Origin of the sequence: Nostoc sp., from assembly GCF_036916655.1 — a bacterium.
Classification (GTDB): domain Bacteria; phylum Cyanobacteriota; class Cyanobacteriia; order Cyanobacteriales; family Nostocaceae; genus Nostoc.
In genome coordinates this window covers 1-100,766 of the sequence record NZ_JBALFY010000065.1, presented here as the reverse complement: position 1 = coordinate 100,766, position 100,766 = coordinate 1, and the positions used below count along the sequence as shown (strand labels likewise).

At 42.2% G+C, this 100,766-nt stretch carries 81 protein-coding genes, 2 tRNA genes and 1 pseudogene; 29 read left to right on the top strand and 55 right to left on the bottom strand.

Going from position 1 to position 100,766, the window contains the following annotated elements:
• Nucleotides 1-133 precede the first annotated feature (133 nt).
• The 3 genes from fghA (at nucleotide 134) to V7L31_RS17300 (ending at nucleotide 2,417) form a co-directional block, all read left to right on the top strand.
• Nucleotides 134-970 carry an S-formylglutathione hydrolase gene (fghA, locus tag V7L31_RS17310; protein ID WP_334697381.1) on the top strand — a complete coding sequence of 279 codons (837 nt, stop codon included), beginning with the start codon at nucleotides 134-136 and terminating at the stop codon, nucleotides 968-970.
• 211 nt (nucleotides 971-1,181) lie between these two features.
• Nucleotides 1,182-1,352: a photosystem II assembly protein Psb34 gene (gene psb34, locus V7L31_RS17305; protein WP_334697380.1), complete on the top strand. Its 171-nt coding sequence runs from the start codon at nucleotides 1,182-1,184 to the stop codon at nucleotides 1,350-1,352.
• A 276-nt stretch (nucleotides 1,353-1,628) separates the two neighbouring features.
• Nucleotides 1,629-2,417, top strand: a complete 789-nt coding sequence (locus V7L31_RS17300; protein ID WP_334697379.1) for a COP23 domain-containing protein — start codon at nucleotides 1,629-1,631, stop codon at nucleotides 2,415-2,417.
• 154 nt (nucleotides 2,418-2,571) lie between these two features.
• Here the strand turns inward: V7L31_RS17300 and cobA are convergent, their stop codons facing one another.
• The 4 genes from cobA to V7L31_RS17280 form a co-directional block, all read right to left on the bottom strand.
• Complete coding sequence (cobA, locus tag V7L31_RS17295) at nucleotides 2,572-3,351, bottom strand: uroporphyrinogen-III C-methyltransferase (protein ID WP_334697378.1); 780 nt, start codon at nucleotides 3,349-3,351, stop codon at nucleotides 2,572-2,574.
• Nucleotides 3,348-4,079 carry a sirohydrochlorin chelatase gene (locus V7L31_RS17290; protein ID WP_334697377.1) on the bottom strand — a complete coding sequence of 244 codons (732 nt, stop codon included), beginning with the start codon at nucleotides 4,077-4,079 and terminating at the stop codon, nucleotides 3,348-3,350. The genes cobA and V7L31_RS17290 overlap by 4 nt, the downstream gene beginning before the upstream one ends.
• A 188-nt stretch (nucleotides 4,080-4,267) precedes the next feature.
• Nucleotides 4,268-4,945, bottom strand: coding sequence for a pentapeptide repeat-containing protein (locus V7L31_RS17285; RefSeq protein ID WP_334697376.1), 678 nt, complete (start codon nucleotides 4,943-4,945; stop codon nucleotides 4,268-4,270).
• Between the two features lie 327 nt (nucleotides 4,946-5,272).
• A complete protein-coding gene (locus V7L31_RS17280; RefSeq protein ID WP_179064982.1) occupies nucleotides 5,273-5,656 on the bottom strand; it encodes a DUF4359 domain-containing protein in 384 nt (127 codons plus the stop codon).
• Nucleotides 5,657-5,780: 124 nt separating this feature from the next.
• On the opposite strand from V7L31_RS17280, the gene V7L31_RS17275 reads away from it, so the two are divergent.
• The 4 genes from V7L31_RS17275 to V7L31_RS17260 all read left to right on the top strand — a co-directional run bounded on the left by V7L31_RS17275 (nucleotide 5,781) and on the right by V7L31_RS17260 (nucleotide 11,991).
• A tRNA-His gene (locus tag V7L31_RS17275) sits at nucleotides 5,781-5,853 on the top strand.
• Between the two features lie 1,427 nt (nucleotides 5,854-7,280).
• Nucleotides 7,281-9,701, top strand: coding sequence for a sucrose synthase (locus V7L31_RS17270; RefSeq protein WP_334697375.1), 2,421 nt, complete (start codon nucleotides 7,281-7,283; stop codon nucleotides 9,699-9,701).
• A 542-nt stretch (nucleotides 9,702-10,243) separates the two neighbouring features.
• On the top strand, nucleotides 10,244-11,338 hold the full coding sequence (locus V7L31_RS17265) for an AAA family ATPase (protein WP_334697374.1): 1,095 nt from the start codon (nucleotides 10,244-10,246) through the stop codon (nucleotides 11,336-11,338).
• Nucleotides 11,335-11,991, top strand: a complete 657-nt coding sequence (locus V7L31_RS17260) for a DUF4276 family protein (RefSeq protein ID WP_334697373.1) — start codon at nucleotides 11,335-11,337, stop codon at nucleotides 11,989-11,991. The genes V7L31_RS17265 and V7L31_RS17260 overlap by 4 nt, the downstream gene beginning before the upstream one ends.
• A 255-nt stretch (nucleotides 11,992-12,246) precedes the next feature.
• Here V7L31_RS17260 and V7L31_RS17255 read toward each other — a convergent pair whose 3' ends face one another.
• Nucleotides 12,247-12,801: a peptidoglycan-binding domain-containing protein gene (locus tag V7L31_RS17255; protein WP_334697372.1), complete on the bottom strand. Its 555-nt coding sequence runs from the start codon at nucleotides 12,799-12,801 to the stop codon at nucleotides 12,247-12,249.
• A 487-nt stretch (nucleotides 12,802-13,288) separates the two neighbouring features.
• Complete coding sequence (locus V7L31_RS17250; protein ID WP_334697383.1) at nucleotides 13,289-14,005, bottom strand: ROK family protein; 717 nt, start codon at nucleotides 14,003-14,005, stop codon at nucleotides 13,289-13,291.
• Between the two features lie 293 nt (nucleotides 14,006-14,298).
• Between V7L31_RS17250 and V7L31_RS17245 the strand changes: the two genes are divergently transcribed.
• The 3 genes from V7L31_RS17245 to V7L31_RS17235 all read left to right on the top strand — a co-directional run bounded on the left by V7L31_RS17245 (nucleotide 14,299) and on the right by V7L31_RS17235 (nucleotide 16,379).
• Nucleotides 14,299-14,802 (top strand): 2TM domain-containing protein, encoded by a 504-nt coding sequence (locus tag V7L31_RS17245; RefSeq protein WP_334697371.1) that lies wholly within the window; start codon nucleotides 14,299-14,301, stop codon nucleotides 14,800-14,802.
• Nucleotides 14,803-14,894: 92 nt separating this feature from the next.
• A complete protein-coding gene (locus tag V7L31_RS17240) occupies nucleotides 14,895-15,341 on the top strand; it encodes a beta-lactamase hydrolase domain-containing protein (RefSeq protein ID WP_334697370.1) in 447 nt (148 codons plus the stop codon).
• A gap of 717 nt (nucleotides 15,342-16,058) precedes the next feature.
• On the top strand, nucleotides 16,059-16,379 hold the full coding sequence (locus tag V7L31_RS17235; RefSeq protein ID WP_334697369.1) for a hypothetical protein: 321 nt from the start codon (nucleotides 16,059-16,061) through the stop codon (nucleotides 16,377-16,379).
• Nucleotides 16,380-16,492: 113 nt separating this feature from the next.
• Here V7L31_RS17235 and V7L31_RS17230 read toward each other — a convergent pair whose 3' ends face one another.
• The 8 genes from V7L31_RS17230 to V7L31_RS17195 all read right to left on the bottom strand — a co-directional run bounded on the left by V7L31_RS17230 (nucleotide 16,493) and on the right by V7L31_RS17195 (nucleotide 22,688).
• Nucleotides 16,493-16,837, bottom strand: coding sequence for a DUF2103 domain-containing protein (locus tag V7L31_RS17230; protein WP_334697368.1), 345 nt, complete (start codon nucleotides 16,835-16,837; stop codon nucleotides 16,493-16,495).
• Between the two features lie 8 nt (nucleotides 16,838-16,845).
• Nucleotides 16,846-17,172, bottom strand: coding sequence for an ATP-dependent Clp protease adapter ClpS (clpS, locus tag V7L31_RS17225; RefSeq protein WP_334697367.1), 327 nt, complete (start codon nucleotides 17,170-17,172; stop codon nucleotides 16,846-16,848).
• Nucleotides 17,173-17,457: 285 nt separating this feature from the next.
• The gene (locus V7L31_RS17220) at nucleotides 17,458-19,488 is read right to left on the bottom strand and encodes an FAD-dependent oxidoreductase (protein ID WP_334697366.1); all 2,031 of its coding nucleotides are present in this window, start codon (nucleotides 19,486-19,488) and stop codon (nucleotides 17,458-17,460) included.
• Nucleotides 19,489-19,805: 317 nt separating this feature from the next.
• Complete coding sequence (gene acsF, locus V7L31_RS17215; RefSeq protein WP_334697365.1) at nucleotides 19,806-20,861, bottom strand: magnesium-protoporphyrin IX monomethyl ester (oxidative) cyclase; 1,056 nt, start codon at nucleotides 20,859-20,861, stop codon at nucleotides 19,806-19,808.
• Nucleotides 20,862-21,183: 322 nt separating this feature from the next.
• A tRNA-Pro gene (locus V7L31_RS17210) sits at nucleotides 21,184-21,257 on the bottom strand.
• Nucleotides 21,258-21,307: 50 nt separating this feature from the next.
• Entirely contained in the window at nucleotides 21,308-21,673 is a 366-nt protein-coding gene (locus tag V7L31_RS17205; protein WP_334697364.1) for a DUF1818 family protein, read from the bottom strand.
• Between the two features lie 31 nt (nucleotides 21,674-21,704).
• Complete coding sequence (locus V7L31_RS17200) at nucleotides 21,705-22,352, bottom strand: hypothetical protein (RefSeq protein WP_334697363.1); 648 nt, start codon at nucleotides 22,350-22,352, stop codon at nucleotides 21,705-21,707.
• 99 nt (nucleotides 22,353-22,451) lie between these two features.
• Nucleotides 22,452-22,688 (bottom strand): DNA-directed RNA polymerase subunit omega, encoded by a 237-nt coding sequence (locus tag V7L31_RS17195; protein WP_179064685.1) that lies wholly within the window; start codon nucleotides 22,686-22,688, stop codon nucleotides 22,452-22,454.
• 150 nt (nucleotides 22,689-22,838) lie between these two features.
• Here V7L31_RS17195 and V7L31_RS17190 point away from each other — a divergent pair, with 150 nt between their 5' ends.
• Nucleotides 22,839-23,258 (top strand): fasciclin domain-containing protein, encoded by a 420-nt coding sequence (locus V7L31_RS17190; protein ID WP_334697362.1) that lies wholly within the window; start codon nucleotides 22,839-22,841, stop codon nucleotides 23,256-23,258.
• 91 nt (nucleotides 23,259-23,349) lie between these two features.
• Here the strand turns inward: V7L31_RS17190 and V7L31_RS17185 are convergent, their stop codons facing one another.
• On the bottom strand, nucleotides 23,350-24,816 hold the full coding sequence (locus tag V7L31_RS17185) for a glycoside hydrolase family 13 protein (protein WP_334697361.1): 1,467 nt from the start codon (nucleotides 24,814-24,816) through the stop codon (nucleotides 23,350-23,352).
• Between the two features lie 632 nt (nucleotides 24,817-25,448).
• Here V7L31_RS17185 and V7L31_RS17180 point away from each other — a divergent pair.
• Nucleotides 25,449-27,176 (top strand): S8 family peptidase, encoded by a 1,728-nt coding sequence (locus V7L31_RS17180; RefSeq protein ID WP_334697360.1) that lies wholly within the window; start codon nucleotides 25,449-25,451, stop codon nucleotides 27,174-27,176.
• 115 nt (nucleotides 27,177-27,291) lie between these two features.
• Entirely contained in the window at nucleotides 27,292-27,591 is a 300-nt protein-coding gene (locus V7L31_RS17175) for a hypothetical protein (protein ID WP_334697359.1), read from the top strand.
• A gap of 23 nt (nucleotides 27,592-27,614) precedes the next feature.
• Here V7L31_RS17175 and V7L31_RS17170 read toward each other — a convergent pair whose 3' ends face one another.
• A complete protein-coding gene (locus tag V7L31_RS17170) occupies nucleotides 27,615-27,986 on the bottom strand; it encodes a CU044_2847 family protein (RefSeq protein WP_334697358.1) in 372 nt (123 codons plus the stop codon).
• Between the two features lie 146 nt (nucleotides 27,987-28,132).
• Here V7L31_RS17170 and V7L31_RS17165 point away from each other — a divergent pair, with 146 nt between their 5' ends.
• Nucleotides 28,133-31,606, top strand: coding sequence for an nSTAND1 domain-containing NTPase (locus V7L31_RS17165; RefSeq protein WP_334697357.1), 3,474 nt, complete (start codon nucleotides 28,133-28,135; stop codon nucleotides 31,604-31,606).
• Between the two features lie 79 nt (nucleotides 31,607-31,685).
• Here V7L31_RS17165 and V7L31_RS17160 read toward each other — a convergent pair whose 3' ends face one another.
• On the bottom strand, nucleotides 31,686-32,711 hold the full coding sequence (locus tag V7L31_RS17160; RefSeq protein WP_334697356.1) for a C1 family peptidase: 1,026 nt from the start codon (nucleotides 32,709-32,711) through the stop codon (nucleotides 31,686-31,688).
• Nucleotides 32,712-33,115: 404 nt separating this feature from the next.
• On the opposite strand from V7L31_RS17160, the gene V7L31_RS17155 reads away from it, so the two are divergent.
• The 3 genes from V7L31_RS17155 to V7L31_RS17145 all read left to right on the top strand — a co-directional run bounded on the left by V7L31_RS17155 (nucleotide 33,116) and on the right by V7L31_RS17145 (nucleotide 36,079).
• Nucleotides 33,116-34,405 carry a glucose-1-phosphate adenylyltransferase gene (locus V7L31_RS17155; protein ID WP_334697355.1) on the top strand — a complete coding sequence of 430 codons (1,290 nt, stop codon included), beginning with the start codon at nucleotides 33,116-33,118 and terminating at the stop codon, nucleotides 34,403-34,405.
• 55 nt (nucleotides 34,406-34,460) lie between these two features.
• Entirely contained in the window at nucleotides 34,461-34,970 is a 510-nt protein-coding gene (locus V7L31_RS17150) for an AAA family ATPase (RefSeq protein WP_334697354.1), read from the top strand.
• Between the two features lie 113 nt (nucleotides 34,971-35,083).
• Complete coding sequence (locus tag V7L31_RS17145) at nucleotides 35,084-36,079, top strand: DnaJ C-terminal domain-containing protein (RefSeq protein WP_334697353.1); 996 nt, start codon at nucleotides 35,084-35,086, stop codon at nucleotides 36,077-36,079.
• Between the two features lie 79 nt (nucleotides 36,080-36,158).
• Here V7L31_RS17145 and V7L31_RS17140 read toward each other — a convergent pair whose 3' ends face one another.
• From V7L31_RS17140 to V7L31_RS17130, 3 genes are all read right to left on the bottom strand, one after another.
• Entirely contained in the window at nucleotides 36,159-36,812 is a 654-nt protein-coding gene (locus tag V7L31_RS17140) for a glutathione S-transferase family protein (RefSeq protein WP_334697352.1), read from the bottom strand.
• 57 nt (nucleotides 36,813-36,869) lie between these two features.
• Nucleotides 36,870-37,406 (bottom strand): peroxiredoxin family protein, encoded by a 537-nt coding sequence (locus V7L31_RS17135; protein ID WP_334697351.1) that lies wholly within the window; start codon nucleotides 37,404-37,406, stop codon nucleotides 36,870-36,872.
• Nucleotides 37,407-37,665: 259 nt separating this feature from the next.
• The gene (locus V7L31_RS17130) at nucleotides 37,666-38,277 is read right to left on the bottom strand and encodes a peroxiredoxin (RefSeq protein WP_334697350.1); all 612 of its coding nucleotides are present in this window, start codon (nucleotides 38,275-38,277) and stop codon (nucleotides 37,666-37,668) included.
• A 131-nt stretch (nucleotides 38,278-38,408) separates the two neighbouring features.
• Between V7L31_RS17130 and V7L31_RS17125 the strand changes: the two genes are divergently transcribed.
• Nucleotides 38,409-40,670, top strand: coding sequence for an amylo-alpha-1,6-glucosidase (locus V7L31_RS17125; protein ID WP_334697349.1), 2,262 nt, complete (start codon nucleotides 38,409-38,411; stop codon nucleotides 40,668-40,670).
• 608 nt (nucleotides 40,671-41,278) lie between these two features.
• Here the strand turns inward: V7L31_RS17125 and V7L31_RS17120 are convergent.
• From V7L31_RS17120 to V7L31_RS17095, 6 genes and pseudogenes are all read right to left on the bottom strand, one after another.
• Entirely contained in the window at nucleotides 41,279-42,514 is a 1,236-nt protein-coding gene (locus V7L31_RS17120) for an LL-diaminopimelate aminotransferase (protein WP_334697348.1), read from the bottom strand.
• Between the two features lie 445 nt (nucleotides 42,515-42,959).
• Entirely contained in the window at nucleotides 42,960-44,315 is a 1,356-nt protein-coding gene (locus V7L31_RS17115) for an NAD(P)/FAD-dependent oxidoreductase (protein WP_334697347.1), read from the bottom strand.
• 235 nt (nucleotides 44,316-44,550) lie between these two features.
• The gene (locus V7L31_RS17110) at nucleotides 44,551-45,477 is read right to left on the bottom strand and encodes a DUF4349 domain-containing protein (RefSeq protein WP_334697346.1); all 927 of its coding nucleotides are present in this window, start codon (nucleotides 45,475-45,477) and stop codon (nucleotides 44,551-44,553) included.
• A 370-nt stretch (nucleotides 45,478-45,847) separates the two neighbouring features.
• A pseudogene (locus V7L31_RS17105) lies at nucleotides 45,848-46,261 on the bottom strand (transposase); the annotation flags it as partial.
• Nucleotides 46,262-46,579: 318 nt separating this feature from the next.
• On the bottom strand, nucleotides 46,580-47,866 hold the full coding sequence (locus V7L31_RS17100) for an aliphatic sulfonate ABC transporter substrate-binding protein (protein WP_334697345.1): 1,287 nt from the start codon (nucleotides 47,864-47,866) through the stop codon (nucleotides 46,580-46,582).
• 121 nt (nucleotides 47,867-47,987) lie between these two features.
• Nucleotides 47,988-48,872 carry a TauD/TfdA dioxygenase family protein gene (locus tag V7L31_RS17095; RefSeq protein WP_334697344.1) on the bottom strand — a complete coding sequence of 295 codons (885 nt, stop codon included), beginning with the start codon at nucleotides 48,870-48,872 and terminating at the stop codon, nucleotides 47,988-47,990.
• Between the two features lie 376 nt (nucleotides 48,873-49,248).
• On the opposite strand from V7L31_RS17095, the gene dapB reads away from it, so the two are divergent.
• Both dapB and V7L31_RS17085 read left to right on the top strand, forming a co-directional pair.
• Nucleotides 49,249-50,085, top strand: coding sequence for a 4-hydroxy-tetrahydrodipicolinate reductase (gene dapB / locus V7L31_RS17090; RefSeq protein ID WP_334697343.1), 837 nt, complete (start codon nucleotides 49,249-49,251; stop codon nucleotides 50,083-50,085).
• Between the two features lie 17 nt (nucleotides 50,086-50,102).
• Nucleotides 50,103-50,789, top strand: a complete 687-nt coding sequence (locus V7L31_RS17085) for a phosphate ABC transporter permease (protein ID WP_334697342.1) — start codon at nucleotides 50,103-50,105, stop codon at nucleotides 50,787-50,789.
• 101 nt (nucleotides 50,790-50,890) lie between these two features.
• Here V7L31_RS17085 and V7L31_RS17080 read toward each other — a convergent pair whose 3' ends face one another.
• The 3 genes from V7L31_RS17080 to V7L31_RS17070 form a co-directional block, all read right to left on the bottom strand.
• Entirely contained in the window at nucleotides 50,891-52,243 is a 1,353-nt protein-coding gene (locus V7L31_RS17080; protein ID WP_334697341.1) for a right-handed parallel beta-helix repeat-containing protein, read from the bottom strand.
• Between the two features lie 267 nt (nucleotides 52,244-52,510).
• The gene (locus V7L31_RS17075) at nucleotides 52,511-53,140 is read right to left on the bottom strand and encodes a precorrin-8X methylmutase (protein ID WP_334697340.1); all 630 of its coding nucleotides are present in this window, start codon (nucleotides 53,138-53,140) and stop codon (nucleotides 52,511-52,513) included.
• 97 nt (nucleotides 53,141-53,237) lie between these two features.
• Nucleotides 53,238-53,975, bottom strand: coding sequence for a TPM domain-containing protein (locus V7L31_RS17070; RefSeq protein WP_334697339.1), 738 nt, complete (start codon nucleotides 53,973-53,975; stop codon nucleotides 53,238-53,240).
• Here V7L31_RS17070 and V7L31_RS17065 point away from each other — a divergent pair.
• From V7L31_RS17065 to V7L31_RS17055, 3 genes are all read left to right on the top strand, one after another.
• The gene (locus V7L31_RS17065; protein WP_334697338.1) at nucleotides 53,974-54,096 is read left to right on the top strand and encodes a hypothetical protein; all 123 of its coding nucleotides are present in this window, start codon (nucleotides 53,974-53,976) and stop codon (nucleotides 54,094-54,096) included. The genes V7L31_RS17070 and V7L31_RS17065 overlap by 2 nt on opposite strands.
• Nucleotides 54,097-54,404: 308 nt before the next feature.
• Complete coding sequence (locus tag V7L31_RS17060) at nucleotides 54,405-54,743, top strand: DUF2281 domain-containing protein (protein ID WP_334697337.1); 339 nt, start codon at nucleotides 54,405-54,407, stop codon at nucleotides 54,741-54,743.
• Nucleotides 54,743-55,186, top strand: a complete 444-nt coding sequence (locus V7L31_RS17055) for a PIN domain-containing protein (RefSeq protein ID WP_334697336.1) — start codon at nucleotides 54,743-54,745, stop codon at nucleotides 55,184-55,186. Before V7L31_RS17060 ends, V7L31_RS17055 begins: the two co-directional genes overlap by 1 nt.
• An 82-nt stretch (nucleotides 55,187-55,268) precedes the next feature.
• Here the strand turns inward: V7L31_RS17055 and V7L31_RS17050 are convergent, their stop codons facing one another.
• The 3 genes from V7L31_RS17050 to V7L31_RS17040 form a co-directional block, all read right to left on the bottom strand.
• The gene (locus V7L31_RS17050) at nucleotides 55,269-55,808 is read right to left on the bottom strand and encodes a DUF948 domain-containing protein (protein WP_334697335.1); all 540 of its coding nucleotides are present in this window, start codon (nucleotides 55,806-55,808) and stop codon (nucleotides 55,269-55,271) included.
• Between the two features lie 11 nt (nucleotides 55,809-55,819).
• Nucleotides 55,820-56,170 (bottom strand): YtxH domain-containing protein, encoded by a 351-nt coding sequence (locus V7L31_RS17045; protein WP_179063835.1) that lies wholly within the window; start codon nucleotides 56,168-56,170, stop codon nucleotides 55,820-55,822.
• 364 nt (nucleotides 56,171-56,534) lie between these two features.
• On the bottom strand, nucleotides 56,535-56,870 hold the full coding sequence (locus V7L31_RS17040) for a hypothetical protein (protein ID WP_334697334.1): 336 nt from the start codon (nucleotides 56,868-56,870) through the stop codon (nucleotides 56,535-56,537).
• A gap of 838 nt (nucleotides 56,871-57,708) precedes the next feature.
• Between V7L31_RS17040 and V7L31_RS17035 the strand changes: the two genes are divergently transcribed.
• Nucleotides 57,709-58,701 (top strand): metal ABC transporter solute-binding protein, Zn/Mn family, encoded by a 993-nt coding sequence (locus V7L31_RS17035; RefSeq protein ID WP_442944439.1) that lies wholly within the window; start codon nucleotides 57,709-57,711, stop codon nucleotides 58,699-58,701.
• Between the two features lie 273 nt (nucleotides 58,702-58,974).
• Here V7L31_RS17035 and V7L31_RS17030 read toward each other — a convergent pair whose 3' ends face one another.
• From V7L31_RS17030 to V7L31_RS17010, 5 genes are all read right to left on the bottom strand, one after another.
• Nucleotides 58,975-59,502, bottom strand: coding sequence for a GrpB family protein (locus tag V7L31_RS17030; protein WP_334697332.1), 528 nt, complete (start codon nucleotides 59,500-59,502; stop codon nucleotides 58,975-58,977).
• Nucleotides 59,503-59,613: 111 nt separating this feature from the next.
• Nucleotides 59,614-60,111, bottom strand: coding sequence for a DUF427 domain-containing protein (locus V7L31_RS17025; protein WP_334697382.1), 498 nt, complete (start codon nucleotides 60,109-60,111; stop codon nucleotides 59,614-59,616).
• Nucleotides 60,112-60,257: 146 nt separating this feature from the next.
• Complete coding sequence (locus tag V7L31_RS17020) at nucleotides 60,258-61,841, bottom strand: HlyD family efflux transporter periplasmic adaptor subunit (RefSeq protein ID WP_334697331.1); 1,584 nt, start codon at nucleotides 61,839-61,841, stop codon at nucleotides 60,258-60,260.
• An 87-nt stretch (nucleotides 61,842-61,928) separates the two neighbouring features.
• On the bottom strand, nucleotides 61,929-64,931 hold the full coding sequence (locus tag V7L31_RS17015) for a peptidase domain-containing ABC transporter (RefSeq protein WP_334697330.1): 3,003 nt from the start codon (nucleotides 64,929-64,931) through the stop codon (nucleotides 61,929-61,931).
• A gap of 846 nt (nucleotides 64,932-65,777) precedes the next feature.
• Nucleotides 65,778-71,237, bottom strand: a complete 5,460-nt coding sequence (locus tag V7L31_RS17010; protein WP_334697329.1) for a trifunctional serine/threonine-protein kinase/ATP-binding protein/sensor histidine kinase — start codon at nucleotides 71,235-71,237, stop codon at nucleotides 65,778-65,780.
• A gap of 565 nt (nucleotides 71,238-71,802) precedes the next feature.
• Here V7L31_RS17010 and V7L31_RS17005 point away from each other — a divergent pair.
• Nucleotides 71,803-73,866, top strand: a complete 2,064-nt coding sequence (locus V7L31_RS17005) for a S9 family peptidase (RefSeq protein ID WP_334697328.1) — start codon at nucleotides 71,803-71,805, stop codon at nucleotides 73,864-73,866.
• Between the two features lie 313 nt (nucleotides 73,867-74,179).
• Here the strand turns inward: V7L31_RS17005 and V7L31_RS17000 are convergent, their stop codons facing one another.
• The 17 genes from V7L31_RS17000 to gvpN all read right to left on the bottom strand — a co-directional run bounded on the left by V7L31_RS17000 (nucleotide 74,180) and on the right by gvpN (nucleotide 98,189).
• On the bottom strand, nucleotides 74,180-76,444 hold the full coding sequence (locus tag V7L31_RS17000; protein ID WP_334697327.1) for a chemotaxis protein CheA: 2,265 nt from the start codon (nucleotides 76,442-76,444) through the stop codon (nucleotides 74,180-74,182).
• Nucleotides 76,445-76,482: 38 nt separating this feature from the next.
• Nucleotides 76,483-77,736, bottom strand: coding sequence for a GAF domain-containing protein (locus V7L31_RS16995; protein WP_334697326.1), 1,254 nt, complete (start codon nucleotides 77,734-77,736; stop codon nucleotides 76,483-76,485).
• Nucleotides 77,737-77,887: 151 nt separating this feature from the next.
• Nucleotides 77,888-78,913: a chemotaxis protein CheW gene (locus tag V7L31_RS16990; protein ID WP_334697325.1), complete on the bottom strand. Its 1,026-nt coding sequence runs from the start codon at nucleotides 78,911-78,913 to the stop codon at nucleotides 77,888-77,890.
• A gap of 91 nt (nucleotides 78,914-79,004) precedes the next feature.
• Nucleotides 79,005-79,391, bottom strand: coding sequence for a four helix bundle protein (locus V7L31_RS16985; protein ID WP_334697324.1), 387 nt, complete (start codon nucleotides 79,389-79,391; stop codon nucleotides 79,005-79,007).
• A gap of 89 nt (nucleotides 79,392-79,480) precedes the next feature.
• Complete coding sequence (locus V7L31_RS16980; protein WP_334697323.1) at nucleotides 79,481-82,618, bottom strand: hybrid sensor histidine kinase/response regulator; 3,138 nt, start codon at nucleotides 82,616-82,618, stop codon at nucleotides 79,481-79,483.
• 157 nt (nucleotides 82,619-82,775) lie between these two features.
• Nucleotides 82,776-88,022, bottom strand: a complete 5,247-nt coding sequence (locus V7L31_RS16975) for a GAF domain-containing protein (RefSeq protein ID WP_334697322.1) — start codon at nucleotides 88,020-88,022, stop codon at nucleotides 82,776-82,778.
• Between the two features lie 99 nt (nucleotides 88,023-88,121).
• Nucleotides 88,122-88,655, bottom strand: coding sequence for a chemotaxis protein CheW (locus tag V7L31_RS16970; protein WP_334697321.1), 534 nt, complete (start codon nucleotides 88,653-88,655; stop codon nucleotides 88,122-88,124).
• 14 nt (nucleotides 88,656-88,669) lie between these two features.
• Entirely contained in the window at nucleotides 88,670-89,032 is a 363-nt protein-coding gene (locus V7L31_RS16965) for a response regulator transcription factor (protein WP_069071669.1), read from the bottom strand.
• 146 nt (nucleotides 89,033-89,178) lie between these two features.
• The gene (locus V7L31_RS16960) at nucleotides 89,179-90,510 is read right to left on the bottom strand and encodes a response regulator (RefSeq protein WP_334697320.1); all 1,332 of its coding nucleotides are present in this window, start codon (nucleotides 90,508-90,510) and stop codon (nucleotides 89,179-89,181) included.
• Between the two features lie 444 nt (nucleotides 90,511-90,954).
• Complete coding sequence (locus tag V7L31_RS16955) at nucleotides 90,955-91,665, bottom strand: gas vesicle protein GvpC (RefSeq protein WP_334697319.1); 711 nt, start codon at nucleotides 91,663-91,665, stop codon at nucleotides 90,955-90,957.
• Between the two features lie 367 nt (nucleotides 91,666-92,032).
• Entirely contained in the window at nucleotides 92,033-92,254 is a 222-nt protein-coding gene (gene gvpA, locus V7L31_RS16950) for a gas vesicle structural protein GvpA (RefSeq protein ID WP_012408764.1), read from the bottom strand.
• A gap of 203 nt (nucleotides 92,255-92,457) precedes the next feature.
• Nucleotides 92,458-93,147 carry a GvpL/GvpF family gas vesicle protein gene (locus V7L31_RS16945; protein ID WP_334697318.1) on the bottom strand — a complete coding sequence of 230 codons (690 nt, stop codon included), beginning with the start codon at nucleotides 93,145-93,147 and terminating at the stop codon, nucleotides 92,458-92,460.
• Between the two features lie 106 nt (nucleotides 93,148-93,253).
• A complete protein-coding gene (locus V7L31_RS16940; RefSeq protein WP_334697317.1) occupies nucleotides 93,254-95,080 on the bottom strand; it encodes an AAA family ATPase in 1,827 nt (608 codons plus the stop codon).
• A 331-nt stretch (nucleotides 95,081-95,411) separates the two neighbouring features.
• Nucleotides 95,412-96,161, bottom strand: coding sequence for a GvpL/GvpF family gas vesicle protein (locus V7L31_RS16935; RefSeq protein ID WP_334697316.1), 750 nt, complete (start codon nucleotides 96,159-96,161; stop codon nucleotides 95,412-95,414).
• Between the two features lie 84 nt (nucleotides 96,162-96,245).
• The gene (locus V7L31_RS16930) at nucleotides 96,246-96,680 is read right to left on the bottom strand and encodes a gas vesicle protein K (protein ID WP_334697315.1); all 435 of its coding nucleotides are present in this window, start codon (nucleotides 96,678-96,680) and stop codon (nucleotides 96,246-96,248) included.
• The gene (locus V7L31_RS16925; protein ID WP_096576415.1) at nucleotides 96,667-97,017 is read right to left on the bottom strand and encodes a gas vesicle protein; all 351 of its coding nucleotides are present in this window, start codon (nucleotides 97,015-97,017) and stop codon (nucleotides 96,667-96,669) included. The genes V7L31_RS16930 and V7L31_RS16925 overlap by 14 nt, the downstream gene beginning before the upstream one ends.
• Nucleotides 97,014-98,189, bottom strand: a complete 1,176-nt coding sequence (gene gvpN, locus V7L31_RS16920; RefSeq protein ID WP_334697314.1) for a gas vesicle protein GvpN — start codon at nucleotides 98,187-98,189, stop codon at nucleotides 97,014-97,016. Before gvpN ends, V7L31_RS16925 begins: the two co-directional genes overlap by 4 nt.
• Before the next feature lie 212 nt (nucleotides 98,190-98,401).
• On the opposite strand from gvpN, the gene V7L31_RS16915 reads away from it, so the two are divergent.
• The 4 genes from V7L31_RS16915 to V7L31_RS16900 all read left to right on the top strand — a co-directional run bounded on the left by V7L31_RS16915 (nucleotide 98,402) and on the right by V7L31_RS16900 (nucleotide 100,533).
• The gene (locus tag V7L31_RS16915; protein WP_334697313.1) at nucleotides 98,402-98,656 is read left to right on the top strand and encodes a gas vesicle protein GvpG; all 255 of its coding nucleotides are present in this window, start codon (nucleotides 98,402-98,404) and stop codon (nucleotides 98,654-98,656) included.
• A 317-nt stretch (nucleotides 98,657-98,973) separates the two neighbouring features.
• Entirely contained in the window at nucleotides 98,974-99,099 is a 126-nt protein-coding gene (locus V7L31_RS16910; protein WP_334697312.1) for a hypothetical protein, read from the top strand.
• Nucleotides 99,100-99,111: 12 nt separating this feature from the next.
• Entirely contained in the window at nucleotides 99,112-99,513 is a 402-nt protein-coding gene (locus V7L31_RS16905) for a hypothetical protein (RefSeq protein WP_334697311.1), read from the top strand.
• A gap of 411 nt (nucleotides 99,514-99,924) precedes the next feature.
• Nucleotides 99,925-100,533: a DUF4303 domain-containing protein gene (locus tag V7L31_RS16900; protein WP_334697310.1), complete on the top strand. Its 609-nt coding sequence runs from the start codon at nucleotides 99,925-99,927 to the stop codon at nucleotides 100,531-100,533.
• A 52-nt stretch (nucleotides 100,534-100,585) separates the two neighbouring features.
• On the opposite strand, the gene V7L31_RS16895 is transcribed toward V7L31_RS16900, so the two are convergent.
• Nucleotides 100,586-100,766: hypothetical protein (locus V7L31_RS16895; protein ID WP_334697309.1), on the bottom strand; the 181-nt coding region annotated here is incomplete at its 5' end.

The following is a 100,766-nucleotide window of genomic DNA, read 5'->3' as shown; positions in this document are numbered from 1 at the left end:
GTCAGTGGAGTATGCTTTCATTCCAGATACACTTTGCTACAACATTCATCATCTTCCCACATTGTGTATTTCACTCAAGCGAGAACCGCTATAGATAGCAAATCCGATGTAGTCAAATAAGAGAATATAATCAATGCCTAACCTCAACCTCATTTCAGAATATAAAAGCTTTGGCGGCAAACTCGGTTTTTACAGTCATCACTCCTCCACTTGTAACGGTGAAATGCGCTTTACCATCTATCAACCGCCACAAGCAACTCAAAATCCTGTGCCGATTCTCTATTTTCTCTCTGGTTTAACTTGCACGGAAGAGAATTTTATGGCGAAGGCGGGAGTCCAACGACTGGCGGCTGAGTACGGTTTGATATTGGTTGCACCAGATACTAGTCCGCGTAATACTGGCATTGCAGGTGAGGATGATGACTGGGACTTTGGCACTGGTGCGGGCTTTTATGTTGATGCTACAGAAGAACCGTGGTGTCAACACTACAAAATGTATAGTTATGTCGTCCAGGAATTACCTGCTTTAATTACCGCCAACTTTCCTACCCAACCTGAAAAACAAGGTATTTTCGGTCATTCGATGGGAGGACATGGGGCGCTAGTTTGTGCGTTGAGAAACCCAGAACTCTATAAATCAGTATCAGCTTTTGCACCAATTACTGCACCTATGCATTGTCCTTGGGGTCAAAAGGCTTTCAATGGTTATCTTGGCAGCAATCAAGAAAGTTGGCGTGCTTATGATGCTAGTGAATTAGTCAAGCAAGTAGGCTATCACAGTCCAATTCTGATTGACCAAGGGACTGCTGATAAATTTTTAGCTGAACAATTACTGCCAGAGGTATTTGAACAAGCTTGTGCAGATGTTAACCAGCCGCTAAACTTGCGTTACCAAGAAGGCTATGACCACAGTTATTATTTTATCGCCAGTTTTATTGAAGATCACATCCGCCACCATGCGTTAGCGTAGCTTACCGTAGGTATCGCTTTTAATAAACCAGACTAGAAAAAAGGAACTCAGATTTGACACTTTCCTTAATGGAATGGAAGCGAGGTTTTCCAGATCCCGTGATAAGTCATATTTATAAATACTATTAGTCTTTTTTTGTCAAGCTATGTTGACTATTTGTAACAAATCAGTTATATTTAGTTACATAAGTTAATAAAGAAGAGAAAAAACTATGTACACCACCATTAACGAAGAGGGCATTCTCAACAACTATGCAGCTGAACCCCAGATGTACTACGCTGAGTACCCAGCAATTTGGGAACAACGTAAATACGTTTTACAAGGTCTTTTTGCCACTTTAATCGTCACCACTTTAGTTTTGGTTGGTTTGAGCGTTAGCTAGGATTTTTCGATTTCAGTATCGCTGTATCTCATCGTCAATCTCACTTCTCGACTTACCCCGGCTAATTTAGCTGGGTTTTTTTGCGTTTTTAGCCATCCCAAACAACAGCCTACGAAGGAATGGGGCATCATAGAGACATTCAAGCACGTCTGAAAAAGCTACTCGAAGAGAAAAAAGTAAGAGAAGAAAAAAATAGCGGTTTTGATGAATCAAAAAACAGAATTATTCGTCACTTAGACTATCAGTTCCCTACCGATTTATACTGGAGGATGATTTATGCCATCACAACTGCTGAGATTTATGTCTTTGGGTGTTCTTGGTTTATCTTTGTGTCTGAGCAATTCCGCAGCAATGGCACAATATGATACTGGTACTAGTGGCGGCGGTGTAGTAGTGCCTACAGTACCATCGGGTGATACATCAACACCAGTCCCAATAGACACATCGACAGGTATACCATCTTCACCCTCAGCTGACACTGCAACTCGATTTACCTGTCAGTCTTACAATGGTCAGTACACCGTCATGTATCAGCCACAAAGTCAACCAGGACAATTCTTTCCTTGGGCTGCACCTGCGGCTTTGGGTGGTGGTTGGGATGCACAAAGGCGTTGTGCAGCAATTGCCAGTCGTTTAGAACTTTATCGTCCAGATGGTTTACAAGAACTTCAGACAGCAGTCGAAAATAACGAAAATATCGTCTGCGTTACAACTGAAGCGAATCCAAGCTGTAGAATTGTGCTGACAGTCCCGCGTGGGAAAGATCCCTATGTTATCCGCAATAGTATTTTTCAGAACTTGACTACTGCTGACAGTGGACAACAGACTATAGCTGTTAACACTTATGGCGATCGCAGTAGTGGAGGCAACGAATTATATAATTTAGGACGCACACTTCTAGGCAGTGGCAATAATCGGATTAGTTCATCTCGAAGTGGGATTAATCTCAAACCTTTCCTCGATCGCCAAGATGGCGGTACTGGAAACAATTTGCGGAGGGGAGTTGCAATCCGTCGTCAGTCTCAGCCTAACGGCGCTCGTCTAAATCCTGGTAATTTCCGGTAAGCAAGAGTGGCTTTTAATACAAAATAACTTTCAAATAAAAATATCGAACTACCTAATTGTGAGGCGGACAAGATGTCCGCCTTTTTTATCTACTCAGTGCTGATTAAAGAAAAAGAACTCTTACTTTTGCTTGAAACAAGCTTTGCACCAAACATTAAACTGGACGACAACCAGACAAAATACTGTGCATATTCACGACTTGTCCAATAACTGCGATCGCAGGCGCACTAAATCCAGTTTCTTCTACCTGTGTGACAATTGTCTCTAAAGTACCAATCAATTCTTCTTGTTCTGGGCGCGTACCCCAGCGCACCAAAGCAATAGGCGTTTCTAAATTCAACCCAGCAGTACTTAATTCTTCCACAATATAAGGCAGATTGTGAATTCCCATATAAATTACAATGGTTTCCGAACCGTGAGCGATCGCACTCCAATTCACAATCGGTCTATACTTACCCACCGCTTCATGACCAGTTACAAATGTCACTGAAGAACTATACAGCCGATGCGTCAAAGGTATACCTGAGTATGCCGCCGCGGCAATTCCCGATGTGATACCTGGCACAACTTCTGCTGATATCCCCGCTTTAATTAATTCTTCCATCTCTTCGCCACCGCGACCAAAGATAAACGGATCGCCACCCTTTAGCCGCACCACAATTGCATGATCCTGCGCTTTATCAATCAGCAATTGCGTTGTCTCTGACTGCAACAACGAATGTCTCCCCGCACGCTTACCAGCATTAATTTGTTCAGCTTGGGGATTAATCATTGCCAAAATTGCTGGACTGACTAAGGCATCATAGATAACTACATCCGCGCATTCCAACAAACCTTTTGCCTTCAGGGTAATTAATCCTGGATCTCCTGGCCCCGCACCTACTAAATAAACCTTTCCCAAATACTTGTTCTCCTGTTTTTCTGTGCGGTTCATTTATCTGTTAAATCCCAAATTAGCTCGGCTAATTCTGCACTTGCTCCCAATGGCTGCGCCAATTGGAAATTCACCGCAGAAAATTGTAATTTTAGCGCCTCGATTGAGGTGGCGATCGCATCGGTTATTCCACCAGCGAATAAAAAATATGGCAAAATTGCAATTTCAGGGTAACCAGCAGTTACCAACTCTTTCACCCGTGATTCTAAACTAGGAGGCCCAGCCCAATAAGCAGTTACGGCTCCCAACCTCGCCGCTATTGCTTCCACAGTTTCTTGTGAACCTGGGCGACGGCTACCATGAGCTAAGAGAATCCATGCTTCTGCTTTTATAGTGGCTATTTGCTTGGCTAGCAATTTATCTAAATTGGGGTGAGAGCCTAAATATGGTTGCAACTCAATGATAATATCTTCACCAGTAGCCTGTTGTGCGAGTGCTACTTCGGCGGGAATATCTGTCATAACATGCACTCCCGGCAGCAGAAATAGCGGTACAATTTTGAGGTGGTTCACATTTTGAGATCGGTTGCGATCGCCAAAGGCGCTCTTAGCAAATTGTTGAATCTGCTCGTGTAAAGGCTGAGAACTCATTTCTAAAGCTGCTATGCCAACCAGATGTTCGCTATTTTTTGGCAATTTGTGACATACCAGCCTAGCTAGTTGCTGCATAGCAATTTCTGGGCGGCGATCGCGACTTCCATGAGACAATAGCAGATAAGCAGATGACATTGGCAAAGCTTAAACTTTCAGTTACTATCTTTATTTTAAGATGAAGCTGGGGATAATTAAGTACTCTGGTAATTATTGAAATTGTTATCAATTACTAATACACTTCACTAAAAAAGAGGATAAAGATAAGGCTGATGTCGTAGAGTTGTTGTCTTTTACAACGATAAATAAAAACTTACTTTCAACTTTTATGCGTTATCCGTTATTTCTTCATCAACAGCTTTGACTATTACATTTGCATACCTTTGAAGAATATAAGCCGCTTGGAATATATCTAAAACTGCACCTTGAAGCTGATTTATATTAATTTGTAAACCCTCTATATTAGAACCTCGAAAATCTGTGTTTTTAAATTTAGCATCAGCAAGGATAACATTATTCATTTGGCAGTTTATAAATTTTACATTTTTCAGAGAAGATTCTATAAATGTAGAATCTTCAAGTATGCAATTGTCAAAAATGGCATTATCAAATTTACTTGAATTAAATTGTGATAATTGTCCTTGACAGCCTTTAAAAATAACATTTTTGAATCTGGACTTTATTGCTTGAAATCCCAGCAATCTACAGTTAATAAATTCAACTCTATTAAGTGAAGCTTCTTCCCATTCAGTATTGGCAAAATCACTTTTAGCAATTCTAACATCTTGCAGAGTAAGTTTTTTAAAGTAAGTATTTATAGATTTAACATTATCAAAGTATGCATACTGAAAATCTACTCCTTTCGTTCCCTCAATCTGGCAATTTGATAAATGTACATTTTGATAGCTTTCTAATTCATATAATTGGTTATCTGGTATACCCTTATTCATTGTTTCATATAAAGGTAAATTAGGAGGATCAATAGCTCTATGCTTGCTAGACATATTTTTATTTGAAATCATCTCATCTAAAAAATATCTTAATACGTTATGAATACTCTAATAGTCAAGTAAAAAATACATTTCCTTATTTTTATTAAAATTAATACAAAATTAGGTTGAGCAAAAATGCAACTTCTTCTAAAAAGCAGCTGACAACAAAGCTTGAAGAAGAATTCAAAACTCAGGAGCGGAGCCAGAGACACTCCGCCTCCGGTCAGAATCAAGACGCGACGCTCGATACTCGCTCTAAGCATTGGCCCAGCCTCTCGTCGAGAGCGTAATTTTTAATTTTTAATTTTTAATTGTTAACTTCTCCCACTGCTGCTTACTTTATTGCTCTTCGGCAGTGTAAGTATAAAATTGATCAAAAGCTCCCACCGTTTCAAATTTGTAAGAAGGTATCCAAGAATTTATTTTTAAATCTGTACGATAAATACTAAAAACAACAAAATTTTGCCTTTCTGTAGTCCTAGCAATAATCCCTTGGATTTGTGGGTTAGCTGAGTCAACCAACTTATCACAATTAAAGCGGATTAAATTTTCGATAATATTCGTAGTTTTTTTACATACATCGGTTTTTAAGTATTTTGTCAGCCGTTGAACTGCATATTCTTCGTATTCAACCTGACTAGGATTGGTTTTCGCCATTGTCACACCTAAGGCGGCAAGTCCTACTGCTGCTCCAGTATACGCGATGATGGTCAATGGTTTCATATTTGCCAAGTAAAATTCATTGTAATCGTTAGATTCTGGAGACTCTAAATCAACTAAATCCGTTCCTTGAAGAAAAACTCTTGATCGCTTGCCAAATTATTGCTATAATTCAAATTGTTGAATGGCGAGCGTAGCCAAGTGGTTAAGGCAGTGGTTTGTGGTACCACCATTCGTGGGTTCGAGTCCCATCGTTCGCCCTATATAATTTTATATTGATCTATACATTCCTATGTAAAGGTGAATTGTGGTTTTGAAGATTCATAACCATTACTTTAGCAAGGATCTGCATCTACAAGTTTATGGATTTGAAAGGGTTGTAAACCCAGAATAATTTATTAGTTTATCTTATTGAATAAGTTTATGTATATAAGCAAATCTACTTTCTCAAGGAAAATTAGGTGTAAGATGTCTTACGACATCTTACACCTCTACGAGACGGGCTAAGGATAAAGAAGTTGTTACTGTGTTATTGGACTAAGGTTTAGGGTGTACCTCACGTGAACGAGAACCTCTGTATCCCTCTTTTATCACTCTCCGAAAACATTTGCCATTTCTGGATTCTAGAGCTTTTGTATAGCAAGCGATCGCGCGATTCTTTTCTAATAACAAATACAAGACCAATTTTTTTCTAATAGTATAGCTTGTATTGATTGCCTCATCAGGCTTCTAGCGATCGCCCTCCCGGAGAGTGACAGAAGAGGGGTATATTAGGAATCCGATTTGATTCCTGAAAAAATCTAAGTATATGTATTGGCGTGGCAAGCAAAAAATAGTGCATGAGATGTAGGTTGGGTTACGCTCCGCTCATTGGTGTCAATTTAAGCTGGAAATAACTTATCTGTTGGCTGACATACCCGCCCGGAAATAAATTTTTTTGGCTTTTAGCTTAAGTCTACTGAAGTAGACTGGAGATTTTTGGCGATATTTAGTCATCAATAGATGACTTTAGCTATGAGGCGGGAATTTCAATTCCCGACGGACGAGCGGTTTCACGTTAAGTTGACACCAATGCGCTCCGCTCCACCCAACAGATATCAGGATGTTGGATTACGCAAAGCCTCCACTACAATTTTTTTGCAACATTTTAGCCTTGACCGAATAATTCGCAATTCGCTTTTTCCGATGTAACTGATAATTGATTCATTTAGGGTCGGAAGCTGTTAATTTAAGTGTATTGGTAGCGATATAAATTGGCCAGATTTAAACAATTTTATGTTTATAAAATAAATATGGCAAATCAAGATTATTCTATTTATAAACAAAAATTTACAATACACGTAAATGAATGATATACTGAGAATTATGTCAAGAAGATGAGGGCATAATCTGTTGTATCTAGTTGTTATTAAACAGTTATTTACTAACATCTAACTAAAGGAATAAAAATTGTATTCCTTTGGTTAGAGTTAAAAATATTGAGCCATAGATACTTTAGTTAAAGTAGAACATGATTTAAGTGCCTACTGAAAATTTGATATTTGTAGGTACACAGATAAATCACATTTAATAAATCACATTTATCTGTGTAGTTTCGTGTTTATGTGCGGTTTCAAAAAAGAATTGAGGCTTATTTGTCTAGCCTTAAAAGTTAATAATGCAAACATCGTTATCTAATGGAGTTGCCATGTCTGAATTGTTTCAAGCAGTCTTAGATAGTGAAGAAAGAAGTGATTTGCGTTCCTTTATTAGTGAATTACGCCAGCAAGAAAGTAAGTACTTGCTGCGGAACGACATACTCAATGTATATAGTGAGTATTGTTCCAAGTCTCAGAAATCTGAAGCTTTTTACACTTCCTCTGAGTTAGGAAAACTCATTTACTATACTCAGGAAATTATTCAGGAAGACTCAAACTTTTGTTTCATTATTCGTTCTAAGATTGCCAGCCAAGAAGTTTATTGGTTGACTTCAGACTTGAGCATCGAGCCGATGACGGTGCAAGATTTGTTGGATCTGCGCGATCGCTTCGTCAACAAATCTCATCCTAACGACGGCGGCTTGCTAGAGTTGGATTTTGGCCCGTTTTATGACTACACCCCAGTCATCCGCGACCCCAAAAATATTGGTAAGGGGGTGCAATTCCTCAACCGCTATCTTTCCAGCCAACTATTCCAAGACTCCAAACAATTGCTGGACAGCTTATTTCATTTCTTGCGCCTGCACCACTACAACGGTATTCAACTGCTGATTAGCGATCGCATTCAATCGCAGCAGCAACTTTCTCAGCAAGTTAAAAAGGCGATCGATTTTGTGAATAATCGCGCCGACGATGAGCTCTATGAACAATTCCGGTTTCAATTGCAAACAATGGGTTTTGAAGCGGGTTGGGGTAACACCGCAGCGCGAGTCCGGGAAACCCTGAATATTCTCGATGAATTGATTGATTCTCCCGATCCTCAAACCCTAGAAGCCTTCATCTCTCGCGTCCCGATGATTTTTAGAATCGTCTTGGTGTCAGCACACGGTTGGTTTGGACAAGAGGGCGTTTTGGGGCGTCCTGATACTGGTGGTCAAGTAGTTTACGTCCTCGATCAGGCGAAAAGCTTAGAGAAGCAGCTACAAGAAGATGTCCTACTTGCAGGTTTAGAGGGATTGAATGTCCAGCCAAAAGTAATTATTCTCACCCGTTTAATTCCGAACAGTGATGGTACTCTTTGTAATCAACGGCTAGAAAAAGTTCTTGGTAGTGAAAACGCTTGGATTTTGCGAGTACCTTTGCGAGAATTTAACCCCAACATGACTCAAAACTGGATTTCCCGGTTTGAGTTTTGGCCTTATTTAGAAACTTTCGCCATTGACTCAGAAAGAGAACTACGGGCAGAATTTCACGGCACGCCTGACTTAATAGTTGGCAACTATACCGATGGAAATTTAGTGGCATTTTTGCTGGCGCGACGGCTGAAAGTGACACAATGTAACGTTGCCCATGCTTTAGAAAAATCTAAATACTTATTCAGTAACCTCTACTGGCAAGATTTGGAAGATAAATATCATTTTTCCTTGCAATTCACTGCTGATTTAATTGCCATGAACGCTGCCAATTTTGTGATTAGCAGCACCTACCAAGAAATTGTCGGGACACCAGATAGCGTGGGACAGTACGAATCTTATAAGTGCTTCACTATGCCGGAGTTGTACCATGTAACCAATGGCATTGAATTATTTAGTCCCAAGTTTAATGTCGTACCCCCTGGAGTAAACGAAAATAATTACTTCCCCTACACCCGAAATAAAGACCGCGTAGAGAGCGATCGCCAACGCCTTGCAGAAACACTCTTTACTCTAGAAGACCCCGCACAAATCTTTGGCAAACTCGACGATCCTAATAAGCGCCCTCTCTTCTCAATGGCGCGTCTTGACCACATCAAAAACCTCACAGGTTTAGCTGAATGTTATGGTCAAAGTAAAGAATTACAAGAACATTGCAACTTAATTTTGGTAGCGGGTAAATTGCGCGTCGAAGAATCAGGCGACAACGAAGAACGCGACGAAATTATCAAACTCTACCAAATAATTGACCAGTACAATCTTCACGGGAAGATTCGTTGGTTGGGTGTGCGCCTGACTAAAATTGATTCCGGTGAAATCTACCGAGTCATTGCCGATCGTCAGGGAATTTTTGTACAACCAGCTTTATTTGAAGCTTTTGGTTTGACAATTTTAGAAGCAATGGTTTCAGGATTACCGACTTTCGCCACACAGTTTGGTGGGCCATTAGAGATTATTCAAGATAAGGTGAATGGATTTTTGATTAACCCGACAAATTTAGAAGAGACAGCCACAAAAATTGTGGACTTCATTACAAAATGCGAACAAAATCCTAACTACTGGAATGAAATTGCCCAGCGAGGAATTGACCGAGTTTACACTACCTATACTTGGAAAATTCACACTACTAAGCTGTTATCCTTAGCGCGAATTTATGGCTTCTGGAACTTTACCTCAAAGGAAAATCGGGAAGATTTGTTACGTTATCTTGAGGCTTTGTTTTATTTAATTTACAAGCCAAGAGCGCAACAGCTATTAGAGCAGCATAAACACCGATAATAAGTTAGAAAACATAAGCTGTTCTATATTTAACTCAATAGGGTTGGGTTAAGAATTTTTGATATGTAGTAGACGTTGCAATGCAACGCATCTACAAAGGATTTCGGGCTTAACCCAAGCGTATGTAAGGGCATCTAAATTACTTTAGACAAAAAGCTTTATTTATGCGTTAACGCAACAATAAGGATTTACCTTTTAATTAATGTTCCAGATCCGAAACCTATGTCTACGACCGGCTACACCTACGTATATAGCGCTTCTCATTTGGATGCAATACATTTTGACCTCTCTCCAAACCTCTCTCTTTTGAGGAGAGAGGTTTTGATGCTTACTCCCCTTCCCTGCGAGGGAAGGGGCTGGGGGTTAGGTCTGTATTTCACGCAATTGATAACCGCTATAAAATATTATCAACAAGCAAGATTTAATGCGAATTTACCACAAATTATTGATAAAATGTGCTGACCCTGGCTAAATCACAATTAACATTAAGGTCTATTTGTGAAACAAGCAGCCCAAAAGCTTAAAAATCAGGAAACCATTCTATGAGCGATCTGACCAATGACAGCCAACTATCAAGGATTGTTTTGAAGGGCTTTAAGTCTATCGCTGAATGTGACCTTAAGCTTTTAAAACTAAACGTACTTATTGGATGTAATGGTGCAGGTAAATCTAACTTCATAGGCTTCTTTCACATGATTCAGCAGATGCTTGAGAGGAATCTGCAAGTTTTGGTAAGCCGCCAGGGTGGCCCCGATGCGATCTTGCATTTTGGCCGTAAAACAACTGAGCAATTAGAGATTGAGCTTTATTTTGGAAAGAATGGGTATCTTGCTACGCTTGAACCAACTCAAGACAACCGTCTGATGTTTTCCAAAGAGTCTTTTTGGTGGGACATGAGGGGTGAGTATGAAATCGGTAGTGGTCATTTTGAGACTAATGCTTTACGGGGTAGCGGAACAAGAATTGACAAGTACATATTACCCACGATGCGGCAGTGGCGGGTTTATCATTTCCATGATACAAGCGATACCGCTTATGTGAAGCAATCACACAGAATTAATGATAATGTTTACTTGCGTTCTGACGCGCGTAATCTTGCAGCTTTCCTATATTTGTTAAGTGAAAATTATTCGGAATCTTATCGGCGAATTGTCAAAACAATTCGACTTGTAGCTCCTTTCTTTGGTGATTTATATCTACGTCCTTCTCCACAAAACAATGAGGTGATCGAGTTAGAATGGGTCGAGCAAGGTCAAGATATTCCGTTTAAAGCTCATCTTCTTTCGGATGGAACACTTCGTTTTATCTGCTTGGTTACAGTATTTTTACAACCTACTTCCCTTCAACCAGAAACCATTTTGGTTGATGAGCCTGAGCTAGGTCTTCATCCGTATGCAATCACTGTTCTTGCATCCTTAATTCGCTCCACCGCAAAAGAAAAACAAGTTATTGTTTCAACTCAGTCAGTTGAACTGCTAAATGAATTTAGAGCAGAAGACGTAATTGTTGTAGATCGCGATCGTGGTAAATCATCACTCCGAAGATTGAACGAGGATGATTTACACGAGTGGCTTGAAGACTACAGCTTAGGAGAACTGTGGAAGAAGAACATCCTTGGTGGGAGACCTTCACGATGATCCGAATACACGTTTTTGTAGAAGGACAGACGGAAGAAACTTTTGTAAAAGAAGTACTCTGCGAACATCTTCAGCGAAAAGATATATATCTCAACCCCATTCTTGTGCGAACTAGCTCAACAAATAAAGGTGGTGTAGTGAGCTATGCAAAGATCAAACCGCAATTGAATCGTAAATGCCTTGAAGATGGTTCGGCATTTGTCACTACGATGTTTGATTTATATCGATTACCAAATGATTTTCCAGGAACCAGTTCTCTACCTAGTACAAATAACCCATTTCAGAAAGCTGAATATCTTGAGCAGCAAATGAGCGTAGACATTAAACACCAAAATTTTATCCCCAATCTACTGGTTCATGAGTTTGAGGGACTCCTGTATAGCAATCCACAAGCTTTTCTCGCATGGTTTGACCAAAGTATAGTAGATAGCCTACAAGCAGATCGGAACTTATTTATTTCACCTGAACATATTAATGAAGGCCCGACAACAGCCCCATCTAAACGAATTATTAGATGTTGCCTTGGATATGAAAAGCCATTACATGGCTCCTTGATTGCTATGGATATTGGGTTGGATACAATACGTCAGCAATGCCAGCATTTCAATCAATGGTTAACGCGTCTTGAAAAGATCAGCGGCAGTAACGGTTGAAGAAAATATATTTCCCTCAAAAGACAGTAAAAATGTTACTTGTGTTCTCCATATTTTAGAAAGTTTTCAGTATTATAGCAACGGACAAAGAAGTTAGGACATTAACTCATGATAAAACCTATATACAAACAGACTTTCAACCCAGTCCCCAGTCCCTTGCTATAGTACTAATTTACCAAAGTGATTTTTATTAGATTTCCATAAATGAATTAGGAATTATGAATAATACGAAGTTTCATAACTCCTAACTCCTAACTAAATTGTCAACGCACCCCAAGTTCGCTGACCAACTACTCCATCTACTCCTAAATTTCGCTGGTTTTGAAAGGCTTTGACAGCCGTCTCTGTGAGTGCGCCAAAAATTCCATCTACTCTGACAGCATAACCGTTAGATACTAACAGCTGTTGTAAAGCTCTAACAGCAACACCAGAACTACCAAAATAAAGAGTTGGTAGAGTTTTGCTACTAAACTTCTGGAACCTTCCTGTAGCCTTTGTACGGATTTTACCTCCAGACTGAGAATACTTTTTAGACTGACTTAATTTAGAAGAAACTAGGAACTGATTTTTTCTACTAATTTTCTTAAGTATGTTTTCTTTCTCTAGTTTTAACGCTGAGGAAGAAGCTGAGTAAATTTCATCTGTCTGTATAAATTCAGGTGGCGTGACTTGAGCAGTTATCTCTAACTGACTCTGTTTTGACTGGTTTAGTCCATTTTCCACCTGAAATAATTGCTGCTGTGGCAAACTGGCCCCAGATGCTTGTCTGATTGTTAACATACCCGTCATCATCAGGCCAATTTCAGTCATTGTAGTTTATTTTACTTCAACAAATATTTCTTTTATGCAACAATATTGCTGCTGTCTGGGATAGTACATGCTCACAAAATAAAGAAGTCATGTACTAATTTTTTCAGATAATATTGTCATGTTCATATTTACTCACCTCCGATGCCATCTAATTAGAATCATGTGATTAGTTTTGTGCTTTTTTTATCTTTAATCAAGGTGTCAATTTGTCAGATATACTATCTAAATCAACGGTTTAGAGAATAACATACTATACGATCCTCTGGGAATGCGATCAAATCGAGACGCGATAAATCGCCGTCTCTACAAGTGTTTTGGGTTTATCTGAACTGGATTGCGCTATCACTCACTCGTACTGAATTTTGACCGGAGCCAGAGCGTCTCCGGCTCTGCTCCTGAGTTATGAATTATTTTGATAAAATCCCTGTAGGTGTAGCCCATCGGAGACATTGCTTAGTATACCCAGTTGTGGATACTGAAAAGCTTTTTACCTTTTTTCATCTCGCCACAAAGCAATACCGCCTAATAAACCAGTGATATTGGGGATGAGTTTCACATTTAACGGTAGCTGGAAATTCACTCTTACAGCTTCGCCACCGCCAATGTACAGGTAATCATAATTAAATAGATGTTGCAAAGATGCGATCGCTTTTTCTAAACGCCTATTCCACCTTTTATCACCAATTTTTTCTAACTCTGCACGCCCCAACTGTTGCTCGAAAGTCTCTCCTTTCCGAAACGGATGATGCCCCATTTCCATATTCGGCACTAGTCTTCCATCCACAAATAAAGCCGAACCAAACCCCGTACCCAGAGTAATCACTAATTCCACACCTTTACCTGCGATCGCACCAAACCCCTGCATATCTGCATCATTAATCACCCGTACAGGCTTATTTAAGTGTTTTAATAATGCTGTTTCCAAATCAAATCCGATCCAATCTGGATGTAAGTTTACCGCTGTTTCTGTAACTCCAGAGCGCACCACACCGGGAAAACCAACCGAAACGCGATGAAATTCACCTTGAGCCGCTGCCAACACAACAATTGCATTAATTACAACCTCTGGTGTTGCAGGTTGCGGTGTATCTAAACGTGCCCTTTCGGTTACAGGATTCCCCGTAATATCCAAAACCATAGCCTTAACGCCACTACCGCCAATATCAACCGATAGGGTACGAATCGATCCATTTTCGTCAACCATTGAGTCTACATCCTTATTAATGCCTGCTATTTCGTTATTAATTATGCTCTGCTGCATTTGATAATATCTGGATGTTTGGAGAGTCTTTATATTGCCAGAGAGAAATCAATTCAAAATTAAAGAACTTCTTCCCCTGCCACCTGCCCCCTGCCAAAAGTTAAAAATCTCATACATTCGATGCAGGAGAGCATCTAGATTTGTTAATGTAAGAATAATGGAAATAGTACTGGCGTAGCTGCTTAAAATCTATTGAGCAGCAAGTTTCTATTAAAAGTAATATAAGAGAAAGAATTATGACGGCGTTTGAACCTCAAAGCATCCGCTCGTATAGCCAAGAAGATGTCCAACAAATTCTGCACTTGGCGATCGCTCGTCAAGCTGATGACAAAGATACAGAATTTTCTTATGAGCAAATATTAGAAATTGCCTCTGAGTTAGAAATATCACCTGATTCTTTAAAACTAGCAGAACGCGATTGGAGCGTACAACAGGGTCAAGTCGAGCAACGAAAAGCTTTTGACGCCTACCGCATCAGAAGGTTTCAGAAGCGTCTAGGCAATTATGCAATTTTCAATGGTTTTTTTATACTAGTAAATTTAGTCACTGGTGGCGCAATTACTTGGTCACTGTACATTGTACTATTCTGTGGATTGCCTATAGGGCTTGATGTTTGGAATACCTTTCAAATCAAAGGCGAAGAGTATGAAATGGCATTCCAAAAGTGGAGTCGTAAACATCAGATTAAAAAAACCATCAGTACAGTTTTGAATAAGTGGTTTAAGGCATTACAGGCTTAGGAACGTGGATTAATTAAAATGCAAAACTCCATCCTGTCTCTAGCTACAGAATAAACTACGATAAAACTATCGAAATAGTGTAGTTAAAGGTTATGAGTAACACTAAAAAGGTTAGTGACGACTTGAGCGCTGCTGGACAGCTAACTTCTGAAGATTTAAAACAGGCAGCCCAAGAGGGATTTAAATCGGTGCTGAATTTGCGTTCTCCCGATGAAGCTGGTTTTCTTAATGACGAACAGCAGCAAGCCGAAGCCGCTGGACTGCAATATGCGAACATTCCGTTAAAGCCTTCGGAAGCAAATCAAGAGATAACATTAGCTATTCAGGAGATTGAGAACTTACCTAAACCAATTTTAATTCACTGTGCTGCTGGAGCAAGGGCTGGTGGTATTGCCTTGATTGCCAATGCTATTAGTGAAGGTCTAACTTATGAGGAAATTAGTCAGAAAGCCCAAGAACTGGGTTTAAGCTTAGAACAACCGCACCTCAAGCAATTCCTACTTGAGAAGTATATTGCCAAGCAAGCAGAGAAAAGTTAGTGATTTCGTGCAACAACCAAGCCTTAATCTTTTAGCTTAGGGAACTCCAAGAAATAAATTATCCAATATTGTGGGGTGGGCGACACGATAGCCCAGTCTATATGGCGCTCATGCTGCCCACCCCACAAGAGTTAATTGAATATTTTTTTATAAGGAGAATTCAGAACTCAGGAGTCAGAATGAGCGTATGAATTCTGTACGAGTGGGTGATAGCGCCGGCGGCAAGCGAGTCTGCGATAGCGGAGCGGTAGCGAGTGTTTTCGAGTCGCGTCTGAATATTGGTTAAAACCACGTAAGAGGTGGGCGAAAAAAATTAAAATATTCTCGCCTGAAAACTCTACCCATAAAGGGATAGAGTTTTCACCAATTCTGTTAGCGCAGCGGGGCGTAGCCCATTCTGTATTCTGACTCCTGTTTTATTTGGAAGTCCCTTAAACAAAAAGAAGCCTCGCTTGCTTGTTCGCGAAACGTTCGGTTGGCGCAGCTTCTCATAGAGCTACGGTGTACACATAAGTCGAAAAAAGCTTGATTTGCCATTGTTTTCTCGTTGCTCTCGAACACAAGCTCTGCATGGGAATGCCTGATTTAGAGGCTCTGCTAGGTAAGATTTTTCAGTTACCGCTCTTGACTCTATTGAGGTTTGTAAATAATTTGTATTTCTGCAAGGAATATTCCTTTAGACTGAATTTTAACTGAAAAATGTGGGAATAAACACAAATGCATTCGTTAAATATATTTTGTCACGAATTTGTAGTTGCTGTTTCCTTTGTAGCTTGCATTATTGGACTGTTGTTACTGTGGGACGGGCAGCAGCAAACAAATGATGTGGAAGAAACAGAGAGAATTCTGTTCAGAATGAGCTTTAGTTACTGGCTAGTTTATTGTGTAGCTTTCGGTCTAGAGAGAATGGTTTTACCCAACTGGGAATCTTTACTCATGACTTTGAAAATAACTACGGCTCTGTCATATTTCTTAACTTTTTCTTGCATTGTTAGTTTGCCGCTACACAAATTTGCAGTACATCGGGTTGAAGAATAGTTTTTTGGGCATTGGGTATGGGGTAAAACTAGTTTCGTTAGCGGTAGCGGACCATTGAAACCGTTCCGAGTTCCCACTCATTACTCATTACTCTTAAAAAGTATGAGGAATGATCAACATCTCATAGCGATCGCTAATGTTGTTTCTAATTGATCTTGGGGTAAAGTCGTTAAAATAAATACTTCTTGTACCGTCTTACCCTGCCGTGCGATAACTTTATAACCGCCGCGAATCGGTACTGAGACGCGAAGTTGCATTTTTGGACAGTGACCTTTTGACCGCCCAATCACTCCTGGCGTCACAGTTTGGATACCATCATGCTGACAAAGACGTTCTAATATGGGAATCAGACCAGAAAGATGTGTCGAGTGATTCCAAACAAGTCTAGCAGCTTTTTGTGTTCGCGTAGCGTCTCGTAGAGAAGCCGTGCGGAGAGGATCTGCGGTGGGTTTGCCCATAATATTAATTAAGCTGCTTCTAGAGGTGCCATTGTCAAACCGGCTCGGCGCAACTGCTGGTGATAGAGTTCCGCAGGTTCTTGGGGCCCGACCCAAACGATTGCTTGACCTTCATAGTGTACCTGATTAGTCAGATCCCAGGCGCGATCGCCACTCATCCCCGGAATATATTTCATCAAACATTCAGCCACATGTGGAAATGTATTAAAATCGTCGTTTAATACAATCACTTTGTAATTTGGATAAGTCTTACGGACAACTTGACTAGACCGTTCAGGAGCTATAGTTGGTGCTGTAGCCATTCCGTAAACATTTGCTGAAAGTGTCATAACCATACAACAATTGGTCAAGATAATTTTACAAAACTACACTACAAGTAACTAGTTTAGTTCATTGTTTAGTGGTCTGTTGTTATTTGTCCATTGTCATTTGTCCTTTGTCCGTTGTCCTTAACCAATAACCAATAATATCGTGTCCGGCTAAAGACTTATCATTTATACCGCAGTTCTTGCTGGGGGAAGAGGCTTTTGGGATTTTTGCACAGACTCGGTAATCATAAGTGATTAACCAGACTTGATATGACCAAGACAAATGACCGAGGACAAATGACAAATGACAATCTATTTCCAATTATCCCAGTTTTCGTTAAAAATAGATGTATCTGGGAAAGCGGTAGGGTTGCCATTTTGTTGCAAAAGCCGTTTGAGTGCTTCTAGTTGTGGCTCTTGTTTAGGTAAATTATCAACTAGTTGGTAAGGTGCGATCGCATTTTTGATGGCAAAACTAGCAACAGTTCCCGCAGCAGCACCAGACGACCATTCAAAGGAATGTACCCGATAGGCAGCGGAGGCGATATGACTAGTGGCAATGCTTTTGCCTCCTACTAGCAAATTGTCAATTTTCTGGGGAATCATCGCCCTCAGAGCAATTTGAAAGGGATACGCTTGACCGGCACCACGCCTTTCACCTGGACGTTCTTTGTTCCCAGGAGCTTCTGGAGGACTATTTACCATGCAAGGATGGAAATCTATGGCGTAGTGACCAATTCCCACAGCATCGGGAAAAATGGTAGAACGAGTCCGTCGCATTGCTTTGTCTGGTGGAACTTTACCGTCAATTACTGATACAGCTTCTAAACCGGCAACTGCTGCTCGTAGCCGACGATACATATCTGCTGGCAGAGTCTTGGAGTAATATTCATCATTATAATCTCGGCGAGAAATATCAATTTCCCCGATAGTAAAACCTCCAGGCTGTCCCCAACTGGGGCGGCCAATGATGCGGCGTCCTTCTCGCATATAAGGATATTTCGATAAACCATGCACTGTCCCCATTGGGGAATTTAAACCAGAAACAAAGCGGTTATTAGTTTGCTGCTGCTTGACACCATCCCCTAGCTGAGAATCTGTAGTTCCACTTACCAACCAGTAATAAAAAGATAGGGCATTTTCTTCAGCTTTGCGGAGGGTTTCTGTTCGTAGTCCTCCCATCCAACCCCCTGATTGTAACTGTCCAGTAGCTTGTAACTGTTGGCGAGTGTAAATTAGGTTATCCTGGGCTGTTCCGGGGCGGTAGTCGTTACCCCAAGTCCAGTTTTGCATTGAGATATCTCCTGGTGTCGGCGCAGTAAAATCTACACCGCCAAATTTTTCTGATTTCCCTTGATTTGGACTCCAAATGCGACGATAGGTAAAAACTAAATCAAAGTTAGCCAGTCGTGTTAATTCATAGCTGAAATATGGCGCATATTGTAAATAAAATGGAGGCATTGTCTGTGGTTGTGGTTCCTTAGTTGCCTCCATTGCAAAGGTGTAGGTAAAGCCTTGAGGGCAATATGGATCGTTGTTGGTGTCAGAAGCAGAAGGTTCTAGGTAAGAACGGGCATCAATGCCTAATCTATAGGGAACATCAGCAAGGGCGATAATTTCTCCGGTTTCGCTGGCGTCTACAACGTACCATTTAGGAGCATCCTCTTTCGCTGCCTTGGGAATGAAACGGAGAATAGTTTTGGTAAACCGAGATGAGTTTTCGTAGCTATAAGAATCTTCGATAGTTTGAGATAAAGTAAAAGTATTAAGAGGTGGTGCGCCTTTTGGTGGTTGATGTTGAATTGCGATCGCACTATTAATTATTTTGCCATCAGCAGAAATTTCTAAATCCTTAATTACCGTGTTGGGGAACCATTGCAGCTTTCCTTTGCCCTGCTTTTCGGCATCTTGAAGCATCTGGGTCAAAATAGTGTGAGCATCACGGGGAAGAAAACAAGATTCACTTACCCAACAGTCACCAGGGTTAAGCTTACCGTATTTGCGCCCAATGCGGTTTCGTAATTCCAGATAGCCGCGAGAATAGAATTTGAGAGTTCGCTGAGTTGGGCGTTCGTCTAATGCAGATGTCCCTTGAGCAGAAATTTGTCCCCCCAGCCAGTCAGTAATTTCTGTCAGACAAACTGTTCGTCCTGCTAACAAACCCTCATAAGCTGTGGCGACACCAGATAGTCCACCCCCAACCACTAAAATCTCGCAATTAACACTTTTGTCTGGAGTTCTTGCTGGTGCAGCCTTTGCTCTATCAAATACAATTAAACTAGATATTAAATTGAGACCAATCAGTGATGTTAAGCTAAAAGCTACCTTGTTTCTACGCTTCATTGTTAAAAAACCGCTCCAAATCCTGTGTCACCTTGTAGAAGGTAGCATCCAGCAAATGTTCATTACAAGCTAATTGAATGCATTCGTAATAGAGCGATCGCAGGTATAGCCTGGGGCTTCTTGCTTAACTAAAGCCCGGATTTCTCATGCCTAGTGTAGGCTTCAGGAGAAGAGAGTGTGGGGAGTGTGGGGGGTAAGACTTCTTCCCCATCCTCCCACACCCCTTGGATTTCTCACAAGTGAGAAATCCAGGTAAAGGCGCTCATGTTGCTTACCCCACAAGATTGGATAATTTATTTGTTGGAAGTTCCTAATACCTAACGAACCGTTCCCCGCAGGACTTCAGTATCAATGGGTTTAATCAGATAAACTAACAGCAGATTCCAAACAATTGCTGCAATCAAAGGTAGTTTGCGAATTAGCTTCACCAATTTTGGCCCAGAACCGCCCTCAATCTCAGCAATTTTCAAGTTGTAACCTGCACAGCGTTGCAGGCGGGGGAAAAACTTGGGATGTTCCGTATTCAACATCACCGGAAAAGCACGTCCGGCGGTTTCATTGGTGTTGCGGACAACTTGGAGATCGAATTCTGTAGCATCAAGCCCCAGTGATTTGTAGAACCCGGAACGTTCATGAACTGTCAAGGTGTGGGTAGCAAATACCGATAGTAAGAAAAAGCGACTCCACAGCCGAGATTTCCAGGTGTTCCAGAGTTGCGGTTGAGAACGTAAAAGCGCTTTGAATATATCTCCGTGGCGGTTTTCGTCCTGACACCAACTCTCAAAGTACCGGAAAATCGGGTAAAACTCGTTTTCTGGGTGCTTTTCTAGATGTCTGAAAATAATAATGTAACGCCAGTACCCAATTTTTTCTGAGAGGTAAACTGTGTAAAGTACCCACTCAATCGGGAAAAACGTATAGGTGCGGGTTTTAGTAACAGTGGCTAAATCCAGGGAAACTTTAAAATCGCCCATTGCTTTGTTGAGAAATCCGGCGTGGCGGGCTTCATCACGCGCCATCAGTTGAAATATTTCCGCCAGCACTGGACTGCGATTTTTTAGCTTGCGGGATAATTCCTTGAATAGCAAGAACCCGGAAAACTCAGAAATGCAGGAACGTTCCAAATATTCTATAAACGCCTGCCTTGCTTCACCGCTAACGTGTTCCCAAGATTGCTCAAACGCTTCATCGCGAACAAAATGGTGGCGGTTGTAGTCTGTCCGCATTTCTGTCAACATCGCCCGCAATTCCGTTTCTTGGGCAGACAAATCCAACTGGGCTGCGGTTTCAAAATCTGTAGTATAAAACCGAGGAGTGAGTACAGTTTCTTTGCTGGGGGTTTTAATTTCTGGCTTGGGTAGGGTGTTAACCATGAGTAATGCAGCGATCCAGTCAATAGTTCTATAACTATTAAGTTATGATAAATGGGATTATTTAGCTAGACCTCTTCACAATCCTTTAGTAATGTCGGAATTTCTGGTTGCGAGACTGGGGACTGGGGATTGGGATTGGGGTGGAAATTTCTTAAAATTTTGCTTGGGGGTCTGAATCCACATTCAAATTCAGAGGTTTTAATATGGGTCGTCATTCCGATTTAAGCTTGCTATGCCACTAGTCTAATTAGTTTTTCGTAAAAAGCTATGAAAAAACCTGCTAATCATTTTGCAAAGACTAGCAGGTATGGCTTATCATCAATCGGAGCGGCGGGATTCGAACCCACGACCTCCACTACCCCAAAGTGGCGCGCTACCAAGCTGCGCTACGCCCCGGTCAGAATTACTATTATATAACAAAATTATAGGATAATCAAGAGGCAAATTTAAAAAACCTTAAGCATCCCAGTTGCTTGCAGTAAATCTGGAACAGCAGAAGCACTCCATTTACCTTCTACACATCGCCCTGTATTCAAGATGAAGCGCAGACTGTAATCATGAGGATATCCTTCTACTTCCATCCATAATAAATCGCTTTCGGCTTCACAAGCAATTTTTTCCTCTTCCATTAACTCATCTGCAAGTTGTTTCATGGTATCTGCTAGCTGTGCTAGTAGACGGCAAAAATCATTCAACTCGGCTTCGGTTAACTCAATTGCCCAATCATCTGTACCGACTAAACCTTTAAACTCAGGTGTGTCGGGGTTCCAGCCGATACGCCAACCCAATCCAGTTTTCATCACGCGTTCCATAGTTTAATTTTGAAACGCAGAGGTATGGAAGTCATTTCAGTAGTTCGGCCCCTCCCCGTTGTGGTGGCTGTGGGGGTATGGATGTAGCCGGACTGGTTGTGGTGTTGGGGTTGGGGGGTGCGGTATTTTGGGAAGTGGGGTTAAATATATTAACTAAGACTTGTACTAAGGCATCTCGCTGGCTGCGGGTAAGATTATTGATGGCTTTGCGATCGCCTTCTATCGGATTTTCCCGTAGTGAATCATTCCCTGGATAGCTAGCATCATACATAATTTCATTAGCGCCTAAGTAATCAGCTAAAGTTAGTTTCCAATCCAAGCGATAAATTGGGGCGCGACCTTTGGTATAAATATGATATCTAATAAAGCGATTTGCTAAGGTGTTGTTTTCGGCAACCTTCCCGTTTTCTTTGCTGATATACTTATTTTCTAACGGGAAATCTGGCAACTGTTTATACACTTGCTGCCAAACGTCGCTAGGGGTGATTCTCTGAGCATATGCTGGTTGGATACCAAGTAAATTTGTCTGTATTGATTTGCCCGTCCCTAAACCTAAAACAATTACACCCACGATTATGAAGGCAAGTAGTAGCTGTGTTAGCGGATAGCTAGGGTTTAGCCAGTGCTGAATTCCGAGTTTTGAGAGGATTGATTTAGGTAGAAGTTTTTTCTTTTTCATAGAACGATATTTTGGGCGTTGCTGAGTGAAAATTTTAGAACTCAGAATTCAGCACTCAGCACGGGCTTAATGCCCCGCTACCGCTAACAGCACTTAATCTTATAGTTCGCCGATAATTTCTGGCTGAGTCAATTCATCAGACATTTCGATAATTGCCCTTAGCACCGGCTTCATGATTGCATCTTCGTTACTTTCAAAGTCTTCGTAACGCCGACGTTTAGCACGATTTGCCACCTGAACCGTAATGCGATAACGATTTGAGGCTGCACTAATTAGATCCTCAGCACGGTGCATAATCTGAGATTGAGTTGTCTCGAACTTAGAACGCTTTAGCATAATCAGTGGTTCTTGGGGTCACTCTCCAGTGTAACAGTAGTAAATCAGTCTGCTGCTGTCTGTTTAATCGCCAGCAACCTCTCTGTTGATAGAAGCTAAAAGTATTTTAATCACTTATAAGTAACTTGTAGTATAAGATAACGCACCCTCATGGCTGACCTTGTGGAAACTGCGATCGCAGCAGGTAATTTCAATACCCTAATAAAGGCTGCTGAAGCTGTAAATTTCATAGAAACTTTGAAAAGCCCTGGTTCTTTCACACTCTTTGCACCAACTGACGAAGCTTTTGCTAATCTGCCAGAGGGAACTTTAGATTTGTTATTACAAGATATTCCCAAGCTCCAGAAAATTGTAGCGTATCATATCGCTAGTGGAGATGTCAGGTCTGATGATTTGCTGGAGATTAATGAAGCAGAGACGCTTGAAGGTTCAATTGTAGCCATTGAATCTGCCGACGGTAAATTTAAGATAAATAACGCCAATGTCCTCAAAACAGATATTCTGACAGACAATGGCGTAATCCATATTATTGATGCGGTGTTGATACCTGCAATAGTGGCGGGGAAGTAAGGGCAGAGGGGCAGAGAGGCAGAGGGGCAGAGGGGCAGAGGGGAAAGACCTACTACAACTTCTCCCCTGCTTCATCCCCAGTCCCCAGTCCCTACTCCCCAATCCCCAAAATACACCCACTCCTTGCGGGAACAGTTAATGACAACCGCTGAGTTTCTCCGTCACCATTCCACTCAATTTCAGCAGTGCCATATAACAACTTGTTGGGTTGAGTATGCAAACTGGGGACATCTGCATTCGCTGTTGCCGAACTTGTGCCAGCGTTGACGGCAATTAGCAATTCCTCTGTACCCAAAGTTCGCGCAAAGATATAAAGTTGTCCTTGAGCATGAAGAACTTGGTAATCACCTGTACGCAAGGCTGGGTAAGTTTGACGTAGGGCAATTAATTGACGGTGAGTATTGAAAATTTCTTGATTCCAGTTACTCTCTAAAGGAAAGCCACGACGCGAGTCAGGATCTATGCCACCAGGTAAACCAACTTCATCACCATAGTAGATGCTAGGCGCACCGGGAAAGGTGAGTAGTAGTAGAGTTGATAATTCTACGCTGGCTATATCGCCACCGGCAATAGTCATCAATCGGGCTGTATCGTGACTTGCAAGTAAATTGAGTTGAGTTAGCTGAATTTCCCAAGGGTAAAGTTGCAGTACTTCTTGAATTTTGGTGGCGTACTCAGCAGCAAATAAAGGTGGATAGGGTTGATAGTCGCGGCTTTGGACTTGTTCTAAGACTACGCGATCGCCTGCTGCAAAGGCAATTGTCGGCCCAGTAAATAGATAGTTCATCACACCGTCAAATTGTGTCCCATCTAGCCACTGGCGGGAATCTCCCCACACTTCGCCCACAATATAAGCTTCGGGATTGATGGCTTTGACGCGATCGCGAAATTCCTGCCAAAAGCCAGGAGTTTCTATTTCAAATGGTACATCCAACCGCCAACCATCGATGCCTAATTTAATCCAATATTCGGCAATCTCCATAATGTATTCCCGCACTTCTGGATTGTCGTGGTTAAATTGTGGTAAAGCACGATTTCCCACCCAACCCACGTAGTTAGCAGGCAATTCCCCGTTGTAAGGTGCTAAAGGCCAGCCTTCAATTTTGAACCAATTTACCCAAGGCGAATGGGGGCCATTTTCTAAAACGTCGTGGAAAAAGAAAAAGCCACGGCTGGAATGGTTAAACACCCCATCCAGAACGACTTTGATATTCCGTTGATGGGCTGCATCAAGCAATTCCTTAAAAGCCTCGTTGCCCCCTAACATCGGGTCAACTTGGTAATAATCGTGGGTATGATAGCGATGATTGCTGGCGGATTGAAAAATAGGTGTGAAGTAAATCGCGTTAATTCCCAAATCCTGGATGTAGTCTAATTCCTCCAAGATGCCCCATAAATCACCGCCTTTATAACCTTGAAGGGTTGGTATAGCATCCCAATCTTCCCAACGAGCTTCGTGTAACAACCGTTTGCGCGGCTGTTTGCTTCTGGCAAAGCGATCTGGGAAGATTTGGTAGAAAACAGCGTGTTTTACCCAGTCTGGTGTTTGAATTTGCATGAAAAACTCTTTGTACGTTCAGAAGCGATCGTTGCAAATATTAGCTTCTTTTTGGCTCTTACTTATGATAGAGAATCTGTAATTTGTCAGTGTTCATTAGCAATTTAGACTTTAGATTGCTGTTTTATACACAAATGTTATCGGTAATTTGTTTTAGCTTTTTATAGTTCAACAAAATAGACTCGCCACTGATTAGATTGTGACCCCTGAATCTTATTCAAAAAAATTATCTTTTTTATTTATTACTTAATTATTCTTAATTTTATTTTATTCACTTTGTCCGTAATGATTTAGGCAGACAATGGATTAGTTTAATAGCTTCATAAAAATTACCTGTTAGCCAGACTTGGGTAATTCTTAGATGCGTCTGCTCAAAGATGTCTCATGAACTAGAGAAAATTACTATGAGGGAGACTTCATTCAGGAATATGAGTTATAAATTAGCAATTGTCTTAGGAATAAATTCCTGCATCCTAAGCTTATTTGATGTTATCTCTGAAAAAAAATAGATAACGATAGTCGCATCAAATAATCAAGGCTAAAAAAATACATAGTCTGCATTAATGCTAGAGCGACTGATCTTGCTAAAATCACTACTTCGTTGACAGCGAATAATTTAACTTGAGGTAAAAATGAGACACGAAAAACTTTCTCCCGGACTACTGTTAGCATTTCAAGACTATCAAAATGAGGGAGAGAAAGCTTTAATTACACACAAAAAGTCCCTTGGCATCATTGCCCACAAAAGCCCAGTAAAACCCACTAAAAGCGTTGTTTTTATTTACTGCGACCCTGATGCAGACTTAAGTTACCTATCACAATATAATATTGAAGTCAATCAAAATTCTGGGAGTGTGCGGACGGCTTTCTTACCGATAGAGAGTTTAGATGCCTTATCTGAAGAAGATGTGATTCAGCGAATTAAGCCATCACGCAAACTTCATTTGAGGATGGACACTGCCCTGGGAACAGTCAAACTACCAGAGTTCAAAAACCGAACCGGACTAACTGGTAAAGGAGTAATCATCGGCATTATAGACAGTGGTATCGATCCAAAACACCCTGCCTTTGCTGGACGAATTTTACACATTTGGGATCAAACACTGCCAGGCCCAGGAGTCACAGAGGGCGGCTATGGGGCTGAATTGACGGGAGCGCAACTGACAATTTCTCAGGATACTGCTGGACATGGTACTCACGTTGCTGGAATTGCCGCCGGTGCTGATACTAACTATAGCGGTGTCGCACCAGAAGCGGAATTAGTTATTGTCAGATCAGATTTACAGGATGCCCACATTGCCGATGGTGTGCGTTATGTTTTTCGAGTTGCTAGAGAGTTGGGACGCCCAGCAGTGGTAAATCTCAGCTTGGGTGGACACGCTGATGCCCATGATGGTAGCGACTCTTTATCAAAGGTAATTGATGCCGAAACTGGCTCTGGAAGAATTGTTTGTTGTGCTGCGGGTAACGAAGGAAACGATAACATTCATGCACAAGCGATCATACCCAGTGGACGCACTCGTGGTATGCGCTTTAATGTTCCTTTAAATCAAGTAGGCATAGTTTGGTTAAACGCCTGGTATTCCAAAGACAGCGAATTAGAAGTGTCTGTGCGGAGTCCTAACGGTTTTGTCACCCCCTTCCAAAAAATAATTACTGGCGGTAATGCCGCCCAAGATTACCAGTTACCAGATGCACGGGTACAATTAGCGACACCAGCGCCAGACAAAGCCAACGGCGACCATAATTTCTTTGTACAAATACGTGGTATTGACCCCTCGCCAGTAATGGGAGGTGTTTGGCAACTGCGAGTCCGCAACACTTCTTCAACTGACACACGTTTAGATGTGTGGACATTAGATGACACTTCGTCAGTGTTTTTTACAGGTAAAAGTGTAAAGGATGCGTTAAAAATTGGTTCGCCGGGAGCTGCTAGCAGTGCAATTACAGTTGCCGCCTATACTACTAAAACCAAGTACACAGATATTGATAACCAAGTTCGAGAAATGGGGTTAGAACTGAATACTATTTCGGAATTCAGTAGTGAAGGGCCTCTACGCAATGATGGACAGAAGCCCGATGTAGCAGCACCCGGAGCAATGATTATTTCCACTCTTTCCGCCGATGCCAGTTTTGACCGCTCATCGATGATTAATTCCAAATTTGTGGTGCAGGCTGGTACAAGTATGGCGACACCCTTCGTTAGTGGGTTAGTGGCGCTACTGTTGCAGCGAAATCCTGAACTCGATCCGGCTGCTGTGAAAGACTACCTACGTAAAAATAGTGCAATTCCCGGAAAAGATGCAGGCACATTTGATGAAAAATGGGGCTATGGAGTGATTAATGCTTTAAATCTGTAATTAGACTGAGAAAAGTGGATATTATTTCTGTACAAAGGTAGGCAATAATAACCGATAAATTTGATAAGTTAGGATAGGCAAAAATTGTCTACCCTAACTTACCAAGGAGTTGCTGATGAATTATCAGAAACTAGATGCCGCTCTTGCTACAGCCCTGAATGACGTTCAAGATTCAGAAGAAACTAATTTGGCAGTTTTCATCCATACTGAACCAGTTTTAGACTCGGCTGCAACTGCTATTTTAGAAAGTTTAGGTGTCAGTGATGTTAGCAGTGGCAAAGATATTTTCACGGCAACACTGTCAGCCAATGCCATTTCCCAGTTATCAGAGCAACCTTGGGTGAAGTTTTTGAAGCGATCGCACCAATTACGTTTGGTTAATAAGAGAATCAATATAGGCAAGTTGGGCGTTTAACGGGTACGGATAATTTTTTGCTGTTACTGTGAATCAGGTTTTGGTTTTTCTGGAAACTTACACTTCACTTGAATTTCCAGATTACTTTCAGCAGAGCCTTCGGTAATGTAAGGAATGCCTGCCTTCCCGCCCAGCTTAATGCCAAATTTAAGACTTACCTCCTCAATCTCAGCAGTATTGAAGTCTTTAAAAGCACTAAGAGCATAGATAGTATAAGAGCGAATCATTTGCCGAGCTTGTTGCATCCGAGCGATCGCATCTGTTCGTACATCCTTGTATTCTATGCCATCATCGTCCTCCTCAATTTCCTGAGTTATTTCGGTAGCTGTGACGTTAATCTCAATCTGCTCAATCTCTCCGTCTGCTTGGAAAAATAGTTGCTGCACTTCTGACATAAGCTGCCTCGATTAAAGTTTTGTAACGTATCTGAATAAATTTCAGCTTGCTTACAGAAAAATAACAGATGGTATTGTTTCTAGTAACACAGCCATCATTGCGTCTGTCAAGATTATCCCGCATTTCCCAACATAAGGTGTGTTAAATGGCACGATACGCGCTTGTTATTGGCATCGCCGAGTATGTCAGCCCATCATTACCGCGTTTGTCGAAGACTACAAATGATGCTGAAGCGATCGCGCAACTCTTAGAGAAATATGGTGATTTCCAGTCTGTGCAAAGACTAACACAAGGCCGGAACACAAAAATTACTGGGGCTGAAATGGGTGAAAAACTCAGAACATTTTTGCTAGAGCAAGCAGCTAATAATGAAGCGCTGATTTATTTTAGCGGACACGGTTTTATCACTTCTGATAATTTACGACAACAAGAAGGTTTTTTAGCGACTTACGATTGTAAGGTTAAGGTTGAAGGAAACCAAATTGTCGCCCAAGAATCTGGTATTTCTCTCGACAGCCTGAATAAATTAATCAGAGATTCTCAATTAAGTAGTTTGGTAGTGCTACTCGATTGCTGTCATAGCGGCTATTTCTTAGAAAGACAATTAATACAAAACACTCTTAATGCTTTTAGTTCGCAAAAAGATTATTACTTAATTACAGCTTCTCGTGGCTTTGAACGCGCCGCAGCAATGAAGAGTGAAGAATACAGTATTTTTACAGGTGCAGTTATTAGGGGATTGGCGGCAGAAAATGCAAGCAGTAATAGGTTAATTAGTGGCGATCGCTTGTTTGATTTTATCAGCAACGAATTGAAAGGTTCCATACAGGAGCCGATTCGCATGGGTTGGGGACGTTCCATTAATTTAGTAACTTATAGCCAATCAGATGTTCCTACAACAGAAAAAGTTGCTTTCAATCAGGAAAATCCTTATCAGGGGCTTTCTGCTTTTGAATCAGAGCAAGCAGAATATTTTTGTGGGCGAGATGCAGCAGTTCGCACCCTAATTTCCCGGTTAGTAGAGAGTCGATTTTTGGCTGTAATTGGTTATTCAGGTAGTGGTAAATCTTCCTTAGTAAAAGCAGGTTTGTTACCACAACTAAAAGGCGATCGCCTTCCTGGAAGCAGTCAATGGAAAATCGTATCTTTTACACCAGGAGAACATCCTTTAGGTAAACTTATTGATATTTTGACTCGACAACGGCAGCAAAATAAACCGCATCTATTATTTATCGATCAATTTGAAGAAATATTTACCCTTTGTCAAGACGATGAGGAACGCAAAGCTTTTATCCGCTTAGTTGCACAGGAAGTAAAAAAGGGTGAGGGAGAAAACCGGATAATTTTGACAATTCGCGGGGATTTCTTAAATCGTTGTGCTGACTATTTAGAAATTATTACTCTCATCAATAGCATTCCTCCCACATCATTTATCGTCACACCGATGTCTTTTACTGAGTTAGAAGAAGCCATAGAAAAACCAGCAAAATTACATGGTGTTACGTTTGAGCATGGTTTAGTTTCGCAAATTTGTGCCGATGTCGTCAACCGTCCGGGTGCATTACCTATACTGCAATACGCGCTTAAGGAATTGTGGCGAGTTTGCATTGAAGAACCTGAATCGCCAGAACCATTTTTGACTGGCAAAGGCTATGAGGAAATTGGCGGGGTTAAAGGAGCTTTAGACAAACGAGCGACAATTTTGTATGAAAGTTGTTTAACAACTATAGAAGATCAAGCTTTTGCGCGTCGCTTGTTTATGGAATTGGTGCAACTAGGTGAAGCTGGGGAAGTGACGCGGCGGCGTGCTACCTGGGATAGATTAGAAGCAATTTCAGATTCTCCACAACAATTGCAACGGGTAATACGATTATTAGCTGATTTCCAACATCGCTTAATTATCACCGATGAAAAGACAATAGAAGTTGCTCATGAAGCGCTTTTATCTGAGTGGAAATTACTCAGTGATTGGATTACTGAAAATCTTGAGAATATTCGTCTCAGTCGCTCTTTAGAGGAAGATTTTCAGAAATGGCAACAAAGGTTTAATAAATCAGATAATGCACTGTTGACAGGTGCAAATTTGGCTGTAATTTCTGAGTGGGTGAATAGGACTCAGCCAAGACTTACCCCACTAGAAGAAGAGTTTTTACACAAGAGTTTGGAGAGACGCGACAAAGACATTCAAGCACAAATAGAGCAAGCACAAAGCCTCCAGTATGAAGCAGAAGCTAAAGCCAAAGCTGAATCACAGAGAACTAGATTTGCGATCGCTTCTGCAACACTTATAGTCTTATCTCTGGGATTGGGATTACTGCTACAACAAAGGACATTAGAGAAAAAACAAGCAGATGCGATCGCTTCTGGAGCATTAGTTGAAAAATCTGAGCGACTTTTAGCTACAGGGAATCAACTTGAGGCAATGATCTCAAGTGTCCAAGCGCTCAAGGAGTTGCAGCATTTAGGTGGAGACAATTCTCAATCACTCAATCAACTAAAAATAGTAATTGATTCAGTGAAAGAGCATAATCGATTAGAAGGTCATAAAGATAGAGTTTGGGGTGTGAGTTTTAGTCCTGACGGAAATATAATTGCGTCTGGTGGTGCTGATGGTATTATTAAAATTTGGGATAAAGATGGCAAGCTTTTATACGATATTTTAGGTCACACAAAAGGTGTTTGGAGTGTGAGATTTAGCCATAACGGTAAACTTTTAGCTTCTACAAGTCAAGATGCTACAGTCAAGCTTTGGGATATAAAATCAAATAAACATAAACTCATAAAAACTTTTTACGGTCATAGAGATACCGTTTATGATGTTAGTTTTAGTCGAGATGATAAAATCATTGCTTCTGCCGGTAAAGATGGAATTATAAAAGTTTGGCGTACTGAAATTGAAAAGAATTCACTTCCAGTAATTGGAACATTAGATGTCAAATCTATCTTGCAAAAAGAGGGGTATAATGTGAATGAAACTCCTCGAGTTAATAGTCTAGATTTTAATCCTAATGACAGTTCTAAAATCGCTTATGTAAGTTATGATGGTAGTGTTAGAATTTGGGATTGGCAAAGGAATAGTTTAGAAAAAGTTGGCACACATGGTAATCAAATTGTATATATAGTCAGATTCAGTTTGCAAAGAAGAAACTTATTAGCTTCTGCTAGTCAACTAGGTACAATAAATATTTGGAATATTAAAAATCATCAAAATAAATTAATGGCAGAAATCAAGAATGCTCATAAGGGGATAATATATGGATTAGACTTTACTCCTAACGGTGAAATACTTGCTTCTGGAGGCGATGATGAAACTGTAAAATTATGGAATGTAGATAAAGCTATGAAAAAAGAGAATTCTTTAATAGAAACTCTACAAGGACACACAGCCAAAGTTAATCGGCTAGAGTTTAGTCGTGATGGGAAGATAATTGCTTCTTCAAGTAATGATAGAACTGTAAGACTTTGGAGATGGCAGCAAGTCACTTTCATAAATAATATAACTCCTGATGCACAAAACTTGTTAAAGTATAGCTGTAATTTTTTAAAAGAGTATTTACAAACCAACAAAAATATACCAGACGGGTTGAACGTTCAATCTGGTAAATGCTTTGTTGAATAGAATAAATTATTGCTTAGAATAGTACTTGAGGGGTGAAGTCTCTATTTTTTACGGTTTTTTTAGTAGTATTTGGTTTCGTTTAATGATTAGTATTATTGCGATCTTGTCCTTTTTGTATTATTAGAAGAGGCTTAAGATCATCTGGCTGTGGTTCGTCATTATCACCTCGGAGAATACCATCTTGAGTTATTAAACCAAATTTACTTTCATCAACCCACTCATTCTTCAGTAATGACCACCAGTCAGTAGCTAATCCGTGTAAAACATACTCATAGGGTAGCCAGCCATAGCCTTCTTTTCCCCAATGTTCTCCCCAGCAGTTTCTGATTAAGAAAGCTCCTTTTTTTGGGTGGGATTGAGGGCAATTAATACTTGACTTATAGTTAGGATTATCTATTGACTTATTATCATCGTAACCAACAGCAACAACTGCATGACCACCTACTACTTTTTCACCCTGAGCTGGATAAGGAATTTCACCAGTTTCGCTAGTGTTGTGATGATGAATAGAGTTATAGGCTGTAAACCCAAACATGGCAGGAAAGCCAGCATCTAAAAAAGCTTTGATTTGAACTAAAACTTCCTCTTTGGAAAATTGAGGTAAGTCGAGCCTAAAATATTGAAGTGATTGATAATTTTGGGCATAGGCATAGCAAAAAGCCGATGGTTCTGCGTCAAAATTCTCAATTTCATAAGGCCAATATTCTTCTGGAGGTATGCCAAAAAGTGCCATTGCTTTCATTGTGAAGCGTATTGATGCTCCTGTGTCTCCAGTTAGGTGCATCAATTTGCGTGTAGCTTTGTAGAGAAAGAGGCTTGAAGCATCTATGTATTCGCCCATTACCTTCCTTTCAAAATATTCTACTAAGGCAACGCCAGCCTGTGCAGTGCATGAATCCAGTTTTCCTTGATCTTCAATTGGAGAACACCATGGCCGCAAATCAACCGACTTCAATAGAGATTCTATATCATTATCTTGTTTCCTGTTCTCTATTTTTAGAGTGGCTGTAATGGGTTTAATTTGTAAGTCATCAATGATGTTCTTTATGTAATAGTCCCTAAAATCAGGACGATCTGGCAACCAACCCATTCTAAAGTTCGGCATTTGTCTGTTATCCTTTTTTAAAAATATTAGAAAGTTACCTTAATAGGTGACTTTTAGATGACTGTAAGTGAATACACTAGAAAAATATTGTTTTACGGATTACACATATAACTTTTTTAGATTTATTTTTCTAACGAGGTTGGTTATGGACTACTTACCCCTTTCTCTTGCAAGCTGTCTCTCACAGACATAAAATTCCATGCGAGGGTAGTCTAGTCGAAGCTTCCTACACTTTTAACTCAATCAATACAAACGTTCTATATTTCTACTGAACACCCGCATCATCCATATACTACCAGCATTCTGTAAAATTCATCCCAAAGAATCAGATGATCCCCCTTACTTGTGGTGGCAGACAGTCCTAAACTGAATATGAGAGTTGAAAGGCAGTCGGGAGAAATTTTGTGAAAAAAGTTTTATCAATCATTCTTGGTGGTGGCGCGGGTACTCGTCTTTACCCACTAACCAAACTCCGCGCGAAACCAGCAGTACCAGTAGCGGGGAAGTACCGCCTAATCGATATCCCTGTTAGTAACTGCATAAATTCCGAAATATTCAAAATCTACGTCCTGACACAATTCAACTCAGCTTCCCTGAATCGTCATATCGCCCGTACCTACAACTTTACTGGCTTCAATGAAGGGTTTGTAGAAGTGTTAGCGGCACAACAAACACCAGAAAACCCTAACTGGTTCCAAGGTACAGCCGATGCTGTACGTCAGTATCTATGGTTAATGGAAGAATGGGATGTAGAAGAATATCTAATTCTCTCAGGCGATCACCTCTACCGCATGGATTATCGCCAGTTTATTCAACGCCATCGGGACACGGGGGCTGATATTACTCTCTCAGTCATCCCCATTGATGAGCGCCGTGCTTCAGATTTTGGCTTGATGAAAATTGACAATTCTGGTAGGGTAATCGATTTTAGCGAAAAACCCAAAGGCGAAGCGTTAATCCAAATGCGTGTTGATACAAGCGTACTGGGATTATCAAAAGAACAAGCCCAGCAACAGCCTTACATCGCCTCAATGGGGATTTATGTCTTTAAAAAAGAGGTTTTGTTCAAGTTGTTAAGAGAAGGTATAGAAAGGACTGATTTCGGCAAAGAAATTATTCCTGATGCCTCTAAAGATTACAACGTTCAAGCTTACCTTTTTGATGACTACTGGGAAGATATTGGAACAATTGAGGCATTTTATCATGCCAATTTAGCCCTGACTCAGCAGCCCCAGCCACCTTTTAGTTTTTACGATGAAAAAGCACCAATTTATACCCGCGCTCGTTACTTACCTCCAACTAAACTTTTAGATTGCCACATCACAGAATCAATTATCGGCGAAGGTTGTATTTTGAAAAATTGCCGCATTCAACATTCAGTATTAGGAGTGCGATCGCGGATTGAATCTGGCTGTGTCATCGAAGAATCTTTGCTCATGGGTGCAGATTTTTACCAACCTTCTGTGGAACGCCAATGCAATGTAGAAAAAGGCGACATTCCTGTAGGTATTGGTACTGACTCGATTATTCGCGGTGCCATCATTGATAAAAACGCCAGCATCGGTCACGATGTCAAGATTATCAATAAAGATAACGTGCAAGAAGCTGAACGGGAAAATCAAGGTTTCTACATCCGCAGTGGCATCGTTGTCGTGTTGAAAAATGCTGTAATTCCTGATGGAACAATCATTTAATCATTAGTCATTAGTCATTGGTTAATAGTTACAAGTAACAAAGGACAAATGACAAATGACTGAACTCATTTTGTTGATTGGTCTTCCAGGTAGCGGGAAGTCAACCTTGGTAAAACAATTACTGGCAGAATGCCCCCAGATGCCACTGATTTCTACAGATGCCATTCGGGGGCAATTGTTCGGTTCCCAAGCCGTTCAGGGGCCGTGGCTGCTGATTTGGGGCGAAATTCAGCGGCAATTTCAGCAAGCTATTTCCACCGAAAATACAGCTATTTTCGATGCCACTAATGCCCAACGCGGCCATCGCCGTGAAGTCATTGCTTTAGCCCGTGACTTGGGCTTTACCCACGTTACGGGAATTTGGGTAGATACACCAGTTTGGCTGTGTTTGGCACGGAATAAAAGGCGATCGCGCCAGGTTCCAGAAGAAGTTATTTTGCGGATGCACCGTCAACTGCGGGATGCTCCCCCAAGGCTGGAAGAAGGACTAGACAACCTGATCCGCCGATCAGAAAAATCGGAGTACGGAAATTGCGATCGCTTGATGAGCGAGAACCACACTTGATTTTATATATTTTTTGTTAACTTAAAATCAGATTATTTTTGCTTGGCACTATACCAGGCAAATTAAACATCTTAAAAAAAAACATAACGGGAATTTCTATAGGAGGCTGGTAGATGGCTGCAACCGACTTCAAGGACTATTACGCTATTTTGGGAGTCAGTAAGACTGCCACTCCAGAGGAAATTAAACAAGCCTTTCGTAAATTAGCCCGCAAATATCATCCTGATGTCAACCCAAACAACAAACAGGCAGAAGCACGCTTCAAAGAAGTTAGTGAAGCCTACGAGGTTGTGTCAGACCCAGATAAACGCAAAAAATACGACCAATTCGGTCAATATTGGAAACAAGCTGGTGAAGGTTTCCCATCTGGCGGTGTTGGTGCCGATATGGGTAACTTTGACTTCAGTCAATACGGAAATTTTGATGAGTTCATCAATGAGTTGCTAGGACGTTTTGGTGGTGCTGCGCCTCGCGGTGGGCAACAAAGTTACTCTTACCGGACTCCTACAGGCGCGCCAAGTGGTTTTGGCGGCTTTAACGATTTTGGGTTTCAAGATGCAGGTGCGGGTACTAGCCAAGATAGTGAAGCTGCGATCGCTCTAACTCTGGCTGAAGCATTTAATGGCGTGCAAAAACGCTTCAGTTTGGGTAACGAAACAATAGATGTCCGCATCCCATCTGGGGCTAAAACTGGTACTCGCTTGCGCGTGCGGGGCAAAGGTCAAATCAACCCTATGACTAAGCAACGCGGGGATTTATACTTAAAAGTCGAACTCCAGCCGCACTCGTTTTTCCAAATGGAAGGCGAGAACTTGGTATGCGAAGTGGCAATCACACCAGATGAAGCTACTTTGGGAGCGTCTATTGATGTACCCACTCCCGATGGTTCAGTTAATGTTAAGCTGCCGGCAGGAGTGCGTTCTGGTCAATCTCTGCGTTTGCGTGGCAAAGGTTGGCCTCTAGCCAAGGGTGGACGCGGCGATCAGTTGGTGAAAGTGGCGATCGTACCACCAAAAGAACTCAGCCCACAAGAGCGGGAATATTATGAAAAAATCCGGGCTATACGTACTTATAATCCCCGCAGTCATTTGAACCAAGTCAGGCTGTGAATATTTTGGATTGTCGAGACGCGTTAGCGTAGCTGCATAAATGTGCAACTTCGCGTCTCTAAATTCATTAGGTATGAATTTACTGCGCCATTCTCGCTACTAAAATGGACTTAAACGCTTCTATTGTCTCCGGTGTAGCCTCGGTAGCTTGCCACGATGGACGTGCCACTAAGCGATCGCACCAAGCATTTAATTTTGGATATTCACTTAAGGAAATGCCTACACTTGGCAGCACATTTACTACAGTTCCAGCCACAACTTCAGCAAGAGTGAGGTTGTGACTAGCAAAGTAAGGGCGATCGTCTAATAAATTTTCAAAAAACTTCAGCACTGTGGCAATTTTATGCAGTGCCTTCTCGATTTTTTCTGCATCTCCTCCAGGCAAGCCTAGATACTGAGGTAGAAATGTGGTGGTTGCTGGCAAAAGTTCATTCACGGTTACCAGTTGTACCATACGTGCGATCGCTAAATCCTTGGCATCTTTAGGCAACATCGCAGGCGTAGGGTATTTTGCCTCTAAATAGTCCAGAATTGCTAGGGATTCCACTACATTAAAGCCGTCGTCCACCAGCACTGGAATATGATGGAAAGGGTTAATTGTCAAAAACTCCGGTTTAAACTGCTCTCCATCCAGTTTTATCTCTACCAATTCAAACTCAAGTCCTTTTTCCAGTAGAGTAATCCAGACGCGGCGTGAGTTGGGAGAAATCGACGCGTGATGAAGTGTAAGCATGAGAAAACCTCACAGTTTTATAAGTAAGGCGGACAATGCCAATTTTACACTTTATACTCAATTCAATTGCTCTAACAATGTCTCAACACTAGCATTGTGATCCAGAAAAGAAAATAAATGCCAGTAGCGGAGTTTTCCTTCTTTATCTAATATAAACTGGGCTGGTAAAGGCGCTCCCAGTGCTTGTCCTACTTGATAGGTACGAAATACTCTACAACTAGGATCGCTCAGTAAGGGCATTTGCAAGCCTAAATCTCTCACAACTATTTGACTCTGCCGTTCATCGGTGCTAGTAATCATTAAAACTTCTATACCAAGTTTTTTAAATCGTTCATAGTTTTCATTTAACTCTTTGATGTGAGGAAAACAAAAGGGACAATATTGCTTTTCAGTAAAGATGCGAGTAAAAGCAATTAACACAGGTTGCTTGCTTTTATAATCAGACAATTTTACTAATCTTCCGTTAGTAATATCTGGTAATTGAAAATCTGGTGTTCCCACTCCCAATCTGAGTTTATTACTAGCTGGAACTGGTAAAAAATTACGGAAGAAACGCTCATTTAATAAGCCCCGAAAATCAGTTGAAGTAAGCATAATACAATTTTAGATTTCAGATTTTGGATTTTGGATTGTTAAAGAGTTATTGGACACGCTTCTGAGCATTTTCTCAGTAATAATTAATACTGAAAATGTATTAATTTTTCAAATTGATATTGTTTGAATACCATTTAATGAAAAAACCATAGATATATACGGAGGTTGACATTGTTGAATGTATATCTCTGTTTATCTATGGTTTTTATTGATTTTGCTTTCAACTCCAACAATATGGATTAGAGTTTGCTAGCTAAATTTAGACAGCAGAGAAGTAGACTTTAGACTTCACTGGATCGGGATTCATTGTTTTGTCACCAGGTTGCCAACCAGCTGGGCAAACTTCATCGGGGTGAGACTGAACATGCTGAATTGCTTGTAATGTCCGTAGGGTTTCATCAACGCTACGACCAAAAGCTAGATTGTTAATGGTGGCGTGCTGTATGATACCATCTTTATCGATGATGAATAGACCACGCAAGGCAATGCCTGCTGCTGGGTCAAGAACGTTGTAAGCGGCGCTAATTTCTTTCTTGATGTCGGAGACTAGAGGATAATTCAAGTCGCCAACGCCACCAGATTTACGATCTGTTTGAATCCAAGCGAGGTGGGAGAATTCACTGTCAACGGAAGCCCCAAGGACTTCAGTATTAATTTTCTTGAATTCTTCGTAGCGATCGCTAAATGCTGTGATTTCAGTAGGACAAACAAAGGTAAAGTCTAGTGGGTAGAAAAACAGGACGACATACTTACCGCGATAATCGGAAAGTTTGATTGTCTTAAATTCCTGATCTACCACAGCGGTTGCTGTGAAATCGGGAGCTTGTTGACCAACGCGGAGGCTTCCTTCGGTTCCGTAAGTAGGGGACATTAACCTAATTCTCCTTTATCGGTTTAGTAGCGTTGGAATTCGGGTCAAGTAAAACTCACCCATCCACGCTCTCACAGTTTAATTACGATCTGTTACGACTATATCATACTCATAACGATTTTGAGTAGCAAATGCCTGATTTAGATACAAGAGAATGGTTGCTTACCAATGGCTTAGGAAGTTTTGCCAGTGGTACTGTTTCTGGTGTCCGCACGCGTACTTATCATGGCTGGCTGTTTGCCGCGACAAACCCGCCTTCTGGGAGGACTCTGCTGTTTTCGCACCTAGAAGCTAGTTTGGAGGTATTAGGGAGCGTTGTATCACTAGGGACAAATTTTTGGGGTAAAAATCAGATTGAGCGAACAGGCTACGAACTTCTACGCAATTTTGATATTAACCCAGTTCCAAAATGGACTTGGGGTCAAGATAACTGGCAGTTAACCAGAGAGTTGGTGATGCCTTATGGGTTGGTGGGGGCTGGGGATTGGGGACTGGGGACTGGGGACAAGGGGCAGGGGAGCAGGGGAGCAGGGGAGCAGGGGAGCAGGGGAGAAGTTGCAGAAAGTTTTTCCCCTCTGCCCCTCTGCCCCTCCGCCCCTCTGCCTCTTATACCCAATGCACAATTTTGCCATCGAATTTTAATCCGGTATCGCTACGAGGGAAGTCACACAGCGATTTTACGGTTGCGACTGTTGATAGCAGAACGTGACTTTCACCACCAGCAGACATCTAGTCAAGAATTAAAGTTCTCACAATTACTAGGGCAACAGCAAGTCTGTCTACAAGCAATCAATTCTGGGCATTTCGGTATACCTTGGCACTTACGCTGGACACAGGGAAATTATCAACCAGATGCCGTTTGGTATTGGGATTATGGATTATCTGAGGAGACGAAACGGGGATTAGGCGACAAAGAAGACCTGTATAGTCCTGGTTACTTGATAGTCACACTGCAACCAGGAGATACAGTAACTCTAGAAGCACAAGTAGGTTTTCCCGACTCGGTGTCAGGTATTCTCGCTCCAGAAACTTTTGCAGAAGCCGTGGAAGCAGAGCAAGAAAGGCTCTCAAAGATTTTTGGATGGAGTGGGGCAGGGGAGCAGGGGAGCAGAGGGGCAGGGGAGCAGGGGAGCAGAGGGGCAGGGGAGCAGGGGAGCGGAGGGGCAGGGGAGCAGAGGGGTAGGGGAGCAGAGGAGCAGGGACATAATTACGAATCTTCAATCTCCCATGCCCAATTCTCACTCAGTCAACAACTACTCAAAGCAAGCGATCAATTTATCGTCTATCGAGCCTCAATTGCAGGCCCTACGGTGATTGCTGGTTATCACTGGTTTAATGACTGGGGACGCGACACATTAATCGCCTTACCGGGGTTGGCACTAGTTCCACAACGCTTTGATCTGGCAAAAGGAGTATTGCGAACTTTTGGGCATTATTGTCGCCACGGTTTGATTCCTAATGCATTTCCTGATGTCAACGGTGAACCCATTTATAACAGTATTGATGCGGCATTGTGGTGGATTGAAACTTTAGGACTTTATTTAGAAGCTACCCAAGACTGGGATTTTTTAGCAGAGCAATTTCCGATAGTACAGCAAATCTACAAAGCATTTGTCGGTGGTACACATTTCAATATCCAGGTCGATGCTACTGATGGGCTAGTTAGTTGGGATACTCGTGGTGTAGCCCTCACTTGGATGGATGTGGTAATTGGATCGCTTCCCGTTACTCCTCGTCACGGAAAGCCAGTGGAAATCAATGCATTGTGGTATTCTGCTTTATGCTGGCTAAGTCAGTGGGCAGAGCGCTTGAGCCAGCTTGAGTATGGTTCGCCAGTGCGTCTCACGAAGCAATCACAGCGTTATGCTCAACAAGCACAACTTGTAAAAGCCTCGTTGCAAAAGTTTTGGAATTCTCAGCTAGGTTATTTGTACGATACTATTGAGCCGGACGATCGCCGGAATTTTCAAATTCGTCCTAATGCTGTTTTGGCGCTGTCGCTGCACCATTGCGGGTTTTCTGAACAGCAAGGGTGTCAGATATTAGATTTGGCAACTACCAGCTTGCTTACTCCCTATGGTCTTCGCAGTCTCGATCCAGGAGATCCTGAATATAAAGGGAGATATGAGGGCAACCAAGAGCAACGCGATCGCGCTTATCATCAAGGTACTGTTTGGACTTGGCTAATTGGGCCATATATTCGGGCTTGGCAACGTTTTTATCCGCAACAATCGCTGCCTTTTGATTGGCAACCACTGCTAGATCACTTCCGATTTGACGCTTGTCTTGGTTCTATTTCTGAGATTTTTGATGGTGATTTACCTCACACACCCAGAGGAGCGATCGCTCAAGCTTGGTCGGTTGCTGAAGTAATCCGGCACATTAAAGAGTGATGAGTAATGAGTAATGAGTAATGAGTGATGAGTAATGAGTAATGAGTAATGAGTGATGAGTAAGGAGTAATGAGTAATGAGTGATGAGTAAGGAGTAATGAGTGTGATATATCGCTACAAGTAGCCATCATGAAAGGATGGCATTAATGCCTGTAATCTATACCGAGCATAGCTTAGAGCTTTTTTAGTGCCATTCAATCCAGTGGCTAATATGAATAGCCACTAAATCAACGCTTCCAATTCTTCTAAAGCTTGAAAACTTCCTACTTGCCAACTACGTTCTACAGCAGCAGGGATAATCTTAGTAATAGCTATATCCTCGAAATTAGGACTGGTATTAGATTTTATATATTTCCCCTCTTTCAGTAAATAAATAGAAAGGTTTCCCAGCTAACATCAGGAATTGTCACCGTGCTACCAGGTGCTAACTGCATCTGGCTAACAGCTTTGAAAACGAGGATAGCAGCAGTCATGTCGCTTCTCTACGAGACGCCAAGGGCGAACGCTCCAATTCAAAATTCAAAATTCAAAATCTATCAGGTTACGGTGGGCTGTATATCTACCGTAACCTTTAGATTAATAGATTGAGTTTAACAAAAGCGATCGCTCTACACCTTAAACTTCTCGGTAATCCGCTTCATCGCCTCTTCGACATTCTCCCGACTGTTAAACGCTGAAATGCGGAAGTAACCCTCACCCGCAGCACCAAAGCCAGAACCAGGTGTCCCCACAACGTTGACAGTTTGCAGCAGCTTATCAAAGAATTCCCAACTGGATAAACCATTAGGCGTTTTTACCCAAACGTAAGGTGCATTCACGCCACCATAAACTGATAATCCGGCAGATGTGAGTTTCTCGCGGATAATTTTGGCGTTTTCGAGATAGAAACTCACCAATCCTTTGATTTGCGCTTGTCCTTCCTCGGAGTAAACCGCTTCGGCTCCTCGTTGGATGATGTAAGAAACACCGTTGAATTTGGTAGACTGGCGGCGATTCCAGAGTTTCCACAGTTCGACATCGGAACCATCGGCGGCTTTTGCTGTGAGTGTTTTCGGTACTACAGTTAACGCGCAACGGGTTCCTGTAAAACCTGCGTTCTTGGAAAAAGAACGAAATTCGATCGCAACTTCTCTTGCACCTTCAATTTCATAAATTGAGTGGGGAATCGACGGATCGGTAATGTAAGCTTCGTAGGCTGCATCAAAGAAAATAATTGAGTTATTAGCTTTGGCATAGTCTACCCATGTTTTGAGATATTCTTTAGTAGCAGTTGCGCCAGTGGGGTTATTGGGAAAGCAGAGATAAATTAAATCGACTTTCTTTGCGGGAATCTCGGCGGTGAAGTTGTTATCAGCCGTAATTGGTAGATAAACTAAACCCTCAAATTCGCCTTTATCGTTGGCATCTCCAGTATTTCCCACCATAACGTTAGTGTCTACATACACGGGATAAACTGGGTCAGTCACGGCAATTATATTGTCATGACCAAAGATTTCCAGAATGTTGCCCGTGTCGCACTTGGAACCATCGGAAATAAAGATTTCTGAAGCATCTATATCGGCTCCCCGTGCTTGGAAATCTTGAGTAGCAATTTTCTCCCGCAACCATGCGTAGCCTTGCTCTGGCCCGTAGCCTTTGAAAGTATTGCGATCGCCCATTTCTTCCACAGCCTTTACCATCGCTGTGCGGCAAGCCTCCGGTAGAGGTTCGGTAACATCGCCAATGCCCAAGCGGATGATTTTAGCATCACTGTTCGCTTCTGCAAAGACATTCACCCGCCGAGCAATTTCTGGAAACAGATAACCCGCTTTCAGTTTCAGGTAGTTGTCGTTAATAGTTGCCATTATCTAGATTATGAAAAACGCCCTCAAATAGCTTACTGCTAATTTATGAGGGCGGGGAGTGGGGAGTGGGGAAGAGGCAGGGGGCAAGGGGGAGAACATTGGTGTCAACTTAACGTGAAACCGCTCGTCCGCCGGAAATTGAAATTCCCGTCTCATAGCTAAAGTCATCTGAAGATGACTAAATACAGCAGTTTTCTTTTGTATGAGGTACAAAGTCACTGGTTTTGAGGCAGGAGGCAGAAGAATAATTTGATTTGTGAATTCTTGGTTCTGTACCTCATTTAGTTGCAAACTGCTGTATTGCCAAAAATCTCCAGTCTACTTCAGTAGACTTAAGCTATTAGCCCGAAAATTTATTTCCGGGCGGGCATGGAAGCCAACAGATAAGCTATTCCCAGCTTAAGTTGACACCTATGGGGGAAAATAACTAATGACTAATGACTAATTAAACATTTAGCGGCTGTTTATTCTCGGCTGAATAACTGTTGCGATCGCTAATTACAAACTCCGTAATTGATTCTTTTCCTGTAATTAATCTTGCTCCGCGATTACGGGTAAAATAATTCCAAGCCCACTGAATCATTACTACTAATTTGTTGTTAAATTCAATTAAGAAGTAGATGTGAATCACCAGCCAAAACAGCCATGCAAAGAAACCTTTCAGCTTGATAAAGCCCAAATCTACGACAGCAGAATTGTGCCCAATCATCGCTAAACTACCATGATCTGTATAAGCAAAGGGTGGCAAAGTTTTACCTGCAAGCCTTTGTTGGACTAATGTTGCGACATATTCACCTTCTTGCTTGGCTACAGGTGCAACACCGGGTAGGGGTTTACCATTTTGATGAGAAAAGTTTGCTAAGTCGCCAACTACAAAAATATTGGGATGTCCCTTAATACTCAAGTCAGGTTCAACGATAATCCGTCCAGCGCGATCGCACTCTGCACCTGTGCGTTCTGCTAGCACTTTGCCCATTGCCGAAGCTTTCACACCTGCTGCCCATAATACCGTTTTTGAGGCAATTTCTTTAACTTCATCGCCTTGTTTGAGGGTAACAGTATCATTTTCAATATTTGTTACCAGTGTTTTTGTCTGCACAACCACACCCAACCGCGTCAAGGATGCTTCCGCTTCTTGTGATAACTCTGGTGCAAAGGGTGGCAGAATCCGATCTAAACCTTCTAATAGTAAAATCTTGGCTTCTGAGGTGTCGATGTTGCGGAAATCTTCTTTGAGGGTTTGATTTGCCAATTCTGCGATCGCACCAGCTAACTCTACACCTGTTGGGCCACCACCCACAATGACAAAAGTTAACCAAGCACGGCGTTTTTCGGGATCGGTTTCATTTTCTGCGGCTTCAAAGGCCGAAAAAATCCGGCTACGCATTTCTATGGCATCTTCTACAGTTTTCAAGCCTGGGGCGAATTCTTCCCAGTTATCTTTGCCAAAGTAGGAATGCTTTGCACCTGTGGCGACAATTAACGTATCGTAAGCTATTGCTTCGTCGCCCACAGTGACTTGTTTGGCTTCTGGATCGATATTATTCACCTCTCCCAGCAGCACTTTCGTATTCTTGCTCTTGCTGAGGACAGAACGCAACGGTGAGGAGATATCAGCAGGAGATAGCGCACCTGTGGCGACTTGATATAAAAGGGGTTGAAATAGATGAAAGTTACGTTTATCGATTAGGGTAACTTTGACTGCCGCCTTGGCGAGTGTTTTTGCTGCATAAAGTCCACCAAAACCACCGCCAACAATAACTACTTGATGGGGTGGATTATTGTCAAGTGAATTTACCATAAGAAATATTATCCAGTATGCCGACTATTGTAACTATTCTTAACAAATTTGTATCAAAAATGTCACCATATATTTTGTATTGCTCTTTACATTTGAAAAAGTATTAAAGTGATCAAGGCTACAGGATAAACAAAATTTTTCAAGCGAAAGGTACAGACAATAAGAGTTTGGAATATTCCAATCTCTCTTTATCTGTGTAGATTTATCAAAGGCAGATGTAGAATTTATGCAAGTGTTAGTCAGAAGTAGTTGACTGTGGTGTTTGTGTCAAACGTGGTGAATGAGTTCGCCGCCAACGCCTAAAGCCATAGATAAGAGCAACAAAAATTAACAAATAGGGACTGTAAACAATTAACCAAATGCCCAGCTTGAGTAAGCCAACAGAAAATGCACTCAAAGAATGGGTAGAGTTGTTCCAAGTTTCCTGAACTTGCAAACCTAAAGCAGGTTGGGGACTGGTGCTAGAAACTGCTGCTTCTAAGTTCAGCGTAATGGTGGAATAAGCAACTTGATTTTTGAGGTTTTTCAGTTGGGCATCAATTTGTTCTATAGTTTGGCGGACATTACTCAGTTCTTGGGAAACACTAAGCACATCTCTCACAGAACCAGCCCGATCCATAATTTTTTGCAAATTAGCTTCAGTCTTTTGCAAATTGGTTAATCTGGCTTGGAAATCTACGAGGCGATCGCCCACATCTTCGGCAGTGATATTACGGCTTTCGACAGTGCCCAATTTAGCTAGTTTTTCTAAGGTAGGTTCCAGCAGATTCTCTGGTATCCGCAATTGTATGGTTGCTGTGTGACGCGGGTTGTCACTTTTGGGTTGTTGTTGTCTCAACCCGATTAAATCCCCTTGCTGTTCATTAATAATTTGCGAAACAGCATCAACAGTCTTATCTACAGAGTTGACAGTCAAAGAGATTGCTGCCTTTTTGATGAGTTGGGGACGAGAACGAACTATTGATGAAGCTTCCGCCTTTTGAGAAATACTGCTTTCACCAGCCGGTGCAGATGCTCGATTTGCCATCCCATCGGCGGCCATTTTAGGTAAAGCCGAACTTGTTGAGCGTTCAGAAGAGGCGCAACTGGTAAAAATCACTCCTCCCAATAACGCACTTAAAAATAAAGCAGATGTGCGCGGTAATTTAGTCGAAGTGTACATAATCTACCCCCAGATGGATGAAGTTAACCCCAGTATTACTGAAGAAAAACTCAAAGCCTGTATTGTTGCGATTTATGTAACAGGGTTAGTCATTTTTATTTACAGAGCTTGATGAGATATCTCAAAAAGATTATTAGCAAGTCATTTGACGATTATTTCAAAAAATATCTGTAACAAGTCTGTTTGCCAGTAGGGTCGTAAAATTTGAGTAGTAGCGATTGCCAATTTACGAGGTTACAGCGTGGGTAGAAGCGGGATGAATACGTCCTAAAGAAGTAAGCGTGGCAAAAATTTTGGCTAATAAAATAGGCTCAGGGATTTCTGGAAGCATTTTTAACATTTCATGGACATATCGAAAGCCGCGATAATAGACTTTTTCGATTGTCGCAGTACTATTTGTTTGAGTATCTTTCTTGATTACCTGTTCTATCTGAATCGGAAACGACTGCCTTTGTTCAACGCTCACTAATGATAGTACAAAGAAAGATAATCCTGATATCGGTTTACTGGCTAGGCAAGAATTGAACCTATCTAATCCATAAGTCTGTTTACCTTATTTGCTGATTACAACTTCATCTCCTGCCAGCAAATATACTTCATTCTTTCGCCACAAATGTTTACGAAAAAAAGCCAGAACAACGTCGCCCAAGGTATTACTGTCCCAAGAATCAAGGGCATTGTTCGATAACTACCACCAACCCCTGCCCAACGAGATATTCAAGGGCATGGTGACTCGACCGCTCATTGCTAACATTGCCAGAATTATCTGGTTCATTCGGCGCATCGTCGTAGCGTTGATCTGCGGTAGCAAGCATTGCAAGAGTGATTAAATGACGATCATGGGCTGTTTGTAGGTTTTGAGTTGTCGTCGTGAGAGACAATAACTCTACTACGACAGCCCTATCTCTTCAAAGTTTGCGATCGCATCCAAGCTGGGAAATTTATACGAAGACAATAACTCTATTGCATCATCCCTCTCTTTTCATCCTCTTATTTTGGCTAAGTTATTGTGCTACATCAGCCAGTTGTACATTCTTTGCATTCGATGGGTAGAACAGATAGTAAACTGGCAATGCTTTGTAGCAAGCTTTTCTCTCAAAGTTCACACTTTATTTCTAACGGCATCTGGTACAATCGCTGCATACTCTTGGGTAGTTAGAATTGCCCCTCGAACATCAACCGGTTTCGGTACTACTTTCAGTTGATATAGAAGATCCGCAACCTTCTGTTGAGCGTTAATCACTTCTTCAGTAATTGGCTTCATATCATATTTTCTTCTCGCCAGTGTTAACTCCATAGTATCCACATCAGTCTTGACCTTCGGTGCGAGAATTTCGGCAGCAGCCCGCCTGTTTTTATTTGCCCACTGCCCAACCTCGTAGTACTCTGACAAAATTGCTTTCAAAAGTTCAACATTCTTAGTTGCAAAATCCCGTGAAGCTAGGTAATAACTTCCTGGCGTCTTAATTCCTTGTGCGTCTCGTAAGACTCGGATACTGCCTTCTCGTTGCAGCTTGATCAGATTAGGATCGCCTTCGACAAAGGCATCAACTGTCTTGTTCAAAAACGCTGCTCGTCCATCTGCAACAGGCAAATTCACTGATTCAACATCACTGATTTTCAGCCCTACCTCTTCCAAAGCTTTCACTACAAAAAAGGTCTGAGCCGTCCCTCTAGAATAAGCAACTTTTTTACCTTTAAGACTTGCCAATGTCTGAAAAGGAGAATCCTTTAGCACAATAATTGCTGAACCTTCTCCAGTACCAGGCGGGATGTTAACTACATAAATCAGATTAGTACCAGCGGCCTGAGCAAAAATAGGTGGCGTTTCACCTGCCGGGCCCAGGTCAATACTACCCACATTTAAGGCTTCCAAGAGTGGCGGCCCAGAAACAAACTGAGACCAAGTAACACCTATTCCTTGAGGAGCCAACCGTTTTTCGATTGTACCTTTTTCGTGGGTCAGATCCCCGGAAACTTGGTAGCCAAGTCGAATCAGCTTGGTAGCGGCTTTATTATTAGTGTTAGTGACATTAGTACTCAAGGTTGTGCTGCTGTTATTTTCACTACCTTTGTTTGTTCCGCAACTGACTAAGGTAGTAAAAGACACTAACCCATAGAAAGCGTAAAGTAAGTCACGTCTGGATATCGAGTACTTTCCAATTTGCGGTCTGACCATGATTTTCCTCCTCATCTTGACGTTAACTCGTCCCCCGGCTTGAAGCCGCAGGGAAATCGAATTCCAAATAAAAAAATATTCAACTAACTCTTGTGAGGTGGGCAAGATGCCCGCCCAGTCCATAGGGTGGGCATCTTGCCCACCCCACAATATTGGATAATTTATTTCTTGGAGTTCCCTTAGCACCAATGACTGATGACTAATAGACATCTCCAGAAATTAAAGATGCGTTACTCAGAACTCTTGTAGAGACGTAGCACTGCTACGTCTCTACATTTTTTTTCACCAGATGTCTAATGACTAAAATTCACAACCCTTAGCTAGCTGAACTTTAGAAAGGACGACTTCCTCGAATGCTGACCCGCTTCAAAATCCGGGTTGCATTAGCATCAAATTCTGGACGGTAGTGAGCTGTTGCCTGATTATCCCAATAAAGCAAATCGCCTTTACTCCAGTCATGTTGATAAACATAGTGGGGTTGCTTAATGTGTTCCCGTAACCGCTCGATTAGCTTTGCCCCTTCCACTGGGTCGTAATCAACAATGTCCACCTCTCCAGCTGCATTTAGGAAAAGAACTTTCTTCCCAGTATCAGGGTGAGTACGAACTAGCGGATGGGTAGCTAAACGTTCACCAGGTTCAGCAGGACGACCGGCTGCGTAAATAGGCCCAGAGTATTCATCCTTATACAGCTTTGAAAAAGAACTAAAATGACGCACCTGTAAACCAGCGATTTGCTCTTTAGTAGCATCATCTAGTTCTTCATAAGCCTGAATCAAATTCACCCAATAGGTATCGGGGCCATTTTCAGGCAGTTCTACACCATATAAAAAGGAACCACTAGATGGTGCAGGCAACCAATCATGATCGATGTGGGGTAAAAGTTCACGATAGTTAGGTGCAAGATTGACCGAACTTTCTTCGGCGGCGGCATTTGCAAGGGTAAGTACAAGGGGCGGCAGGTACGGCTCGGTTTCTCTTTTACGGATATAGGCAGGTTGCTGGAGAATGTCGCCAAAGTAATTCGCAAACGCTAATAATTGGTCGTCAGTCAATTGTTGATTTTTAAAGATCAGGACGTGGTAATCGCGCCATGCCTGCTTGAGTTGCAGGATCGCTTCTGGTTGCGCCGCAACGCTGGCATCAATACCAGTAACAACTGCTCCTAGAGGGGCTTTGGTGGGCGTAATCTGAATTTGTGTTGCAGTTAGTGTCATAAAAGTTTTCTTTGTCTACTTACTTAGCGCACACATACTACGGTAAATCGATAGAGTAAAAGTAGTATTTGCACATAATACAGATTGTGTGAAGAATTAATCAAGTGAGACGCATAAGTTTACATATCTATTTCTACTTCTGTGCGGTTGGCTGAACCTTGAAAGCGCAATTTTTCATTCAAGGTCATTTGCTCTTGAATGCATCAAAGTTTATGTCACGTTTTTGCTGGAGATAATCACGAGCGATCGCTCTGCTACGACGATTATTAATACTTTTTTTCCGCAATTGTTGCAATATGTACCACTGAGAAGCTAGCTACTAGATCGCGAAAGTCTTTACAATTCCCTTGTTGACTCAAAAAGTATTTCTCGACCTATGACGAATCAAGCTCCTATCCCGGTTATTGTCAACGGTGCTGCTGGTAAAATGGGCCGTGAGGTAATTAAGGCAGTGGCGCAAGCGGCTGACTTAAACCTAGTGGGTGCAATTGACCACAGTTTGGAACATCAAGATAAAGATGCTGGGGAGTTGGCGGGTTTAAGTGAACCTCTGGAAGTGCCGATTACCAATCAATTAGAACCGATGTTAGGGTATGTGGCTGGTGACAGACAGTCTCCTCCAGGGGTGATTGTAGACTTTACCCATCCCGATTCAGTTTATGACAATATTCGCAGTGCGATCGCTTACGGTATTCGTCCTGTAGTTGGCACCACTGGCTTAAGCCCAAAACAAATTCAAGACTTGGCAGATTTTGCCGACAAAGCTAGCACTGGTTGTCTAATTATTCCTAATTTTTCCATTGGGATGGTACTGTTGCAACAAGCTGCGATCGCAGCCTCAAAATATTTTGACCATGTAGAAATTATCGAACTACATCACAACCAAAAAGCTGATGCTCCCAGTGGTACTGCCATTCAAACAGCGCAGTTATTAGGAGAATTGGGTAAAACTTTTAACCCTGCTATTGTAGAAGAAACGGAGAAATTAGCAGGAGCGAGGGGCAGTATCGCAGAAGAAGGGATTAGAATTCATAGCGTCCGCTTGCCAGGATTGATTGCCCACCAGGAAGTGATTTTTGGCGCAGCCGGACAGATTTATACTTTACGACATGATACGAGCGATCGCGCTTGTTATATGCCAGGAGTGCTACTAGCGATTCGCAAAGTCTTAGCGCTAAAGTCGTTAGTATATGGATTAGAAAAGATACTTTAAACACACTCTCAGCGCTCATGTTAGTACCACTGACTCGCCAGAAATTTGAACAAGTTGTCCCCCTAATTGCCACTGGTTTGCAGTACAAGTACTACTGGGGGAAATTCTCAAATTTTTTGCAACGGCTGTTAATTTCTGTAGTTTCCGTAGTTGTTATTTTGCTTGTAACAGTCGTTTTCAAGCTTGAGTTTGCTTCAATAGTATTTGTGCTAGGGGTAGTTAGCGCTTTTTTTTGGTTGTGGTATCCAGTGTTTCAAGCAAGTATGCGGAATTTGCAATGCCGCCGTTATAAGTACGGCGGTTTTTTCCGTGGTCGAGTCCTAGATTGGTGGATTACAGACCAGTTAGTAGGTAAACAAGAAACAGTCAACAACAAAGGCGAATTGGTGATTGTAGAAAATCGGGAAAAACAGATAAATTTAGAGATTGGTGATGACACAGGATTTACCATTGAATTTGTCGCACCATTACGTCCTGCTCACAAAATTATTACTCGTGGTCAAATTGCAGAAATGGTAGTGATGTCAAATCGCTCAGATTTGAGCAGTATTGATGAATTTAGCGATATATACTTTCCTAATCGTGACCTATGGGTTAGCGATTATCCTTATCTGCGGCGGGATTTCTTTAACGAAGTTGGTCGCCGCTTGCGTGAAGACCAACAACAAAAACCGCGTCGGCGGCGTCGTAGAGTAGAAGATTGAATAAATCGCCGTCAAGACAAAAGACTGATTATTGTAGAGACGGCGATTCATCGCGTCTCTTCCCTTAACCGAACAGTATTGTTGTACCTCTTGCCTTCTTCCTAACGAGAACATCCAACTTTAATGAGTTTCCCTTGCAAACGATAATTTACCGTTCCACAAACAAAGCCTGCCGATTTAGGTTCTACATAAGACCGCGTTGGCGGATTTTGTTTATCTAGTCGCGATTTCCAAACCCTAGATATTTTGTCTAGAGTAGGATACTTCCTTAAAAACTGTGAGTCTGCAACAATATCGTGAGACCCTTTAACAGTTACTTTAGAACTATTGATGTAAATATTATAATCATAAATAACATTTTGATTTTTAGTGTTGATATTAATATCCTTCCCAGGAAAAGCATAGAGAATGTTATTTAAAATTCTGACATCAGATGAAGTATGAGCAAATATTTGCCCACCTTTAATTTCTGGACTCTGATTATTTAAAACCGCTGTATTGTTTACAATATCAACATGCTCGCTTAAAAACGCATGAATACCCGATCCACCATTGTTAAATGCAAGATTATTTTTAACTAAGGTACGTCCTTTATATGCACTTAATTTGGAGTCGTTGTCATTTCTTGTACTATCGATAATAATGCCATTACCGTCTGTAATCTTTCCAACTGCAATCCAAGGGATGTACATACGATTGTTATAAGTCTTATTGTTGGTAACAAACATCTTGTATCCCCGGTTGTTGTCAAAATTCCAATTGCTCAACATCGAGATGCCACTGCAACCATAGACGCTATACCAGGCATTATTGAACACCACATTATTATCTATCGTCACATAATCCGATTGAATCGCTGAAATACCTGCTCCTCCACAGTCATGTACTTTGTTGTTTAGAATACGAATATGATGAACATGACCACTTGTTCGTCCATCCGCATTTATACAGTTTCCACTTGTCAGCGGGTTTAATTTGTTAGTTTTCTCACTCATTGCATAATCAAGGGTTATGTTGGCATTGTTTCCTATGACCTCCAACCCATTGATCTCGATATATGAAGCTCCACTTGAAATTAGGATAGCATTCCAGGCATTATGCCGAATTTTTGGTAAATGCCCAGGATATGCTTTATATTTAATCCAAGCATTTGCAGTTCCAGAACGTTTAATACTTATTACACTCCCAGCTTTGGGTGAATTTGTGTATATTCCGTTCATAATCAAGACTGTATCGCCAGGGTTGGTGAGGTCTGCGGCTTTTTGAATTGTCCTAAAGGCTGATGAAGTAGAGAGTCCGCTATTTTTGTCGTTTCCACTACCACTAACATAGTATGTTTTCGGTGTTGAATTAGTGCTGATTAGCTGGCGACTAGATAAGCTCATTTCCTGGTTAGGAGATACCTGACGGACGGTTTCAACTAAAGATGCTTTTATCCTTTCTGCGTTAGCCAAAAGAATTAATCCTACAGGAATTGCCAGATATGCGCTTAAACTGAAACCTCGAATTCCCACAATAAAAGGCTCCTTTCTTAGCACTATTTAATAAAAATATCAGGATATCCAGTCATTTTGAATACTCTTTTGGATACAAAATAGAATAAAGTCAACTTTCCTAGTACAACACGGCATAAATAAACCACCTATTCCAAATCAATGAAACGCTTACGCTGTATTCATTTTTAATTTTTAATTTTTAATTTTTAATTCCGCCTTGCGGTACTAGCTCCCTCGATTTCCATCTTGTCCATAGGCTTGCCAAGCCAAGTCTACCAATCCATCAACGATCGCAGCTGCTACAACTGCATTCCCTTTGCGACTGTCAATTGTAATATGAGGTACTAGAGAGTCTTGTAAGCGCTCCTTAGCTTCATCAACATTTGCAAATCCCACTGGAGTCGCAATTATTAAAGCAGGTCTAATGTCCTCGGATTCAATTAAATCCACCAGTGCTGTCAATGCCGTTTGCGCTTGACCCACCACAAAAATACCCTCTGGATAACGCTTTGCTAAAGTTTCTATTCCCCATGCAGCGCGAGTTTTTTCTTTTTGGGGACGCGTTAGAGCTTCCATACTGCAATACAGCGGATTAGCAAAGGTGTTTTGAATATCGTAGGCAATACCTACTTGTACCATCGGTACATCGACCACAATCGTAGTACGTGCGGCTAGTGCTGCTGCTCCAGCTTGCAAGGCACGCTCAGAGAAACGAATCAAAGACTTATACTCAAAGTCAGCCGTGGCATAGATTACCCGACGCACAATCTCATACTCTGCGGGAGAAAAGACATGAGTGCCAATTTCACTATCAATGATTGCTAAACTTTGAGCATCAGTTACGTGCCATTCCATTTTTGTTGAGCTTCTCAAATATTAGCTTTCAGCTTATCAGCTTCAGAGAGTTAAGAGTTAGGAGTTATAAGTTAATTAAAAACTCCTAACTACTCACTCATAACTCATTACCAGAAGAAGACCGACTGAAAATAGGAGATAGGTAGGCAACCAAGACGCCAATGAGAAACCCGGAGATATTGCGAGTTAGAGGTACCCAGTCGCTTGTACGTGTCACCACTGGCCCAATGCCAAAGGCAATAAACAAGATTCCCCACAAAGGTGAGAAAATTAAAGCCCATTGCCAAGCAAAAACTTGGCCTTTATCGCGGGGTTGAGCTGCAAATCCACAAATCACTCCACCAATCACTGAGCTAATCAAGGTAAGAATCCACTGCTCTCGTGGCAGTCCGGGGACAACATTGCAACCCCCCTTAAGTAAACAGCCTTTAACTGATTCTAAGGCTTGCACAATGGCTTGGTCTTCGCCTTGTTCGCGGACAAAGTACAAATTACCGAAGCGGGTTTGCAATTCTATCCAGAAAGTCCGGGGTAAAAGTTCATAAACAGCATCGCCGACACTAAAGCTGAGAATGTTACCGCCACGAGAATCCGCAACTAGTAGAATGCTTTTGTCATCCAAACCCCAATATTTGATAACTGCCCTACCTGGGGTGCGGTCATACTGGGTCAACACTCGCAGTTTCCAACCCGTATCGGCTTCAAACTGCTCTAAATCTTTAACCAGCTTTTCTTCTTGCAGCACAGGCAGAGATTTAGCTAAGTCTACAACTGGGGTAAAGGTGTCAGGAAGTAACTCAGGATTGTCATAAGCCAATGCTGGGGGAGAATGCATGACCCAAATCGACCCAGCCAGAAAAAATATTGCAATGGATATCAGAATTCGTCGCCAAAAACAAGATTGCATGGACGTTTTTATACAAATATTAACGGTAAAAGCGAACAAGTTGTTTTAAAAGAGTACTAGAAAAATGATAGTTCTTTACACTTGTTTACTTTACTCTAATCTAAGGGATCAAAGCAAAAGGTTTTTAAGGAGTGGAGAGTAGACTTATTGACATACAAGGATAAAGCGCATTTTGTCAATCGGTTAAAATACTCAAAATATTCCTATGGCTAGGGAAAAGGGAGGAAGCTATAGATACTAGACTCATTCACCTCTTTTTGATTATTATCGTCAAAGTTTTTAACAACTCAAAATTCACTAAGCTATAGCGGATTTCCCCATACAATAAATAAAAGGGGAATGAGTTATGGGTGAGAGATGACTAACAAAGAATTATTAATCCAAGAAATAGAAACTTTACCGCCGGAGTTGCTAACAGAAGCACTCGATTTGATCCGTTCTATTAAAGTTAAATATACACAAAAGGTTAAATATACACAAAAAGAGTTAGAACCAGATACGCTTGAATTAATGCCTTTAAGGGATTCTACAGAAACTTCTACTGATAAAGAGCAACTTACATACCGTCCGGCTTCTGGACGCTCCATCCTTCGACACGTTGGCACTTGGGAAGGTGACGACTTTGAAGAATGCCTTCAAGCAGTATATGCTACTCGTGGTCAAGCTAAATTTGATGACGAAAACCTATTTGAATAATGTATTTACTTGATACAAATCATTGTAGTGCCATTATTTTAGGCGAACCAAATGTTATCCGTCGCGTGAAAGAAGTTGGAGAAAATAACATTACCACTTGCGTAATTGTGCAGGGTGAATTGACATTCATGATGGAAAAATCTCAACGCAAGGAAAATAATCTGGCTCGCTTGACAGAATTTTTAGAAGATATTCGCACATACCATATAACTGAAGAAACAGCAACAGTTTACGGTCAAATTAAGGCAGCTTTATTCAATCAGTTTGCACCCAAAGATAAAAACAAGCGGCGAAAAACTAAAATTGTTGAGTTGGGTTTTGATGAAAATGACATTTGGATAGCTGCTATTGCACTGCAAAATAATTTAACTGTTGTTTCCAGTGATAGTGACTTTTTGCGAATTCAACAGGTGAGAAGGTTTTCGCTGTCATCTTGGGTTTGATTTGTAGCATAGAGTAATAGCTGCATAATTACCTTTACACTGCAACAAGAAAGATAAACAATGCTCTACACCCTTTTTCTACTCAATCTTCGTCATCAAAATTGTTTTCCCAGCTAGCAGCCTCGTTATAACCGTCATTAACGCGGTATACCTCTGCTTTGCTCCGACGATTCTCTTGCCTCAGCACTTCTCGTTCTCGCAACGTTAGAGGTGGTTTTTCGTTGCTTGGCAAGCGATCGCCTGTTCGTCTTGCAGGTTTTTGGCGCGTGAAATTTCTCCACGCAGCTTTCACGCCAACAATAATAGTACGTGTACCTACTTGCAGATTTTGAGCCTGAATTCTTGCACTATCAAGACTTTGGTCAACTTGTTTGACAACTTGACTAGCACTTTTTACACCTTCACTGACATCATCAGTTAAGTCAGTGATTTCTAAGCCAGTCACGCGGATAGCTTCTAGAGTGGGTGGTAACTCCCGTGATAGAGTATCAAATAGCTTTTCTGCACTACGAGCCGCACGTGCTAACTCCTGCAAAGCCGGTATTGCCGCCACTAAAACCGCAGTCAAGCTTGTGGCGACTAAAAGTAAGGAGAGTCCCAACCAAAACAGGGGTTCAATCACGATTGTGTCATTTATGAGCGTTCTAATTGCTGGGGAAGCGAATCTGAGTCTTCAGCAAATGTTTGTCGCTTCAAGACTTGGTTTTCCTGCTGACTGGCATCTACACCGGCTGCGATCGCTTCCCGTAATCTATCTAAAGTCTCATCCCAATTTCGTAGGGCGCTAGCAGAGAGACGATCTGCCTGGATTTGCACACTCGTTGATAAATCTTCTGCCAATTCTGGGATAGCGTTAGCAGATTTTTTCAAAATTTTCCGCGTTTCGCGCCCTGTGCGTGGAGCTACCAGCAAACCAGTCAAAGCACCGATGGTAGCTCCCAGCATCAAACCGCCAATAAATACTCCAGAACGGTTGTTAGACATCTTATTGTTTCTCTCCTTACACCTATTTTAGGTGGGTTTTCTCCCCTTGTAAGACTCCACCGATTTTATTCAGTTAATCTATCGTGACAAAATATCAGCCATAAATGTTGCTTTTATTCATTAATTAATATAAAAAGCATTAATTACTTATAATTCTAAATTCTTCATGTCTCCCAAAGTTTTAATACCTCCGGTAAGCCTTCTGGCGGGCGTCTCTTTGTATAAACACATCCCTCGTAGTTCTGTACCCATCTCCATTAGGAGATGCTGCATCAAGGGCGGTAGCCCCCGCACCCTCAACAAGCAAGCTAGACGATCTCCATGTCAGCCCTAATTATAAATGTTCATGTGAACTTGACATAACTCATTTTGCAACTGTTCTTTTCCCAGATATTAACTCTAGCTTCGGAAAATAACGCTGCCAGATTTGCCGTCCTAGCAAAAGCAGACTGATAATTTGCCGCACTTGTTGAATTTGTATTTGTAGCGCTTGATTTCTCTGCCGTAAGTTATAAATATTCTGCTGGCTGAGATAAATATTTTCGGGTGCTTTGTTCAGTGCTGCATGGGTACAACTTTCATAGGCGGTTAACCTATCTGCGATGTATGCTAGCTGCTGCTTTAGTTGACACACTCGCCAAGCCACATAGAGTAGTATCGCCGAAATTAGGGTGTTAACTAGGATAACTAAAATTATCATTGTTGATCTTCACCAATATTAGCTTTGAGGAATTGTTCTATATACTTGATTTGGCTCTGATTTAATGATGAAGAAACTAGAGGATAAAAATTATGGCACAAAATACAACCTAGATTATAGTAATAAAGTATTGCAAGGCTTTACTAGGTGAAAATTAGTGTAACAAAGGCTGATGGCTAAAAACTCGCCAATTTGCCAATTTTGTAACAACGATATATCCACACATCGCCAAACCACAGCTACAATTGCCTTAGATTCACGACTCGGTTTGCGAAATCAACCCGTATGCTCAATAAGCCCCATCATGACTACATTCCACACCTGAAGCTAATAATCCTAGTCAATTTGCGACCTTTGTGGTAAACAAGCACAATGGCATAGTCCCTTCAAAAGGCGGTGAGAGAACTACACCCTTGGAGGCTCCCCAGCATCACCTTTATTATTGTGCTTCTACCTCTACCAGTTTTCTAGCTTGTCGCGTGAAGTTAACTAATATTCTGCCTCTAAAAACCTCACTAGTGGTCTGTCTCATTAATTTTGTAGGGCTGCTAGATCCCGGACTCCTTCAAGAAGTCGGATATCTGAACACCACTAACCTCTCAAAACTTTTGGGACAGACTATTAATGGTTCATCAACCAGAAAGTGCCGGGTGTGGACTGGGGAAAGTGGGAAAAGGAAGAGTCTATATAATTCCTCTTCCCTTAGCCTTATACCTTTTTATCAGCCAAGGGCTTCTGCATTTTACCTTAGCTTTAACCTGAAGACTTTTCCCTAGTATTTCACTAAATACTTGAATAATGATGATTATTTTTCTCACACATCCAGTAGGAGTTGAGGATGTTAAAAAAAGCACCAATGAATAATTTTTTTCCAGCTATTCTTGTTGCATTGACAATTGGATTTGTTGGATGTGGAAATCAAGCTGCAAGAACTGCATTTACTCAGACGACCACCCAGGTAAATGAGAACCTCCCCCAAGTTGTAGCAACTACAAGTGTATTGTGTGACTTAACCCGACAGGTTGCTGGGAATACAGTTAACCTCACCTGCTTAATTTCTCCTACTGCCGACCCGCAATTTTATAAACCAAAACCGGAAGATCGTAAAGCCATTGAGCGAGCTAATCTTATTCTTTATACTGGTTACAATTTTGAACCAAATCTGATCAAGTTAATTAAAGCTACTAAAAACTCTGCACCGAAAATAGCTGTCGGTCAACTGGCAGTGCCTAAGCCACAAAAATTTCAGATAGGTGATAAGAGTGTAACTGATCCTCATCTTTGGCACAATACCAAAAATACTATCAGAATGGTGGAGGTAATTAATACTAATCTGAGAAAATTAGAATCTAATGATGCAGAAGCTTATACCAGCAATACTAAAAAAATCACGAATGAACTCACTCAACTAGATAGCTGGATTAAGTCAAGAATTGCCAGTATTCCTACCAAAGAACGCAAGTTAGTTACAACCTCTGATGCACTGAGTTCTTACGCCAAAGCATACGGTCTTTCATTGGCAGGCGGATTGCAAGGTATTAATATTAACGAAAAACTGACAGCCGAACGAGTCAAAAATTTGGCTATTTACATTAAGCGGGCTAAAGTATCAACAATTTTTGCTGAGGTGGAAATTAATCCTAATTTGATTCAATCTGTAGCCACAGAAGCCGATGTAAAAATTTCTAAAAGGAAGCTTTATGCTGAGGGACTTGGCGAACCAGGAAGCGACGGTGATACCTATCAGAGAATGATGATTGCCAATACACGCACAATTGTGGAAGGACTTGGAGGTACGTATTTGATGTTTGAAGCGAAACCTGCTAGATAGCCATAACATCAATTTAGTAATCCTAAATATAGCAGATCCCATTCATATAAGGTATAAGATTATATTGCAAGGTGTAGGGGCAATTCATGTAGACGCATTCGCGGAGCGTCTCGTAGAGAAGCGGCTTTCCGTAGGGTATTGCCCCTACAGGTGTACCTTACGCTTGTCGGGAAACGCTATACCAGATTTTCTAAAATTGCAGAAAACTTGGTTTATTAATTTATTCTTTTGAAGACATAATTGGTGTAGGGAAGATGGGTAAAAGGGATTGTGTTATTGAGATTTATCAGGTGTCCACCATACCAATGCTTTACTTTGTATCTCTTTGATGAACTCATCTTTCCCATTCATATATCCGATGATATCGTTAGGATACTGCTTTGCTAACTCACGTTTTAATTCACTATATTTCTGTGCATCTTTGGGATGTACATTCATGTAATCTCGAAATGCTAAGTGTCGTTTTACTTCCGATGATTTAGCCGTGAAGATGTGGATATGATGCGTCCTTGTACCTATAATATTATTCTTACGAAAGAAGCGGCGACCTGGTATGCCAAACTCACCCATTACTTCATAATCTAACGCTTCCATACCCAAACTACAATCATCTAATTTGGCAATATTTTCAACTTCAACCAGCAAATCAATAATGGGTTTCGCGTAGATATGTGGAATTGCTGTGCTACCAATATGGTGAATAGCAACTACGTTTTCACCTAGTATAAGCGCAACACGCTTTGATTCATGGTCAAATTTGCTGTGCCATGTCGAATCATGCGGCACTACTTCTATTTTCATCAGGATTTAGCAAAAATTTTTTTAACGTGGAGACGTAAGATGTGTAAGACATCACACATCACTTCACTTACTATTGAATCCAAAATCCAAAATCTAAAATCTAAAATTGACTCACCATCCCCAAGTACCAGGAGTGCCTTTAAATGGCCCAACAATATCACTGGTTATCCAACCACCGTAGAAGTTACCTGGTTGTGGTTGTACCTCTTCGCCATTCACGTAACATTTATCCATGACATGAGCGTAAAAAGCTACATAGTCCTTCATAGATTCAAAAGCTGGTGTGGGGTTTTGGTAAAACCAAGCAGCATTATGGACTTCTTTTTCATCAACTCGGATTGTATAGTAATTAGCGCTTCCCTTCCACTCACAAAAACTAGATTGCGGAGTCAGATGTAGATATTCCATTTTGATATCCGCAGGGGGAATGTAGTAAGAAGGAGGATGACTAGTTTCTAAAACACGTTTGGCATCGTGAGTATCTGCAATTACTACTCCGTTAAAGATTATTTGGATATGTTTATTTGTGTCCTCCAGACGAGGAGGACGGGGGTAATCCCAAACTGATTCTTGTCCGGGAGCAGGTTCGATGCGTTGAGAATTAACCATCATTAAGTGTGCTGAGTGCTGTTAGCGGCAGTGCGGGTTTAGCCCGTGCTGAGTATTGAGTGAGGAAAAGTACATAGATACTAAGTAACAAGTGAAGCAGCAACTCTCCTTGTGGAGTCACTGCGGTCTTTTAACTCAACACTACTTTATCGTACCTCTTTAAGAGCATCAACTTGCTTGGTAAATAACTCAGTGAATAAACTAAGCACAGTCCGTTCTTCGCGCACTTTTATATTGGCACTGATGGACATACCTGATTGCAAGGTGACGTTTTTACCCTTAATTACTAAAGATTGCTTATCTAATGAGAGTTTTGCCGGAAATCTGTAAAATTGATGGGTTTGGTCTGGTGGTAATGCGTCTGAACCTATGCCAATCACTTCTCCTTTGATATCGCCAAACTCGCTGTAAGGAAAGGAGTCAATTCTGACATCTACCTTCATACCTTTTCGCACAAACCCAATATCTTTGTTAGTGATGAAAACTTCAGCTATATAGCTTTCATTGGGGACAATTTGCAGTAATTTTGTAGTCGGAGTTGCTACAAATCCAGGGTTTTTTGCTTGTAAATCAAAAACTGTTCCAGCTACAGGCGCGCGGAGTTCTTGATATTTAACGTTTAATTGGGATTGAGATATTTTACTATTGACATCAGCCAAACGCTGCTCATTATCCAGCAAAACTTTCATGAATTGGCTATCGATTGTAGCAATACGCTGTTTGTTATCAGCTATTTTATCCAAAATATTTTTATCAGAAACAGCCACCGTATTGCTTGCTTCTTGTTGTCCTTTTTCTATATCAAATTGGAGGCGTTTTATTTCTTCACCTAGTTGGGCTACTTCCGCCGTGCGGTTTTGTACTTCTTGTTGCTGGTTGAGATACTGAAGTTGAGAAATACCACCTTCTTCTGCTAATATTTTCAGCTTCTCTAAAATTCCCTGTTGAATAGCTAAACTTGCTTTACTATCTTCTAGTTTAATTTGGTTTTGAGTAAGTTGCTTTCGGGTTTTTTCTACTTCAAATAGTGCCGCAGAGGAACGAGAGTCTAATTCCTTTTTGGCAACTCGTAGAAGTTGTTGTTCATCAATTCCTAATCCAGAATCTTGACCAGAGTTTTTTAATTGAGTCCGAAATAATTCATTTTCTGCTACTAAGGCTGCTCGGCTTTTTAACAGAAAAGCAGTTTCTTGTGGCAAATTGCCGCGCAAATAGAAGAGTTCAGAACCGGTAGCGGTACTTGCACTCATCAATCGGCGATAAATCTGGTTTTCTTTAATTAATGCAAGGCGAATTTTCTTCAAAGAATTCAATTCGGCTACAGAAGCGATAGAATCAAAAGTTAGCAACAAATCTCCTGGCTTAACATCTTGTCCATCTTTAACATTAACTGTTTTCACCACGCCACTAACAGGAGCCTGAACTTCTTTGACTGTTCCTTGCGGCTTTAATTGTCCTGTTGCCGGCACTACTTGCTCAATTTTGGCAAAATAAGTCCAAGCAATTCCAAAACAGGCTAGTCCTATGAGTGTAGCCATGATTGTACGCGACCAAATTGGAGATTGGCGCAAGACAATAGATTGTTCAAATTCTTGATTGTTTGAGTTATTGAAAGACTCTTGAGCAGCTTTTTGTTGTTTTGTAAGTAGGCTGGAATCTTGCTTCACTCCGTTTTTTTGATTGCCGTTTTTGTGATTGCCGTTGAGGTGATTCCCATTAAGTTGAGTCATAACAATTTTGGATTTTGGATTTTGACTTTTTTGTAGAGTGGGCAATGTTTCCCGATGCCAAAAACCTTTGCCCCCAAAAATGACTAATTACAAGTTTACATCTTGTTGCTGATACAGGTAATAATAATGACCCTTAGTAGCCATTAATTCTTGATGGCTGCCTTGCTCTATAACTCTGCTGTTATCCATCACAACAATCATGTCTGCGTTACTGACGGTATTCAGCCGGTGGGTAATAAAAAATACTGTATCACCCTTGAATGCTTTGGCTAAGTTGAGACAGATTTGCCGTTCTGTGGGATAATCTAATGCACTGGTTGCTTCGTCTAAAACTAATAGTTTTGGTCTTTGTAAAACTGAACGAGCGATCGCAATTCTTTGTCGTTGTCCACCAGAAAGTGCAGAACCGCGTTCTCCCACCCGCGTGTTATACCCGTTGGGTAAGTTCATGATAAACTCGTGGGCACACGCAACCTGAGCCGCTTCGATAATTTCTTCGGTTGTGGCATCGGGATTAGTTAAAGCAATATTTTCCTGAACGCTGCCGTCAAACAATAATGTCTCTTGAGGAACTACGCCTATTTGTCGTCGCAGTGAATAAAGTTCCACTTTGGCAATATCATAACCATCAATCAAAATTCTGCCGGACTCAGTATCGTAAAGTCTCAGCAGTAATTTCATCATCGTACTTTTACCAGAACCGCTTTGTCCGACAATGCCGATAAATTTCCCTGGCTCAAATTCGAGGTTGACATTAGAAAGTTGTAGAGGGCCACTTGTACCAAAACGGAAGGAAACATTTTCGTATTTCACTGCTCCTTTAATAGTAGGTAAGGGTATATTGTAGCGGTCTGTTTCTCCTTCTTGTGGTGTATCGACAATATCGCTTAAACGTTCTAGAGACAAGGCGGTTTCTTGGAAGCTTTGCCAAAGTTGAGCTAGACGTAATATTGGGCTGGTAACGTAACCCGATATAATCCTAAAAGCAATTAATTCGCCTAATGTTAATTCTTGTTGCAGTACTAAATAAGCTCCTACCCACAAAACTAGTAAACTGCTGAGTTTGTTGAGAAAGTTGCTGGTAGAATTGGCAAGGGTAGAAGTCACAACTGTTTTAAAACCAGCGGCAACAAATCGGGCATAACGCTCTTGCCAAGAAAAGCGCGATCGCAATTCGATATTTTGCGCCTTTACTGTTTGAATTCCTGACATCACCTCCACTAAATAAGATTGAGTTTCGGCGTTGCGTTCGGCTTTGGCCCGTAACTGTCTGCTAATGGTGGGAGAAGCAACTAAGGTAATTACAATAAACACCGGAATTGTGCTTAAGCCAACTAAGGTGAGTTGCCAGCTGTAAATCAGCATTACACCGATATAGACCACTGAAAACAGAGCATCTAACCCCACTGTTAAGGCAGTACCCGTGAGGAATTGGCGGATATTTTCTAGTTCGTTGATACGAGTAGAAAGTTCACCCACCGGTCGGCGTTCAAAATAGCGCAGCGGTAGACGTAGTAAGTGGTCAATAATTTGTGACCCTAAACCCATATCGATCCGGTTAGTGGTATCGACAAATAAGTAGGTTCGTAAGGTAGTCAACACTGCTTCAAATAGCCCGACTACTAATAGTAAAACCCCCAAAATATGTAGTGTGCCAATACTATTTTGAGTGATAACTTTGTCAATAATTAACTGAACAACTAGAGGATTTGCCAACGCTGCCAATTGCACGAAAAAGGAAGCAATAAAGACTTCGATCAGGACTCGACGGTGTTTTGACAAATAGGGCAGAAACCACCGTAAACTAAAACGTTCTTGGGGTGTTTCTTTGGTAGCACTGAGTAGTAATACCCTAACCTGGGGCGGAAAGTTGGTTGGATCAACCTCTAATTGTTCAACCAGTTGAGCGGGTTTGCAGCGCACAATTCTTTGAGATGGCACACCCACAACCACGGTATTGGCATCAGCCGCATATAAGACGGCAAAACTATCACCATAGCGAATCAGCGCAGGTGTCGGAATGCGCGTTATAGAAGCGACTGGCAGCTCTATTAACTGGGCTTTCAGTCCAATTGACTCTGCCAGGTAAGCAGTAACTTGAAACGATATAGTCCCCTGGCGTTTGACTTGCTCAGTTAAGATGCGGCGAACCACCTCTCGCCGAAACGGCATTTCTAGGTGCTTCGCGATCATTTGGAAGCAGGCGAAGGCTGAATTTAGTTCTCCTTTACCGCCAAAAAATGGGTATTTTTGGTTTGGCGAATTCTTTGAATTTTGGGGGGCTGGCTGTGGAACTATTTCGTCTGATGCGTAGGGGATATCTAATTTCTCTGGGCTATCTGATGTGGTGTCACTAACCACAAGTTCTATCTGATGACTCTCTTCTAAAAGCAAATCTGAAGGATGTATACCAACCAACCGCGCGGGGTTTTGACCTATGACTTGGATATTATCTCGATCGTCGTCTGATTCTAGGCGATCGCCAGGTGACAAATCTGTGATTGTACCACCGCCACTGACAAACCAAATGCTTTCGCTATCGAGTTGGTTGAATGGAGTTTTTCCTGAAGGAAGGTAATGTATTTTTGCCTTTGGTAAGGCTTTTTCTGCCAGTTCTCTGAGATTTAAGGTAGCGATCGCTTGCTTTTGCCAATAGGAACCGATAATATCGAAAACTTCGGCCAAATAACTGCGGTTCTTACGAGCTTCGGCAAAGGCTGGGTATGAAGCCAGAAAGCTCAAATATGCTGATGCACTCAAGGTTAAACATACTACTTCGGTAGAAGCGATCGCTGTTTCACAAGGGACATCGCGCAACAAACCAATTTCGCCAATAATTTCCCCTGGTTGCAGTAATTTCAGGGTGATTGGCATTTGCGTCTGGGGGTCGTATCCCAATAGCCGCACTTGTCCCTCATAAATGATGGTGATGCGTTCTGGGAGACTTTCTTTACCGATGATTTTCTGACCTATGCGATAGCGCCAGGCTTGTAGTTGTTCTGATAAATTAGCGATCGCTCCATCTGGTAAGCGATCAAACCCTTCTAGGGTGGTGAGAAATTCGGGAAAAGTACTCTTAATATAAGTCATATCAAACAAATCGAAGGTAAAAGTGAAGAAGAAGGCTGAGAATATTACCCAGTATCTCTTTTATTAACAGTGGCAGTATTTGATTTTATGCCAGCAACAATAAGACTTCTGTGGCATTTAGGTTGCCTAATTTTGTCAAATTGCAGAGGTTAATTTTGTCTAATTTCATACCTGTGTTCCCTTAATAGGGTTCCTACTGTTATCTATTGTTCAAAACCAAAGATAGTCTAAATAGATCGAGGACAAGTTATCACTTGGTTAACGCCACATAATTTATACAAGTTTAAAATCAATATTTAGTATTGCAAGTATGCATGAAGGATACTCATCATCAAACCAAGATACAGAAACGCGGTTGTTAAACTTAGGGCTGCCTATTTTTAATTTATGATAATCAACTTGAAAATATCACAGATGTTTTCCTAAGTAAATACCCTAGTTAAGAATTATGTAATAAAAAAACTTTAAATTTATAAATTATGTTTTACAAATTGTTGATACAGAGATTTACAGTATCATTGATGGCGAAAAACAATGAACTTTCCTTGTTAAAAAATAGTACCCATGACCGATTATGAAAGAATTCTCCATCACTTTTTTGCTAGCCTAATTTAATAAGAAAGGTAAAGGCGAAGATTTTTTACCCCCCAAGAAGAATCAACTATTAAATTTATGAAGGAAAGACAAGAACTGCCTTCAGTAAATTTACTAGTTTAATTAACATGAAGTTATTTGCAAAGAATCGCGCGCAGGCGTAGCCCGTCGTAGACATCGCCTGCTATACAAAAGCTCTAGAATTCAGAAATAGCAAAAGTTTGCTGAGAGTAACAGAAGAGGGGTAATTGTTCAATAGATAGGGAGAACAATCTCAAATTCAGTTCCTTCAGTTGGCTGAGAACGCACAGTTAAAGTACCGCGATGTTGTTGGATAATAGAGTAGCTAACAAATAACCCCAAACCTTGACCACGGCCAACGGGCTTTGTGGTAAAAAACGGTTCAAAAATCCGCTCTTGCAGGCTTATAGGAATTGTACTATCTGTATTAGCGATCGCAATTCGTAACCATTCACGATCTATCACTCCAGTACAAATCCGAATTTCTGGATGTTCGCTGTTTTGGGCATTATCTCGAATCGCATCAATGGCATTGTTAATAATATTCAGGAAGACTTGATTCAACTGACTAGGATAGCAAGTCACCAGAGGTAAATTGCCATACTCCTTGATGATGCGCACTTCGGGTTGATTTTCAGAAGCTTGTAAACGATGTTGCAAAATTAACAGCGTACTTTCAAGACCACTGTGTAAATCTACAGCTTTGATTTCGGCTTCATCTAAGCGAACAAAGTTGCGTAAACTCTGGACAATTTGGCTGATGCGATGACTACCAACCTTCATAGATTCTAAGGTTTGATTGGCATCTTCAAACAGAAAATCGAGATCAATTTCTTCCCGTTTATCTTGAATAGCTCGACTAGGTTGGGGATATTCCTGCTCATAAAGCATCAGCAAACTCATCATGTCTGCGACATAATTTTCTGTATGGGTCAGATTACCCTTAATAAAATTAACTGGATTGTTAATCTCGTGAGCAATACCAGCTACCAATTGACCGAGGGATGACATTTTTTCGCTATGAATTAATTGTCCTTGAGTTTGTTGCAATTTTTTCAAGGTCTGCTCTAAATCTTGGGCTTTTTGGTTGAGAGCTTGGGTTTTGTGTTCTACTTCTGCTTCTAGGGTGCAAGAATAGTTTTCGGTTTGTTGATACAGACGGGCATTTTCCACAGAGATAGCGGCTTGACTAGTTAGGAGTTGGAGAATCTCGATGCGATCGCTGGTAAAAGCGCCTAAAGTTAAGTTGTTCTCTAGGTACAAAATACCGCTGAGTTTTCCTTGGCGACTAATGGGAGTGCATAAAACAGATTTGGGTTGGTGAGTGATAATGTAGCGATCGCTGGCAAATTGCACTGAATCACTCAAGTCTTCAAACACAGCCGTCTCTTGAGTTCTGGCTACTGTATAAATCAAACTTTGGGGAATTTCTGGGTATTGCTCCAGGGGAATTTCTAAGGTTTTTACCAGTTGTTGATCGCCTTGAGCTACAACTAACCATTGTTCCTCTTGGTGAAGAACTAAATGACCGATTTGTGCGCCAGCATTGGCGATCGTAATCTCCATTAAGGTTGCCAACAGTTTCTCTAATTCAATTTCTTGAGAGATGGCTTGTGCGGCTTTCATCACCGCTTGCAAATCTAAGTATAAATTTTGCTTGCTAGAGCTTTTAGTTACACTTCTCATCAAAGTTGAGGTGATGGTTAGCCCAGATGCGATCGCAAGATTAGTCGGTTGGAGAATGGCTGTTAGCAGTTGCGGATATTGTTGTTCTAAATGGGCGACTTTCGCCTTTGCACCCCAATGGGCGTAGCAGTAGTAGGCTTCTTGGATATATTCTGCGGCCAGCTTCTCTTTGCCCCAAGCTAGGTAGAATTTGGCAGCTAGCTCATTGCTGAGTGCTTCTTCTTGGATATAACTGTTTTCTTTTGCCCCCTGAATGGCTTTTTCATAGTAGGTCATTGCGTCTAAATGACCCAAAAATTTTGCCCGCTCTGCTTCAACTAAATCGTATTTGTGTTGATAATTAGCGGGAGCATGGAATGCCCACTGACTCATCAATTTCTGGTTTTCTGCAACTTTTTCTAGTGCCCATTGTTGCTCTGCTTCATTGCCATTTGAACAGGTAGCCAGAAGAGTAAGAGAGTAGTAGAAATTATGTTCTGCAAACTGCAAGAAGCCAACCATGTTTCCCTGGTATTTTTCGGCTTCTTTAGCATGGATAAGTGCCTGCTGATAGTCCTGAAAGATGAACAGAAGAATCGTCTTTGCCAGATGGAGTAGGAACAGAAGAGTTCCGTTTTGAGTTTCAATTAAAATCGACAGCATTTTCCCCTCATCGAAACTCTCTCCAACGAGTATTAGAGGATCTTCTGCTGCTCCCATCAAATTCAACACGAGCTGACGACAAATCTGCCCGAAATAAATTTGATACTCTTGTTTGAATTTCAACAACAGATCGATGTATTTTTGCTGTTGCTGATTCACCTGCTCCAGTGGTTCGCCGACGAAGAAAAGATAGTTGCAGTAAGAAGTGGCGTTGTAGCAGGCATACTCGACATCACCCGCTTCTAATCCAATCTGAATAGCTTCACGTAGGGGAGCGATCGTTTTGCGAACGGGTTCCCGCCAGTGGCGCACAAACACATCAAAAATGTTAATCACTTTTGCATGCAATTTCCTGTCGTTGAATAGCTCCAGCAATTTTAATCCTAATTGTCCAAACCGATAGCCTCTTTCAATTCCGGTTGGGCTACCACATAAAACCAGACCATAAAAGGTGTAGCCAAATGCCGAAAATGCCGAGTTGCCAAATTGAATCGATAGGTTCACTAGTGTGTAAGCAATCAGTGGTAACATATCTGGTTTAGCGTTCAGGCTGGGAGTAAGCATTGCGATCGCAATTCGCATGGCTGCCAATTTATGCGGATCGAGCATCTCTGGCAGGTTCATTAAATCCTCGATCGCTAACTCCTGTGGGGGTTCTTTAAACAGGGGTTCACCCAAAAACTCCAGCACTTGTAGACAGATATCGATCGCTGCCAACATTTGATTTTGAGCAATGTAGAAATAGATTTTGATTTCATACATCTTCACCTTTTGCAGCAAATCCTGGGCGTGCTGAAGAACAATTTCTGAAAGCTGTTCTGCCTGCTCGAAATGGGCAGTTAGGTACTCAATTTCAGCCGCTTCTGTATAAAGGGCAAGGGTCAGGTCGTAATGATCTTCCCAACCGTTTTCTGGAAGCACTGCCAGTCCTGCTGTGAAGTATTTACTTGCCGTTTCATAGGCGGTTGCAGCCTTGGCTTTTTGTCCTGCTTGCAGATTCATTTGAGCCAGTTCATTCCGTTGAACTAGATCCAATTCTTGCAGCCTAGAGATTTCGTCACCATTTTGTGCATTCAACAATCCGGGAGAAGTTTTTTGAGATGTTAATCTCAGACCGTAATTTAATTGATTGACAATTTCAAAAATTTTCCCTTCTCGCTCTGTTTCCGGCGTATTTGCCCACAGTTGTTGCCCGATTTTGAAGTGGGTAGACTGTTTTTGATCTTCTGGAATCAGACTGTAAGCAGCTTGTTGGACGCGATCGTGCAAGAATTTATAAGGAACGACAATCTCACCATCGCGATAGATGTTGTCTGAGTTATTTGATTGGAAGAACTTGTAGGTTTCACTAATGGGGAGAATCAGCCCTTCTTGTAACGCCGTCCATAGGTTGGATGCCATATCAACAAGTGATGTTTCAGAGACCCTTGCCAAGGTCTTCAAATCAAATTGGTTGCCAATACAAGCCGCCAGTTTCAAAAGCTCCTGTGTATCCACCGGAAGTTTCTGCAACTGCAAGGCCATGAACTCTACCACTCCATCGGTCAATGCTAACTGCCGCACCGAAGCCAAGTCACATTGCCAGTAACCCAATTCTGGCTGGAACTGAATCCAACCCTCCTCGTGCAGTGCTTTGAGAAACTGCGTTGTAAAAAAGGGATTCCCTTGGGTTTTCTGATATACCAATTGTGTTAAGGGTTGAGCCACTTCCTTGGGACAACTTAAGGTGTCTGCCACCAAATGATTCACCGTTATTTCTAACAAGGGTTCTAGGGTAATCGTATTGACGATAGCTTGGGCTTGCTGAATCTGTTCCAGCGTCAGTATCAAGGGATGAGTCGGAAAAACTTCATTATCTCGATAGGCACCGAGAATAAGTAAATATCCAGAACTGGTTTCACTCGTCAATAATTGCAGCAAGTTCAGAGAAGCCGAATCTGCCCATTGCAAGTCATCTAGAAATATTACTAGAGGATGCTCAGGGGTGGTAAAAACCTGGATAAATTTCTGAAAGAGCAAATTGAAACGATTTTGGACAGCACTACCAGATAGTTCCGGGACTGGGGGCTGTCGACCGATAATTCGCTCTAGTTCAGGAATCACATCAACGATCGCTTGTCCGTTTTCACCCACCGCCGCCAAAATTTTCGCTTTCCACGCCGCCAATTGGACATTACTCTCACTTAGCAATTGTCCCATCAAATCACGAAAGGCTTGCATAAAGGCACTGAAGGGGATATTACGCTCCAACTGGTCGTACTTGCCTTTGATGAAGTAACCGCGTTGTCTGACAATCGGTTTATGGACTTCATTGATCGCCGCAGTTTTACCAATCCCGGAAAATCCTGCTACTAGCATCATTTCTGAACTGCCATTAGCGACACGCTCAAAAGCTTTGAGCAAGGTTGCAACTTCTGTTTCTCGCCCATAAAGTTTTTCGGGAATTGTGAAGCGATCGCACACATCCCGTTGTCCCAAGACAAAGGTTTCTATTCTCCCCGTTGCTTTCCATTGATTGATACAGCATTCTAAATCATGCTTCAAACCCAAGGCGCTCTGATACCGATCTTCGGCATTTTTCGCCATCAACTTCAATACTATCTCTGAGGCGATCGCGGGAATTTCTGGATTAATACTGTGTAGAGCAAGTGGAAGCTTGGCTAAATGACAGTGTACTAACTCCATTGGCTCGTGGGACTCAAACGGTAATTGTCCGGTCAAAAGTTCGTATAATGTCACACCTAAAGCATAGAAGTCACTGCGGTAATCAATACCACGATTCATTCGTCCGGTTTGCTCTGGAGAAAGATAGGCAAGGGTTCCTTCCAGAACATTGGGATTTTGGATTTCCTGGTTTTCGCGCGGGAGGAGAGAGGCAATGCTGAAGTCAATCAGCTTGACTTGGTGCGATTCTGGATGAATCAGAATGTTGGCGGGTTTGATATCTTTGTGGATAACTCGATGCTGGCAGATATCATGGAGAATATCAGCAATTTGTCGGGCTATTTCTAAAATTTCCTGTAAAGATAGGGAATAGTTTTGGGTATAATCCCGTAGGGAAATGCCGCCAAAGTCTTCCATCACTAGGGCATAGCTGTTACCGTATGCTTCTAGGCTTAATGGATGGATTATGCCAGGAATGTTAAGATTTTTGGTGATTGTATACTGGTTACGAAACTGTAATAATTCGCTAAAAGTAGGGTAGTCTTGCTGTAATAGTTTAATCACCACTGGACGCTGACTTGACTCCTGCACTGCTCGATAAACTATTGTCTGAGAACCTGCATAGAGCTGCTCAACAATGGCATAACCTGGGATATAGGGCAATAGATTTGAATCGGGGATTGCTGCCAGTGTCGTCATAGCGTCAAGTTAAAATCTTTAGAAGAAGTTTATAACTTTAATATTCCCCAATAATTTGGCAAAATAAACATTCCGTAACTTGTATACATAATTAATAATTAGGACTTGCTGAAAAACAAAGAGAAGTTCACAGTATATTATGTTTGATCAATACGGAATTCAAAAATGCAACGATTGCTACTATACGTACATTCTTATTAAAGCTATGAGGCGTTATTACTATTAGCAGAAGACGAATTTTAATTGCAACAAGTAGTGCTTGCCCTTATTACAAGAACATTTTTGCAACAGGCAGTGATCCCAAGACTTCAGCTATTGCAACCCAACGGCGTACTCGCCATCCCACATTTTCACGGTGCAACTAAAGTCACTCTCAAGCAAAAAGAACTAACTTTTATCCAGAATTACTTTCAAAATTTTTAGAATCGCTCTTATGCCCTTACAATCTGTGTAATTCGTTTTTTAATCATATTGGGGCGATTTGGTACTTCATTCATGGTTAAAATGCAGAATTGATAAAGATTTTAACCTTGCCACCACTTCCGTATCACTCCCTCCCAAAAGTATGATAAAAAAGCTCACAAAAATCGCTTTGGCTTGCAGTGTTTTAGTAACGATAAGCGCTATCAATATTCAGGTTAAAGCCCAAGAAAAACGCCTGCTAACACTCGACGATCAATTCGCCTTTCGCCAAATTAGCGATCCCCAACTTTCTCCCTCTGGAGACTGGATTGCTTACACAGTAACTAATACCGATTTAAAAAATGATACACGAGATAACCATATTTACATGACTTCTTGGGATGGCTCCCAAACATTACAGTTAACTAACGGTAACGATAGTGAATACAATCCTCAGTTTAGCCCAGATGGTAAATATCTAGCTTTTCGCTCCAGCCGTGAATCTGGAAAACAGCAAATTTGGTTGCTCAACTTAGCAGGCGGTGAAGCTGAGAAAATATCTGACTTTGCTGGTGATGTTAGCGATTTTGTCTGGTCTGGTGACAGTAGACGACTAGCCGTAATTGCCTCCTCACCAGCCCCAGAAACTCCCTTTAATGGTAAAACCCCACCACCGATTGTTATCGATCTGTTTCACTTCCAAGAAGATGGTGTCGGTTTTATCGATAAAAGTCGTGAACATCTTTATGTATTGGACTTAGCAACTCGCAAAACAGATATTCTCACTCCAGGTTCATTTAATGAGTCTTTACCTGCTTGGTCACCTGATGGCAAAAATATTGCTTTTGTGAGCAAACGTGGTCAAGAGAGCGATCACAATAATAATTGGGATCTGTATGCAATCGCCGCCCAATCGGGAGCCAAAGCCCGTCAGCTAACTACCTTTATTGGGCCTGACTCCGCTCCTGATTGGGATAGCCGTCCGGTTTGGAGTCCAGATGGGAAGTCAATTGCTTATTTGCAGGGAGGTTCACCCAAACTTATTGAGTACGCAGTTCATCATCTCGCCATTATCCCCGCCGAGGGAGGTACTCCCCTTCTACTAACTGCCAACCTCGATCGCAATGTTGCCAAACCGCGCTTTACCACAGATGGTAAATCAATACTGTTTTTAATCGAAGATGATGGCAATGTTCACCTAGCAAAAATACCTGTAACTGGTGGCAAAATTGAGCGATTCTTAGCAGGAAGACAAGAGATTAGTAAATTTGATTTAGGACGCGATGGCAAAATCGCTTTACTTTCCTCAACACCACAACAACCAAATGCAGTCTTTGCCTTTAATGGTAAAAATTTGCGTTTAATATCACACCAAAACGATCAGTTACTAGCGCAGTTAAATTTAGCAACTACAGATGAAATCAGCTTTTTGAGTAAAGATGGTACAGAAATTCATGGCTTTCTTGTTAAGCCATCTCACTATCAGCCAGGGAAGAAATACCCAACACTGCTAATGTTGCACGGCGGGCCTGTCGGTCAGTTCACAAATCAGTTTAAGTTTAATTGGCAACTGTTTGCGGCTAAAGGTTATGTCGTTGTCGGTGTTAACCCACGTGGAAGTTCAGGTAGAGGTGAAGCTTTTTCCAAAGCGATTTATGCAGACTGGGGAAACAAAGATGCTCAAGATATTATTGCCGGTGCTGATCATGCGATCGCTACCGGAATTGCTTCGCCATCGCGCTTAGGAATTGGTGGGTGGAGTTACGGGGGAATGTTGACCAACTATACTATTGCTCAAGATAACCGCTTTCAAGCCGCAGTCAGTGGGGCTGGTGAATCAAATATTCTAGCGACCTATGGTACTGATGAGTATATTGATGACTATGAACAAGAGCTTGGCGTACCGTGGAAAAACCTCGATGTCTGGCTACGAATTTCTTTCCCATTCCTTCACGCTGACCGCATTGTTACACCAACATTATTTATGGGAGGTGATAGGGATTTTTCTGTACCACTACATAACTCTGAACAGATGTATCAAGCACTCAAAAGTCTGGGAATTGATACCCAGTTAGTAGTTTATCCTGGACAGTCCCACGGAATCAGCAAGCCGAGTTATCAACGTGATGTCCTAGAACGTTATTTAGCTTGGTACGATAAATATCTCACACCCTCAACCGCATCTCCTATTTTTGAGCCAAAATTGAGAAAGAAAAAAAGCAACTAACAAAATTTACTATGAATCGGAGAAATTTGGGCATCTGGTGGCATCTGCTCCCAATTGGGTCGACTGGATGGGGTGACGACCAAGCCCGTTGGGGCGGGGTGTAGAATGGTCGAGTCAAGGATTTGGCGTTGCATAGTTGAAGTATGAATTAGAGCGATCGCTATGCAATGTCCAAGGTGTGCATCAACTCATATCCGCGAGAATAAGAAAAAAGGTAGTAAACAAAATTACATTTGTGTTATTACCATCGACAACAGGAAAAAGGCGCAGCTACTTCCCGAATGCATCTAGGGGTAAAAGCACAGGTATTGATTCAAGTTAGAGATTTTGTGAGAAGATGACCATCCAAAACCAGGCTAAGTTGCCCATTGGCAAGAATGCTAGTTCCTTGGATATAAGCAGCAACTCGGATTGCTTCCCCCAGAGGATGGATTGCAGCGGATTGCTTGCCAATGATGCAATCTACTTCTAAAGCACATCGTTTGTCTAAGTAACTAAATACTAATAAAGGCTTATCTTGCTTGAAAGCATTTAGTGTATTTGTGCTGTAAGTAGTAACTGAGGTAGGAAGCTGGTTAAGACAAGTCAGCACATCAGTCAATAAGTGGATAGGGACGAGCATTTCTGTTGTTAGATCCTCATGAGCATAACCAAGGAAGCCACTGGTGCCAGAAGACTGCAAAAATAACATACGTCCCGCTTGAGTTTGGATGATTTGTTCGGACTGGGATAGACAAATCTGTTCTACAGAATCGGCAATAAATGCATAGACTCTAGAGTTAGCTTGACAGACGATAAGTTGAGCAATTTTTTGATCGAGGGGAATTTGGAGCGAGAAGGCTGTACCATGTCCAGCTTTAGACTTCAATACTATTCTTCCCTGAATAGCTGTTAATTGCTTGCAAACTTCAGTTAATTCTACTCCTAACTCTAAGGCAGCGCGATCGCATAAAACAGATGAAACCTCTGGTTCAAGTACCAGTTCTTGTAAGATATCCCCTGGTTTTGTCAAGTCGATTCCTTGGGCTGAAGCTTGTTGATAAATTTGAGATAAGTTAATTCCTGCGCCATCATCACAGCCATCAATAATCAGTTGATTTCCCTGCTGATAAACCTGAATTTCAATAATACCGTTGCTATTTTTACCTAGCTGTTGGCGTGTTTGACCAGACTCAATACTTTGCTCTAGTAAATAGCAACTTATATGTAACAGGAGAGTATGGAGGCGATCGCTAAATGCCCGATCGACTTGGATATCGCTAATTTGTAAATGTAGTTTAGCAGACTTATCTTGTAGAGCTTGTAACTGAGACCAAAGCCGATGCAACGGTTCTAAGGCTACTTTTAAAGGAATAGTTGTAACTTTTTTGACTAAATTGGCAGAATGGTTAAGTAACTTTTCCTGCTGTATCAGTTCTTGTTTGAGTTGATGATGATTGTTATTCAGCGAATCAACAGTTGATGCCACCTGAGACGCTTCAGCCAAAACAGATTGCAGAGTACTGTATAATTGCTGAGAGCGAGAAGCAGCTAGAGGAGAAAGGGTATCTGAAATTGCTGCTAAACGTCCTGACCATTCCTGTAGATTATCCAGCAGATGTTGTAATCGTTTAACTTGTCGGAGCAACCGCCCGATCGTATGTTGTTGTTCTTCTTGACAGGCTTGCTGATTATATGTAGTTAATAATGTTGCAACTAGCGTGTTTAATTGTTCGAGATGCTTAATATTGATGGGTGTGGCGGTTGGAATACTTGTTGCAACAATGGTAGAAATGGATTCTTGCAAAGAGAGGGGATGGCGATCGCGAACAGATTTAACTAGGGATGCTTCAGTAGGCAGGGAAAAATCCCCCAACCAAGCATGAAAATCTTCTTCTCCATACTCCTCCGGGTTTGCTAGTTCCCCTACATTGATGGGAAACTGCTCGGTATCTACGCGAACAAGGCTGCCAGACTGGGGGGTAGTTTCACAAGAGGCAGGGGGCAGGGGGGTGGAGGAGCAGAGGGGCGGAGGAGCAGAGGGGCGGGGGAGCAGAGGGGCGGGGGAGCAGAGGGGAAAAAAATCTCCCCTGCTCCCCTGCTCCCCTGCTCCCCTGCTCCCTACTCCCTGCTCCCCTGCTTTTTCAGATTCGTGCGGTTGCTCTATCGATGTCTCAAGGTTTGTTTCCTGGGAATCGCCAAACTCTGCTTGTAGATGAGCAACAATGGCAGACATCCGCTCTAGAATTTCTACTTCGTCAATTTGCGAGGCTGTTAAAAATGCCATCAATAGCATCTGTAGACAATCTAATCCTTCTGACAACAGGGAGGCGATTGAGGCGTTGACAGTTGCCCGATACTGATGTAGAAGCTGAAAAATCTCTTCTAGTGCAGCCGCAACTATGGCAATGGCATCTAACTCAGCTGCTATGGCAATCGAATGCAGAGAGCTAGCAGCTTCCATAAGAGCCAAAGCTGTACCAGGGTTACTGTCTTTTGTATAGTTAGGCAACTCCTGCTCCAAGAACAGTAACAAATCGATCGCTTCTTCTAGAAAGCGATCGTCGTTCTGCGGTTGGGGGACAAAATCGGTACTCATGAAAACAACTCTCAGTTTCTATGGGGTTTGTGACAATTTTATGGCTTCGATATTGTTTGGAGGCTACAAGCAGCGATGTCGGCGATCGCTTTGAATTGCTCCTGGATTTGCGCGATTGACTCCAACCCCGCACTAATTTGGCGATCGCACGGTTCGATGGCAGAAGCAACGTCTGCTGCTGCCACCTGGAGTTCCTGGAACCATTCTTCTATATTTAAGGTGCTGTCGCGGGCTTGACGGGCGAGAATTTCCACCTGTTCGGCAGCAACTAACAAACCTCTTTCGCGATCGCTAGCTTTTGTGGCTTCGATGGCTGTATTCAAGGACAAAACCTGAATTTTGGTACTCAAGCCTTCCACAAGGCGAACAAAGCCAGAAGCTTGCTGGCAAAATTCATCAAGATATTCCAGCTGTTTATTAGTAATAGCAACAGTATCTTGAATAGACATTAAATGCTCACCGGCAAGCTCGGCGATTCTTGCTCCTGCTTGTACAGCCTGGCTCACCTGCTGAAATGGCACTAGTAATTCAGAGCGATCGCCGGATTCAGCCTTTTGCTGTTGAGCAGGTGGAGCTACTATTTCAGCCCAACGCAAGTTAATTGTCAACATCATTCCTACTTGTTGTAGCAAACTGCGCTCTGCTTCCTGCCATTGTCGGGGTTGAAGGCAATGATGAATAACTAAAAACCCCCAAGGCTGTTGTTTGACAATCAAGGGCAAGCAGAGGCTAGCTTGCACCTGAAAGCGTTGCCAAAATTGCTGTTGGCGGGGAGTTAATTCTAATACTTCAGTGAGGTTGTTGAGTGAGTTTTGTCCGTCGCCAACATTGGGTTTAGTAACAAACAAATTTATCGGTAAGGATTGGTTGAGCAAGGATGTCCAACCTGCTTGTATAGCTTCAGCGATCGCTCGACTACGATTATCTTCCTCAAAACGATAAATCAAAACGCGATCGGCGTTGAGAACATCTCGCAGGGCGGTGACTGTAACCTCCAAAAGTTCAGCTTGACCCTTTGTCTGCTGCATTTGCCGATCGATGTCCGCAAGTTGTTCTCGCTGGAGTTGAAAAGCCCCTCGAACATTTTGATCGTTGTCAATGGGCGAATCCTTAGCCAAAGCTTGGATAAAAGCTTCGATTTGACTCACCTTCTGCTGCAATTGAGCGACCTTTGGCCCCTTAGCAGATTGAAAGACTGCTTTGATTAGAGCCACATTAGCCAAAATTTCTTCTATCTGGATTTCATTTTCAACAGGCTGGGTTTCAGAATTAGGGTCTAAAGTTGCGATCATCACAGAAAACTCCTTGGCAGCGTGAAAAAAGCAGGGGAGCAGGGGAGCAGGGGAGCAGGGGGGCAGGGGAGCAGGGGAGCAGGGGAGAGTTATTGTACAAGTTCTTTCCCCTCTGCCCCTCTGCCCCTCCGCCCCTGCCCCCTGCCTCTTATCAGTGGGTTTGCCATTGCAATGTCTGGGCGATCGCTCTGGTGTCTAAAATCCAGCGATCGCCTGGCAGAATACCTCGAACAAAATTTAGCAGTTTGTTTGGGGAAAAGTCGGTTGGTGCCGATTGTGCTTGCTGTAAATCCTGCCACTCTACATCGTAGACATGAGCCACCAAAAACCCGATTACCTGATTTTGCAGCTCGATAACCAGAACCATTGGCTTTTCTGGTCGTGACTGCCGCTTCAAAAGCGGCGCATAACCAAGCAAATGTTCCAAGTCAACCACTCGTAGCATCTGTCCTTGCCAATTATAGAAACCTAAAATCCAACTTGGTAAGGCTGGGGCTGGGGAAATTTCTTGGTTAGCGAGATCAATAATGTCCTGTAATGAGTGGAATGGTAGCAATCCACTTCCTCCATCGCCCAAGGAAAAACGCAGAAATCTTTGCCGTTGTTCGCCTGATGTCAGCCCAGGAGATAAGGTTGGGGTTGTTCCGGGTAGCCCCAACTTATCAGCCAATATCTGGCTCATGCCTAGAAGAAGTACTTTGAGTGGTTCTTCGTTTGGTGCTACAGGCAAAACAGCCATGTGGCTCACACAGCTTAACTCCGCCACTTGCCGATAAGACCACGGCACCGGACGCACTGTATCTAAAGGAATATCGATTAAGGCAGGGGGCTTGTCCACAGGAATGCCACAAATTTCCCCAGTCCGGGTTTGAGTTAGAAGTAAGAAGCGCCCTGAAGTGTCAACCGCAGAGGAAACTTGATGCGGCTGTTGGTCTTGTACTTGCGAAATGAACTTTTGGCGCAAGTCGACAATTGTGATGGTTTGCGCTCCCAAATCAACCATCCCGATACCACTTTCAACCGTACTGCTAATCGGGGGACAAGCCATCACCTTGAGAACTGCACCAACTGGCAGGGCAAATAAATAGTCTGTGATCGCAAAAACAACGACTCGTAATGAGTCGCGATCGCTCACAGCGCCAGATAATCGCTTAAACGGAAAGGGAGTGTTAAGCATAGGTCGGTCGGTGTTGAAAACTGTGGTTAGGGGGCAGGGGGGCAGGGGGGCAGGGGAGCAGGGGGGCAGGGGAGCAGGGGAGAAAGAATAATTAACGCTTCATTAGCCAAGGTGAGGGGTCACTAATCATATTTACCAAACCACCTAAGATCCGATTGTAGATTCCATATAATTCTCTGCCTAATTCAACATCCAAATAATTGCACTTAACAGCAAATTCAATCCATGTTTGTGTTTCTGCTGCCTCTGCTTCACAGTCATTGAGTTTAGCCACAAAAGCTGCTTCATATCTACGCTTTCTCCAAGCTTCAGCTAGATTTGCACAAACAGAACGTGATGAGCGACGAATCTGATCAGTTAATGAATACCGCTCCTCGACAGGAAACTTTTTAGAGAGTTCAAAGATTTTCATGGTTGCATCAAATGCCATTTGATAAACTTTCAAGTCTTGATGATTTTTAATTGGTTCTTTTTCCATCTCCATCTACTCCTCTACTCCATTTACTCCCTCTACTCCTCTGCCCCTCTGCCCCCCTGCCCCCCTGCCTCTCTGCTCCCTGCCTTATCTCAGGTATTAACCAGTTCAGCGATCGCGGCGAGGAAGTTCTGTTCTGAATAGGGTTTGGTCATGTAAGCTTTTGCCCCTAGAGCTAAAGCTAATTGGCGGTGCTTCTGTCCGCTACGGGTTGTTAGCATCACCACAGGAACGCCGGACAAACGCTCGTCTTGGCGACGGTGTTCTAAAAACTCAAATCCATTCATACGCGGCATTTCAATGTCACAAATCACTAAATCGACATCATCGTGTTGCAGCATTTGCGCGATCGCCTCTCGACCATCGCCTGCTTGCAACACTTGATAATCGGCTTTCTGGAGTGTCTGCACCAAACTTTGCCTTTGTACAACCGAATCTTCCACTACTAACACTGTCAGCCGATTAGGTTGAGCAACGGCTGTATTGACTTCCATCGGCTGTTGTTGCGGTTGCGTTATCGTTAGCTGGGATTGCTGCCCCTCTAGAGTCAGAACAGGCTCAGGCGCAGGCAATAGTTTAGTTGCAATACTTGATGTCGGGGAAGTCGGCATCATATCTGTCTCCCAAGTCTGCCGAACTAACTCCAACGGGTCAACGATTAGGGTCAGACTACCATTTCCCAACACGCTGTAGCCTTGGATGTAACTAGGTAAAGTCAGGACTCTACCGAGGGATTTAATTACTAATTCCTGCTCGACTAAAATCTGATCGACTTGCAAGCACAAGTATTGATGCTCTGTTTCCAACAGCAGCAGAGGTTCGACGGTGTTCCGTTGTTTGACTGGAAAAGGACTTAGGTTTAAATTGTGGTCTTGAGTGAATAAAGGATATTTGTAATCCAGCAAATTGGCAAGCGGGCGGATGGGAACTAGTTGCAGACTTTGCCCTTCTCCCCACTGCCAGAATTTTTGGCTGCCTTGCCCGTGTAAAGATTGCTGGACTTGAATCTGCTCTGGCTGCGGTAATAAAACCTGGCTAATTCCTTCAGACAGCAAGCCATAAGTAATACCTTGAGATTGACAAACGAGCAAGCGTGCTGTTGTCAAGCTCAGAGGCAATTGTAGGATGAAGGTGGTTCCCTGCCCTGAAAGCGATCGCACCACAATCGAACCTTGTAAAGCTTGCAATTGAGTGCGAACCACATCTAAGCCGATACCACGACCAGATAACTCACCAACCTGCTTGGCGGTAGAAAAGCCTGGTTCAAATAATAAATCTGCCAGTTGGTCTTCTGAGGCGTAGGCGGCTTCTTCGGAAGTCAGCAGGTGTTTTTCTATAGCTCGTTGACGAATGGCTTCCCAGTTTAAGCCTCGACCATCATCCCGTACTTCAATAGTAGTGCGGTTGCCTTGATGATAGGCTTTAATTGTAATCGTTCCGGTTTCTGGTTTACCCTGCTGGCGACGGGTTTCTACCGGTTCAATGCCGTGATCGAAGGCATTGCGAATCATGTGCAGCAAGGGATCGTACAACTGCTCAGAAATGGCTTTATCCACCAGTACCTTCGTACCGCCAAGCTTGAGTTCAACAGGCTTATGATAAGTTGCTACCATCTGTTGCAGCAGCCGGGGTAATCGATTCAACACTGTTCCCAGTGGAACCATTCTGGCTTGCAACAAATCTTCCTGCGCTCCTGAAAGCAGTTGCTTGCGCTTTCCGAGACTGAAACGAGATTGCTGAACTAAGCCATTAACAGCCTCAATCCGTTCTCCTAATTGCACCATGTCTTCTGTAAGATTTTGCAGGAGAATGTGCAACTCGCTATAGTTATCCATTTCTAAGGCATCAAAATTGGATTGTGCCTCGGTAGCAGAGATAACTCGTGGAGATCCATGTATATGTCGCTGCTTGCGTTCGGGAAGCAGCAGATGTCGATCCGACCAAGTAAAAACTTTACTAAGTTGTTGTTGACAGTACAAAAACTGTAGTAGGGTGTCTTGAGCTGCTTTGTGGATGTGGTTAGATTGCAGGTTTTGTTGGTTTTCGCTGATTAGCAATTCCCCAATTGTATGGCTGAGGCGATCGAGTTGTTCTATCGCTACTCTGATACTGGGAAGTGATGCCGATGATTGAGCCTGGAGGCTTGGCGCTGGTGGTGGAGAGGCTGGCCGATCTGAGTCTGAGTATCGGCAGGATGTCTGTGGATCTCCGATCCAGATTGACTGTAAAATCCGCTCTATGGCAGAGGGGACTACTACCGAATCCTGAGAAATAGGTGCTAGTACCTCCGGTGCTTTCACTACGGAGTTATCAGTTCGCTTCGGGAAAAACGACCAAATTGATTCCGCTTCGCTGGCACTGAGGAGGGGGGATGGCTGATTCTCAGTTGTAGTCGTTTCTGTGGGTTGGGCAGCGATCGCAACTGGCTGCCTTTGCGGTTCTGGGACAGGAGTAGTTAGCATTGCCCATTCTCGCAATTGTGGAGATATCTCTCCCCCTTGAGTGCGATCGCCTGCAAGTACTGCTACTTGAGCTGCTTTAAAATTTTCTAAAGCCGCCTGAGCGATTTGCAATACTTTGTCTGGATGCGCTTTGAGCGCGTTTAGGGTCGCTTGGGCAATTTCTTCCAATCCAGATAAGCCATAGGATGCTGCTAGTTCGACAAAAAATTCGGCTTGGGAGTTGAGTGTTGTTTGAATTTGTTGCGGATCTTGGCTTTGAATGTCAGTTTCCAACTGTTGCAAATCCTGGAGTACACTCCCGGAAAAGATTGACTCTACGACATCAAAGCCAAGTTCTTCCGAACTGGGAAGCGGAGCCTCACGACCAAAAAAGTCACCTAGTTTATGTTGAAGTTGGGCAAAGATTGAGGCAGTGCGATCGAGTATTTCTGCCTCATTGCAGGATAAGCCCATCAAGGCAGCACTCAATGGAGTTCGCAGGCATTCATAAGCATCTAGAAGCAAAGCACCCAATTCTGGATCGATTTCCAGTTCTGGAGCGTATAACGCTTGGAATACATCTTCCAAATGATGGGCAATTGTCTGAATAGTTTCTTGCCCAACACTGGCAGCACTCCCTTTGATAGTATGGGCGCTTCGCATCAAGGCATGAACTTTTTCTATTGTTTTTTCATCAAGTAAACCGATTAGATTCTGCTCAATGGTTTGCAATAACTCTGCCGCTTCCGCAAGAAAAGCCTGCTCTTGATTACTGGGATCGGGGTTCATAATACGCTTGGTGTCAAGGAGATTTATCTGTTAAGGCAGGCAGGGGGAGCAGGGGAGGCAGGGGATCAGAGGAGAGTTGTTTCTCCCCTGCCCCTCCGCCCCTCTGCCCCTCTGCCCCTCTGCCTTATCCTGAGAACAAATATTCACCACGACTTACTTAGTCAACTTTGAACTGGCTAACGCTGGTTTCCAGTTGTTGTGAAGTCATCCGTAGTTCCTCAAAAGACTCGGAAATGTGGATGGCACTTTCTGAAGTCTTACGAGCGATCGCCGAAACATCCATCATTGCCTCTGTCAACATCTGAGATTGCTGACTTTGATGGGAAACTGCTTGGGTAATTCCTTGCACCAATCCACCAATTTCGTTGGTAGCTACTACGATCGCACTCAGGGAATGACGAGTCTCATCGATCAAGTTCGAGCCTTGAACAACTTGGCTAATCCCTATTTCCATTGCTTCGGTAACTTCGTTGGTGCCAGCTTGAATTTCTTGCACGAGTCGCTCAATTTCTGTGGTGGCACTAGCCGACTGATAAGCTAGAGAACGAACTTCATCTGCAACCACCGCAAAGCCTTTGCCATACTCTCCGGCGCGGGTAGCCTCGATCGCAGCATTTAGTGCTAGCAAATTAGTTTGAGTGGCAAAGTTTTCAATCAGACTCACTACTTTCGAGATTTTCTGAGAAGCTTCACCGAGGCGTTTAATTTTCTTCGCTGTTTCCGACACGGTTTCCCGAATCTCCAAAATGCCATCTACGGTTCTTTCCATCAGCGAATCACCAGCTTGGACGGTGTTATTAGCTCTTTGAACCGCCTGTCCGACTTTTTGGGCATCAGCAGCAACTATCTGGGTGGAAGTTACCATTATTTGTAATTGTTCCAGAGCGTGTTCGAGCCGTTCTGCCTGCTGTTGAGCTTGGTCAGATAGTTTCACTACTGAGGTAGTGTTATTGCTGGAATTTTCACTCACCTTGCCAGCAGCAATCTGCACTTGTCGCACTAAATCCCGTAAACTTTGGATCGTAGTATTGTAACCATCGGCGATCGTCCCAATTTCATCTTCAGATAGGGGTGCTCGAACGGTAAGATCGCCTCTGAAGGATGGTTCCAAAGCCATAAGAACGCGTATTGCTCCTTGTTGAAGTTTTTCGCGGGCGGTGCGTTCGCGCTCTGCTGCTTCTGCTAGTTGCTGCTCTTGAATACGCACTTGTGTTAAGTAATCTGCAAGATTGAGGGCAAGACCAATCTGGACGCTGGCTTGGTTGAGAACATCCTCCTCGGATTGCTCCCACTGGCGCGGTGCGCTATTTTGATAAACTCCCATCAGCCCCCAGAGCCGATTCTCTTGAAAAATCGGAGAAATCATGTAGGCTTTAGTTCCCCACATCTCTAACAATTGGATGTGACATTCGTCATGACCGACAGTATATATATTGTCAACCCGCAAACTTTCTTTGCGGGCATAACGCCCTCCTTGGTTGTACTGGAGATAGGTATCTCTAACTCTGGCAAGGCTAGTTCCCACAAGCTTTGGCCAATCCCCAGTCACAGACTCAACTACAAATTCTCCAGACCAATCAGGCTCAAAACGATAAACTCCAACTCGATCTACTTTCAGCAGTTGCCGAAGTTCGTGGGTGGCAAACTGGATAAATTCCAGAACATTACCATGACTTTGGGCCATCTCTGTTAATCGACTTGGCAGGCGATAAGAAAATCGGGCATTTGCTACTTCCCGTTCTGCCAGTTTGATCAGTTCCTCATTCTTGGTTAGAGTTTGTTGTAAGTATTGCGATTGCTGGACGGCAACCCCAAACTGCGTGCCGATTTTCGTTACCAAGTTGACTTCATTCTCTTGCCATTGCCGCGGCCCGCTATTTTGGTAAGCTCCTAACAAACCCCAGAGCTTGTTTCCGGCAATAATCGGGGTGATGATATAGGCTCTAATCTGGAATTGCTCTAGAATTTTCAAGTGGCACTGGGCATGACCAGCAGTGTAAATATCATTAATCACAAAGGTCTCGTTGTTGCGATAGCGTCCACCTTGGGTTTGTTGTAGGTGTTCGTCTTCCCATACAGTCCTGATATCGGGACCAACCAAAGCCACCCATTCACGACTTACGGATTCGGCAACAAACTCCCCACCCCAATCTGGATTGAAACGATACACGGCTAGGCGATCGCATTCCAAATGCGATCGCAATTCTGGTAGGGCATTGCGGAAAATCGTATCTAGCTCTTGAACTTGACGAATTTTTTCTGACAGCCGTGTCAATGCTCGTTGCCCTTCTGCGGCTCTGGCTAACTCTGCATTCTTCTTCTTGAGCTGTTCGATATACTTAACCTGTTGCAAGCCTATACCCATTTGCACAGCTACTTTTCGCAACAGTTGCACATCCTTAGATTTCCACTCACGAGGGCCAGTATTTTGGTATGCTCCTAAAAAGCCCCAGAGTTTGTTTCCAATAAAGATCGGAGCGATCGCGTAAGCTTTAGCCTGGATTTTTTCTAATATCTCTAGGTAGCACTGAACGTGACCAGCAGTGGAGATATCATTGACAACAAAGGTTTCATGATTGCGATAGCGTCCGCCCTGAGTTTCTTGTAAGTGATCGTCCATCCAAATCGTTTTGATGTCGGAACCCCCTAAAGACAGCCATTGATCTCTTACGGATTCGGCAACAAACTCTACACTCCAATCGGGATGAAAGCGAAATACTGCTAGGCGATCGCACTGTAGTTGTTTGCGTAAACTTGGCAGCACATTCAGGAAAATTGTATCTGCCTCTTGAGCTTGGCGAATTTTTTCCACCATCCCTGTTAGCACCTGTTCCTCTTCTGCTGCCTGCGCTAACTCTGCATTCTTCGTTTTCAGTTCTTCAATGTACTCGGCTTGCTGCACGCTTAAACCCAACTGAATGCCCAATTTGGTCAGCAATCGCACCTCCTCGGAATTCCACTGGCGCGGGCCGCTATTTTGGTAAGCTCCTAGCAAACCCCAAAGTTTGTTTCCAGCAAAAATTGGGGCGATGGTGTAGGCTTTAGCCTGGAACTGCTCTAACAGGTCGATGTGGCACTGGGCATGACCAACAGTATAGATATCATTGACGACAAAAGTTTCATTATTGCGATAGCGTCCGCCTTGGGTTTGCTGTAGGTGTTCGTCTTCCCATACGGTCTTGATATCGGGGCCAACCAGAGGCACCCAGTCACTTCCTACAGATTCAGCCATAAATCCACCACTCCAGTCAGAGTTGAAGCGATATATTGCGAGGCGATCGCATTTGAACAACTGCCGCAATTCTGCCAAGGTAGTGCGGTAAATTGTTTCTGGGTGTTGAGAATGAAGCATTCTCTCCGTCATTCGGGCGATGGCGTTTTCTACTTCAGCTACTTGGGTCATTTCTAGATTTTTTAACCGTAGCTGTTCGATATATTCAGCTTGCTGGAGGGCAATGCTCAACGGTTCGCCGATCTGCAACAAAGCACCGATCTCTTCCTCAGTCCATTTCCGAACCTCAGAATTCTGATAGGCTACTAACAAACCCCAAAGATTACCAGCGCGGAAGATGGGGACATTAATGTATGCTTTGGCTTGGAACTTCTCTAATGTTTCTAAATAACAAGGTGAAAAACCAGCGGCATAAATATCGTTGACTTTACGAAAGCGCGTTCCTTTGGTGTAAGCTCCACCCTGGGTTTCCTTCAGATAGGTATCGGCATCAGGTTTAACAGGGGAGGCATAATCCTTAATATTGCAACGCTCTGAAGATATCAGACCTGTTTTTAAAATGCTGTCTTGTTCCTGCATCTCCAACAGTGACGACCAACCAGCAGCCACAGATTCAGCGATAATTTCTCCACTCCAATCTGGATAAAATTGATAAACGACAACGCGATCGCATTTTAAAAATCGCCGCAACTCTTGGGTTGCAGTGCGGAAAAGGGTGCGAAGATCCATTGCTTGCCCAATCTTTTCAATGATGCCGAAAACAGTACGTTCTCGTTCAACAAGTTTGGCTGACTCCTCAGAGCGATTATAAAGTTGTTGCTGATATTGCACCTGTTGAATAGCAATACTAGATAGAGATGCAACCTGCACCATTAGGCGAACTTCACTATCTTTCCACTGACGAGGCTGAGAATTTTGATAAGCAGCGAGCAAGCCCCACAACTTTTCTCCCTGGAAGATGGCAACAATAATGTATGCTTTGGCTTGATAGGTTTCTAAAATTTTGATATAGCAATCAGAAAAACCAGCACTGTAGATATCATTAGTGACTCGATAAATCTGTCCGCGATGGAAATTTTTGCCTTGGGTGTGCTGAATGTAGCTATCTGCACTGTGCGATCGCCCTGTTGTCCCAACCAATCCCCCTTCGTCTGCAAGGTTCCTCACACTGCAATAATTAACGTTATTGACAATTGCTGGGTTGTTTCGCTGTTCTTCTAATAGAGAAACCCACTCAGATCCAGCAGATTCAGCGACAAATTCCCCACTCCAATCTGGCTGGAAACGATAAATTGCGACGCGATCGCATTTTAGTGACTGTCTTACTTCTTGGGTGGCAACGCGAAAGATGGTATCCAAATCTTTGGACTGGAGAATTTTATTCGCTACACCGGCCAGGATTTGGTCTTTTTCCACTTCTTGTTGCAACGTAGCCTGGATCGTGGCAACTTGCAGTTGCGCTTCTAATTCCTGCTCGATTAATTTTAGTAACTGAATTTCAGCATTCTGCCACTGGCGAGCAGCAGTGCATTGCTGCACTACCAACAAACCCCAAACCCCATCTTTTGCTAAGATCGGCAAACTCAAACAAGCTCTTACCTGAAACCGCTCCATTAACTGCTTTTGGTAAGGAGACAAGCTAGCAGTGTAGGTATCCGCGATCGCAACTAATTTTTCTTGTTGATAAAGCTTGGCAGAACCTAACCCAAAAGTGACGGCGGGCAGTTTTTCCTTCAGCATTGGGGTAAAGCCATCCCTCATCGCCTCCGCAACAACTATCCCCAGCGTTGGATTCGTAAACTCATACAGCACCACGCGATCGGCTTGCAGGGCGCTTTGTACCTCTATGACAGCAGTGGCCAGCAAGGTATCTAGATCGGAAAATTGGCGGATTTTGCTAGCGATCGCCTGTACTTGCTCTACCTCTAATCCATCTCCTCCGTCTTGATATGGCAACACACTTAGCAGTTCTTTTAACTTGCGGATTCTCTCTCGCAATGGCCCTGTTTCCACCCAATCAGCTTGATCCAGTTCAGTTCGCAATTCTTCTAGAGCGGAGGTAATTTCCTGTTTTGCTGGTACATCAACGGTATGCCCGTTATCAGTTTCCTTATAACCGTTGCTGGGATTTGACTGAGGTTGGCTGGGTCTAAGATTGTGTTGCGCTACCATGATCTTTCTTGCTATGAATGTTGTCGGAGTTGAGAAGCAGAATGCAGAGCGGAGGACTGTGTGCATCCGCCCTTGGAGTTGTATAGGAAGCTCTGAACTTTAAAGAGGCTGAAGGGCTTGAATCACAACCTGGGTGTCAAGTAACATCAAAGGGCTACCTTGAGAATCCACAAAGTAACCCTGTAAGAATGAGCCTAGTCGTGCAGGTAACATCGATGTCGAAACCTCTAACCGCTCTTGAGGATCGTGAACTTCAATGGTATTGACTTGCTCTACCAACAGCCCGACGGTTTGATTCTGGACTTGAACAAGCATCGCCATGCCAGAGTTACGCACACCTTCTCGCCGACACCAGTGTGTTGCTCCCAACAAAGCTGCTAAATCAAGAATCCAGATCGCTTCTCCCCGCCAATTCATTATGCCTAACAAGAATTCTGCTACCTGCGGTACTGGCAAAATCTCGGTCAGTGCAACTTGAATTACTCCCCGCAAATCAGCTAATGGGAGTAACCCATTTACCTTTCCATTCAACGGAAATCTTAAAAACCTCTGGTTGTTTCCTTGAGAAGAGTTTTCAAGTCGAAATTGGCTATTTATGGGTAGCGAAGAAAAGCTATCGTTGGCCTGTACCATTGCCCTAGTTTCCTTTAGCGAATAAATTTATTAACAGTCTGGAGCAAGGTATTTTCATCTACAGGTTTGACTAAATAGCCATCAGCACCGCTCATATTGCCCCAAGTTCTATCAACATCTGTGTTTTTAGTTGAGCAAATCACTACCGGGATTCCTTTTGTTGTCGGATCGGCTTTCAACTTGCGGCAGAACTCAAATCCACTTTGACCTGGCAAAATCAAATCTAGTAAGATCAAGTCAGGTTTTTGTTGTTTCAACCGCAGTTGAGCCTCTTCACCACTGCGAACTTCATAAACTGAATATCCTCCTTGCTCTAGGTAACGTGTCATCTTTTCGGATTCTGTGAGGCTATCTTCAACTAAAAGAACTTTTTTCATTTTTTTCCTAACTATTTAATTCAGAATTTGAAAAATAATGGCGACAAATAAATTAACACCAAGCTAGATTTAGAGAGCAATTTACCATCCACAATCGGTTTTAAAAATGGATGTAGGGGAGTCACTGTCATAACTACCACTTCAACCTAAACGCTTAAATACTTGTGAAGCACATTGAGTACTTTGTCTGCTTCTACAGGTTTACCCATAAAGTCAGTTGCCCCTACTAATTTTGCTCGCATCCGATCTACTATTCCATCTTTCCCCGTTAAGATTACAACCGGCACATTTTTGAGACTTGGAGTTTTACGGATTTGAGAACAAATTTCATAGCCATTTACTTTTGGCATCAAAAGATCCAAAAAAATGAAGTCTGGCTTGCTTTTAATTAGGTTTAAAACTGCCGTCAAAGAATCTTGAATGCCAACAAAGCGATAACCTTGATGGGTGAGAATTTCCTCCAAACTGCGACAGATCATCGGACTATCATCCACACAGGCTACTAAAGGTCTTGAGACATCAATAATTGCTTTACTAGCTGCTGGAAGGGCAACTTGTATAACAGTGTTCTCTTCTTTCTTCAGTGAATAATTGAAATTATTAACTGCACTGGAGGGGTTGCCAGTTTCTTTACTATTCGCTGGGGGAGCAACTTTGTTGAAATTGGGTGCAACTTGTAAAACAGTGTCCTCTTCTATCTTTAGTGAAGAATTGGAATTATTAACTGCACTGGAGGGGTTGCCAGTTTCTTTACTAATCACAACCTGCCTGAGCTTTGGGGTAGGTGAAAAAGCGATCGCCCCTGTTTTTACCAATGTCATCAATAACCGAGTCAAAGCTAAGACATCCCGACCGCTTTTTTGCCCTAGACCTCGTAAAGTTTTTGTGCCATCAACTAGAGCAATAATCTGTTTAGAGGATGCTTGTCCTTGGAGTAACTCAATTTTTTGAATTATCGGAAATAAATTGGGCGAGTAGGTTGCCAGTCCTGCATTTTGCCATTCTTGCCAGGCTTGTGTAGCCCGTTTCAAAACTTCCTCTGTTGGTATTACAGCTAGGAGAACCCCAGGAACTTCACCAACAACGGTAGTAGGTGACAACTGCCCTGCTGGATTATTGCTATTCCTCTTGGCTTCAATGTACTGCATTATATCAAACAGGACTTCAGTGATTGAGCTTGCAATCAGGCTAACAAGTTGTTGTTGTTCGATTAATTTTTGTTCTCGCAACTTAGCAAGAATGGAATACTCGCGATAATTTTCCTGGGGAGAGACAAGCTGCTCCAACTGTGTCACATCCAGATTAGAACAGTACCGCAACAAGTGTCGTCGCCATCGCTCATCGGGATTAGAACCGCCACCCTGCCAAATTAATCGTCCTAAACGAAAATATAGCGTCCAAGTCGGCCCATCCCTTGCTTCAAGATTTAGCCTGCCTGTAAATAATTTAGTTTGAAGTTGCTCGATCAATTGATTCACAATGGATCGCACCTCCTAATATATCTAGAGTTTTGCATTTACATTAGAATTGCTCAAACCATCCAGCTTACTAACTTTATTGTGAGATTGCCAATAGCCCAGTTCAAAACCTTGATTGAGCTACCCAAACTTGTTATATCCTTTTCTAATCTGGATATCTTTAAAGTTAAAAGCCGGAAACTTGAACAAAGATTTCAGCTCTTTTTCTAATTATTAATAGGTTAACTAATTATTAATAGGTTAACTTGTTGCCATGTTACATCTATTGAGCAAATTGCTTGTATAGATGTAGTTGCAATACAGACCGGAAAAAGATGGAAATGTTGAATACTACAAAGCATAGACCAGCTTTAATGCTTATCGATTTTGTATGCTGCTGCTTAAGGCGATAGACATAAGCGATCGCCCAACCGCTAGTCTGCAAATACAAAAAATCAGCTTGAATTAAGTTTGTCCAGAAATTGCTTGTTGCCGAATAAAATATTGGCGATCGCGTTGTTCTAGTACGCCTTGCTTGATCAAGGAGCGCAGAATATCTATCGTTTGCACCCGGCTTAAGCCTATCACTTCTTCAATTTCTATCAGAGTAGCTCCTTCAGCTTGCTGAATGTATTGCTGCACTTTAGATTTAATAGTATTATCTGCATTCAAGGCAGGCACTTTCTTAGTCATCGCATTGGCAGAAGGACGAAAACCATTAGCTTTAATTGCAGAACGGGAAATTGACCATTTTGGAACTGTTACAACTGATTTCTCTTCTTTAGAAGGAGTCGGGGAAACTGGTTGTTCGGTACTGTAATCGCCCCAAACACTGTTATGTAAGATTTCCCGAAAATTTTGCAAGTTTTGGAATAATGCCTGAGCCTTTACCGATCGCTGTTGGCGGTATTCTTGCTGGCGTTGCGAGACATCTGTTTTTATTTGCAATATTTCCAATTGCCGCTCGACAATCTCTTGCTGAAATTGCTGCTGTTGTAACTTTCTGTTGTTGTCAAGGCTGGTAACAAAACTGCTCAATTCTTGATGAAGCACATCTGCTTGCAGCTGAAGTTCTTGTTGAGTTAGCTGTTTCCACTGGTTAACTTTTTGACGGCGTTCAGCAGTTATTTGTAATCGCTGCGATCGCTCTTGTTCCCATAAATTCTTGAGAGCCATCAGCTGAAATCTCCTATTGTGTTAACTAGAAATATTAAATAAGCTATTACGCATTTAATTTATACATTTACCTGATGACTGATGAATGATGATTGTTAACTCAAAACCCGTCAATCAAGAGTGTTTATATACTTTAAACGCGCATCAGCTTAGAAGCCTTGACATCCTCACCGCCGTGTTCTCCCTTGGCGTTCCTGTTGGCGCAGCCTCTCCAAGAGTTGGGTACGCACTCTTAAGAAGGAGTAATAAGTAATAAGTAATGAGTAAATACCCATTTTTCATCCACTCATTACTCATTACTCCTTACTCATTACTTTAAAGCCGTGCTGTCAGCACGGGGTAAAGACTCCCTTTTTCTAATGTGGTGTTAAGCAGCAGATGGAACAGCAGCCTGAGATGTTAAACCAACTGCCTCGGCATATCTTAAATAGGTTTCAACTGAAGCAATCACAATCCGAGCTTCTATTGATAGTAGTTCAATACCAACTAAAGAAACACGTACCCAAGCATCAATTACAATTCCTTTGTCCAAAATGCGGTCAATAACTTCAGCCAGACTTGAAGATGAGTTAACTTTTTCAACAGCCATTTTCTTTTCCTCTCACAACTCTAATTATTTATTTCATCTTGCTCTGATTGAGCAGTAGGTAAAACTTACACAATGTGTTTTATTCTTCCTGAGTTTAGTGTTCCCAAAAATATAAGATAAATATAAGAAAATAAAAAAATAAATAAAAAATTATCTCATCTTTATTTTTTCTGGTAAAGTTTTAAATATTATTTTTTATGAATTTATGTGAGAGTATTTTCTAGAAAATGATAGGGTGGCAGAGGTTCACTCAGTGCCAATTGCCAGTGCGAGCATTGTACCTGCCAGAGGGAAAACTGCTGCGTACTGAGCGTTGAATCGTTGCGCTGTGCCAAAAAGTGGATTTGCCGCACATCTGACTGTCGAGTTTCACAGATAACATTTGTATATGTTTTGAGAATTAACTGGCTCAAGAGTTCCCACTGTTCGCATTGTTGTGCTTGAAATGCTTGCTGTGTTTGGTAGCGTTGTTTTTTAGCTAATAAATAGGCTTTTCCCTTAGCATCAATATTGTCAGAATCGTCAAGTAAATCACAAGGTGTCATTTTTAAGGTGTACTCAACTTTGTCTGCTAGGTGAGTTAGGACTTCTAGATATTGCTCTTGGTGCTTTTCTAGATGATTCAGTAGTTTTTCTTGCGAGGTAAAACCCCTCCCAAAGCGTAGGGGAAGAAGGGGAGTTTGTTGAAAAAGTTCTCGAATCACGCGATCGTGGTTTAATACAGCTTGAAGTAAACGCTCATCCGTTGCCTGTATTGCCTCCAGTGAGATTTCCGGCTCTACGATCGCACCTAAACCAGAAGAGTAAACGAGTTCAATATTCCTTTCCATCCCGAAGGGTAGAACAAGTGGTGATGTGATCGGGACTAGAAGCGCATAGGCGTATATTGACATAAATTTTGGATACTTATTAAGTACATTAAGCCTGTATAAATACTGAATTTCTGCGTTTTTCAAGTGCGGGTATTTAGATCCCCGACTTCTTTAAGAAGTCGGGGATCTATAAGACCTCATAGTGCTGATTAGCAAGCATTTGGTATGTAACTTGGAAATCATCATTTGTAATCTGAATCAAGCTGGAGTCAGTCAATCCTTGGGCGCGGTATCGACGAATTGCGCTTAAAGCAGCTTGATTGCTCAACAAAGCCAAATCTGCACCATTCCAACCCTCGGTAACTGTCGCCCAGGTTTCTAAATCGACATCAACCAAGGGACGATCTAGATTGTGAACTCGTAAAATCGCTAATCGGCTGGCTCGATCTGGTAGATCGATTTTTATTTGTAAGTCCAATCTTCCGGCTCTGAGCAAGGCAGGATCGAGCGCTTCTGGACGATTGGTTGCTCCTACTAACAGTACTTTCGGGCATTCATGCAACCCATCCAATTCGGTGAGTAGTTGACCGACAACGCGATCGCTAACCCCAGAATCACCAGTGAATCGTCCCCGTGCTGGTGCCAGGGTATCAATTTCATCTATAAACACAACGCAAGGAGCTGCTTGCCGAGCTTTGCGAAAGAGTTCTCTGACTGCCTGTTCTGCGGCACCTACCCATCGGCTGAGTAATTCCGGGCCATTCACAGCAATAAAGTTGGCTCTAGCCTGGGATGCGATCGCTTTTGCAAGTAATGTTTTTCCCGTTCCCGGCGGCCCCCACAACAGAATCCCACGGGGAGGCTTGGCTTTGGTTTGCTCGTATAGTTCGGGATAAAGGAGTGCGCCTTCAACAGATTCTTGAAGTTTTTGTTTCACATCATCCAAACCACCAATGTCATCCCAACTGACACTAGGTACTTCAATTGCTACATCCCTGAGAACTGAGGGTTTTATCTCCTTAATGGCTTCGAGAAAATCCTGCTGCGTGACAGTCATGTTCTCAGGAATGGGACTGTTGAGTGAGGGGACTTGACGACGAAGGGCAATGTAAGCTGCTTTTTGACAAAGAGCTTTGATATCCGCACCCACAAAACCGACAGCCAAATCGGCGATCGCACCTAAATTAATTGAAGTCTCCAAGGGCATGGCACTTGTCAAAATCGTCAGAATTTCCAATCGTCCATTGCGATCGGGAACCCGAAACTGAACTTCGCGATCGAAGCGTCCCGGACGACGCAGCGCCGGATCGAGATAATCGGGACGATTTGTTGCCGCTAATACAATTACGCCCTCGGTTTTGGCAAACCCATCCATTAACCCAAGCAACTGCGCCACTAGTCTTTTTTCAACTTCACCTTCCACTTGGCTGCGATCTGGGGCAAGGCTGTCAATTTCGTCAATAAATATCAGGCAGGGAGCAGAACGAGTTGCTTTCTCAAAAATACTTCGCAAACGAGCTTCTGCTTCCCCGTAATACTTGCTCATCACCTCTGGGCCATTGATGGCAATGTAGTTTAACTCTAACTCTTCTGCCAAAACACGGGATGTTAAAGTTTTTCCCGTACCGGGCGGGCCAACGAGCAAAACCCCACGCGGAGGCTCTAACCCTAATTTCACCAATAAATCTGGACGTTTAAGTGGAATTTCAACTAACTCTCTGATTTCTTGGAGAACATCAGCCAAGCCGCCGATACCTTGCCAAGAAGTTTTTGAGTTCGTCCGAGCTGATGGGGGGGTGACATCAGCATCATCCATTGGTGTAGCTGCATCGGTGGAATTGGATCTGACTCGGCTGGAACTCCTTGTTCTCGGAATATTGCCTTGCCGGGGAATACTACTGAGATTATGAGACCGAATTTGAATAGAAGTTTTTAACTCCCCTTTCTCTACTTTTTCTTCTAAAGCTTTGGCAATTTCTAATAGGTGTTCAAATCCTTTAAATATGTCGTCCATTGATTTTACTTAAATAAAAGGTAGAGAAAAATTTAATTTCTAAAAAAAAATCAACAGTTTCAATTTTTATTGCTGTTCATACCAATTCTCTATGAAATGCCTCTAAATATTTTTGAACATAGCGAATTAACTTGAGAAAATCTCTGCGTACCTTTGCGTTAAAAAAAAACTATGATTTGGCACAGCATCAAAAAGAAACGGTATCAATAGGGAGAGGAATTAATTTAATTGGAACTGAACAAGTAAGTCGGTGAAAAAAACCTAACCATAATTAATAAGATAAACTAGACTAAAATCCTCTTCCCTCCTGCATCATCCCAACTACAAATATTTACGCCGTTGTACTTAATCGAAGACGAGCAAAGTTATAGGGGGCAGTGAAATTGTTGTAACGAATTCGCAAACGGTTTTCAAATTGGCGATCGAGTGCTTCAACGTGTTCGCTAAATTGTGATTCTGCTTCCCAAGGAATTAGGTAGGCTGAATTGTAGATCATTGTGTCCATTTGGGGAGTATTTTCTACCACCTCGATCGCAATAGAGTTGAGCGTGCTTTTAAATACATCGATGATGCCTTGCTTGCGATCGCTCATTCCCTGTTCGATGGTTTGCCCTATTTGGATTACCCGCTCCATACTCAGGGGTTGACCTACTAATTTATCCCTTTCGGTTTTGAGATTTGGGTGTTCTGCCAATAGTCCCTGAATTTCTGCCTCGGTATCCCAAAAAACTTTGACACTAACTTCTCGGCAACCCGATAACTTCGCAAGCATTTGCGTCAATTCTTCTTGATGAGGACGAATTAATTGCTGTGAAACCGTTTCCCAGCTTGAAACCAAAAGTCCAAATTGCACGGGCAGTAAATAGCGATCGCCTCCTTGCATGATCTCTTCAAGGACTTTCTCATGACTTAGCAGGTTACGACGGCTGGCCAAATAACGCTCTTGCTGTGCTTCCGAGTAGATGACTGCAAAATCATCCAAAATTTTAATTTGTACGGGTTGCCGATCTAAGCCCTCTAAATTTAAATTTTGTGGAGCAGGCAAGGTCAAAATTCCATAAATGTAAAAGCCATAACTCATAAGAATGTCTTACCAAGAATAATTTAGTTTAAGAAGAATTCAGGAGTCAGAATTCAGAAGTCAGAATTCTGTTCGATAAAAAAGTTATAGTGGTTTAGAAGTGAGTACTAGTCTTAACTTGGCATGAACTAAGCTTAACTGAGCTAGTCCTAAGTCCAAGTCACCTTCAACCACAACACCGGTATTTAATAGGCGATCGAGGAGTTCTAAAATAGAGGGTTGACTAGAGGTTTCACCGGGGTAATATCCTCCAGATTGGGGAAGTAAATTTCCCATTTCACCCAAGTTAATATTTAGATCGGCTGGGTCAACATCAAATATCTCGCAAAGTTTAACAACCTGTTGTTCAAGCTGTTGCAGGCTTTCGGCAGCTCGATCTAGCTCATGATCGTTGAGAGTGCCAGCATCCATTCGCCGAATCACCTGAGCTTCCATAAGTTGGCGTAGCAGCTCAACAACCGTTAGTAACAATGGTGCTAAACCAGAATCGGAACCTTTTGATTTGTTAATCGCCTGCATTCTGATGATTAATAGGATTGAGTGCTTTGAGCGATCGCAGTTCTGTTTCTAGACTGGCAAGACGCTCTTGAAGTTGTTGATTAGTTGCTAATAAGGTGCGAGTTTGACTATTAAGATAGGGGTCGCTCTCCCACCAGTTAATTCCAATCTCTTTGGCTTTATCAACAGAAGAAATCAACAAACGAATTCGGATGTTGAGCAATTCTGTGGAGCCTACGGAAATAGAAATATCTCCTGCGATAACAATGCCTTTATCCAGAACCCGTTCTAGAATATCTGCCAAGGTAGAACCTTGAGTTGATGTGGTGATAGCTCCCCGATTAGTATTAGTACTCATTTGTTTATTAAATGGCCAGAATCAAGAGCAACTGTTTGTGAGATGTTCGGCGACTCGGCATTGCCCTGCATTTGGACTAATACTCCCTGCTCTCTGAGAGACTTGAGTGCAGCCACAATTTGACTGCGATCGATCCCTAGTTCTACTGCCAATTCAGAGAAACGTCTTCCTGGAGAATTACACAGGTAGTTGTAGACTTCATGCTCGTAAGGTACTCGTTGTTCCAATACAATAATCTGATCTTGGTTGTTTGGTATTATCTTTGACGACTGAGATTGAGTATTTATACTATGATAGAATTCACTTAAAACCTCTTCCAGTAGCCGAGTTGCTTCTATGAGAGGTTGATTCGTGCGAGAAAGCAGGATATCGGCACAAATATCTTGGAAGCTAGGATCTCCAGGGTTGACGGAAATTTCGTGTTCGTGGCAGATTTTGGCAATCATCAGACAGGAACGCAATCCACCGCCTTGTCCAGAACCAGATCGACTCCAAAACGTCCGTACTAAGCGCACGATTTTTTCTGCTTTCTCAGAATCTATGCCTGTTTTATGAACTACAATTTCCTGCTGACTCAGTTCATCAGGTGTAGGCATATCGATGGTAATCACACGATCCATCAAAGCATCCTGAGTTGCATGAACTCCACAATACTCTTGAGGATTTGATGTTAATATTGCCCGAAACTGAGGATGAACGCGGATATACTCGGCTCGATGTTGGTTTGTTGGTAATACTAACAACCTCTCCTCAAGTACGGAGAGTAAAACGTTATTTACCTCCGGGTGCGATCGATTGAATTCGTCGTAAACCAGCGTAAATCCTTCTTTACAAGCTAGGGTTAATCGTGCATCAACCCAATGTTGTCGGAGTTCATCCTCAACTTTGATAACGCTATGAATGAAGTTATCAACAACCTTTTTACGGGTATAACCTAATTGATTACCAATCAAGTCTGAGGTTTTAAACTCATCATCTCCAAATAAGAGGATGATCGGCTGGTTGAGCAAATCAGCGAGATGCATTGCCAGAGTAGTTTTTCCGACTCCGGCTGCACCACGCAAATGTATTGAAAAACCTGACTGTAGATAGCGCAAAGCACGTTGAGCGACGCGTTGAACAGCAGGTGTATTGACAAATCGCTGGGGAGATGCATTTAATACTGTTGTCAAACTCTAAGTACCTCCTAAAATAGGAATGTCATGCAAAGGTATTTTTTTTACATTGCAAATATAAAATACAGATGTCAATCAGCCTTAACTGGACTCAAATCCAACGCATTTTGGCATCAACACAAGACTAGTAATGTTTAATATTTATGTCATCAGCATGATTACGGTCTTGAGAGGATACCTTTGATAAGTCCACACAAGTTTAAAGCAATATGGTTCTGCGCTTCTTACTATTACCGATTACTGGCCCATTAATGGGGGTAACGTGGCTTGGGGAAAAAATTTTAGAACACGCGAGTACTGAAATTGATGATAAAGAGAATCTCAGCAAGCAACTTCTTGCACTCCAACTTGCTTTTGATATGGGAGAAATTCCCGAAGATGAGTTTGAAATTCAGGAAGAAGCTCTTTTATTAGCGATTCTGGAAGCAGAACAGGAGGAACGCGATCAAACACAAGAGTATTGAAATTCTTTCCTAGCTTGTGTGATTTATTGCTTTAACTAACGTGAGTTTCCAACGGAGACTCACGTTAATTTTAAAAATGTTGTTAGCTATTATACTTAAGTAAATTATGCTTCTACTATACAAGTATTAATTTAATGGAAGCTTTACCCGATAATTGGGCAGATATTTAACCTGATACTGTATATCTTTCAATCAGTGGTCTGCTAGTTTCATTTGGCAGCGAACAAATAAAGCTGGGATTAAAATATGATCAGAAGGGGAAACATTTAAAAGCCATTGAGAAAGGGCTTGTATCTCCTCGCAGTAATGTTGGGTTGGTGGCTTCCCAAGAATCTGGCTACGATTTGAAATCTAAAGTCTTAGGTAAAGGTGGCGACCGTCGATTTCATGCAAAATTCATTGATGATATATTGCACTTCTCTGGTTTGGTAACAGAACATTAAACCCACATAACTATGATAAGACTCGAATTAAAAAATCATCAAGTTTGGCAAGATTTAACTAAAATATTACAAAGTTTAGATGCTAATCTTCTTGTTCAAGAATATCTTGACCATTGCGATTATAAAGTGTGTGGCTATTGGGATGAACAAGATGAATATTATGAGAAAATTACGTTACCTCGTACCCTAGAAGCAGAATTAGTTAGCAGTTCAATAGGCGTTACTCACAAAGAACGTTTTTTACAACTAAAGTTTTTGCTCATAGCTGATGCTGTTGATAATACGAAAACTGCAAGTAGGAATGCTCAAAAACTTGGTGAATTGGTTCTTGTTTATGATGAAAATCTAGAATTTATTGATGAGAATTGGCTTTTAGATGTCGATTCTCCATTCCTTGTGAAGCAATCTGGTTAATTTTAGGGAATTGAGTAGAAGTAAGAAATAACTAAGCAACGAATTTTCGTACCTATCGCAAAGCTGAATATATAAGGGTTTGAGATAGGCTTTGTTGCCCACCTTTAGGGTATCGCAAAGATTGATGAAAAATTCCGCCATTTGCTGTGAAATGCTTAATAAATAGTTTTTCTATCTGCTAACTTCGACAGCGCAATCAAGATACTCTGCATTGGCTACTACAAACCTTGATAAATAGACAAAATTAAAGAGCGAAATAGATTGGTTTCTGAATTTTTTTTACTTGCACTATTGAGCTTTAAAGTTATTAATTACAGTATTTTTGCTCCCCTTACTGATGAGTATTTAGTATTATAATGAACCACGTATTATATTTAAGTAACGATTGTAAAATAATGCGGAGTTATTTGCATGACCAAGAAACGGGAACAAGCGTTTTCAGCAATTCGTGATGCAATCGCTACTGGTATTAAAAATTTTTTAGCAGCTTTTAGGCACGATTGGGCTAACGAAACAATGTATGGATTTCTTCTGGAAGCTTCTTGGGAAGGAACCTCTGTAGAAGCTGTGGCTGCAACTGAAGAAGGATTATTGCGTATTGCTAGATTTTATGCAGCCGATGAAGGTAGGGAAGATGAACAATTCATTAATCATCAACGCATTCAATTACGCTGGGCCAGCCCCGAAGATGGCTGGTATGCTAACTATGATGCAAATTTTTTTACTAGAGCGAATCAGTTACTTGCCCAGGCTCATGAGACAGGATTGATGGAACTGGACGATCAACAATTACAGCAGTTATGTCTTGAGGTACTACGAGAATTAGATAGTGCTGGAGTTTTCGCCAGTGCTGAGACTCGCCAAAACATTGTAATTGGTGTTTGTGACGTAGGCGGCGACAATACTGAAAAAGATTTTTTACAGTGGGCAGAAGCGGTTAATCCACCAGTCGTGATGGAACGATTACGCCGTGAACTGCAAGAGGCAAATGAGACATACGCGCGATCGCTTGAGCGTTAATCCGGGCTAAATGTTTTACACTAAAAGCTTTTACCCCAATGTCGGTTAACCTTTAAAACACAACATACAATAACGCGATCGCAATTTTCTCCCCCAGCCACCCCAACCCCTCCAGCTTGGTCTGGCATGACCGCGCAAGAGAACTCTTGCAAAAGTTTTCTATGGTATGATAAAAGGTTTGGCAATTTTCGATCAGGAATTTGAGGAGCAGTGAAAATAGAGAAAGCCAAGCA

What these genes read in the sequence shown, in the direction of transcription:
- fghA (WP_334697381.1), top strand. Translation starts at nt 134, where the DNA reads ATGCCTAACCTCAACCTCATTTCAGAATATAAAAGCTTTGGCGGCAAA.
- psb34 (WP_334697380.1), top strand. Translation starts at nt 1,182, where the DNA reads ATGTACACCACCATTAACGAAGAGGGCATTCTCAACAACTATGCAGCT.
- V7L31_RS17300 (WP_334697379.1), top strand. Translation starts at nt 1,629, where the DNA reads ATGCCATCACAACTGCTGAGATTTATGTCTTTGGGTGTTCTTGGTTTA.
- cobA (WP_334697378.1), bottom strand. Translation starts at nt 3,351, where the DNA reads ATGAACCGCACAGAAAAACAGGAGAACAAGTATTTGGGAAAGGTTTAT.
- V7L31_RS17290 (WP_334697377.1), bottom strand. Translation starts at nt 4,079, where the DNA reads ATGTCATCTGCTTATCTGCTATTGTCTCATGGAAGTCGCGATCGCCGC.
- V7L31_RS17285 (WP_334697376.1), bottom strand. Translation starts at nt 4,945, where the DNA reads ATGTCTAGCAAGCATAGAGCTATTGATCCTCCTAATTTACCTTTATAT.
- V7L31_RS17280 (WP_179064982.1), bottom strand. Translation starts at nt 5,656, where the DNA reads ATGAAACCATTGACCATCATCGCGTATACTGGAGCAGCAGTAGGACTT.
- V7L31_RS17270 (WP_334697375.1), top strand. Translation starts at nt 7,281, where the DNA reads ATGTCTGAATTGTTTCAAGCAGTCTTAGATAGTGAAGAAAGAAGTGAT.
- V7L31_RS17265 (WP_334697374.1), top strand. Translation starts at nt 10,244, where the DNA reads ATGAGCGATCTGACCAATGACAGCCAACTATCAAGGATTGTTTTGAAG.
- V7L31_RS17260 (WP_334697373.1), top strand. Translation starts at nt 11,335, where the DNA reads ATGATCCGAATACACGTTTTTGTAGAAGGACAGACGGAAGAAACTTTT.
- V7L31_RS17255 (WP_334697372.1), bottom strand. Translation starts at nt 12,801, where the DNA reads ATGACTGAAATTGGCCTGATGATGACGGGTATGTTAACAATCAGACAA.
- V7L31_RS17250 (WP_334697383.1), bottom strand. Translation starts at nt 14,005, where the DNA reads ATGGTTGACGAAAATGGATCGATTCGTACCCTATCGGTTGATATTGGC.
- V7L31_RS17245 (WP_334697371.1), top strand. Translation starts at nt 14,299, where the DNA reads ATGACGGCGTTTGAACCTCAAAGCATCCGCTCGTATAGCCAAGAAGAT.
- V7L31_RS17240 (WP_334697370.1), top strand. Translation starts at nt 14,895, where the DNA reads ATGAGTAACACTAAAAAGGTTAGTGACGACTTGAGCGCTGCTGGACAG.
- V7L31_RS17235 (WP_334697369.1), top strand. Translation starts at nt 16,059, where the DNA reads ATGCATTCGTTAAATATATTTTGTCACGAATTTGTAGTTGCTGTTTCC.
- V7L31_RS17230 (WP_334697368.1), bottom strand. Translation starts at nt 16,837, where the DNA reads ATGGGCAAACCCACCGCAGATCCTCTCCGCACGGCTTCTCTACGAGAC.
- clpS (WP_334697367.1), bottom strand. Translation starts at nt 17,172, where the DNA reads ATGGTTATGACACTTTCAGCAAATGTTTACGGAATGGCTACAGCACCA.
- V7L31_RS17220 (WP_334697366.1), bottom strand. Translation starts at nt 19,488, where the DNA reads ATGAAGCGTAGAAACAAGGTAGCTTTTAGCTTAACATCACTGATTGGT.
- acsF (WP_334697365.1), bottom strand. Translation starts at nt 20,861, where the DNA reads ATGGTTAACACCCTACCCAAGCCAGAAATTAAAACCCCCAGCAAAGAA.
- V7L31_RS17205 (WP_334697364.1), bottom strand. Translation starts at nt 21,673, where the DNA reads ATGGAACGCGTGATGAAAACTGGATTGGGTTGGCGTATCGGCTGGAAC.
- V7L31_RS17200 (WP_334697363.1), bottom strand. Translation starts at nt 22,352, where the DNA reads ATGAAAAAGAAAAAACTTCTACCTAAATCAATCCTCTCAAAACTCGGA.
- V7L31_RS17195 (WP_179064685.1), bottom strand. Translation starts at nt 22,688, where the DNA reads ATGCTAAAGCGTTCTAAGTTCGAGACAACTCAATCTCAGATTATGCAC.
- V7L31_RS17190 (WP_334697362.1), top strand. Translation starts at nt 22,839, where the DNA reads ATGGCTGACCTTGTGGAAACTGCGATCGCAGCAGGTAATTTCAATACC.
- V7L31_RS17185 (WP_334697361.1), bottom strand. Translation starts at nt 24,816, where the DNA reads ATGCAAATTCAAACACCAGACTGGGTAAAACACGCTGTTTTCTACCAA.
- V7L31_RS17180 (WP_334697360.1), top strand. Translation starts at nt 25,449, where the DNA reads ATGAGACACGAAAAACTTTCTCCCGGACTACTGTTAGCATTTCAAGAC.
- V7L31_RS17175 (WP_334697359.1), top strand. Translation starts at nt 27,292, where the DNA reads ATGAATTATCAGAAACTAGATGCCGCTCTTGCTACAGCCCTGAATGAC.
- V7L31_RS17170 (WP_334697358.1), bottom strand. Translation starts at nt 27,986, where the DNA reads ATGTCAGAAGTGCAGCAACTATTTTTCCAAGCAGACGGAGAGATTGAG.
- V7L31_RS17165 (WP_334697357.1), top strand. Translation starts at nt 28,133, where the DNA reads ATGGCACGATACGCGCTTGTTATTGGCATCGCCGAGTATGTCAGCCCA.
- V7L31_RS17160 (WP_334697356.1), bottom strand. Translation starts at nt 32,711, where the DNA reads ATGCCGAACTTTAGAATGGGTTGGTTGCCAGATCGTCCTGATTTTAGG.
- V7L31_RS17150 (WP_334697354.1), top strand. Translation starts at nt 34,461, where the DNA reads ATGACTGAACTCATTTTGTTGATTGGTCTTCCAGGTAGCGGGAAGTCA.
- V7L31_RS17145 (WP_334697353.1), top strand. Translation starts at nt 35,084, where the DNA reads ATGGCTGCAACCGACTTCAAGGACTATTACGCTATTTTGGGAGTCAGT.
- V7L31_RS17140 (WP_334697352.1), bottom strand. Translation starts at nt 36,812, where the DNA reads ATGCTTACACTTCATCACGCGTCGATTTCTCCCAACTCACGCCGCGTC.
- V7L31_RS17135 (WP_334697351.1), bottom strand. Translation starts at nt 37,406, where the DNA reads ATGCTTACTTCAACTGATTTTCGGGGCTTATTAAATGAGCGTTTCTTC.
- V7L31_RS17130 (WP_334697350.1), bottom strand. Translation starts at nt 38,277, where the DNA reads ATGTCCCCTACTTACGGAACCGAAGGAAGCCTCCGCGTTGGTCAACAA.
- V7L31_RS17125 (WP_334697349.1), top strand. Translation starts at nt 38,409, where the DNA reads ATGCCTGATTTAGATACAAGAGAATGGTTGCTTACCAATGGCTTAGGA.
- V7L31_RS17120 (WP_334697348.1), bottom strand. Translation starts at nt 42,514, where the DNA reads ATGGCAACTATTAACGACAACTACCTGAAACTGAAAGCGGGTTATCTG.
- V7L31_RS17115 (WP_334697347.1), bottom strand. Translation starts at nt 44,315, where the DNA reads ATGGTAAATTCACTTGACAATAATCCACCCCATCAAGTAGTTATTGTT.
- V7L31_RS17110 (WP_334697346.1), bottom strand. Translation starts at nt 45,477, where the DNA reads ATGTACACTTCGACTAAATTACCGCGCACATCTGCTTTATTTTTAAGT.
- V7L31_RS17100 (WP_334697345.1), bottom strand. Translation starts at nt 47,866, where the DNA reads ATGTCTATTAGTCATCAGTCATTGGTGCTAAGGGAACTCCAAGAAATA.
- V7L31_RS17095 (WP_334697344.1), bottom strand. Translation starts at nt 48,872, where the DNA reads ATGACACTAACTGCAACACAAATTCAGATTACGCCCACCAAAGCCCCT.
- dapB (WP_334697343.1), top strand. Translation starts at nt 49,249, where the DNA reads ATGACGAATCAAGCTCCTATCCCGGTTATTGTCAACGGTGCTGCTGGT.
- V7L31_RS17085 (WP_334697342.1), top strand. Translation starts at nt 50,103, where the DNA reads ATGTTAGTACCACTGACTCGCCAGAAATTTGAACAAGTTGTCCCCCTA.
- V7L31_RS17075 (WP_334697340.1), bottom strand. Translation starts at nt 53,140, where the DNA reads ATGGAATGGCACGTAACTGATGCTCAAAGTTTAGCAATCATTGATAGT.
- V7L31_RS17065 (WP_334697338.1), top strand. Translation starts at nt 53,974, where the DNA reads ATGACCCAAATCGACCCAGCCAGAAAAAATATTGCAATGGATATCAGA.
- V7L31_RS17070 (WP_334697339.1), bottom strand. Translation starts at nt 53,975, where the DNA reads ATGCATTCTCCCCCAGCATTGGCTTATGACAATCCTGAGTTACTTCCT.
- V7L31_RS17060 (WP_334697337.1), top strand. Translation starts at nt 54,405, where the DNA reads ATGACTAACAAAGAATTATTAATCCAAGAAATAGAAACTTTACCGCCG.
- V7L31_RS17055 (WP_334697336.1), top strand. Translation starts at nt 54,743, where the DNA reads ATGTATTTACTTGATACAAATCATTGTAGTGCCATTATTTTAGGCGAA.
- V7L31_RS17045 (WP_179063835.1), bottom strand. Translation starts at nt 56,170, where the DNA reads ATGTCTAACAACCGTTCTGGAGTATTTATTGGCGGTTTGATGCTGGGA.
- V7L31_RS17040 (WP_334697334.1), bottom strand. Translation starts at nt 56,870, where the DNA reads ATGATAATTTTAGTTATCCTAGTTAACACCCTAATTTCGGCGATACTA.
- V7L31_RS17035 (WP_442944439.1), top strand. Translation starts at nt 57,709, where the DNA reads ATGTTAAAAAAAGCACCAATGAATAATTTTTTTCCAGCTATTCTTGTT.
- V7L31_RS17030 (WP_334697332.1), bottom strand. Translation starts at nt 59,502, where the DNA reads ATGAAAATAGAAGTAGTGCCGCATGATTCGACATGGCACAGCAAATTT.
- V7L31_RS17025 (WP_334697382.1), bottom strand. Translation starts at nt 60,111, where the DNA reads ATGGTTAATTCTCAACGCATCGAACCTGCTCCCGGACAAGAATCAGTT.
- V7L31_RS17020 (WP_334697331.1), bottom strand. Translation starts at nt 61,841, where the DNA reads ATGACTCAACTTAATGGGAATCACCTCAACGGCAATCACAAAAACGGC.
- V7L31_RS17015 (WP_334697330.1), bottom strand. Translation starts at nt 64,931, where the DNA reads ATGACTTATATTAAGAGTACTTTTCCCGAATTTCTCACCACCCTAGAA.
- V7L31_RS17010 (WP_334697329.1), bottom strand. Translation starts at nt 71,237, where the DNA reads ATGACGACACTGGCAGCAATCCCCGATTCAAATCTATTGCCCTATATC.
- V7L31_RS17005 (WP_334697328.1), top strand. Translation starts at nt 71,803, where the DNA reads ATGATAAAAAAGCTCACAAAAATCGCTTTGGCTTGCAGTGTTTTAGTA.
- V7L31_RS17000 (WP_334697327.1), bottom strand. Translation starts at nt 76,444, where the DNA reads ATGAGTACCGATTTTGTCCCCCAACCGCAGAACGACGATCGCTTTCTA.
- V7L31_RS16995 (WP_334697326.1), bottom strand. Translation starts at nt 77,736, where the DNA reads ATGATCGCAACTTTAGACCCTAATTCTGAAACCCAGCCTGTTGAAAAT.
- V7L31_RS16990 (WP_334697325.1), bottom strand. Translation starts at nt 78,913, where the DNA reads ATGCTTAACACTCCCTTTCCGTTTAAGCGATTATCTGGCGCTGTGAGC.
- V7L31_RS16985 (WP_334697324.1), bottom strand. Translation starts at nt 79,391, where the DNA reads ATGGAAAAAGAACCAATTAAAAATCATCAAGACTTGAAAGTTTATCAA.
- V7L31_RS16980 (WP_334697323.1), bottom strand. Translation starts at nt 82,618, where the DNA reads ATGAACCCCGATCCCAGTAATCAAGAGCAGGCTTTTCTTGCGGAAGCG.
- V7L31_RS16975 (WP_334697322.1), bottom strand. Translation starts at nt 88,022, where the DNA reads ATGGTAGCGCAACACAATCTTAGACCCAGCCAACCTCAGTCAAATCCC.
- V7L31_RS16970 (WP_334697321.1), bottom strand. Translation starts at nt 88,655, where the DNA reads ATGGTACAGGCCAACGATAGCTTTTCTTCGCTACCCATAAATAGCCAA.
- V7L31_RS16965 (WP_069071669.1), bottom strand. Translation starts at nt 89,032, where the DNA reads ATGAAAAAAGTTCTTTTAGTTGAAGATAGCCTCACAGAATCCGAAAAG.
- V7L31_RS16955 (WP_334697319.1), bottom strand. Translation starts at nt 91,665, where the DNA reads ATGGCTCTCAAGAATTTATGGGAACAAGAGCGATCGCAGCGATTACAA.
- gvpA (WP_012408764.1), bottom strand. Translation starts at nt 92,254, where the DNA reads ATGGCTGTTGAAAAAGTTAACTCATCTTCAAGTCTGGCTGAAGTTATT.
- V7L31_RS16945 (WP_334697318.1), bottom strand. Translation starts at nt 93,147, where the DNA reads ATGTCAATATACGCCTATGCGCTTCTAGTCCCGATCACATCACCACTT.
- V7L31_RS16940 (WP_334697317.1), bottom strand. Translation starts at nt 95,080, where the DNA reads ATGGACGACATATTTAAAGGATTTGAACACCTATTAGAAATTGCCAAA.
- V7L31_RS16935 (WP_334697316.1), bottom strand. Translation starts at nt 96,161, where the DNA reads ATGAGTTATGGCTTTTACATTTATGGAATTTTGACCTTGCCTGCTCCA.
- V7L31_RS16930 (WP_334697315.1), bottom strand. Translation starts at nt 96,680, where the DNA reads ATGCAGGCGATTAACAAATCAAAAGGTTCCGATTCTGGTTTAGCACCA.
- V7L31_RS16925 (WP_096576415.1), bottom strand. Translation starts at nt 97,017, where the DNA reads ATGAGTACTAATACTAATCGGGGAGCTATCACCACATCAACTCAAGGT.
- V7L31_RS16915 (WP_334697313.1), top strand. Translation starts at nt 98,402, where the DNA reads ATGGTTCTGCGCTTCTTACTATTACCGATTACTGGCCCATTAATGGGG.
- V7L31_RS16905 (WP_334697311.1), top strand. Translation starts at nt 99,112, where the DNA reads ATGATAAGACTCGAATTAAAAAATCATCAAGTTTGGCAAGATTTAACT.
- V7L31_RS16900 (WP_334697310.1), top strand. Translation starts at nt 99,925, where the DNA reads ATGACCAAGAAACGGGAACAAGCGTTTTCAGCAATTCGTGATGCAATC.